Origin of the sequence: Staphylococcus parequorum, from assembly GCF_039237145.1 — a bacterium.
Taxonomy (GTDB): domain Bacteria; phylum Bacillota; class Bacilli; order Staphylococcales; family Staphylococcaceae; genus Staphylococcus; species Staphylococcus equorum_A.
The window spans coordinates 1,556,370-1,671,712 of sequence record NZ_CP150682.1; the positions used below are offsets into that span (position 1 = coordinate 1,556,370).

The window sequence follows — 115,343 nt, forward strand, 5'->3', positions numbered from 1 at the left end:
GAGTTGCGTGAAGAAGCTATCATATTACTAAAACAAGGCATTACTAAGTATGATAATCTTATGGTTTATTACGTGAAAAGTTTAAACGGATTAGGACAATATTTTGAAGTCGTTGATGTCATTAATCAAATTATTGATGAAGTCAATGATCATAAAACAAGAATGGAACTATTTCCATTAAAAGAATATGCCCTAAGTCAAATTGATAAACATAATGCGCATGCAGCAGAAATGCTTCGTGATTTTGAGTCGTTGTCACTACGTGAACAAATTAGTACAATCTTAACTTTAATAGATCATAATCAGTATCGATATCAAGAAACTGTGGTAAATATTATTAATGAAATTGAACTTGCACCGAATGTTGTGAGTATAATGCTTGAATATTTACGTTTTGCCGGATACAATCAAAACATTCGTGTTCAGAAATTTGATTATACAGTTGAAGTAAATCCAAATCATCTATCTGGTCTTGAACAAACACTGTTTAAGATTAAAATTATTCCAGAAGTTATTAAGCAAATAGAAGATGATGCAGCACAAATTGTAGAGGAAGCACTTCACCTGATGAACAATCATGCTATTTTACTTTATCCATTAGATATAGAAAGCATAGCATCTGAAGATGAATGGATTGAAGCTTACACAAACTATTTCAAATCAATGTTAGGCTTAGAAAGTTTAGACACAACAAATACTATTGTTAACTTAATTACTTCAATTGATATGCATGAATAATTAATTTTTAAATTTTTGGGTAATTAATAATAGTAGTAAAATAATAATTAAATTAATTTCAATTATTCATTCAATATGTTTTGTAAACTCAGTGTTTGTGTAGAGCATTGACGTATGATATAATAATGAAGTTGAAAAAATAAAATAGGATATTCATGGAGGTTTTTATACATGACAGCAACTTGGGAAAAAAAGGAAGGTAACGAAGGCGTTTTAACCGTTACAGTTCCAGCAGAAAAAGTAGACAAAGCAATTGATCAAGCTTTCAAAAAAGTAGTTAAACAAATAAATGTGCCAGGTTTCCGTAAAGGGAAAGTACCTCGCCAAATTTTTGAACAACGCTTTGGCGTAGAAGCACTATATCAAGATGCCGTTGATATCTTATTACCAGAAGCTTATGGTGAAGCTATTGACGAAACTGGAATTAAACCAGTCGATCAACCAGAAATCAATGTAACTACAATGGAAAAAGGTAGCGATATGACATTCGAAGCGAGTGTAGTAGTTGAACCTGAAATTGAGTTAGGAGACTATAAAGGTCTTGAAATTGAAAAACAAAATGTTGAATTAACTGAAGAAGAATTACAAGAATCAATTGACCACCAATTAGGCCACTTAGCTGAAATGGTAGTTAAAGAAGATGGCGCTGTTGAAGACGGCGACACAGTTAACATCGACTTTGATGGTTACGTTGATGGCGAACAATTTGAAGGTGGACAAGCTGAAGGCTATGACCTTGAAATTGGTTCAGGTTCATTTATTCCAGGATTCGAAGAACAATTAGTTGGTGTTAAAATTGGAGAAGAAAAAGACGTTACTGTAACTTTCCCAGAAGAATACCATGCTGAAGAATTAGCTGGAAAAGAAGCTACTTTCAAAGCTAAAGTAAATGAAATTAAATATAAAGACGTTCCAGAATTAACAGATGAGATTGCGAATGAATTAGACGCTGAAGCAAACACTGTTGATGAATACAAAGAAAACTTACGTAAAAAACTAACTGAGCAAAAAGAAACTGACGCTGAGAATAATCAAAAAGAAGAAGCAATTAGCAAAGCATCAAATAATGCTTCAGTTGAAATTCCAGACGCTATGATTAACACTGAGTTAGATCGTATGGTTCAAGAATTTGGACAACGTATGCAACAACAGGGTCTTAATTTAGAAACATATTACCAAATTTCTGGTCAAGATGAGTCGCAATTAAGAGAACAAATGAAAGATGATGCAGAAGAACGTGTTAAAACAAACTTAACATTAACTGCTATTGCTGATGCTGAAGAAATTGAAGTAACTGAGGCTGATATCGATAAAGAATTAGAAAAAATGAGCGGACAATTTAATATGTCAGTAGAAGATATTAAACAAACGCTTGGTAATACTGATATCGTTAAAAATGATGTTCGTATCCAAAATGTTATCGATTTATTAGTTAAAGAAGCAAAATTAGTAGAACCATCTAAAGATGACTCTGAAGCGTAACTAAATATAAAAAGAGCAAATTATTTTGTGAATTATATGTTGGTCGTTTAATATAGTAAACTAGTAGCAGATGCATTCAAATAATGTATCTGCTACACTATTTTTAAAGCAAATAACTTGTGAAAGTTGTAAGTTGCATATTAAAATGCTATTTAGTATAGTCTTTAGGGAATAGGGGTGTAAATAGAATGTTCAAATTCAACGAAGATGAAGAAAATTTAAAATGTTCTTTCTGTGGCAAAGACCAAGATCAAGTTAAAAAGCTAGTTGCAGGAAGTGGCGTTTATATTTGTAATGAGTGTATTGAGTTATGTTCAGAAATTGTAGAAGAAGAATTAGCTCAATCGGAACCTGAAGGGTTAACTGAATTACCGACACCAAAAGAAATTATGAACCAATTGAATGATTATGTAATCGGTCAAGAAAAAGCTAAGAAATCATTAGCTGTAGCTGTTTACAATCATTATAAACGTGTACAGAATTTAGGACCAAATGAAGATGAAGTTGAATTACAAAAAAGTAATATCGCTTTAATTGGACCTACTGGTAGTGGTAAAACACTTTTAGCACAAACATTAGCTAGAACATTAGATGTACCTTTTGCAATTGCTGATGCTACAAGTTTAACTGAAGCTGGTTACGTAGGTGACGATGTTGAAAACATCTTACTACGCTTAATGCAAGCAGCTGATTTTGATATTGATAAAGCTGAAAAGGGTATTATTTATGTCGATGAAATTGACAAAATAGCTAGAAAATCAGAAAATACATCAATTACACGTGATGTATCTGGTGAAGGTGTACAACAAGCATTGCTTAAAATCTTAGAAGGCACAACTGCAAGCGTGCCACCTCAAGGCGGTCGTAAGCATCCTAACCAAGAGTTAATTCAAATTGACACAACAAACATTTTATTTGTTCTTGGTGGTGCCTTTGATGGTATAGATGAAGTAATTAAACGTAGATTAGGTGAGAAAGTAATCGGATTTGCAAGTAGTGAAGCTTCAAAATATGATGAAGATGCAATACTTGAACAAATCAGACCTGAAGATTTACAATCATATGGTTTGATTCCAGAATTTATCGGTCGTGTACCTATTGTTGCTAATTTAGAAACATTAAATGTAGATGCACTGAAAAATATTCTAACTCAGCCTAAAAATGCTTTAGTGAAACAATATACTAAAATGTTAGAACTTGACGATGTAGAATTGGTATTTACTGATGAAGCATTATCTGCAATCAGTGATAAAGCAATTGAACGTAAGACAGGCGCACGTGGCCTTCGTTCAATTATAGAAGAAGCTTTAATTGATATTATGTATGACGTGCCTTCTTCTGAAGGTGTTGTAAAAGTCGTGATTACAGAAGAAACAATTAATGATGAAAAAGATCCTGAACTATACGATAAAGAAGGTAACCTTGTAAACAAGGAACAAACTTCTGCTTAAATTAGGTGAATCAAATGAGGCTGGGACATATCACATGTCTCATCCTCATTTTTTATATTGGCAGTGGCTGACTGAATTGAAAATGTACTTATATCAACCTTTTAAAGAGATTCAGCTCTTGTATTCCAATTTATAGTCATTCTTGCCGGGGTGGGACGACAAAAATTCATTAGAAAAATTAGTTTTCTGTCCTAGTCCCATTTTTTAAAAAAGAAAGCATAGATAAAATAAAAATACATATTCATATAAGCCATAGTGTAATATAATAAACAATGAGTTCAGAAGAAAAGAGGGACGATAATGAAAGTTAATCCTAATGAAATAGAATTATTAATTAGTGCAGTAAAACCGGAACAATATCCAGAAACCGGTTTAAGTGAAGTTGGCCTAAGTGGCAGATCTAACGTAGGTAAGTCAACGTTTATCAATAGTATGATTGGTCGAAAGAATATGGCAAGAACATCTCAACGACCTGGTAAGACACAAACACTTAATTTTTATAATATAGATAATCAACTTGTATTTGTTGATGTACCTGGTTATGGCTATGCGAAAGTGAGTAAATCACAACGTGAAGCATTTGGTAAAATGATTGAAAGATATATTTCACAAAGAGAATCCTTGAAGCTTGTCATTCAACTTGTTGATTTACGACATAACCCAACCGAAGACGATATCATTATGTACAATTATCTTAAATACTATGAAATTCCAACACTTATTGTAGCAACGAAAGAAGATAAAATTGCTAAGGGTAAAGTACAGAAGCATTTAGCGAAGATTCAGCAAAAATTAGAAATGGAAGCTGAGGACGAGATTATAAGCTATTCTTCAATTAAAAAAGACAAACAACAAAAAATATGGAATATGATTGAAAGTTATTTGTAATGATTACATTGAAGTAATATGTTTTGCTTTAAATAGGTTGAATTTAGTACAATTATGACAACATTTTGAATGTAAATTAGAAGAATTATAATTTACTCGAGCAAGATGGTTAACTCATGATGTAATTGTGTTATAATTTACTTATTGTAATATGTATGGAGGGCGTTATAAATGCATTTAATTGCGGTTAGCATAAATCATCGTACAGCAGATGTAGCATTGAGAGAAAAAGTTGCTTTTAAAGATGATGCCATACGTTCAGCCAATGTTGATTTATTTGAAACAAAATCTATTTTAGAAAATGTTATATTATCAACTTGTAATCGCACAGAAGTATATGCAGTTGCGGATCAAATTCATACTGGTCGTTATTATATCCAACGATTTTTAGCGAGATCATTTGGGTTTGATGTTGAAGATATTAAAGAAATGACTGAAGTAAAAGTGGGGGACGACGCAGTAAATCATTTATTGCATGTTACTTCAGGCTTAGATTCTGTTGTTCTTGGGGAAACTCAAATTCTTGGACAAATTAGAGATGCATTCTTATTAGCTCAAGAAGAGGACACAACAGGTACTATATTTAATCATCTTTTCAAACAAGCAATTACATTTGCGAAAAAAGCTCATAGTGAAACTGATATTGCAGACAATGCAGTAAGTGTTTCTTATGCGGCTGTTGAACTAGGTAAAAAAGTATTTGGCAAAATTGACAATAAGCAAGCTTTGATTATTGGTGCAGGGGATATGAGTGAATTATCACTCTTAAATTTAATTGGTTCTGGTGTCACAGATATAACAGTTGTTAATAGAACATTGAGTAAAGCTCAAAAATTAGCAATGAAACATCATGTGAAATTTGAATCAATGGAATCATTACCAAAACTTTTAGCTAATGTGGATATTGTTATCAGTTCAACAAGTTCAGACGAATATATTGTGACAAACGACATGATGCGTTCTATTTCAACAGAACGTAAAAGTGATTCACTTGTTTTAATAGACATAGCGGTTCCAAGAGACATTGAGCCTAATATTAATACAATTCAAGATGTATTTAATTATGATGTAGATGACTTGAAAGGATTAGTGGATGCTAATCTCAGAGAACGTCAAATAGCAGCAAATGATATTATGCAACGAATCCCAGGAGAAATTGTAGCACATAATGAATGGGTAAGCATGTTAGGCGTTGTACCTGTTATTCATGCCTTAAGAGAAAAAGCAATGAATATTCAGGAAGATACTATGGATAGTATTGATAGAAAATTGCCTGCCTTAAGTGAGAGAGAACGTAAAATCATTTCAAAACATACTAAAAGTATTATAAATCAAATGTTGAAAGATCCAATCAAACAAGCAAAAGAATTGAGTAATGATAGAAATAGTAACGAAAAATTAGAGCTGTTTCAAAACATTTTTGACATTGAAGCTGAACAGGCTTATGAACCTAAAAAAAGAAGAAGTGAAGTGCCAACTAGTCAAATCTTAAGTTTTGAATAAGCACATGCAAATGGTGATAATATGCAAGAATTTTCATTTATAAGATTAAATGAACTTATATTATTAATTTATTTATTTAGTATTGCTTGTTACTTTTTTGATTTTGTGAAAAAGCATTATAAAGTTAGAAAAATTGGTTTTGTTACATTAGGGATTGTTTGGGTGTTACAAACAATCTCTTTATCTATTTATGCTAATGTAACGAAACAAATTCCGTTAGGTAATGTTTTTGATGTGTTTTTTGCATTAGCTTGGTTGATTATTTCTATTTCTATAGTGATTAGTGTCATCAAGCAAATAAATTTTTCGATATTTTTATTTAATTTAATTGGTTTTGTACTAATTGCTATAAATACATTTCAACCTATGCATTATCAAAGTGCAGGAGATAAATTAAGTATTATAAACGAATTGTTAATAGTACATATTGCCTTTGCAATTATAAGTTATGCCCTGTTTGCTTTTGCATTTGTTAATTGTATATTATATTTAATACAGTATAAAAATTTAAAGCAGAAACGTTTTAATCAAAAATATTTTAGAATCGGTAGTGTAGCTACACTAGAGCAAGTTGTGTTTTATAGTAGCCTAATCGGTTTTATATTTATCATATTAAGTATCATTTTAGGTACACAATGGGGTATAAATACTTTAGGTTTACACATATTGAATGATCCTAAAGTAGTGATGTCTATAATTATTGCATTGCTGTATGGTGTATATATCATCTTTAGAGTAAGACATACGTTAAGTAAACATAATTTGATTTATTTTAATCTCAGCTTATTTTGCTTAAGTATGATTAATTTGATTTTTGCTTCTCATATATCTGATTTTCATCAATGGACAGGGATATGATTACAGATAGAAAAGGTTAATTGTTAAATATAGTCATTTCTAGGAGGTTGCGCCTAATGCGTAAGTTAATCGTTGGTTCACGTAGAAGTAAGTTAGCTATAACTCAAAGCCAACAATTTATTGAAAAATTAAAAGCTGTTGATCCAGAATTAGATATTGAAATTAAAGAAATAGTAACAAAAGGTGACCGTATTGTAGATAAACAATTATCTAAAGTAGGCGGTAAAGGGCTTTTTGTAAAAGAAATTCAAAATGAATTATTTGATCATGGTATAGATATGGCGATACACTCTTTAAAAGATGTCCCTAGTGTCATACCAGAAGGATTAACTCTAGGTTGCATACCAGATCGTGAAAATCCATATGATGCGTATATTGCTAAGAATCATGTTCCTTTACATGAACTTCCTGACAATAGTATCGTAGGTACAAGTTCTTTACGCCGTGGTGCTCAAATACTTGCGAAATATCCTAAATTACAAATAAAATGGATACGAGGCAACATTGATACACGTTTAAGTAAGTTAGAAACTGAAGATTTCGATGCAATTTTACTTGCAGCTGCTGGTTTGAAACGTATGGGATGGTCAGATGATATCGTGACAACTTATTTAGATAAAGAGACTTTAATACCAGCCATCGGACAAGGTGCTTTAGGTATTGAGTGTCGTGCGGATGATGAAGAGCTGTTAGCATTACTTAAGCAAGTTCACAATGAAGATGTAGCAGATTGTGTTACTGCTGAAAGAACATTCTTAGAGCGCATGAACGGCAGTTGCCAAGTTCCAATCGGTGGCTATGCTACGAAAAGTAGTGATGGTACAATCGAATTCACAGGCTTAATTATGTCTCCTGATGGTAAAGAACGTTATGAGCATACTGAGCGCGGAGAGAATCCAATTGAAATCGGTGAAAAAGTAACTGAAGTTTTAAATGCACAAGGTGCATATGAAATAATAAAGGCACTAAACGAAGAACAATAATCGTTTGAGGTGAAAATAATGAGACCAGTGATAGTAATGACACAGACTAGTGAATTTAACAAAGAAGATACATGTATTCTACACAAGCCCTTCATAGATGTAGAGCCGTTATCCTTTGATTTGAATTTGCTAGATGTTAACTATGACTGGCTTATTTTTTCGTCTAAAAAAGCTGTGAAACATTTCCAACCATATTTACCTATGTTAAATATACAAAAAATTGCAGTAATTGGTGAAAAAACAGCTGATTATTGCAAAACTTTAGGTCTAGATGTTTCGTTTTGTCCCACAGATTATTCACAAGAAGGCTTTCTTGAGGAGTTTGAAGCGATAAAAGGCAGTCGCATCTTATTACCATCAAGCGCAGCAGCAAGAACGTTATTACAAAATGGTTTAAAACAACAAGGGTATTTAGTTAGAAAAATTGACTTATATGAACCTGTTCCACATACTGAGAATATAAATGAAGTCTTAAGTCTCATAGCTGAAAATAAAATAGATGCTATTACTTTTGCGAGCTCATCAGCTGTGCGATATTTTTTTGAAAGTCGTCAACATATACCTTTTAATAATTATTTTGTCATTGGCCAACAAACATTGGACACATTAAATACATTTAATGTTCAGGGCACGATGTCAGAAATCCAAACATTAGAATCATTAGTTCAAAAAACTTTAGAAAGTTGGGAAGATAATGCAATTTGATAGACACAGAAGATTACGTAGTAGTAAATCACTGAGAAACATGGTGAGTGAAACGCACGTTCGCAAAGAAGATTTGATTTATCCAATATTTGTAGTTGAACGTGATAATGTGAAAACAGAAATTAAATCTATGCCTGGCATTTACCAAATCAGTTTAAATTTATTAGGTGAAGAAATTAAAGATGCGTATGATTTAGGTATAAGAGGCATCATGTTTTTTGGTGTGCCAAATGAAAAAGATGAAGTTGGTACAGGTGCGTATGATCATAATGGCATCATCCAAGAAGCAACAAGAAAAGCGAAGTCTATGTACAGTGACTTATTAATCGTTGCGGATACGTGTTTATGCGAATATACAGACCATGGTCACTGTGGTGTGATTAATCATGAGACGAAAGATGTTGATAATGATAAATCACTACCATTACTCGTTAAGACTGCAATTTCTCAAGTTGAAGCTGGTGCTGACATTATTGCGCCAAGTAACATGATGGACGGATTCGTTGCAGAAATTAGAGCGGGTCTAGATGAAGCTGGTTATTATAATGTGCCAATTATGAGTTATGGTATTAAATATTCTTCTAGTTTCTTCGGTCCATTCCGTGATGCAGCAGAATCTGCACCACAGTTTGGTGATCGCAAAACATATCAAATGGATCCTGCAAATAGAAGAGAAGCACTTAGAGAACTTGATAGTGATTTAAACGAAGGCGCAGACATGATGATTGTTAAACCTGCTCTAAGCTTCTTAGATATCATTAGAGATGTTCGAAATACTACAAACGTACCTGTAGTCGCTTATAATGTAAGTGGAGAATATAGCATGACAAAAGCAGCCGCACTTAATGGCTGGATTGATGAAAAAGCGGTAGTTATGGAACAAATGATTTCAATGAAGCGTGCAGGCGCAGATTTAATTATTACGTATTTTTCAAAAGATATTTGTAGATATATTGATGAACAATAAGGAGGTTATTTAGAATGCGTTATACTAATTCTGAAAAAGCGATGGTAAAAGCTGAACAATTGATGCCCGGTGGTGTCAATAGTCCAGTAAGAGCTTTCAAATCAGTAGATACACCAGCAATATTTATGGACCATGGTGAAGGTTCAAGAATATATGATATTGATGGTAATGAATACATCGATTACGTTCTAAGTTGGGGGCCATTAATTTTAGGACATAAAAATAAGCAGGTAATTGATAAAATTCATGAAGCCGTGGATAATGGTACAAGTTTCGGTGCTTCCACACTACAAGAAAATAAATTAGCTGAACTCGTTATTGATCGTGTGCCATCTATTGAAAAAATACGTATGGTTTCATCAGGTACTGAAGCAACCCTTGATACATTACGCTTAGCACGTGGTTATACTGGTCGTAATAAAATCATTAAATTTATCGGTTGTTATCACGGTCATAGTGACTCACTATTAATCAAAGCAGGATCTGGTGTCGCAACGCTTGGTTTACCTGATTCACCAGGAGTACCTGAAGGTATTGCGAAAAATACAATCACAGTTCCATATAATGACTTAGACGCACTAAAAGTTGCTTTTGAAGAATTTGGTGACGATATTGCTGGCGTTATAGTAGAACCTGTAGCTGGTAATATGGGCGTCGTACCTCCAGTTGAAGGATTTTTACAAGGCTTAAGAGACATCACTACAGAATATGGTTCATTACTTATTTTCGATGAAGTGATGACAGGGTTTAGAGTGGGATACAACTGTGCGCAAGGTTACTTTAATGTAACACCAGATTTAACTTGTTTAGGTAAAGTAATCGGTGGTGGCTTGCCAGTTGGTGCTATTGGTGGTAAGAAAGAAATTATGGATCAAATTGCGCCAGCGGGTGATATTTATCAAGCTGGTACGTTATCAGGTAATCCATTAGCTATGACAAGTGGTTATGAAACACTAAGTCAATTAACTCCTGAGTCATATGATTATTTTAATAAATTAGGTGACAAATTAGAAGAAGGATTGAAAGCGGTCTTTGCAAAACATCATGTGCCAATCACTGTAAATCGTGCTGGTTCTATGATAGGATATTTCTTAAATGCAGGGCCGGTGACAAACTTTGAACAAGCAAATAAAAGCGATTTAGAAATGTTTAGTCAAATGTATAGAGAAATGGCAAAAGAAGGCGTATTTTTACCGCCTTCCCAATTTGAAGGAACATTTCTTTCAACAGCGCATACAGAAGCTGATATTGAACAAACAATACAAGCATTTGATACCGCTCTAAGTCGAATTGTATAAAGTTTATTTTTAGCCCGAACAACCATGGTGTTGATCGGGTTCTTTTATATGTAAAGTACTATGAAGTATAATGATACCTATGAAAGTTGTGAGTACATGAGTAAGCAATTAAGAAACAATATCATCGTTTTAGCGTTAGCTTTATTTTTAAGTTTTATACTTAATGCAGCCAATATATTATTGCCATTTATGTTTGGTCCTATTATTGCCAGTATAATTTGTGTGAGATATTTGCATTTAGAAATAAATTGGCCATTTTGGCTAAGTCAAATTGGTTTAGTGTTACTAGGTGTTCAAATTGGATCTACTTTCACTAAAGAGGTTATTTTAGATATTAAAGATGATTGGTTTACTATTGTAATAATTACAGTGTTATTACTTGGGCTCGCGTTAATCATTGCTTATTTTTTCAAAAAAATAGCAAAAGTAAATACTGAAACAGCAATACTTAGTGTCATTCCAGGTGCATTGAGTCAAATGCTGATTATGGCCGAAGAAAATAAAAAAGCGGATATTATGGTAGTGAGTTTGACTCAAACTTCGAGAATTATATTTGTGGTTATTCTTGTGCCTTTTATTTCTTACTTTTTTAAAGACTCACAAGAATTAGCAACCGGTGGAACTGGAGTAACAGCAACGTTGACTGAAGCTTTATCGATGCCAAGTATTATCTTTTTGACATTAGCTGTAATCGCTGTATATATCGTAATGGGTAAAATTAATTTTCCGACAAAACAGATACTTGCACCTATTCTTGTACTAATATGTTGGAATTTATTGACAGGTGCTAACTTTACATTAGATAATTATATTATTGCAGCTGCACAAGTCATATATATGATTAGAATTGGCATTCAAATTGCGCTCTTATTAGATCAGATGAAAGGGCGAATTGCCGTCGCAATCGCTTTTCAGAATATATTACTCATATTGTTAGCTTTCGTAATGGTGCTAATCATTTCTACATTTTCGACGCATTCAGTAAATGAATTGTTCTTGGGCGCTGCTCCAGGAGGTATGAGTCAAATTGTTATTGTGGCATTAGAAACAGGTGCGGATGTCGCATTGATTTCTAGTTACCATATCTTTAGAATATTCTTTATTTTATTCTTAATTGCGCCAGCGATAAACGTGTTCTTGAAACATCGTGAAAAAAAAACTTAATTAAACTGATGATATTTTTAATTAGAAAATTGAACAATTACATCACAATTATATATTACGACTTTTATACACAATATTATGATATAGAGAGGGTGAGACCGTGTTAGAAAATGTGATATAGGCATATCAAATCACTTTTCAGTTAAAGTGACACTACTTTTTGAGCGAATAAGGTGAACCAAAAGTCACAATTAACAAAGTGTTTCTAACATATATTATGAAAATTATTTATATCATGGTCATCATTCTTCTATGGATTAATGTCATACTGACCTACGATATTGTAAAGGGTATCGTTGCAGTACTATTGACTTTACTTATAATCAGGTTGTATAAAAATAAAAAGATTGTTAAAAATAGTCACAAAAAACGAGATTTATAAAAGTTTTAAATTTTACAACACTTTTCTATTTATTTAAAATTAAAAATGTAGAATCGCTACTCTGTGAATTGCCAATATAAAAAATAAGGCTGAGACAAAATACATGTCTCAGCCTTATTTTTTATATAGTCTATTGAAATAATTTGGGTTTTGGGCGGGCATTTTGTTGAATCATGCTGAAAGATATCGAAAAATAAAATTTTCTCAAAAGGGAATGATCTATGGCTAATTAAAGCCTTTGCCTCGATAATGCTTTGGATTATTAGGACATGATTGCATATGTGCATTATACAAACCGGCAGCTTCTAAAAATGAATAAACTGTCACTGGCCCTAAAAATTTAAAACCATAACGCTTCAATGTTTTCGATAATTCTGTTGCGCGTGTGTCTACAGTAATACGATCACTTGGATGTGTATAGCCACAATCGATAGGTTGGTGATCTACATATGACCATAGAAAATCACTGAAACTTCCGAAGTCTTTTTCTATTTCAAAATATCCTTTTGTTTGTCCTACAATAGCTTCTATCTTTTTTCTATTATGAACGATATTAGGAAATGTCATCAAGCGGTCTATATCATCTGGTGTCATTTTGGAGATAAGCACTGGATCAAAGTCATAAAAAGCTTCTTCGTAAGATGCTTTTTTCTTTAAAATTGTTAACCAGGAAAGACCAGCATGTTGTGATTCTAAAGCCATCAGTTTAAATAATTTCAAGCTATCATAAAGTGGTTGGCCCCACACTTCATCATGATATTCCAGATAGGTTGGATCTTTTGTGCCAAATGCGCATTCATTCATATATTTTCACTCCATTCCATTGACTTATCTTAACATCCATTATACTATAATTAAGTAAAGAAATATTGTCTACTGGGAAGAGTAAATAGGCTTAGATTTAACAGAGAGTACATGTATGCTGAGAATGTACAGTTTAACTTATTGAAGGTAGCCCACATTGAACTTTAGCTGAAATACTACAATGTAATTGTATGTAAAATAGGTTAAAGCGTGTTTGAGCGTTAATCATAATTTTAAGTGCTTGAAATTAGTGAACTAATTTCTTGAATTTAGGTGGTACCACGGGAAATCCGTCCTATATATTTATAGGGCGGATTTTTTATTTTAAGGAGGATTTTAACGAATGGAAATGAAACCAAAATATAATCCGAACGAAGTTGAGTCAGGGCGCTATGAAGAATGGCTTGATAAGGGCTATTTTAAAGCGTCTGAAGATAATACAAAAGAAACATACACAATTGTTATCCCACCACCAAATGTAACGGGTAAATTACACCTAGGACATGCATGGGATACAACGTTGCAAGATATATTGACACGTATGAAACGTATGCAAGGTTACGATACTTTGTATTTACCTGGTATGGACCATGCTGGTATAGCAACACAAGCCAAAGTAGAAGCTAAATTAAATGAGCAAGGATTATCTCGTCATGATTTAGGTCGTGAAAAATTCCTTGAACAAGCCTGGGATTGGAAAGAAGAATACGCTACATTTATTAGAAAACAATGGGCTAAACTAGGATTAGGTTTAGATTACAGCAGAGAAAGATTTACATTGGATGAAGGATTGAGTAAAGCAGTTAATAAAGTATTCGTTGATATGTATAAGAAAGATTTAATCTATCGCGGAGAATATATTATTAACTGGGATCCCATCGCTCGTACTGCGTTATCAGATATTGAAGTTATTCATGAAGACGTACAAGGTAAATTTTATCATTTTAAATATCCTTATGCAGATGGTGAAGGCTATATAGAAATCGCTACAACACGTCCTGAAACAATGTTAGGTGATACTGCGATTGTTGTGAATCCTAATGATGATCGTTATAAAGATATCATTGGCAAAAAAGTTATATTACCAATCCTAGGTAGAGAATTGCCTATCTTAGCAGATGATTATGTAGATATTGAATTCGGTAGTGGTGCTATGAAAGTAACACCTGCGCATGATCCAAATGACTTTGAAATCGGTAACCGTCATGACTTAGAACGCATTATTGTTATGGATGAATCTGGTAAAATGAATGACAAAGCTGGTAAATACGAAGGTTTAGATAGATTTGACTGTCGTGAACAGCTTGTAAAAGATTTAGAATCTGAAGGTTTAGTTATTAAAATAGAAGAGCATGAACATTCTGTTGGTCATTCTGAACGTTCTGGTGCAGTTGTAGAACCTTATTTATCTACACAATGGTTTGTAAAAATGAAACCTTTAGCAGAGCAAGCATTAGATAATCAAAAAACAGATGATAGAATCGATTTTGTACCTGCAAGATTTGAAAAAACATTTAACCGTTGGATGGAAGAAATTAGAGATTGGACAATTTCACGTCAATTATGGTGGGGACATCAAATTCCTGCATGGTATCACAATGAAACTGGCGAAATTTACGTCGGTGAAGCAGCACCAGAAGATATTGAAAATTGGACACAAGATGAAGATGTATTAGACACATGGTTCTCTAGTGCATTATGGCCATTCTCAACGTTAGGTTGGCCAGACGTTGAAGCTGAAGACTTCCAGCGCTACTTCCCAACGAATGCATTAGTAACTGGTTATGACATCATCTTCTTCTGGGTGGCAAGAATGATCTTTCAAGGATTAGAATTTACTGGAAAACGTCCTTTCGATGATGTATTATTACATGGATTGGTCCGTGCAGAAGATGGACGTAAAATGAGTAAATCTCTAGGTAACGGTGTTGATCCAATGGATGTTATCGATGAGTATGGTGCAGATAGCCTAAGATATTTCTTAGCAACTGGTTCTTCACCAGGTCATGATTTACGTTACTCTACTGAAAAAGTTGAATCTGTATGGAATTTTATCAATAAAATTTGGAATGCAGCTCGATTCAGTTTAATGAATATTGGGGATGACTTTAAAGTTGAAGATGTAGACTTATCAGGTAATCTATCATTAGCAGATAAGTGGATTTTAACGCGCTTAAATGAAACGATTGCTAACGTTACAGATTTAAGTGACAAGTATGAGTTTGGTGAAGTTGGTCGTACGCTTTATAACTTCATTTGGGATGATTTCTGTGATTGGTATATTGAAATGAGTAAAATACCAATGAATAGCGATGATGAAGCACAGAAACAAGTAACGCGTTCTGTACTAACTTATGTGTTAGATAATACAATGAGAATGTTACACCCATTCATGCCATTTGTTACTGAACAAATTTGGCAAAATCTGCCACATGAAGGTGAAACAATTGTTAATGCACCTTGGCCTAAAGTGAACGATGCATTGATTTTTGATGAAAGTAAAGAAACGATGCAACAACTTGTTGAAATAATTAAATCTGTTAGACAATCACGCCTGGAAGTAAACACACCATTATCTAAAGCAATACCTATTTTCATTAAAGCAAAAGATGAAAATGTTAAAGATACGCTAGTAAATAATTCAAATTATATAGATAGATTCTGTCATCCTAGTGAACTTACAATCGATACAGCAGTTGAAATACCTGAAAAAGCGATGACATCTATTACTACAGCTGGTGAAGTTGTTTTACCACTTGAAGGTTTAATCGACATGGATAAAGAGATTGAGAGATTAGAAAACGAACTTGGGAAATGGGAAAAAGAATTGGATCGTGTTAATAAAAAATTAGCAAACGATAACTTCGTTAATAAAGCACCTGAAAAAGTAATCAATGAAGAACGTGAGAAAAAACAAACGTATCAAGAAAAATACGAGGGTGTTAAATTACGAATTAATCAATTAAAAGCATAGGAGTCCTAAACATGAATTACCTAGATAGCTTATATTGGATACATGAAAGAACTAAATTTGGCATTAAACCAGGCATTAAGCGTATGGAATGGATGTTGGAACGATTAAACAATCCTCAATTTAATATAAATGGTATTCATGTAGGTGGCACGAATGGAAAAGGATCCACAGTTGCATATTTAAGATCAGCGCTTGTTGATAATGGATATGAAGTGGGTACTTTCACTTCGCCATTTATTGAAACCTTTAATGAGCGTATAAGTTTAAATGGGATACCGATTAGTGATGATAATATTGTTGAATTAGTTCAAAAAGTAAAGCCAGTAAGCGAAGCATTAGAAGTTGAAACAGAGCTTGGAACAGCCACTGAATTTGAAATCATTACTACGATGATGTTTTTATACTTTGGTGAATTACACCCAGTTGACTTTGTAATAGTTGAAGCGGGATTAGGGATAAAAAACGATTCAACGAACGTTTTTAAACCGATATTAACAATTCTCACAAGTATAGGACTAGACCACATTGAAATTCTAGGGGATACTTATACTGATATAGCAAAAGATAAAGGCGCAATCGTCAAACCTAATACACCAATTATCTATGCAGTGAAAAATGAAGATGCGCTTAAAGTAATTCGTGGTTGTGTTGAGCAACAGAATACTGAAGGTATAGAGTTTGATCGCGATATTAGTATCGTTTCACAAGAAGAAGAATTTACTTATCGTTATAAAGACTATGAATTAGAAACCTTACTATTAAATATGTTGGGTGAGCATCAAAAAGAAAATGCAGCTTTAGCAATAACTGCACTTATTGAACTAAACGAATCAGGCATTGTTGATTTAGATTTCAACAAGATGATAGATGGTATTGAATCAGTAAGCTGGACTGGGAGAATTGAGCAAGTTAAAGAAAAGCCTTTGATGATTGTTGATGGCGCACATAATGTTGAAAGTGTTGAGGCTTTGATTAGTACAATGAAGGATTATTATCACGTTGATAGTCTAGATATCTTGTTTTCTGCAGTAAAAGGGAAGCCAATTAATACGATGGTAGACCAACTTAAAACAATTGCTTCAACGTTTTATGTTACTGATTTTGATTTTCCTCGTGCATTAACTAAAGACGCTATTTTTGAAGAAATACGATTTGATCAAAAAGAACTTGTTGATGATTATGTGAAGTTTATTGAAACATATGAAGGTGATGGATTAATCATAACTGGAAGTTTATATTTCATTAGTGAAGTTAAAGCAAAAGTTAATTTTTAGATTTTATTAAACAATAGTGAAACTGTGCTGATTTTAATTAAATAAAGAGTTATTCAATAAGAAAGCTAGTTATTATTTAGCGTTATTGAGTCAGGATTAATGATTTATTCTGACTTTAATGTAAAAGTAACTGGCTTTTTTATATAATAGTTTTATGAAAAGTGAAGATTTGTTTGATTATTTGTGTAAATTGTAATTAATGTGTCGTTTAACGCGAATAATTATTGTTGATTTTTTAGCTATTTAGCAATTCCTATTTTAATTTGTAATAATATGATAGTATTTAAAAAAGGGAGGGAAAGATTAACATGACAGAAAAGAAATTTCCAAAGGATGCAATGCGCGTACTGAAAGAAACAAGCCGTACGTTTTATATTCCGATTACCTTTTTAGAAAAAGAATTAAAACATTCAGTAGCATCTGCATATTTAATACTACGAGCAATTGATGAGATTGAGGATCATGAAGAAGTAGATAATGATTTAAAATATACAATTTTAATGCAAGTGAGTGAATTGTTTAAAGAACCTTTTGATGAAGAAAAATATCTAGAGATTCTTGGCCCTGTGAGAGATATTATGCCTGAAGTTACACTACGTTTAAGTGAGTGGATAGACGCATGTCCCGACAGAACTTTGCCAATCGTTTTAGATTGTTCGAGCGAGATGGCATTCGGTATGGCTAAATGGGCGAAAGCAAACTGGGATGTTCATACACGCGAAGATTTAGATGAATATACATATTACGTTGCAGGGCGTGTCGGTGTCATGCTATCAGAGCTATGGGAATTGTGTGCTGGTGAAAAAACAGACCGCGATTTAGCCATTGGTTATGGACGTGGACTTCAAGCTGTTAACATTTTACGAAATGAGAAAGAAGATTTAGATGAACGTGGTGTGAGTTTTGTACCGGATGGTTGGACTCGTGCAGACCTGTTTGATTACGCAGATGAAAACTTAGCAAAAGCAGATGCATATATCAATTCAATCCATAAGAGAACGATTATATTATTCGCACGTTTACCATTAGCGCTTGCACATAAATCTTTGAAAGCTATGAAAAATGGCCGTGAAAAAATAACACGTAAAGAAGTCGAAGAAACAGTAGAAGAAGTTAAGAAAAAATAGTATCGAAAAATAATTATTTACTTTATTTTTAAAAGTAACAACAACAAATAACATATTAATTAATAAATACAGAGTGTCTGATTGTGTCTTTCTGTATTCCCTAGTTAAATATGCATATAATTATTACACATACATAAGCGCGTAATTTCTATTTTATTTAAATGCTTTTCCCTTTAAATTGTAGAGATTACAGCGCTTTTTGTGTACTGAAAATTCATTTTAACAAGTTTGCAATTAAAATTTTTAATTAAGTGATAATTTTGTTATTAAATTAAAATGGACGTGCTATAATTTTTATAAGGAGGCACATCATTGATTAAACAACTTTTATTATGTCCAGTTCTATTTAGTTATTTGTACCAGTTGAGCCATGTAAATCAATTAAGGTTAAAATACTTTACCTTACGTTCTCGTTGTGATTATTGTCAAAGCGTACTTAAATTTACCGAAATGATACCAATTTTAAGCTTTTTGTGTTTAAAGGGAAGAAGCAGTTGCTGTCAAAGTAAGTTGAGTTCTTTATATTTAATTGGAGAATTATTATCTATTGTTCCTGCATTTATACTTTCTTACTTATCATTTCCTTTAGATCACACCACCTTTATACTTATATATATATTCCTACTTGTATTTACTATGTATGACATCAAAACTTTTGCGCTGCCACTCCATCTGTACATTATATTTTCGTTATGTGCCTATTTTATTGCACAAGGAAATGTATACCACTGCTTAATCATGACTACGATATTACACCTTTTTTATTTTTTAATACGTCACGGCATTGGTTACGGTGACATACTTCTTTTTTCATTGCTATCTTATTTACTACCATATCCAGATTTTGTGTTAACAATGTTTTTTACGTTTATTTGTGGGGGGATTTTTGCTTTAGTTAGTATGATACTTTTTCGTAATTTAAAGCAAAGAATACCACTTATACCTTTTATTTTTGTTGCTTTTAATTTAACGATGGTGTCTCATCAATATTTAACTTTAGGAGAGGGTCTAATTTGAGAATAAATGAACTAGCAGATAATCAGAAACCGAGAGAACGTTTGTTAAGCTATGGTGCCTCGCATTTATCGCATGCTGAGTTATTAGCTATACTCATTAATACTGGTCGAAAAGGGAGTTCCAGTTTAGATATTGCAAACGAATTGTTGAAGACAGTTGGCAACTTAAAAGAATTAAAAAGGTTATCTATCAGTGACTTAAATAAAATCAAAGGTGTAGGTTTATATAAAGCGCTTATTTTGAAAGCAGCATTTGAGTTAGGAGAACGCATGCATTCAGGTAGCGTAGACGATAAGATTCAAATTTCAAGCCCTAAAGATGTCGCAGATTTCATGATGGGCAAAATGGAGCATTTGACACAAGAGAAATTTATAGCGTTGTTTTTAAATTCTAAAAACGTAATTATTAAGCAAAAGACTATATTTATTGGCACTTTAAATAGCTCAATTGTACATCCAAGAGAAATATTTAGTGAAGCTGTTAAATGTGCGAGTAACGCCATTATTGTATTACACAACCATCCTTCAGGTGATGTTACGCCTTCAACCGAGGATATTAAAACTACTGAAAGGTTAAAAGAATGTGGTCAAGTGCTAGGAATTGATTTATTAGACCACATTATTATAGGTGACCATACTTATTTAAGCATGGTTGAAGAAGGGTATTTTGACTGAAGACTATTTGAGTAACTGAAATAATTTAGCCCTGTTTCCAAGTTTGACTCATTTACATGTGTAGAACATAAGCTACTTGTTCTATATTTTAAAAACATATTAATTTGATAATTAAAAGACCGTTTAGATTGTTGATTTTTTAAATATACTATATATTAAAGAAAGTTATGGAGGAGAACATTTATATGAGAGTCAAAAAAGTATATTTATTACTGATCCAATTTTTAATTATTATTTTATTAATGTCTTTATTATTTACTAAGTCAACTGCTATATTTGCAGTCATATTTGCTTTATCAGCTGCAATTCTTATTATACATATATTGGCGTCGAAGAACGCATGGAAAGTGAAAATCATGTTCGTTTCAATATACACTTTAATCTTAATTCTACAAGAAGTTTTTATAGCTTCTACATTTTTTAATAATAGTAGTATTTGGCTCGCCTTTTTAGTGAAAAATGTCATTGGTATTATTATCATTTTTGTACCATTCTTTGTAAGATACTTACATTATATATACACACTTGAACATCAATTTTCAATGATCAGTAAAACATCAATTAGTTTTGATATGATTAGAGAAATAAATAACAAAAGGAACAGTTTAAAAAAGAATGTTAGTAAAAGTAAAACTGCTTTATCTAAAGAAAATATTCATGAAGTTGCGAATGATATTCCTAGGCATAGTTATATTAAATATTTAAATAGAAATTCACTGAGTGAAAGTTATTTCGCGGAATGTGAAAAAAGTTTAAATGATGAAAATTTGTATATTGTTTTATCTAGCACAGGTAGTTCTGCAAGTGAATTAATTTCACTTTTTACTCAAAAAAATTATAATCATGTTTCTCTTAGTTTAGATAAAGAACTGAAAACAACAATAAGTTACAATGGTGGAGAAAATTTAACTCTACCTGGATTAAACCAAGAACAATTAGAGTCTTTTAATAAAAAAAGTGACGCTAGTATAATGGTATATAAAATTAAAGCTACAAAAGAACAAAAGAAACGTATAATTGAAAAAATCAATGAAATAAATAACGCCGGCAGTGCTTATAATTTAGTAGGACTTGTAACTAAGGCATCTATTAGACCTAATATTATGTTTTGTTCTCAATTTGTATACAGCATTTTGAAAATAGCTAACCTTGAATATTTTGAAGCAAATAATACTAAGGTTAAACCTACTGATTTTGTAGAAAATGATTATTATAGAAAACTAGAATTTTGTTATGAAATTGCTTTTTAATATGTTATTTATAGAAAATTTATATACAAGATTTATGGGTAGTCTAAACTATTAAGAGGAGTGTAATATATGCATAATCGAAAAAAGTATAAAGTAAAACTTGATAACACAGCAATTATTCATATGGCTTCTCATAACAAAAGCTGGTTAAATATATTCAGGTTATCTTTTACTTTGAAAGAAGAAATAAATCCAGTCATATTACAAGAGGCTTTAAATGTAGTTACAGAAAGATTCCCTACAATTGCAGCTAGAATATCCAAAGGTATGTTTTGGTATTATCTAGAACCAGTTTATAAAGCACCCAATATAGAAAAAGACACAAAACTATTAAAGTATATGTCTAAAAAAGATTTATATAAAAGTAGTTTTCGCGTATTATATTCAGAAAAAAGTGTACATGTTGAATTGTTTCATTCATTGACTGATGGTAAGGGTGGTATGGTGTTTTTGAAATCATTAGTTTATGAATACCTTAAACGAAAAGAAAATCTACATTTAAAAGATAGAGAAGATATACTAGATATTAATGAGCACCCTAGTAAAGATGAAATAGCAGACAACTATAAAGATATTAAAATAAAACAAAGAAATAAAGTTATTTTCAAGAATAACCAAGTGTACCAATTAAAAGGAAAGACAATAAACAAATTAAAAACAGAAAAATATATTATTGATATAGTAGATATAAAGAAAATAGCTAAAGACATGAATATAAGTTTAACTGTTTTAGTAGCTTCAATGATAATTATGGGGTTAATAAATCTGCAAAAAGAGGAAATGAAAATGCAAAGTCAGAAAGATATTAAAATCTTCTTGCCTATTGATTTAAGAAATGTGTTCCATAAAAACACGTTACGTAATTTTGTCCTCTATATGAAACCTCAAATTAATCCTAAAGTTCAAGATTATAGTTTAAATGAAATTATTAAAACTATTGATAATCAACTTAAGTCAGGATTATCAGAAGATAATTTACGAACAAGGATTCAAAAAAATGTGAGCATACAAAATAATATATTCATCAAAATGATGCCATTATTTCTCAAGCAAATTTTTCTTAAGCGTTCATTTTTATATAGTGAAAAAACAACATGTTTAACGCTATCGAATTTAGGATTAATTCGGATACCATCGGAAATGGATAAATATATAGATAGAGTAGATTGTATACTTAACACTAGATCACGGACACCATACAACTGTAGTATGTTAAGTTATGATAATAAGTTATATATAAATTTAATTAGAGACATTGAGCAACCGTTATTGGAATTGGAAATAAATAAGTTATTAAAAAAATTAAATATTAAGTATGAAGTAGAGAGTAATGAATACTAAAAACTAACTATATATCAAAAAAGAGACAAACTAATACAGTTATTTCTTAGTTTGTCTTTTGCCATTGAAAAAACAATATAACGATTATATAAATCAAAACATCCATCGGTTTTGATTGTCCAAATGTTTCCCCAGATTATTAAAGTATTAAAACGGGTAGAAATAGAAAGTAACGATTATATATAATCAGTTTATTTAGGCTGATTTTTAAATATATGGAAGAAGGGTAGGATTATTAATGACGATGTATGATGAGTTTCGTTTAAATGATGGATCAACTTTACCTCATATAGGATTAGGAACGGTTAATATTCAAGGCGGAAAAGGCGTTAATCAAGTAATAAATGCAATTGATATAGGCTACAGCTTAATAGATACTTCAACTAATTATAACAATGAAGGTATGGTGGGCGAGGCAATTCGTCGATCGTCAATACCTCGAGAACAGATTTATGTAAGTGCTAAATTACCAGGCGCTGCACATGAATATGATAAAGCTATTAATCTTATTCAAGAGTCACTTTATCGTACAGGCTTAGACTATTTTGATAAATATTTAATACATTGGCCGAATCCCAAACAAGGTCAATACGTTGAGGCTTGGAAAGCATTAGTCGATGCACAGAAATATGGTTTAATTAAAACAATTGGTGTTTCTAATTTTATGCCTGAACATTTAGATGAAATTATTGAAGCAACAGGAGTGACACCAGCTACTAATCAAATAGAAATTCACCCGTATTTCAATAATAAAGATTTAATAGCAGAAAATGATAAAAGAGGTGTTTTATCAGAAGCTTGGAGCCCTTTAGGTCGTGAAATTAATGATGTTCTTACGAACGATACGATTAAGGCTATTGCTGATAAATATGAGCGTACACCTGCTCAAGTAATTATTAACTGGGTTAATCAAAACCATGTATTTCCAATTGTTAAATCAAGTGATGATGTACATCAACAAGAAAACTATAATTATCTTGATTTTGAATTAGAACAAGAAGACTTGGATAAGATTGATGACTTAGATCAAGGTGAAAGCGGTCGTGTTGAAGATCAAAACCCACGTGAATATGAAGAATTTGTTTAAGCATTTAAAGTAACATTATATATTAAAGACATCCTGATATTGAAAGGGTGTCTTTTTACATATGATTGATTTGTTTTATGAGACACATTAATCTTCCGGTATGCGTCAAGGTAATGTATAATCAAGTTGTTATATAAGGAGGATTATATATTGGGAAGTATCTTATTAATCGGGTTATTGTTACCTGTAGTGTATCTTATGCAACTCACAAAAAAGCGCCAAGCAATTAATTTGAAAAAAACAGGTATTGCCATAGCTGTTTCAGTTATCGGGGTTGTTATTACAACTATATTATTCGTTGTATTTAATCATTCATCAACTTCAATTTGGATTTATTTATTGAGTGCTATAGTGGTAGCGATAATATGGGCACTATTATTAAGTGGCTGTTATTATGTTTATCAGGTGTTAAGTAATGGTGTAGGAAAGTAAGTAAATGACAAGTTTCTATAGTATATGTTAAGTTTTGCTAGTAGTACTTTATAGTTTTTACATATTTTAAGTAAAAGTATTAAATGTTTTAAATCTAATAACACAAAAATGCGCTTAATGGATAATTTAATCCTTAAGCGCTAAAATTTTAATTTATGAAATTGAAATAAGTGTTAAAATTCTCCATTAACCAAAGAATACCTTGGTAACCCAAATATATACATAACACAATAATTCCAATATATATTATAAATCTTAAAATTGATAAACCTACTCTAAATAGTAGTATGACTAAGAGTGCAAGCAGGATTATTGATAAAATACTCATTCTGTATTCACTCCCTTTAAAAACATTGTACTATGAAAATAGGGCGTATGCATCAGTCTATAGATAAGTTTTAAATACTTCTAGAGACTGATGATAATTCGACTGTGAAAAATTATAATATAGAGTGACTTAATAGGAGGATGGTTCATGCGGTTTATTTTCAGTATTGTAAAAAACATTATAGCTGTCATAGCGATAGTAGCAATTGTACTTTTCGCATTAAAATATGCACCTTTTTTAAAAGACCAAGAATGGAACCCAGTACATGATGATAAGCCATCTATGAATAATGAAGCACCTCAACAAAATTTGACTGGTGGCAAACGGTATTCAGTAGAAGATAATGACATCCTTAATAATGTACCGTTTAGTCAAACGAAAAATGTGTTTGATTGGATTAATAAAAAAGAGTTTATGTCAGTCTCAGGTTTAGAAAGAATGGGTTATACTGATGAATACTTGGCTGGTCAACGTGGCGATGAGTTTATTATCTATAAATTTGGCTCAGATTCACTTCGTGTTTATAAGACGGAAATTGAAATGGAACAAGATTTAAATCAATTAGGAGTGCATATTGAACTACAACCACAATCTAGCTACGAGTAATGCGTTTGAATTATAGGGTGAAATGCGTTAGCCTTAAATAAGTAAAAACGTTAAAGGTTGGTGTCCAATTATGAGTGAACAGTCTAAAGATAAGAAAATGGCTGAGCAAGCAAAAGCACAAAATTTATTTGCACGTTGGCGTAAAAAAGAAACATTATATGAAGAAGATGAGAAAAAAGCTAAAAAATCAACTGACGACAACAAATCAGATGAAAAAGAAAATGACTAAAGTAAGTTCACGTCTCTTATAGTAGAGGCGTTTTTTTTATAGTTTGAAACTTGAAGACATTTTGAATGCTTATATAAGCGTATATAAAAAGATTAAACATATAAGATATAAATAAATGTGTTTTCCTCAAAAAGTATTTAATATTAATTTTTAAACAAAAATAATATATTGAATTACTATTCGCAAAATCAAAACTTTTTAATACACTATTGACTATAAGTATTGTTATAATACAATGTATCGTTTAATTTATTACATTTTAATCAAATCTTGAAACGTATCCGTTTAATCTAGTTAAACTGTTGATTTAATATAGGATAAATTTTGTTATGGAATATCAGGGTTCGTGCTTTATTTCGTAACACTAGTGATATAAAATGGTAATAAGAATATAAAATAGTTGGTTAATAGAGGTGTTCAGGTTGTCAAAGTTTTTTAAAAACAACAAACTGATTGTTATACTGTGTGCAATCATTGTGTTTATAGCCTTAATTGGTGTATCTTTGCGTTCACAAACGCAATCACCAGTAGAACAGTATGTTGGAGATACTGTTGCTTTTGGTCAAAAAGCAGTTAGCTATCCTGTACATTTTATAACAGGATCTATCGGTAATCTCTTTGCAAAAGATAGTTCAGAAGAACAAAGTAGTAAGTTAAAGCAATTAGAAGCTGAAAATGAAAGACTAAAAGCTGAAAATAAAACTTACAAAAAAGAATTAGATGTTGAAGATATTTCAAAATATGAACCGATTTCTAGCACAGTATTATCTAGAAATCCTGATCAATGGATGAATACGTTGGTTATAAACCAAGGTTCTAAAGATGGAATAGAAAACAATATGGCTGTGATGACTTCAGAAGGGTTAGTTGGCCGCATCTCTAAAGTGAATCAATTCTCGTCTCAAGTGGATTTAATCTCAACGAACACACGTGCTAATCGATTGTCTGTAAACATTCAACATGATGGAGAAAACGTTTTTGGTTTAATAGATCATTATGATGCTAAGAATGAAGAACTTGTAATTACAGATATAAATAATAAAGATAGTATTAAAAAAGGAGATAAAGTTGTTACGAGTGGCTTAGCAGATCAACTTCCTAGCAGTATTTACATAGGTGAAGTATCTAAGGTTGAAAATGATGAGTACGGTCTATCTAAAGAAGTAAGAGTGAAAACAGCTGCAAGTTTAGCAGACTTAAACCACGTCTATGTTGCTAAAAGAGACCCAAAAACAATACCAGATAATGAAAGCGGGGATAATTAATGCGCGCATTATACTACTTTCTTATTGGTATTGTATTGTTTTATATTGATACTGCAATTGGGCTTGTTATACCAATGCAAATAGGAGATAAAGATATTATTTTCGTGCCACATTTAACGATCATGTACATTTTGATGCTAAGTGTGTATAGAAGTTTTGGTGTAGCGCTGGTTTTATCAGTAGTATTAGGTCTAATTACAGATTTATATTTCGGCAGCTTTTATGGTCTATACCTATTTGGCTATATTTTATTTGTAGTCATCATGGACTTTTTCTTCAAAATATTTTATAGAGATCATACAATGCTGTTTATCATTATTTTACTGAGTACAGTTTTCTTAGAAATTTATGTAGCAATTATGTATAGTATTTTAGGGCTTATTAATTTTGAGTTTATAGATTTTATTATATTTAGATTAATACCTACATTTATATTAAATTTAATTTTACTTACAATTTTATTCCCAATTATTATGAAATTCCTAAGAAAAGTGCAATTGAAGATTGACAGTAAGAAATCCTAATGCTAAAATGCAGTAGTTGAGTAGTTCATAGCTACATACAACCGCTCAGATTCAGGTTCAAGTACATTTATGTCACCTGCATTTGGCGTGACTTAAAATTATAGGAGGTGCAAAGTATGTTTGCTATTATCGAAACAGGTGGAAAACAATTAAAAGTTGAAGAAGGACAAGAAATCTTCGTTGAAAAATTAAATTTAAACGAAGGTGATTCATTCACTTTTGACAAAGTATTATTTGTAGGTGGAGACTCAGTTAAAGTTGGTGCGCCAACAGTTGAGGGTGCTACAGTTACTGCTACTGCTAATAAAGAAGGACGCGGTAAAAAAATCACTGTATTTACTTACAGACGTCGTAAAGACTCAAAACGTAAAAAAGGTCATCGTCAACCTTACACTAAATTAACTATCGACAAAATCAACGCTTAATTATGATTACTGTTGATGTTACATTGAACGAAGCTGGTCAAGTAACTGATGTTATTATGGATGGTCATGCAGAACATGGCGAATACGGGCATGATATAGTTTGTGCTGGTGCATCCGCAGTTATTTTCGGAAGCGTTAATGCTATCATGGGATTAACAAGCGAAAAACCAGACATTGATTACAATGATGACGGTGGACATTTCCACGTAAGAAGTGTCGATGCTACAAATGAAAAAGCGCAATTAATTCTTCAGGCAATGTTAGTATCATTGCAAACAATTGAAGAAGAATATAAAGAAAATATCAGACTAAATTATAAGTGAGGTGCAACCCAATGTTAAAATTAAACTTACAATTCTTCGCATCTAAAAAAGGGGTAAGTTCTACAAGAAACGGCCGTGACTCTGAGTCAAAACGTTTAGGAGCTAAACGTGCTGATGGTCAATACGTTACAGGTGGATCAATTTTATTCCGCCAACGTGGTACTAAAATCTATCCTGGTGAAAATGTTGGTCGTGGTGGCGACGATACATTATTCGCTAAAATCGACGGCGTTGTTAAATTTGAACGTAAAGGTCGCGACAAAAAACAAGTTTCTGTTTACGCAGCAGCTGAGTAGTTTTTGTCACCATTAACACCAGAAGTTATGACTTCTGGTGTTAATTTTTTTGTCTTTATTTTCTAGTAGGCAAGATAATGATATAATATAAAAGATATGGAAATTAAGTTTTTAGAAAAAGAGGTGAAATCATGTTTGTCGATCAAGTTAAAATATCACTTAAAGCAGGTGATGGCGGTAATGGTATAACAGCCTACCGTAGAGAGAAATATATTCCATTTGGTGGTCCAGCTGGTGGCGACGGTGGTAATGGTGCGTCAATTATATTTGAAGTTGATGAAGGATTAAGAACTTTATTAGACTTTAGATATCAAACACATTTCAAGGCTAATAGAGGTGGCGCTGGTCAAACGAGTAATATGCATGGTAAAAATGCAGACCACTTAGTTCTAAAAGTGCCGCCAGGCACAATTGTGAAAAATGTTGAAACAGAAGAAGTTGTTGCAGATTTAGTTGAAGATGGTCAACGTGCAACTGTAGCTAAGGGTGGTCGTGGTGGCCGAGGTAACTCTCGTTTCGCTTCTCCAAGAAACCCTGCACCTGATTTTAGTGAAAATGGAGAACCAGGTGAAGAAATAGAAGTTACATTAGAATTAAAATTACTAGCCGATGTAGGATTAGTAGGTTTTCCTAGTGTAGGTAAATCTACCTTGCTCTCAATAGTATCTAAAGCCAAACCGAAAATTGGTGCTTATCATTTCACTACAATTAAACCTAACTTAGGTGTTGTTTCTACAAAAGATCAAAGAAGTTTTGTAATGGCAGATTTACCTGGTCTTATTGAAGGTGCGTCTGAAGGTGTAGGATTAGGGCATCAATTTTTAAAACACGTTGAGAGAACAAAAGTTATTGTTCATATGATTGATATGAGTGGCTCTGAAGGTCGCGATCCATTCGAAGATTATAAAGTAATTAATGAAGAATTAAGTGCTTATGAACATCGTTTAGAAGAGAGACCTCAAATCGTTGTAGCAAATAAGATGGATATGCCAAACGCTGAAGATAATTTAGAAATTTTCAAAGAAGAATTGAATGATGATAGTATTCATATTATTCCTTTATCTACAGTGATGCATGATCATATAGATGAACTTTTATATGCAATTGCAGATAAATTAGAAGAAGTAAAAGACATTGACTTTAGTAAAGAAGAAGAGGAAGACTTGGGTGTTAACAGAGTGTTGTACAAACATACGCCGAGTCAAGATAACTTCACAATTACTAGAGATGATGATGCTGCATACGTTGTAAGTGGTAAAGCAATCGAAAGAATGTTCAAGATGACTGACTTCAATAGCGACCCTGCAGTACGTAGATTCGCACGACAAATGCGTTCTATGGGCATTGATGAGGCGTTGAGAGCACGTGGTTGTGAAAATGGTGATATTGTAAGAATACTTGGTGGAGAATTTGAATTTGTTGAATAGGAGTGCTTAATTTGGACAAAAAAGACTATAAAAAGTTTTATTTAATTAGAGAAGATGTTTTACCAGAATCAGTTGTAAAAACTTTAAAAATTAAAGATGTATTAAAAAACGATCCGTCATTGTCCATATTTGAAGCAGTCAAACAGTTCGATTTATCTAGAAGTGCATTTTATAAATATCGAGATACTATATTTCCGATAGATGAAAAGATGGAATCAACGAGAGAGTTTACATTAATATTGTATGTCAATGATATTGTAGGCATGTTGGCACAAGTATTAAATACATTATCTAGTTTACAGTTATCTGTGTTAACAATTCACCAAAGTATTCCAATGGATGGTAGAGCAACAATCACACTTTCATTAGATGCCAAGGGCACGGATTTGGAAATTGATGATGTAATGGAAGCTTTAAAAATTATTGATCATATTTCTAAAGTAGAATTAATTAGTATGACTATATAAGGAAGTGTAAACGTGTACGCATATATTAAAGGCACATTAACAGTATTGAATCCTACGCATGTAGTAGTTGAAGCATCAGGTGTAGGATACGAGATTCAAACACCTAATTCTTATCGTTTTCAAAAACAAATGGATCAAGAAGTCGTGATTCACACTTCACTTATCGTAAGAGAAGATGCACAGTTGCTCTATGGTTTTATAAATCAAGAAGAAAAAGATATGTTTTTAAGTTTGATAAAAGTAACTGGTATTGGTCCGAAATCTGCATTAGCAATTTTAGCAAGTAGTTCTCCGAATGACGTCAAAATTGCCATCGAGAACGAAAATGATGCTTACTTAACACAATTCCCTGGAATAGGTAAAAAAACTGCGCGCCAAATTGTATTGGACCTTAAAGGTAAAGTACAGATTAACGAAGTAGATAGCAGTCAGCTATTAAACATGGGAATTGATAGTAATGGTGCAACTGCAATTGTTAATGAAGCAATACTAGCATTAGAAGCATTAGGTTATTCTAAACGTGAATTGACTAAAGTCGAAAAAACATTAACTAAAGAATCATTTGAATCGGTCGATGATGCAGTTAAAAGAGGGTTACAATTACTTATATCATAAATATTACTATATTTAAAAAGGGGGGAATGTAATGGATGATAGAATGGTAGACCAATCAGTACATGAAGAGGAAACTTCATTTGAACTTTCTTTACGACCAGCAAGGTTACGTCAATATATTGGACAATCAGCGATTAAATCGAATTTAGAAGTGTTTATTAAAGCAGCTAAAATGAGACAAGAACCGTTAGATCATGTCCTATTATTTGGTCCCCCTGGATTAGGTAAAACGACTTTGTCTAACATCATTGCGAATGAAATGGAAGTGAATATTAGAACGATTTCTGGGCCGTCCGTAGAACGACCAGGTGATTTAGCAGCGATTCTTTCTAGTTTACAACCAGGAGACGTTTTATTTATTGATGAAATTCACAGGTTAAGTAGTGTTGTTGAAGAAGTATTATATCCTGCAATGGAAGATTTCTTCTTGGATATCGTTATTGGTAAAGGAGAAGAAGCGAGAAGTATTCGTATAGACTTGCCACCTTTTACTTTAATAGGTGCTACTACAAGAGCAGGTAGTTTAACAGCTCCTTTACGCGATAGATTCGGTGTTCATCTCAGATTAGAGTATTACGAAGAACCTGAATTGGAAGAAATCATTGTGCGTACCGCAGAAGTATTAGGTACGTCTATCGATAAGGAAAGTGCAACAGAATTAGCTAAACGTAGTCGCGGCACGCCAAGGGTAGCCAATCGTTTGTTAAAACGTGTACGTGATTTTCAACAAGTGAAAGAAGATGAATCAATCAGCATAGATACTACAAAGCAATCTCTGCAGTTATTACAAGTAGATGATGAAGGGCTAGATTACATTGATCATAAAATGATGAATTGTATATTGCAGCAGTATAAAGGTGGACCTGTTGGTTTAGATACGATTGCTGTTTCTATTGGAGAGGAACGCATTACAATTGAAGATGTATATGAACCCTTTTTAATTCAAAAAGGATTTATTGAGCGTACGCCAAGAGGACGGAAAGCGACACCTTATGCATTTGAACATTTTAGCAAGAATGGAAAGAGGGAATAAGTTTGGATATTGAAGCATTTGATTATCATTTGCCTGAAGCGTTGATAGCACAAACACCTCTGAAAAACAGAGATGAGAGTAGATTATTAGTTCTTGGCAGACAAACTGGTGATATTGAACATAAACATTTTAAAGATGTTATTGATTACTTAGATAAAGGTGACACGCTTGTATTAAACGATACAAGAGTAATGCCAGCTCGTTTGTTTGGTTTGAAAGAAGAAACCGGTGCAAAAGTAGAAATGCTAATGCTGACACAAATCTCTGGTAATGATTGGGAAGTATTATTAAAGCCTGCAAAAAGAATTAAGGTTGGTAATAAATTAACGTTTGGTGACGGTAAGATAGTTGCTGAATGTATTGAGGAGTTAAACCAAGGTGGTCGTATAATGAGACTACATTACGAGGGCATATTACAAGAGCGCTTAGATGAGCTTGGTGAGATGCCTTTACCTCCTTATATAAAAGAACGCTTAGACGATCAAGATCGTTATCAAACTGTTTACGCCAAAGCATCTGGTTCTGCAGCCGCACCAACAGCAGGGTTACATTTTACTGATGAATTATTAAATCGTATAAAAGCAAAAGGTATTAACATTGCATTTATTACGTTACATGTTGGTTTAGGTACATTTAGACCTGTAAGTGTAGATAATATTGACGACCATGAAATGCATAGTGAATATTATCAAATGGACCAAGAAACAGCAGAGTTATTAAATGAAACCAAGTCTAAAGGACATCGTGTGATTTCTGTAGGTACGACATCAACTAGAACACTAGAAACGATTATGCAAACGAATGAGGTATTTAAAGCTCAAAGTGGCTGGACAGATATCTTTATCTTCCCAGGCTATACATTTAAGGCAATTGATGGTTTAATTACAAACTTTCATTTACCAAAATCAACGCTTGTTATGCTAGTATCTGCTTTTAGTAGTAGAGATTATATTTTAAATGCATATCAGCAAGCGGTAAAATCAGAATACAGATTCTTTAGTTTCGGAGATGCAATGTTAATTATTTAGGGAATGAAAGGAGATTTTATATGCCAGCAGTAACGTATGAGCATATTAAAACTTGTAAGCAATCGGGTGCTCGATTAGGTATTGTACACACACCGCACGGATCATTTGAAACGCCGATGTTTATGCCAGTAGGTACAAAAGCAACTGTAAAAACAATGAGTCCAGAAGAATTACATCAAATGGAAGCGAAAATCATTTTAGGGAACACTTATCATTTGTGGTTACAGCCAGGAAATGATATTATCAAAAAGAGTGGGGGCTTACATCAGTTCATGAACTGGAATGGTCCTATACTGACTGATTCTGGCGGTTTCCAAGTATTTAGCTTAAGTAATTTGAGAAATATTACTGAAAAAGGCGTAGAGTTTCGCCATCATAAGAATGGATCGAAGTTATTTTTGAGTCCTGAGAAAGCTACAGAGATTCAAAATGATTTAGGTTCAGATATTATGATGGCATTTGACGAATGTCCTCCTATGCCTGCCGAATATAAATATGTGAAAGATTCTATTGAAAGAACCACTAGATGGGCTGAAAGATGTTTGAAAGCACATAAGAGACCTGATGATCAAGCTTTGTTTGGGATTATACAAGGCGGAGAATATAAAGATCTTAGAAAACAAAGCGCTGAGGAATTAGTTGCTTTAGATTTTCCAGGATATGCAATAGGTGGCTTGTCTGTAGGAGAGCCTAAGCCAGTGATGTACGATATGGTGACACACACAGAACAATTTATGCCGAAGGACAAACCACGTTATTTAATGGGTGTGGGTTCACCAGATGCATTAATTGAATGTAGTATTCGAGGTATAGACATGTTTGACTGTGTACTACCAACACGTATCGCGCGTAACGGTACTTGTATGACTTCACATGGACGAGTGACTATTAAAAATGCTAAATATGCAGAAGATTTTGGACCACTTGATGAAAATTGTGACTGCTATACTTGTAAAAATTATAGTAGAGCTTACATAAGACATTTAATTAAAGCAGAAGAAACTTTTGGTATTCGTCTTACTACTTATCATAATTTACATTTCTTGCTAAAATTAATGGAAAATGTACGACAAGCTATTCGTGAAGATCGTCTTCTTGATTTTAAAGAAGAATTCTTTGAACAGTATGGACTTAATGTAGACAACCCAAAAAACTTTTAACAAGGGAGAAATAAAATAATGCAATTTACTTCATTAATATTACCAATTTTATTATTAGCATTAATGTGGTTTTTCTTAATCAGACCACAGCAGAAAAGAGCGAAAGAGCATCGTGAAATGATTAGCCAAGTAAGTTCTGGCCAACATGTAACTACAATCGGCGGTATCAAAGGTACTGTTCGTGCAGTAGATGAAACTACAGTAGTATTAACTTTAAATGGCAATGGTACTGAAATTACTTTAGAAAAACCTGCTATAAAACAAGTTGATCCTTCATAAATAAAGTAAAGAACTGATATGAAAATATCAGTTCTTTTTTTATTAACATATTCTACTGAAACATTCATAGAAATCATATATACTTTCTTAAACAATATGTTGATATAGTGTTATAATTTAAAATGACCTAGTATATAATCATAACTTAACGTATAAACGAGTAATATTTTTGTAATAATTTAAAAAGTTAATAACGCTTACAATTAAGTTATGAATACAAAATAGTTGAGTTAGTTTTTACACACGTTGTAATATGTTAAGATAATAAGGTCGTTTAGAAGAAAGTATAGATTGTATAAAATTGCATTAAAATGATTTAATCAAGTATTCTTATAACATAAGCTTACAATGAGGTGTTCAAGTGAAGAAGAGTAGTAGAATAGTTGCATTCATAGTGCTCGTAGGTCTGTTGTTGGGAGCTATGGCATTTACTTATAAGAGTGTAGTTAAAGACGTTAGCCTTGGTTTGGACTTGCAAGGTGGATTTGAGGTCTTATATCAAGTAGATCCTTTACAAAAAGATGATAAAATTGACGATAAAGCGGTTAAATCAACAGCGAAAACGCTTGAAAACCGTGTCAACGTCTTAGGTGTTTCCGAACCAAAAATTCAAGTCGAAGATAAAAATAGAATTCGTGTTCAACTTGCGGGTGTTAAAAACCAATCTGAAGCCCGAGAGGTCTTATCATCACAAGCAAATTTAACAATTCGTGATGCGGATGACAATATCAAATTGACTGGTAAAGATATCCAGCAAGGTTCAGCAAAACAAGAATTTAAAGAGAATACGAATCAACCAGCAGTTATTTTCAAATTAAAAGATAGTGATAAATTCAAAAAAGTAACTGAAGAAATTTCGAAAAAAGATGAAAACGTCATGGTTGTTTGGTTAGATCACGAAAAAGGTGATTCTTACCATAAAGAAGTGAGTAAAAAAGATCCGAAATTCGTTTCAGCTGCTTCAGTAGATAAACCGATTAATTCTGATAGTGTTGAAATTTCAGGTGGATTTAATGGTGAAGAAGGCATCAAAGAAGCAAAACAAATTGCTGATTTATTGAATGCAGGTTCCTTACCAGTAGATTTAAATGAGATTTATTCTAATTCAGTCGGTGCCCAGTTTGGTCAAGACGCATTAGATAAAACAGTGTTTGCTGCTATAATTGGTATTGCAGTAATTTATCTATTCATGTTAGGTTTCTACCGTTTGCCAGGTTTAGTAGCAATTATTGCGCTAACGGCGTATATATATTTAACAATGCTAGCATTTAACTTTATATCTGGTGTACTTACATTACCAGGTTTAGCAGCCTTAGTGTTAGGTGTCGGTATGGCTGTCGATGCGAACATTATAATGTATGAGCGGATTAAAGACGAGCTCAAAATTGGACGGACACTCAAACAAGCTTATAAAAAAGCGAATAAGAGTTCTTTCTTAACCATTGTCGATGCACAGTTAACAACTGTGATTGCAGCCGCAGTGTTGTTCTTCTTTGGTGAAAGTTCAGTTAAAGGTTTCGCAACTATGTTACTCATCGGTATCTTAATGATCTTTGTAACAGCAGTGTTCTTATCAAGATGGCTATTATCATTACTAGTGTCATCTAATTACTTCAAAAAATCATATTGGTTATTTGGTGTAAATAAGAAAGAAATCTATAATATCAATGAAGAAAAAGACGTCCATGATTTGAAAACGCCATATGAACGTTGGGACTTTATGAAATTGGCTAAGCCATTGTTATCATTAAGTGTCCTTATTATTATTATCGGTGCTATCATTCTCTTCATTTTCAAATTGAATTTAGGTATTGATTTCACAAGTGGTACGAGAGTTGATTTTGAATCTGAAAATAAAGTGTCAGAGGAAAAAGTGACTCAAACACTTGAAGATAAAGATTTCAAACCGACTCAGGTTTCACTTGGTGAAAATGGTCAAAATGCTACTGTACAATTTAAAAATGATTTATCTAAAGATGAAGTTGCTAAAATTAAGAGCACTATAGATAATGAGTTTGGTAATGATCCAACAGTCAATACAGTTTCACCAGTGATTGGTCAAGAACTTGCTAAAAACGCCATGTTTGCACTTATATATGCTGCTATTGGTATTATTATCTATACTACATTTAGATTTGAATGGCGTATGGGACTATCATCAGTACTGGCACTACTACATGATGCGTTTATCATTGTTGCTGTATTTAGTTTATTTAGATTAGAGGTAGATATTACCTTTATCGCAGCAGTATTAACGATTATAGGTTACTCTATCAATGATACGATTGTTACATTCGATAGGGTCCGGGAGAACTTACACAAAGTAAAAGTGATTACGAAAAAATCTCAAATAGACGATATTGTTAATAGATCGATTCGTCAGACAATGACACGTTCTATTAATACAGTTTTAACAGTAGTTATCGTAGTTATTTCGTTACTAGTATTGGGTTCACCAAGTATCTTTAATTTCTCATTAGCATTACTTATCGGTCTGATTTCAGGTGTGTTCTCATCTGTATTTATCGCAGTACCGTTATGGGGCATTATGAAGAAACGTCAACTTAAAAAATCAGACGATCATAAGATTGTCGTTTATAAAGAGAAAAAATCAAATGATGAAAAAATCTTAGTATAACTTGCACAGGATGTAAGTACTTTGAATTCTAGTGTCAATTATAACTAAAACATTTCAAATAAAGTGAAACAGCTCGAATTAAAAATTCGGGCTGTTTTTTTATGATTTTAAAAGGTATTAACAAATAAAGTAATTTTAAATACGAATTATAGTTAATAAGCTAAAGTAGATTACTTTTCATGTTAAGATGTATTTGTGAATTTTTTAAAAACATGGTATTCGTTTTATAAATATAATAGAAAGTCTTGTTTAAATGTAAGTACTTTTTATTTTCGAATATCTTTTGTATAATTGCTTGTGGAAATGAGGGAGAATAGTATGATTAAATCCAAGTATACTTGGGATGTTAACGCACCAGAAACTGAGATTACAGAGGAAGTTTCATCAGAATTAAAGCTAACTCCTATTGTAAAGAAAATCTTAGAAAGTAAAGGTTTAACTGATAAACCATCAATTGATGATTTGTTAAAAGGCACTCAAGTCACACATGATCCATTGTTAATGAGCGATATGACTAAAGCTGTCGAACGCATTAATTTGGCGATAGACCAAAATCAAAAGATTTTAGTATATGGTGATTATGATGCAGATGGTGTAACGTCTACAACTATACTCGTAAATACGTTAAAAGAGTTAGGCGCACACGTAGGTTGGTATATACCGAATCGTTTCTCTGAAGGTTACGGCCCAAATGAAATGGCGTTTAAAAATGCTTATGAAGAAGAGATTTCACTCATTATTACTGTAGATAATGGCATACAAGGCCATGAAGAAATACAAATGGTACAAGATTTAGGCGTTGATGTGATTGTGACAGACCATCATGAAATTGGTAGAACGATGCCTAATGCCTATGCAATTGTGCATCCAATGCATCCGGAATTTGATTACCCATTCAAATACTTATGTGGTGCTGGCGTAGCTTATAAATTAGCACAGAATTTATTGGATGAACCACCTGCATATTTCCTTGGCTTAGTTGCTATAGGAACAATTGCTGATTTAGTCTCTTTAACGGATGAAAATCGAACTTTAGTTCAAAAAGGATTAGAAGTTCTTAACAATCATTGTCCACCATCTATAAGGGCGATTTTAAAACAAGCTGGTTACAGTGATGAAATTAATGAAGAAACAATCGGTTTTATCATCGGCCCTCGTTTAAACGCAGTAGGTAGACTAGAAGATGCTGCGCTTGCTGCAGAATTATTAATGGCTGAAACAGATGAAGAAGCAGATTTTCTAGCTGAACAGGTCGAATTCTTTAATCAAGAACGTAAAGATATCGTTGCACAAATTTCTGAAGAAGCATTACAAGTAGCTGAAGCACAAGTACAACAAGGCGCTAAATTCTTATTATTAGCTGAACCCAATTGGCATGAAGGTGTTTTAGGCATCGTGGCATCTAAAGTTGTAGAAACGTATAGTTTACCAACGCTTATATTAAATATCGATGAGGCGCAAGGCCATGCAAAAGGCTCAGCTCGTAGTATAGCGCAAGTCTCAATGTTCGAAGTTTTGAATGCACATGGTGATTTAATATCAAAATTTGGCGGTCATCATATGGCTGCAGGTGTGACGATGCCAATAGAACACATTGAAACACTGAGACAAGAATTAAATGATTGGATGACTCAACTTGCTGAAACAACATCACTTGAGCCACGTAAAAAAGTAGACGTTAAAATTTCAGAAGCTGATATTACAATAAAAAACATTCAAGATATTCAAAGATTACGTCCTTTTGGCACAGACTTTTCTAGTCCATGCTTTGAATTACAAGATGTCATTGTCAATCAAGCAAAAGGGATTGGCCAAGAACAGAAACATCTCAAACTCGTAATGGGTGAAAGTCAATTACAGGCTATCTTTTGGCAAAATGGGCACCTTGTTAAAGAATTAGGGGAACAACAACCAATTAATTGTATTGGTACATTGCAAATTAATGAATGGAATGGTTTTCAATCACCTCAATTCATGATACAAGACTTATCAAGTAATAATTTACAAATTCTTGATTATCGAAGTAAAAGTAAAGTGAGTGGCTTTGAGCAAAATTCAACGGATGTAGCTTACCTTATTCATAAAAAAAGTGAAAAACTAGGCGAAAATTATTACTTTTATGGTGATGAAATTCAGCAAAATTATGATAAATATGTTTTTCGTGATTTGCCTGCTTCTATACAAGAAATCAAAGATACTTTGAAAACCGTAGAAGTTTCACAAATTTATCTTGTTTTAAATCATGAACGCTCGATTTATTTCGAAGGCATGCCAAAAATGGAAACGTTCAAACAATGCTTTAAAGCGTTAGCTATGAAAAAGGAAACTAATTTAGCTAAAGATGGAATGCAACTTTGCCAATACTTAAATATACAGTCTAGTATGCTTAAATTCATCTTGAAAGTTTTCCTAGATTTAGAGTTTATCAAAGATGAAAATGGTATAATTAAGATAAATAGCGACTCTACTAAGAAAGCCATTGAATCGAGTAAGTATTATCAAGGTCGTTTAGAAAGAATTGAAGTTGAAAAAATGTTGCTTTATGAAGATTTTAATAATTTAAAGCAATGGATTAAGTCTGAACTGGTAGATAAATAGGAGGAAGTTTGAATGGATTTAAAACAGTATGTGTCGGAAGTAGAAGATTGGCCAAAGCCTGGAGTTAACTTTAAAGATATTACAACAATTATGGATAACGGTGAAGCATTTGGTTATGCTACAGATCAAATTGTTCATTATGCTAAAGACCGTGATGTAGATGTTATAGTTGGACCTGAAGCACGTGGCTTTATCATAGGTTGTCCAGTAGCGTATTCAATGGGTATTGGTTTTGCGCCAGTTAGAAAAGAAGGTAAATTGCCAAGAGAAGTAATTCGTTATGAATATGACTTAGAATATGGTACAAACGTGTTAACAATGCATAAAGATGCGCTTAAACCAGGTCAACGTGTGCTGATTACGGATGACTTATTAGCTACAGGGGGAACGATTGAAGCGGCAATTAAACTTGTTGAACAATTAGGTGGCATCGTTGTAGGTATTGCATTTATCATTGAACTTAAATATCTTAACGGTATTGAAAAAATAGAAGATTACGACGTAATGAGTTTAATCTCATACGACGAATAAAATATAAAAGTAATATAACAAAAGAAGCTCAGACATGTATTTATGTCCTGGCTTCTTTTTTTAATTTAAAATATATCCAATTTATTACAATAGGTTGTATTGTGGGTAGTTATCTGAGACTTTGTTATGAATATCATTCACTTGAACACACTATATAATATTTAAAAATAAACTTTATTTCCCCAATACTCACATGAACTCATTTATTTATTTAATAACATGTAGTATCATATAACTATTATACAAAATTTGACCTAATAAAATGAAAATACGTTACAATCGTAGTTAAATAAGATTAGATAAAACTAACGGAATATAATACTGGGTATCTAATAGCGATTAATATTTAGTATGGGGGTGTCTTAAGTGAACAATGAATATCCATATAGTGCTGATGAAGTACTATCCAAAGCCAAATCATATTTGTCAAAAGAAGACTATGAATATGTGTTGAAAAGTTATCATATTGCTTATGAGGCACATGAAGGTCAATTTCGAAAAAATGGTTTACCATACATAATGCATCCAATTCAAGTTGCTGGCATATTAACTGAAATGCATTTAGATGGACCAACAATTGTTGCAGGGTTTTTACATGACGTAATCGAGGATACACCATATACATTTGATGATGTTCAAGGTATGTTCAATGAAGAAATTGCAGTTATTGTAGAAGGTGTAACAAAATTAAAAAAAGTGAAATATCGTTCAAAAGAAGAACAACAAGCGGAGAATCATCGAAAACTATTTATCGCAATTGCTAAAGATGTACGTGTGATTTTAGTTAAATTGGCAGATCGTTTACATAATATGAGAACAATCAAACCGATGCCAAGAGAAAAACAAATTAGAATTTCTAAAGAGACGCTCGAAATCTATGCACCTTTGGCTCATAGATTAGGTATCAATACTATTAAATGGGAATTGGAAGATACAGCGCTTAGATACATTGATAGCGTTCAATATTTCAGAATTGTTAATTTAATGAAGAAAAAACGTAGTGAAAGAGAAGATTACATTCAAAATGCTATAAATCGTATACAAGCAGATATGTCTAGCATGAATATTGTTGGGGAAATCAATGGTCGACCTAAACACATATATAGTATATATAGAAAAATGGTTAAACAAAAGAAACAGTTTGATCAAATTTTCGATTTGTTAGCTGTTAGAATTATCGTGAATTCTATCAATGATTGTTATGCTGTACTGGGCTTAGTACACACGCTTTGGAAACCGATGCCTGGTAGATTTAAGGATTATATTGCGATGCCAAAACAAAATATGTATCAGTCATTACATACAACGGTTGTTGGTCCAAACGGCGATCCACTTGAAATACAAATTAGAACTTCTGAAATGCATGAAATCGCTGAACATGGTGTAGCAGCGCACTGGGCATATAAAGAAGGTAAGAAAGTAACAGAGAAAGCACAAAACTTTAATAAAAAGTTAAATTGGATTAAAGAGTTTGCAGAAACAGACAATACTACGTCAGATGCTGAAGAATTTATGGAAACACTTAAATTTGATTTACAAAGTGACAAAGTATATGCGTTTACGCCAGAAAGTGACGTTGTAGAATTACCTTACGGTGCAGTTCCTATTGATTTTGCATATGCAGTTCATAGTGAAGTAGGTAATAAAATGATAGGTTCAAAAGTAAACGGTAAAATTGAACCTATAGATTATGTCTTGCAGACTGGAGATATTGTTGAAATTAGAACAAGTAAACATTCTTATGGTCCAAGTAGAGATTGGTTGAAAATTGTTAAATCATCAAGTGCTAAAAGTAAAATTCGCAGTTTCTTTAAAAAACAAGACCGTTCTTCAAACATTGAAAAGGGTAAATTTATGATTGAAGCGGAAATCAAAGATCAAGGTTTTAGAGTAGACACGGTATTAAATGAGGAAAATATCGCCGTAGTAAATAATAAATATAATTTTGCTAACGATGATGACTTATTTGCTGCAGTTGGTTTTGGAGGGGTAACAGCCTTACAAATAGTGAATAAATTAACTGAAAAGCAACGTATTCAAGATAAGCAAAAAGCATTGAATTCGGCACAAGAAATTTCTAAATCAGTACCTATTAAAGATGACATTACAACGGATAGTGGCGTTTATGTTGAAGGTATTGAAAATGTCTTAATCAAATTATCAAAATGTTGTAATCCAATCCCAGGTGATGATATTGTTGGTTATATCACTAAAGGGCATGGCATTAAAGTACATAGAACAGATTGTCCTAATATTAAAAGTGAAAAAGACCGTTTGATTCACGTAGAATGGGTACGTTCTAAAGATGCCACTCAACGTTATCAAGTAGATTTAGAAGTTTCTGCTTATGATAGAAATGGGCTTTTAAATGAAGTATTACAAGCTGTAAATTCAACTAAAAGTAATTTAGTGAAAGTATCTGGCAAGTCAGATATAGATAAAAATGCTGTGATTAATATTAGTGTTATGGTAAAAAATGTTAATGAAGTTTACCAAGTTGTAGACAAGATTAAACAACTCGGCGATGTATATACTGTCACAAGAGTTTGGAATTAGAGGTGCAACATACATGAAAATAGTCGTACAAAGAGTAAAGGAAGCTTCGGTTTCTAATGAAAATATAGAAAATAAAATAAAAAGAGGATATTGCCTATTTGTTGGTGTTGGTAAAGCATCTACAGAGGCCGATATTTCTGCATTAGCAAAAAAAATTGTGAATGCACGGTTATTTGAAGATAATGATGGCAAGCTTAACTTAAATATTCAACAAGTAGAAGGTGAAATCTTATCTATATCACAATTTACATTGTATGCAGATGTTAGAAAAGGGAACAGACCAGGATTTTCTCATTCTATGCCTCCAGAACAGGCAAATGAATATTATGAAATATTTAACGATGCATTACGTTCTTATGGAATAAACGTGTTAACAGGCGAATTTGGTACGGATATGTTAGTGAATATTGCTAATGATGGACCTGTAACAGTGATTTATGAAAGTCAGGATGGCAAAATAGTATGAAAAAACTCGATACTTGGTTAGAAAAACATAATCTTAGAAATATCCCCACATTTATTGTCGCAGTAGCATTTGTCATTTTCATTATTACGATTATTGCTTTCTTAAATCATAATGATGAAAACAGTAGTACGATTTATATTACTGAAGATGCAGAATTAAGAACTGGACCTAACGCTGTTTATCCAGAAATTAATTCAATCAAAAAGGGACAAAACTTCCATAAAATTGGCGAATCTGGTAAGTGGATTGAAGTAGAATCCGGTAACAATGAAAAAGGCTGGGTGGCTGGTTGGCATACGAATTTAAATATTCAAGCAGACGCTAACAAAAATGCTAAACCTTTAAAAGATAAAATAATTGTACTTGATCCTGGTCACGGTGGACGTGATCAGGGGGCATCAAGTAATACAAATAAACATAGTAAAGAGAAAGTATACACTTTAAAAACCGCTCAAGAGCTTAAAGCACTTTTAGAAAAAGAAGGTGCAACAGTGAATATGACACGTAGTTCAGATGAATATGTCAGTCTTAGCGATAGAAATATTAAAGGTGATGCTTATATTAGTATACATAATGATTCATTAAAATCAGCTAAAGCAAATGGTAGTACCGTTTATTGGTTTAAGAAAAATCAAAAAGCATTAGCAGAGACATTGAGTGCGAGCCTACAAAAGAAAGCATTATTAACAAATAAAGGCGCACGACAAGAAAACTTCCAAGTATTGAGACAAACAGATGTACCAGCAGTATTATTAGAATTAGGTTATATTAGTAATCCTACAGATGAAGATATGATTAGAGACCAATTACATCGACAAATTGTAGAAAAAGCAGTTGTTGATGGACTACGTGCATACTTCTCAGAATAAAAAGGTTGCATATTAGTCGTAAACTCGTTATTATTAAATATGAATTCTATATTAAAACCGCTATAATTCTTGAAAGTTCTAAACGAAATGGTAGCATTTAAACAATGCGAAGAGACATAATTCCTGGCTGAAAAATTATGCTTAGTAATTTAGAAATTTAACACAAGAAGAGGTGCTTTAAAAATAAAGCCGTGTAACGAACGTTATTCGTATGAAGTGGGTTATAAATTTAAATATTTATAACCAATTAGGGTGGCAACACGGAAATTCGTCCCTTGTATGACTATTAGTCATGCAAGGGTTTTTTTATTGCTTAAAAGGAGAGGTTCTATGATAAATATACCTAGAGGGACTCAAGATATTTTACCAGAGGAAACAAAGAAATGGCGTTATATTGAAGCAAAGTTAGATCAACTCATGGAATTGTATAATTACGAAGAAATTCGTACACCAATTTTTGAAAGTACTGAATTATTTGCGCGTGGTGTAGGTGGTTCAACGGATGTTGTTCAAAAAGAAATGTATACCTTTAAAGATAAAGGCGACAGAAATATCACATTACGTCCAGAGGGTACAGCAGCAGTTGTGCGTTCATATATAGAAAATAAAATGCAAGGTATTCCGAATCAACCTATTAAATTATATTATAACGGACCAATGTTTCGTTATGAACGAAAACAAAAAGGGAGATATCGCCAATTCACTCAGTTTGGTGTAGAAGCTATTGGTGCTGAAAATCCAGGTGTAGATGCAGAAGTACTAGCAATGGCAATGCATATTTATCAGTCATTTGGATTGAAGCACTTAAAACTTGTTATTAATAGTATAGGTGATATAAATTCTCGTAAAGAATATAATGATGCACTTGTGAATCATTTTGAACCTGTAATCGAACATTTTTGTAGTGATTGTCAATCACGATTACACACAAATCCAATGAGAATTTTAGATTGTAAAATCGATAAAGACAAAGAAGAAATAAAAACAGCTCCAAGTATTACAGAATTTTTAAATGAATCATCAAAAGCTTATTACGCAGAAGTAAAACAACATTTAGATGATTTATGTATTCCGTACGTAGAAGATCCGAATTTAGTTAGAGGATTGGATTATTATACACATACTGCTTTCGAGTTAATGATGGATAACCCTAATTATGATGGTGCGATTACTACACTGTGTGGTGGCGGACGATATAATGGTTTATTAGAATTATTAGATGGACCAAGCCAGACTGGTATAGGGTTTGCGTTAAGTATTGAAAGATTGTTACTTGCACTAGAGGAAGAACAAATTGAACTTAATGCCAATCATGAATTTGATTTATTTATTGTAACAATGGGCGATAAAGCGGACCGTTATGCTGTGAAACTATTAAATGATTTACGTAAAAATGGTGTGAAAGCAGATAAAGATTATTTACAACGTAAAGTTAAGGGCCAAATGAAGCAAGCAGATAGATTAAATGCGCGATATACAATAGTCGTAGGTGAACAAGAGCTAGAAGAAAATAAAATAAATGTAAAAAATATGGAGTCAGGTGAAACTGAAACTATTAAATTAGATGAAATGGTTAATTATTTCAAAAATTAAGGAGAGATATCATGAGTAAACGTACAACATACTGTGGTTTAGTAACAGAGTCGTTATTAGACCAAGAAGTAACATTAAAAGGTTGGGTACACAACCGTAGAGATTTAGGTGGCTTAATTTTTGTTGATTTACGTGACCGTGAAGGTTATGTTCAAATCGTATTTAACCCAGATTTTTCAGCAGAAGCATTACAAATTGCAGAAACTGTTAGATCAGAATACGTGGTAGAAGTTAAAGGGATAGTTAAGCAACGTGATCCTCAAACGGTAAACCCAAAAATTGAAACTGGCCAGGTTGAAGTACAAGTTTCAGATATCCAAATTATCAATAAATCTGAGACGCCTCCATTTGCATTAAATGAAGAAAATCAAAATGTTGACGAAAATATCAGATTAAAATATAGATATCTTGATTTACGACGCCAAGAGTTAGCACAAACATTTAAAATGAGACACCAAACAACACGTTCTATTAGACAATACTTAGACCAAGAAGGTTTTTATGATATAGAAACACCCGTATTAAATAAATCAACGCCAGAGGGTGCCCGTGACTATTTAGTACCATCACGTGTGCATGGTGGCGAATTTTATGCATTACCTCAATCACCCCAAATATTCAAACAATTATTAATGATTAGTGGTTTTGACAAATATTATCAAATTGTTAAATGTTTCCGTGATGAAGATTTACGTGCTGATCGTCAACCAGAATTCACTCAAGTGGATATTGAAATGAGCTTCGTAGATCAAGAAGATGTGATGGATATGGGCGAAGAAATGTTACAAAATGTTGTTAAAGATGTGAAAGACGTTGAAGTACCACGTCCATTCCCAAGAATGACATATAACGACGCTATGAGTCGTTATGGTTCAGATAAACCAGATACACGTTTTGGCATGGAATTAATCAATGTTTCAGAACTTGGTGAAATTATGGACTTTAAAGTATTCAAAGATGCTATCAATAAAGATGGTCAAGTTAAGGCAATTGTAGCTGAAGGTGCTTCTGATAAATATACAAGAAAAGACATAGATGCTTTAACAGAATTTGTAAATATCTATGGTGCTAAAGGCTTGGCATGGGTAAAAGTTGTAGATGATGGTTTAAATGGACCAATCGCTAAATTCTTTGAAAATGATCATGTTGAAAAGTTACAATCACTAACTGGAGCGCAAGCAGGTGACTTGGTGTTATTCGTAGCAGATAAACCAAGTGTTGTTGCACAAAGTTTAGGCGCTTTACGTCTTAAACTTGCGAAAGAGTTAAACATGATTGATGAAACGAAATTGAATTTCTTATGGGTTACAGATTGGCCATTACTTGAATATGATGAAGATGTTAAACGCTATACTGCAGCTCATCATCCATTCACTTCACCAAAACAAGAAGATATTGAAAAATTAAGCACTGAGCCTGAGAATGTTCAAGCCAATGCATATGATGTTGTTTTGAATGGTTATGAATTAGGCGGAGGTTCTATCAGAATTCATGATGCTGATTTACAAGCTAAAATGTTCGAAGTTTTAGGTTTCACAGACGAACAAGCAAGAGAACAATTTGGTTTCTTACTAGATGCCTTTAAATATGGTGCACCACCACATGGCGGCATCGCATTAGGATTAGACCGTTTAGTTATGTTATTAACGAATCGTACAAACTTACGTGATACAATTGCCTTTCCTAAAACTGCATCTGCGACATGTCTATTAACAGATGCACCAAGTGAAGTATCAGAAAATCAATTAGAAGAACTTTCATTACGTATTCGTCATTAATTAGCGCAAGAAGTTTTAATTCTTGCTAATTTGAGATTATGTGTTATGATGTTCACATAAGATAGTCATCTGAAGTGTTCGTAAGTTTGCTTCATATTTGGGCCTAACACTCTTTGATCCGGGAGCCCAATGGGTTTTCTTGCAGCGCACACGCCTCAAAGGAGGACTTGCAAAACAAGAAACAGGGCACCCACCTGTTATAAGCAGGCCGAATGATCAAGCACTTTATAACTACGGCACTAACGGACTCTATCGTACGCAAGACTTCGGTCTTGCGTATTTTTTTTGCTGAAATTTAAAATGTGAATGCTACGATTTCAAATAATGTAAGATAAATAATGCATTTTGTAAATATAAATATATGATAATGTTATAATAGTTTTGTTATAGCATATTAATAATAATAAGGAGTATTTAGATGAGACATCAATTTTCTAGAAATGAATTAGCCTATGGTCAAGAAGGCTTGGAATTATTAAAAGAAAAGACAGTTGTTGTGCTAGGCGTAGGTGGTGTTGGTTCATTTGCTGCTGAAGCTTTGGCACGTACAAATATTGGTCATATCATTCTTATTGATAAAGATGATGTTGATATCACTAACGTCAATCGTCAATTGCATGCGCTTACCTCTACAATCGGACAAAGTAAAGTGACTTTGATGGAGGATCGTATTAAATTAATTAACCCTGATTGTAAAGTGACTTCATTGCATATGTTTTATACGGAAGAGACTTATGAAGCATTGTTCAGTGAATATGATATCGATTATTTTGTAGATGCAAGTGATACAATCATTTATAAAGTACACTTAATGAAAGAGTGTTTAGATAGAGGGATTTCCGTGATTTCAAGCATGGGTGCTGCCAATAAAATAGATCCAACACGTTTTGAAGTGGCAGATATTTCTAAAACACATACAGATCCTATGGCTAAAATTATAAGACGTAAATTAAAAAAATTAGGCATTCATAAAGGCATACCTGTTGTTTTTTCAGATGAAAGTCCAATTGTAATTAGAGAAGATGTTAAGGATACAGTGGGGGATGCTAATGCACCAACGAGAAAAGGACAAATGCCACCATCTTCAAATGCTTTTGTACCTAGTGTAGTTGGATTAATCAGTGCGGGTTATGTAATTAATGATATTCTAAAAGACATTCCTGTTACGCGTATTAAAGACAAAAAATAAAAAATGCTCAGTCATCAATAACTATTTTAAAAAGGTAGCTTTCCGTTTTGGAGAGCTACCTTTTATTGATTGTAGTGATTTATAATACATTTTATTTCTTTTTTTGTGAATGGTTAATATTGTCATAAACAGACTTAAATTGTTGTTCGCTTTTAGAAGTTGTTTTGGGCTCATAATAAATTCTATTTTTAAGTTTATCGGGTAAATATTGTTGTGAAACGAAGCCGCTCTCATAACTATGCGGATATTTATAACCGATTGCACGACCTAATTCTTTAGCACCTGCATAATGACCATCTTTTAAGTGGTCAGGAATCTGACCAACATGCCCCTTACGTATATCTGATAAGGCAGCATCAATAGCTGAAATACCTGAGTTAGATTTTGGTGATAAACAAAGTTCTATTACAGCTTGGCTTAAAGGAATTCTAGCCTCTGGGAAACCTAGACGCTCAGCTGATTCTATTGCTGCTAATGTACGTTGACCAGCTGCTGGTGACGCTAATCCAACATCTTCAAAACTAATCACTAACAAACGTCGAACGATTGTTGGTAAATCTCCAGCTTCGATTAAACGTGCTAGGTAATGTAATGCAGCATTGACATCGCTACCTCTAATTGATTTTTGAAATGCACTCATCACATCGTAGTGCATATCTCCATCTTTATCACTTACAAAAGCCCCTTTTTGCAAACAATCTTTAGCATCGTCTAGTGTGATATATCTATTGTCATCAGTCACTTTAGAACTTAATACAGCCAATTCCAAAGCATTGAGTGCACTTCTTACATCGCCTTGACTTTGTGTAGTAAAATAAGTCATTGCTTCGTCATCAACAATAGGGTTGTAAGTAGCGAGCCCACGTTCAGCATCATTGATTGCTCTCTCTAATGAGACTCTGACATCATCGTCATCTAATGGGTATAATTCGAAAATTTGAGCTCTCGAACGTATAGCAGGATTAATTGCATGGTAAGGATTAGATGTTGTCGCGCCAATTAATACAATTTTTCCATTTTCTAAGTGTGGCAGTAAAAAGTCTTGTTTGGCTTTATCTAAACGGTGTATTTCATCTAATAGTAGAATTACTTGTCCAGACATTTTTGCTTCTTCAACAATCAACTGCATATCTTTTTTGGTATTAGTTACAGCATTGAGTTGTCGAAACTTGAATTGCGTACTACCAGATATCGCTTTTGCAATACTTGTTTTACCTATACCGGGAGGGCCAAAAAATATCATTGAAGATAATCTTTTCGTTTCAACCATTCTTCTAATAATCCCTTTTGGACCTACTAAATGTTTTTGAGAAATAATTTCATCTATGTTATTCGGACGCATTCTCGATGCAAGTGGTTCGTTCGTCACAATCTGTCACACCTTTCTAATTCTATATTAACGTAAAAAATGATAGAATGTTAATATATAGTATTCGAATTAAGTGAGGTAATATAATGAAAATTTCAACAAAAGGAAGATATGGGTTAACATTAATGATTTCCCTAGCTAAAAAACAAGGACAAGGGTGCGTATCATTAAAATCTATAGCAGAAGAAAATAATTTAAGTGATCTATATCTAGAGCAATTAGTCGGTCCTTTACGGAATGCTGGATTAATTCGAAGTGTTCGTGGTGCAAAAGGCGGTTACCAATTAAGAGTACCAGCGGAAGAAATAACAGCTGGTGATATTATACGTTTATTAGAAGGTCCGATTACATTTGTAGAAAGTATTGAATCAGAGCCACCTGCACAAAAAGAACTTTGGATTAGAATGAGAGATGCTGTAAGAGAGGTACTTGATAATACAACTTTACAATATCTAGCTGATTTTAAAGAAACTGATGATTTAGACGGTTATATGTTTTATATTTAAATTTAACTATAATTTATAAATTTATAGTTCACAATGATTTCTTTTAAAGAAAATATTGGATTTATTTTATTTATCATGTTTAGACACAATGATTAGTGGTATTTAACTTATATACATTGCTAAGGAGGTAATTTACATGGCAGATGAAAATAAATTCGAACAAGCAAAAGGTAATGTGAAAGAAACAGTCGGTAACGTAACTGACAATAAAGACTTAGAAAATGAAGGCAAGGAAGATAAAACTTCCGGTAAAGCTAAAGAATTTGTAGAAAATGCAAAAGATAAAGCAAATGATGCTATTGATAAATTCAAAAAATAATTTAAGTTTTAATTAACTTTCAAAGGAGTAATTACTATGGCTGAAAATTTCTTAGACAAAGCAAAAGACACTGCAAAAACTGTATCTGAAAAATTAAAAGGTTCTGATAACGAAAAAGCACAACAAGCTTCAGAACAAATTGATAAATTCACTGGTGGCAGTGATGATAAAAATGATGAAGATAAAAAAGACGAAAAATAGTCTTCGCTAAATTTATTTTGTAAATAACTAAAATCCCAATCTACAAATTTGTAGATTGGGATTTTAACGTTTCATTAACTTGAATTTTACAGCGTATCTATTACATTTTTAAGTTTACGATAAGAATCAAGTTGAGCTTCTTGATCATAAATATAGCTGATAGCCATTAATTCATCAATATCGCCATGCTCATCTATAAAGGTTTTAATTTTATTTTTTACAGTTTCTTCTGAGCCGATAAGTGAAGAGACCATACGTTGTTGCGCAACTTCAAATTCAGTCGGTGTTAAAATACCTTTTAAATCATCAGTAGGTGGTTGAAGTGGTTGCATTCTACCTCTAGTTATACTAACCATTACTTGTGCTTGAGTTGTTGATAAGTATTCAGCTTGTTCATCCGTATCAGCAACAATGGCATTTAAACAAACGATGACATAGGGTTTGCTAAGTTCATCAGAAGGTTCAAATAAATCTTTATATATTTCAATTGCATCTTTCATTTGTTGTGGTGCAAAATGACCAGCAAATACATAAGGAAGTCCTTTTCGTGCTGCTAAATGGGCAGAGTCAGTAGATGAACCTAGGATATAAAGTGGTACATGTTTATCTACAGCGGGATAAGCTCGCACATATGCTTGTTGATTACCAGGACCAAAATATGTAGCGAGTTGCTCAACTTCTTCTGGGAATTCATAAACACCATTATGTTGATCTCTACGTAAGGCACTAGCTGTCATCATATCAGTGCCAGGTGCACGTCCTAAACCTAAATCTACACGTTCTGGAAATATTGTTTCCATCGTACCAAACTGTTCGGCAACTACTAATGGTGCATGATTTGGTAACATAATACCACCTGAACCCACTCGGATTTTAGATGTGTGCTCTAATGTATGTTGGATTAACAAAGCAGTAGCAGAACTTACTAAGTTTGGGGCATTATGATGTTCTGCAATCCAATAGCGATTATAATCTAACGTTTCTAAATTTTGAGCTAATTTGACCATATCTTTAATTGCAGCTTGATCATCTTCTCCTTCTCGAATAGGTACAAGATTAAGCGCTGATAATTTTAAATTGTACATGTTTATCGTTGTCCTCCTTAATGATTGTTATTACCTTGAAGTATAACAGTCGCTATAAAACTTGCGTAAGAAACTGCTCACTGTTATAATGAGTGAAATTAAAAACGTTAGGTGGCTTAATTAAGGCGATGAAGACATTGGATAAATATCAAGAGAATAAATTAACAAAACTACATTTAAATGAAAAAGTTACAGGATATGACCATGTCGTAAATAATATAAGCTATTATTAAGCAACCGCATAGATTGATTGCAGTATGTATTTATGGCATGTCATGTCCTTGGAAGCGAGGAAATTGATATGTCTTTTTATTATGTTCAAAAACCATTTGAAAAATATGGTAAAACGCTGATAAATCACGTAAATATAAGTGTTGAAAAAGGAGAACACATAGCTTTTGTGGGTGATAATGGTGTTGGAAAAACAACCTTACTAAATGAACTATACTTAAAGTATAGAGACAATGCGTATCTTATGAAGCAAGAAATGACAGATTATTATTATGAAACTGGAATGGAATTCATTTTATCTTTATTTCCAGAAATATTAAAATTAAAAAAAGAAATAACTTATAACTATGAAAAAATAGCTGATTTTATAGCATATAATGGCTATGAATTAGAACAAAAAATTATAACACAGGCGAATTTATTTAATTTAAGCGAAACTGATTTAGACAAGGAAATTAGCCTTTTAAGCGGAGGTCAACAAACACGCGTCGCATTATTACGTTCAATTATTTCAGAAAAAGATTTAATCCTATTAGATGAACCAACTAATCATCTTGATCAAACGATGCTAAATGATTTAATAACGCACATGAATAAATCAAAGCGGACAATCATTTATGTATCGCATCACCGTGGATTTATCAATGCAACTGCTAGTCATATCATAGAAATAAATCGAACGCAGACAAGGAAATTTACGGGTAATTATAACCAGTACAAAGAAATTATAGATTTAGAGTTTCAAACACAAGTGAATGCTTATGAAAAACAGCAGAAAGAAGTTAAGCAGCTTGAGGATACTATCAAGAGAGTTAAAGAATGGCATGCTGCTTCTAAGCAAACAACAAGTGTTCGCGATCCATCTGAGCAAAAGCGATTAAGTAAATTAGCGCAAAAATCAAAAGTAAAAGCGTCACAATTAAATCAAAAATTAAACGAAAATAAACTAGAAGAACCTGAAAAAGATGGCAGAAGGTTTTATTTTGACCAACATGAAAACATGCGCAAACGCTACTTATTAAGGCTAGAAAATTTCAGTATTTCAATAAATAACCTTTGTATTTATGATCAAGCGAATTTCGAAATTAAGAATAATGAAAACATTTTGCTTACAGGACGCAATGGTAGTGGGAAATCACTATTAATCAGCTTGATTAGACAAACATTAAAACCTGATCAAGGTCATATTTATATTACACCTTCACTTAAAATAGGTTATTTTGATCAACAAAATGATAATTTAACATACTGTGAGACCCCTTTAAATACTTTGTTAGATTTAGAAGGTATGACACTTAATCACGCTCAAACGATTTTAGCTTCATTTGGTTTTGACCAAGATAAAATTAAGGAGCCCATTACTTATTTATCAATGGGAGAAAAAAGCAGGCTACAGTTTGTATTATTATTTTTCTCGAGACCCAATTTATTGATATTAGATGAACCAACAAACTATTTTGATATCGCAACACAGGACTTGATTATGGACATGATTCATAGTTTCACTGGTCAAGTGCTTATTGTCACACATGACCAGTACTTACAATCACGATTTACAGCAACACATTGGGAAGTATCCAATAAGCAACTTCATAATTTAACGCTTACTCAATATCGCAGGTCAAATACAGACGATACATTGAAATTAATAGATGATTACAAAACAATTGATGAAAGTGGACATTTTGAAACAGACAACTAGAAAATTTGATTAGATGGTGCTATCATTGGAACATTGATAAAATTGTTAGGAGTGTCAAACATGGAAGTATATGCAGATTATGCTGCAACAACGCCAGTCAAACAAGCAGTTATAGATAAGATGATAGATGTTTATAGCGTTCATTATGGTAATCCCTCTTCTATTCATAGTATGGGAAGAGATGCAAGAAAATATCTCGATGAGTCGCGTAGAACTGTAGCGAAGATATTTAGTGCTAAGCCAAGTGAAGTTATATTTACAAGTGGCGCTACTGAATCTAATAATACTGCAATAAAGGGTATTGCGTACGAACATCAACATAAAGGTAAACACATCATTACATCTAAAATTGAACATCACTCTGTACTCCATGTATTTGAACAACTTGAAAAAGAAGGCTTTGAAGTCACTTATTTAGATGTGGATCACGAAGGCTTAATACAACTAGACCAATTAAAAGCAGCACTTACGGATGAAACAATTTTAGTGTCAATCATGTTTGTTAATAACGAAATTGGCACAGTCGAACCTATGTATGACATTGACGACATCATCGCTGAATCTAACGCTTTGTTCCATGTTGATGCAGTTCAAGCAATAGGCCATCTTGAAATAGATTTTCATGAATTTAACATAGATGTGATGAGTATTACTGCACATAAATTTGGAGGCCCTAAAGGTGTGGGTGCGTTATTAGTCAAAGATGAAACAATATTGCAATTCCCACAATTAGGCGGAGAACAAGAAGCAAAACGAAGAGCTGGTACAGAAAATCTTCCGCAAATTGTAGGATTAGCTGAGGCTTTGGCTTTAGCCAATAATCATATAAACGATAATAACGTTCATTTAATGAATTTGAAAAATCAATTTCTCGTGACATTACAAGAGCGATCGGTTCCATTTGAATTGAATGGTTCTATGACAGATTCAACAGGACATATCGTTAATTTATATTTGCCTTTCGTTGATGTAGAAACGATGCTCACCTTATTGGATTTATCTAATATATATGTCTCGTCAGGCTCCGCATGTACAGCAGGAACAACAACACCATCGCACGTATTAATAGCAATGTATGGCAATGAAGAACGCGCAAAACACTCTGTAAGATTTAGCTTTAATGAACAAACGACTGAACAAGAAATTAAATATATAACTGCAGAAATACACAAAATTTATCACAAATTTAAGGAGGAAATATAGTTGTCAAATCAAGATACACGTGTGGTAGTCGGTATGTCAGGTGGCGTAGACAGTTCTGTAACGGCACACATATTAAAAGAACAAGGTTACGATGTCATAGGCATTTTTATGAAAAACTGGGATGATACTGATGAGAGTGGGTTTTGTACGGCTACAGAAGATTATAATGATGTAATCGCTGTATGTAATCAAATCGGTATACCTTATTATGCTGTTAATTTCGAACAAGAATATTGGGATAAAGTATTTACTTATTTCCTAGATGAATATAAAAAAGGGCGCACGCCTAATCCAGATGTAATGTGTAATAAAGAAATTAAATTTAAAGCATTCTTAGAACATGCATTAAAATTAGGTGCAGATTATGTTGCAACAGGTCATTACGCTCGCATACGACGCCATGAAGATGGTCATGTTGAAATGTTACGTGGTGTCGATAATAACAAAGACCAAACTTATTTCTTAAATCAATTATCGCAAGATCAATTATCTCGTGTTATGTTCCCAATAGGTGATATTGAGAAGAAAGAAGTACGTCGTATTGCTGAAGAACAAGATTTAGCTACTGCGAAAAAGAAAGATTCTACAGGTATTTGTTTTATAGGAGAACGTAATTTCAAAGAATTTCTATCACAATACCTACCAGCTCAATCTGGTGATATGGTTACATTAGCAGGGGATAAAATTGGTACACACGCAGGACTAATGTACTATACAATTGGTCAACGTCACGGTCTTGGTATTGGTGGAGATGGAGATCCATGGTTTGTAGTAGGTAAAAATCTAGACGACAACGTGTTATATGTAGAACAAGGTTTTCATCATGAGGCACTATACAGTGACTATTTAATCGCTTCTGACATTTCATTTGTGAATACGGTTGATTTAGAAGAAGGCTTTGAATGTACTGCTAAATTTAGATATCGCCAAAAAGATACTAAAGTATTTGTTAAAAAAGAAAATGACAATGCAATTCGCGTTTCATTTGCTGAACCAGTTCGTGCAATCACACCGGGTCAATCTGTCGTACTTTACGATGGTGATGTATGTTTAGGTGGCGCTACAATTGATGATGTATTCAAAGAATCAGGTCAGTTAAGTTACGTCGTTTAATACATTTTACTTAGAAATCGTTAGTAAGCTATATATTATAGTAACTAACGATTTCTTTTTCTAAAATATGATTTAAAAAAGATGAGCAAATGTTATAATGAATAGTCAGAAATGAGGGTTTAAATTGGATCAAGAACAAATATATAAATTAATTAAACAAGGTAATATTGAAGAAGCATTAACAGCATTATTTGCAAATATTGAAGAAAATCCTAAAGAAGTTGAAAATTACATAAATGCGGGTATTCTAATCGCTGAAGCGGGTGAAGTTGAAAAGGCTGAAAAGTTTTTTCAAAAAGCAATAACACTCGACCCAGAGAATGGTGCGATTTATTATAATTTAGGTAATGTATATTATAATGAAGGACGTTTTAGTGAAGCAATCAAACTATATCAGCAAGCGCTAAAATACAAAGTAGATTTAGTGGATACGAATTATATGATTGGTATGTCATTTAATCAACTAGAGGCATTTAAAGAGGCATTACCGTTCCTAATGACTGCTGCTGAAAAAGATGACCGTAAAGACGTGGAAGTTCAATTTCAATATGGTCTTGTATTATGTCATTTAGAAATGTTTGAACAAGCAATGACTCAATTGAACCATGTATTAACTTTAGATGAAAAGCATTCAGATGCTTTATATAATCTAGGCTTAGCTACTTATATGCAAACTGAAGATACAACACAAGCAATTCAAATTTTTGAACGTGCAGTAGAGGCTAATCCAGAACACGTGATGAGCCAACACGCAATTAAAACTTTTAAATCTATAGCAGAGGAGGAATAACTAATGGAAGACCCTACATTATTTAATAATTCAATGATTAAAGGAACCGTAGATGCCATTTTATTTCAAAATAAAGAAAACTTTTATACGGTTTTAAAGGTAGATACAATTGAAACAAATGAAGATTTCGATTCAATGCCTACAATTGTAGGGTTTTTTCCAGAAATTGCTGAAGGTGATGTCTATACGTTTAAAGGTCAAGTTGTAACACATTCTAAATATGGTAAGCAACTCAAAGCTGAAACGTTTGAAAAAGAATTACCACAAACAAAAGAAGCAATCATTAGTTATTTATCCAGTGACCTTTTTAAAGGTATTGGTAAAAAAACGGCGCAAAGCATTGTAAATAAGTTAGGCGAGAATGCCATAAGCGATATACTCAATGACCCTGCCGTTTTAGAAAAAGTACCGAGTCTACCGAAAAAGAAACAAAAGCAAATTGCAGAACAAATCGCCAGTAATCAAGAAACAGAACAAATTATTATACGCCTTCACGATTTAGGTTTTGGTCCGAAGCTCGCTATGGCAATATATCAAGCCTATTTAGGTGAGACACTTAAAGTTGTTGAAAATACACCTTACCAATTGGTTTATGATGTAAAAGGAATCGGTTTTAATAAAGCAGATACTTTAGCGCGCAACGTGGGTATTCAATTTAATGATGATGAACGTTTAAAAGCGGGTTTATTATATGTTTTAGAAGAAGAATGTATTAAACAAGGTCATACATATTTACCTACAAATAATGTTCTGGAAATGACACAAGATATGTTGTCTCAACCACCAACAGAAATGATTGATGCACAACAACTTATCAATGTATTGCAAGATTTAGTAAATGATACGAAATTAATCCAACAAGAAAATGAAGTTGCTATACCAAGTTTGTATTATTCAGAGTTGAAAAGCGTTCAAAACTTATATCGCAATTTTACGCATACAAATAAATTAAAAGAAATTGAGCAATCAGAGTTATTACTTGAAATTGGTGAAATAGAGAACCGTAATGAAGTAACATATGCCGACTCACAAAGAGACGCGCTGCAAACTGCAATCAATACTAAAATCATGCTACTCACTGGGGGTCCAGGTACTGGTAAAACGACAGTAATCAAAGGTATCGTAGAGTTATATGCAGAAATCCATGGATTATCGTTAGACTATGATGATTACCAGAATGACGATTACCCAGTTGTGCTTGCCGCACCTACCGGCAGGGCATCGAAGCGGCTTGCAGAATCTACAGGCTTAGAAGCAATGACGATACATCGCCTAATTGGTTGGAATCAAGATACACAACCTGAAGACATATTAGAAAATGAAATATCAGCAAAACTTATTATTATTGATGAGATGTCGATGGTTGATACATGGCTATTCCATCAATTTTTGAGTGCAGTACCTATAGACGCACAAGTTATATTAGTAGGTGATGAAGATCAATTACCATCTGTTGGTCCTGGACAAGTGTTTAAAGATTTAATCGATTCAAAAGTCATTCCCCGTGTTAATTTAACTGAAGTATACCGACAACAAGACGGTTCTAGCATTATTGAGTTGGCACATAGAATGAAATTGGGCGAAGCAATTAATATCACACAGCGTTTCCATGATCGTAACTTTATCAAATGTACGACTGAACAAATACCCATAGTAGTTGAAAAAGTAGTGACAAGTGCAGTAAATAAAGGATATGACATGAGTGATATTCAGGTGTTAGCACCTATGTATAAAGGTTCCGCAGGTATAAAAAAACTTAATACAGTCTTGCAAGATATATTGAACCCTAAAGACAAAGATACTCGAGAAATTGAGTTTGGTGATGTTGTTTTTAGAAAAGGTGATAAGGTTTTACAACTTGTGAACCGACCAAGTGATAATATTTTCAATGGTGATATCGGTGTAATCGTAGGTATATTTTGGGCGAAAGAAAATGCATTAAATAAAGACATACTTGTCGTTGATTTTGATGGCAATGAAATAACGTTTGTTCGAAAAGATTTATTAGAATTAACACATGCATATTGCACATCTATTCATAAGTCTCAGGGTTCTGAATTTCCTATAGTCATTATGCCAATGGTCAAACAATATTTTAGAATGTTACAAAAACCTATTTTATACACAGGGCTTACCCGAGCGAAGCAGTCGCTTATATTTTTAGGTGACCCACAAGCATTTGATATTGGATTGAAAACACACGGTCAAGTGAGAATGACACAATTATGCACATTTCTGAAAACTTATTTCAGCAACGAAGTAACTGAAGATGCTGAAGATAGTATTGCAATCAGTAAAACAATTGATGCAGACATCATTTTGACTGAAGATAATATCTTTAAAATTAACCCAATGATCAACATGGGAGACATTTCACCATACGACTTTGTAGAAGATTGACATTAGTAACGAAAGTAAATACAATATAATTAACTTAGCATAAAGGTGAGTAGACTGTGTTAGACAACAAGAGATGTACTGGTTGGTGGAAAGTACAGATAATACAGTTGAACGCTGCTTTATGTCAGTATAAATATTAACTAATTAAGTGATAAGTGTGAGTTAGTAAATTTTAAGAATAACTATCGTCTGATATGTAAATCTTTAAAGTTTAGATAGAAATAGATTTACTAATGCTTATAACCAGGGTGGTACCGCGAAACGTTCGTCCCTTTTATGAGGATGGGCGTTTTTTATTTTCAATTTTTTCTTATAACTGTTATAACTTGATTTGAGATGGAGGAATTTTAAGGATGAAAAACTTAAAAGCTAGTGAAATTAGACAAAGTTTTATTGATTATTTCGTTGAACAGGGACACATGGTTGAACCTTCAGCGCCGTTAGTGCCTATTGATGATGATTCTTTACTATGGATTAACTCTGGTGTTGCTACATTGAAAAAATATTTTGATGGTAGAGAAACACCGAGAAAACCTCGTATAGTGAATTCACAAAAAGCAATTCGTACTAATGACATTGAAAACGTAGGCTTTACTGCACGACACCATACGTTCTTTGAAATGTTAGGAAACTTCTCAATTGGTGATTATTTTAAAAAAGAAGCAATCCAATTTGCATGGGAATTTTTAACAAGTGAGAAATGGATGGCAATGGATCCGAAATTACTTTATGTCACAGTTCATCCTGAAGATGTGGAAGCATATAGAATCTGGAATGAAGAAATGGGATTAGAAGAAAGTAGAATCATCCGTATTGAAGGTAATTTCTGGGATATAGGTGAAGGTCCATCTGGTCCCAACACTGAAATATTCTATGATCGTGGCGATCAATTTGGTCATGATGATCCTGAAGAAGAAATGTATCCTGGTGGAGAAAATGAACGCTTTTTAGAAGTGTGGAATCTAGTGTTTAGCGAGTTTAATCATAATAAAGATCACACTTATACACCATTACCAAATCAAAACATTGATACTGGCATGGGTCTAGAAAGAATGGCTTCTATCGCCCAAAATGTACGTACAAATTATGAAACTGATTTATTTATGCCTATTATTCATGAAGTTGAAGCAGTTTCTGGCAAAAAGTACTTAGAAAAAGATGCCTATGATGTTGCCTTTAAAGTGATTTCTGATCATATACGTACAATTGCATTCGCAATTGCTGACGGCGCATTACCTGCTAATGAAGGCAGAGGTTATGTATTGCGTAGATTGTTACGCCGTGCTGTAAGATTCAGTCAATCTCTAGAAATTAATGAACCATTTATGTACCAGTTGGTTGATATTGTTGCGGATATTATGGAACCTTATTATCCAAACGTAAAAGAAAAATCAGATTTTATTAAACGTGTTATTAAATCTGAGGAAGAACGTTTCCACGAAACTTTAGAAGAAGGACTTGCGATATTAAATAATTTAGTTGCAAAAGCTAAAGATTCAACTCAGGAAATCAATGGTAAAGATGCGTTTAAATTATATGATACTTATGGCTTCCCAGTTGAATTAACTGAAGAGATCGCAACACAAGAAAACCTTTCTGTTGATATGCAGACTTTTGAAATTGAAATGGAACAACAAAGAAATAGAGCAAGACAAGCACGTCAAAGTTCTCAATCTATGCAGGTTCAAAGTGAAGTATTGAAAAAAATAACTACTGAAAGTCAGTTTGTAGGTTACGACATCATGGATAAAGCAACAACGATTACTGATATTATCTATAACGGAGAATTAGTAGATACAGTTGAAGCTGGAGAAACAATTCATTTTGTATTAAGTGAAACACCTTTCTACGCTGTAAGTGGTGGACAAGTTGCAGACCAAGGTATAATCAGTAACGAACAATTTGAAATTGCCGTGACTGAAGTAACGAAAGCACCAAACGGGCAGAACTTACATACAGGTGAAGTTCAGTTTGGAACAGTTAGAAAAGATGCTGAAGTTTCTGCAAGCGTGAATCACGAAGACCGCCGTACAATCAAGAAAAACCACAGTGCCACGCACTTGTTACATGCTGCTTTAAAAGAAGTGTTAGGCGATCATGTTAATCAAGCTGGTTCATTGGTTGAAGCAGACCGTTTAAGATTTGATTTCTCACATTTCGGTCCTATGAGTCAAGCAGAAATTGATCGTGTTGAACAACGTGTTAACGAAGAAATTTGGAATAGCATCGATGTTAATATCCAAGAAATGCCAATTGATGAGGCTAAGCAAATAGGTGCTATGGCACTATTTGGTGAAAAATATGGTGATGTAGTAAGAGTTGTAAATATGGCACCATACTCTATTGAATTATGTGGTGGTATCCATGTGAATAATACGTCTGAAATTGGATTGTTTAAAATTGTTAGTGAATCAGGTACAGGTGCAGGCGTGCGTCGTATCGAAGCATTTACAAGTAAATCAGCATTTCTATATTTAGAATCTGTACAAGAGAAATTTAATGCTGTTAAGACTCAAGTTAAAGTTAAAACAGATGAACAAGTATTTGAAAAAATAGTGCAAATGCAATCTGATGAAAAAGAACTTACAAAACAATTAGAGCAAAAAAACAAAGAAGTTACAGCCTTGAAAATGGGTGATATCACTAACCAAGTTGAAGATATAAATGGCTTGAAAGTTTTAGCAACAGAAGTTGAAGTTGCAAATGCCAAAGCAATTCGTGAAACGATGGATGACTTTAAATCGAAATTACAAGATACAGTAATCGTATTAGTAAGTAACGTGGATGGAAAAGTATCATTAGTTGCCACTGTACCAAAAGAATTAACTGCTAAAGTGAAAGCAGGAGATATTATTAAAAACATGGCACCTATTGTAGGAGGAAAAGGCGGAGGCCGTCCTGACATGGCTCAGGGTGGAGGTACTCAACCTGAAAACATCACAGAATCATTACGTTTCATTAAAGATTACATTAAATCTCTATAACTTCAGTGCATAGTAATGTAGAATGTAAATAAGAACTTTTTTACTTGATACGAAGGAGTGCTAAAAGAATGGAAAATTTTGATAAAACAATGAAGTTTAATTACGATGAAATTCCAAAAGAAGATGTCAAAACAGTATTGCAAAATGTCTATAATACGTTGGAAGAAAGAGGATACAATCCTGTAAATCAAATCGTAGGTTATTTACTATCAGGTGATCCAGCTTATATACCTCGTAATAACGAGGCCAGAAACCAAATACGCCGCATAGATCGTGACGATATTATGGAAGAACTTGTTTCGAATTATTTACAAGAGAATTCAAAATAATATATGTTAAAGCATAAAATATTAGGTTTAGACGTTGGAAGTAAGACTGTTGGCATTGCAGTAAGTGATTTAATGGGTTGGACAGCCCAAGGATTAGACACACTCCGTATAGACGAAGAAAACAATGAACTAGGTATTGAACAATTAGTAAAAATTATAAAAAAAGAGAATGTTGGCTCTGTTGTTATAGGTTTACCTAAAAACATGAACAATTCTATTGGATTTCGAGGCGAGGCTTCGTTACAATACAAGGAGCAACTTCAAGAAGCACTGCCATCTGTAGAGATAATTATGTGGGATGAACGATTAAGTACCATGGCTGCAGAACGTTCTTTACTGGAAGCAGATGTTTCTAGACAGAAACGAAAAAAAGTAATAGACAAAATGGCAGCAGTTTTTATACTGCAAGGCTATTTAGACTCTATTCAATAAAAAGGAGCGTTTAATAATGACAGAACAAAATAAAGATGCAGAATTAGAAATTAACAACGAAGAGGAATTATTAACACTATATGATGAAGAAGGTAATGAAGTTTTATACCGTAAAGTTTTAGAATTTTTCCACCCAGAATTCAAGAAAGAATATGTTATTCTTGCTGAAGAAGGCGCTGAATCTGATGATGAAGATTTAGTTGAATTAGTACCAATGATCAATGAACCAGACGAAAATGGTGAAGGTGGTAAATTCTTACCAGTTGAAACAGATGAAGAATGGGACATGATTGAAGAAGTAGTTAATACTGAAATGGATGATCATGACCACGATCACGACCACGAATAAAATCACTGTAGAGGCCACATATAGCCTCGTATAGCGACGAATAAATAACTAAAGGATGATTTCACTAGAAATCATCCTTTCTTGCTGTCAACAAACGTGTGAGGTTTTGTTGACAGTTTTTTATATTGTTGGCATAAGTCCCTGTTCAGCTCATATTCTAAACAGAGGCTTCCGTTTTGGAAAACAACTATATAAAGCTCAGCACAGCTTTGAAACACAATTTACACTTATATTTTGTGCTAGTTTATGGTAAAATATATAAAGTTAATTTCAATCGTACGTTATGTATATTGATGATATATTTAAATATCAATAATCGAACGCGTATCCTTATAAAAAGCGAGTTACCAATTACTTTTATTGCAGACAATCAGTCAATTTATTCTGACTGATTTATTTTATTATTTAAACAAAAAGTATCATTTTACAACAAAGGAAGTTATGAAAATGGATAATAATCAGTTATATTTGTTAAATTTGCATAAGCAAACTGATAAAAATATTGAATCATTAAGAACCTATGCAGAGGAAAATCAAGTGCCCATCGTTGATAAGCTCACTTTAGAAATGATAAAACAAATTATTAGATTACATAAACCTATTAATATTTTAGAAATTGGAACTGCAATTGGTTATAGCGCAATGCAATTTGCTTCTATTTCTGAAAAAATTAATGTGACTACAATTGAACGTAATGTAGAAATGCAAGATAAAGCGAAAGAAAATATTGAGTTATTTCAATATTATAACCAAATCAGATTAATTGAAGGCGATGCATTAGAGCAAGTTGAAAATGTGAGTGATCGCAGCTATGATATGATATTTATTGATGCAGCGAAGGCACAATCTAAAAAGTTTTTTGAACTTTATACGCCTTTATTAAAAATAGGTGGCATCGTTGTTACTGACAATGTACTTTATCACGGCTTTGTATCTGATATCTCTGTTGTTCGTAATAGAAATGTCCGACAAATGGTAAAGAAAGTACAAGATTACAATGAATGGTTAATGAATCACACAGATTATACTACTAATTTTTTAAACATGGATGATGGTTTGGCAATTTCAATTAAAGGGGAATCAAAATGACAGAATTATTAGTAACACCCAAATCTGTTGAACATATTGAAGTATTAATTGAAAAAGGTGCTGATGCTTTTGTAATTGGCGAACAAAAATTCGGCTTAAGACTTGCAGGTGAATTTAATAAAGATGACATGATAAAAGCTGTGGATTTAATACACAGTCAAGGTAAAAAAGCTTATGCTGCAGTTAATGGCATTTTTCATAATTATCATCTGAACGCATTGGCGTCTTATATTAATTTTTTGCATGAAATTAAAGTAGACCGTATTATATTTGGTGACCCAGCAGTGGTTATGTTTGTAAAACAACAAGCACATCCAATTCCATTAAATTGGGATGCTGAAGCACTAGTTACCAATTACTTTCAATGTAATTATTGGGGTAAAAAAGGTGCACAACGTGCTCAATTAGCTAGAGAACTTAGTTTAGAAGAGATTATTAACATTAAAGAAAACGCTGATGTTGAGATTGAAGTTCAAGTGCATGGAATGACTTGCATGTTCCAATCTAAACGTATGTTATTAGGCAATTATTATACATTTCAAGAACGACAAATGAAAATTGAAAGAAATAAAGAAGCAAATGAATTATTATTATACGATGAAGAACGTGATAATAAATATCCCGTGTATGAGGATTATAATGGCACACATATCATGTCACCTAATGATATATGTCTAATTGAAGAGCTAGAACCACTTTTAGCAGCTGGTATAGATGCATTGAAAATAGATGGTGTATTACAATCAGAAACGTATATTAACGTATGTACAGAACAATATAGAGAAGCCATTGATTTATATAATGAAGATCCTGAAGTTTATGAAGATGAAAAATTTATGCTTGTCGATCCAATTGAAGCTATACAACCAGAACATCGTCCGTTTGACGAAGGCTTTTTATTTAAACAAACAGTATATTGATGGAGGTTTAACAGTGAAAGTTTTAGAAGAAGTTAAATTACATAATAAACCTAAAATGAATAAACCTGAACTTCTGGCACCCGCTGGTAATTTAGAAAAATTAAAAATTGCAGTACACTATGGGGCAGATGCTGTGTTCCTCGGTGGACAAGAATACGGTTTAAGATCAAATGCAGATAATTTTACAATGGATGAAATTAAAGAAGGCGTTGAATTTGCTCAACGCTATGGTGCTAAAATTTATGTCACTACAAATATCATTGCGCATGACGAAAATATAGATGGATTAGATGATTATTTGCGTGATTTGGCCTTAACTGGTGCAAGAGGCATTATCGTTGCTGACCCTCTGATTATTGAAACATGTAAACGAGTGGCTCCTAAATTAGAGATACATTTATCTACACAGCAATCTCTTTCAAATTATAAAGCCGTTGAATTTTGGAAAGAAGAAGGCTTAGATCGAGTGGTATTAGCTCGTGAAACTGGAGCAATGGAAATGAAAGAGATGAAAGAAAAAATAGATATTGAAATTGAGTCTTTTATACATGGTGCGATGTGTATTGCTTATTCAGGAAGATGTACTTTAAGCAATCATATGACAGCGCGCGATTCCAATAGAGGTGGCTGTTGTCAAAGTTGTCGTTGGGATTATGACTTGTTACATATAGATCAAGACGGCGATTTAGATTTATTCTATGGCGATGATGAAGTTGCGCCATTTGCAATGAGTCCTAAAGATTTAAAACTAATCGAAGCTATACCAAAAATGATGGATATTGGTGTTGATTCTTTAAAAATTGAAGGACGTATGAAATCTATTCACTATATTGCAACAGTTGTTTCTGTGTATCGCAAAGTCATCGATGCTTATGCGGAGGATCCAGAACATTTTAAAATCAAGCCAGAATGGTTAATCGAATTAGATAAATGTGCCAATAGAGATACGGCTTCAGCGTTTATTGAAGGTACGCCAGGTTATGAAGAACAAATGTTTGGGCAACAAAATAAAAAGAATGCTTCATTTGACTTCTGTGGTTTAGTATTAGATTATGATAGTTCTACCCATATAGCTACAGTGCAACAACGTAATAAATTTGAACCTGGACAAGAAATCGAATTTTTTGGCCCTGAAATTGAAACATTTAGACAAGTTGTGGATACAATTTATGATGAAGAAGGTAATGAACTTGATGCTGCACGCCACCCATTGCAAATCGTGCAAATCAAAGTCGATCATCCAATTTATGCCAACAACATGATGAGAAAGGAAATTGGATAATGAATAGTACGACAATTATAGGAATTGCAGGCGGTTCTGGATCAGGGAAAACATCAGTAACAAATGAAATTATGAAGAATTTAGAAGGTCATAGTGTTGCACTATTGGCTCAAGACTATTATTATAAAGACCAATCGCATTTAACTTTTGATGAACGCTTGGAAACCAATTATGACCATCCATTTGCATTTGATAATGATTTGTTAATCGAGAATTTAAATGATTTGAGAAATGGGAAACAAATTGAAGTTCCAACGTATGATTATTCAAATCATACGAGAAGTGATAAAACGATTGCATTTGAGCCAAAAGATGTTATTATCGTGGAAGGTATATTTGCGCTTGAAAACAAAACATTAAGAGATTTAATGGATGTCAAAATTTATGTTGATACTGATGCTGATTTGCGTATCTTAAGACGGTTACTTCGAGATACTGAAGAAAGAGGCCGTACTATGGATTCTGTTATAAATCAGTATTTAAATGTGGTGCGACCAATGCATAATCAATTTATAGAACCTACTAAAAGATATGCAGATATTATTATTCCAGAAGGTGGCAGTAATAAAGTAGCAATCGATATAATGACGACAAAGATTCAAACTTTAGTAAGTAAACAATAGTATGTATATGTAAAGGAAGATGACATAATGGAAAATCAAAAACAATATCCAATGACTCAAGAGGGTTTTGAGAAACTAGAACATGAGTTAGAAGAATTAAAAACAGTTAAACGACCAGAAGTCGTTGAAAAAATTAAGGTAGCACGTTCTTTTGGTGACTTATCTGAGAACTCAGAGTACGATGCTGCAAAAGACGAACAAGGATTTATCGAACAAGATATTCAACGTGTAGAACATATGTTACGTAATGCACAGATTATCGAAGATACTGGTGATAACAATGAAGTTAAAATTGGTAAAACAGTAACAATTGTAGAATTACCAGGCGAAGAAGAAGAAGAATACCAAATTGTTGGTTCGGCTGAATCTGATGCATTCAATGGTAAGATTTCTAATGAATCGCCAATGGCTAAAAGTTTAATTGGTAAGAAATTAGAAGATGAAGTACGTGTACCGTTACCAAATGGTGGCGAAATAAACGTTATTATTAAAAATATTAAATAAAATTAATCCCCCTAAATATCTTCAAGGATATTTAGGGGGATTTTACACTATGCAAAAGTATTTATATACTTGATGGTAACATTTTGTTAACTTAATGATAAGAATGAAATTTTAGAATAATATTGCTATTTTATTTACTAATATACTTTGTTTAATAAACGTTTAGTTATTATTAGTAATAACTTTTTCTATTAAACACAATTTTAAAATAAATGATATACTATCAATAGCATGTGCACAATATAGTTTATCTGAAGATAAACTATATTGTAAATGTAATAAAGGGGGCATAATCTTTGAATTATAAATTAATTAATGAACAAACGATTATGATTTATTTTGAAGAGCGTATTGATCCTGATACGTTTCAAAAGGTACAACGCGTTGAACAATATATTAAAGCACAAAACAATCCAGCTATTATTGAAGTAGTTGCTTCGTATCGTGCAATTATGTTAACCATTGATATCAGTAAAAGTGATTTAACCCATATAATTAAAGCGCTTAATTTAAATCAAATAGAGATAACAAAATTTAATGATACAGCTACACCAACACAAACGATTAATATACCAGTGTTATATGGTGGAAGTTATGGACAAGATATTCAAGAGGTAGCATCACATAACAATTTAACTACTAAAGAGGTTATACGAATACATACTGAAAATGCTTATTTAATTTATATGCTAGGTTTTATGCCTGGTTTTCCTTTTTTAGGAGGATTAGATACACAATTACATACGCCAAGACGGCAAGAACCAAGGACAAGCATTCATGCAGGCTCTGTAGGTATTGCTAATAATCAAACAGGACTATATCCAAAACAATCGCCTGGTGGTTGGCAAATTATAGGACGCACGCCAATTAAAGTGTTTGATATTCATAGAGAACCTATGTGTTTATATGGCGCAGGAGACTATATAAAATTTTATGCTATTGAAGAAGAAACATACCATCGTATATTAGATGAACAACAACATGACAATTTTGATATAGAAAAGTGGGTGAAAATTTAATATGTCTATAAAAATTTTGAATCCTGGACTATTTAGCACAATACAAGATCAAGGTAGAATTGGTTTTCAAAACCAAGGATTTTCAAATGCAGGCGTGTTAGATCAATATGCATATAGATTAGGTCAAACACTTATTGGAAATGAAGGGCCTGCAATTGAATGCACAATCATTGGGCCAACACTTCAATTTTTAGAAGATAATTCTTTTATTATCACTGGTGCACAATTTAATGCCAAGATAAATGATGAAGTGATTGATGTTCAAACAGTAACTTCAGTAAAAAAAGGCGATATATTGGAACTAGGTGCCGTAGTTAATGGTGCGAGAGGTTATATTTTGTTAGGTAAACCCCTGTATGTTCCAATTGCAGCTGGTAGTTATGCTACTCATACACGTAGTCATATCGGAGGATATAAGGGACGTGCCTTAAAACGAGATGATGTAATTTTGTGTAAACAAGATGATACATACCTTTCTAAAGTAGGCTACAGTTTAGAATTAAATACTGAACCATTTAATAAAGATACAATTCAAATTATCGAAGGACCACAAATAAATCGTTTCACTCAAGATGCGCAAGATAAATTAACAACAGTTGATTTTAAAATTTCTGAAAAATCAGACCGCATGGGATATCGCTTACAAGGTGAGATAATTTCACCAACAGATTCTGCGGATATCATTTCTGAACCAGTAGCTTTAGGTAGCATTCAAGTTCCAAACGATGGCAATCCAATTATTTTATTGAATGATAAACAAACAGTTGGTGGTTATACAAAAATTGCTACTGTATGTGCTTCAGATTTACATATTTTAGCACAGAAACAACCAGGGGACGTGCTACATTTTGAATGGACAACGATTGAAGCAGCAACAAAAAAATTAAAACAACAAGAATTAGATTTCAAGAAAGTATTAGAAAATACAATCGATACACCTATTTATAATACGGCTCAATTCAGACCAACGGCTTCACGTATCAAAAAATTACTAAAAGGGGAATTAAAATGAATCTTGAAAAAATCGAGCAATTAATAAAATTAGTAAAAGAAAATGAAGTTAAGAAATTTGAATACAAAGATAGTAAAAGTGAAATAGCAATAGATTTTAATGATAATAAAGTGCATTCATTTTCTTCCGATAATAGTTCACAAACTGTAGCAAACCAAGCGTTCAATCAAAATCAAATTGTAGCAGACGGTCAAGCAGAGGACTATGACAACTTTAAGGAAGTTAAATCACCAATGGTAGGTACGTTCTTCCAACAAGATGAAAAAGAGCTTACTGAGCCCATCATTCATGTTGGTGATGAAATAAATAAAGGTGATACGATTGGTTTTATTGAAGCGATGAAAGTAATGAATGAAGTGAAAAGTGACGTAGATGGTGTAGTGAAGGAAATCGTAGTAGAACATGGTGCGAATGTCGAATATAATCAGACGATTATTAAAATAAAATAAGTGAAAGAAAGGGGCGTTTGCTGTGTATCGTTGTTTAATAGCAAACAGAGGAGAGATAGCTGTTAGAATTATCCGAGCATGTAGAGAGATGGATATTGAAACAGTAGCTATATATGCATTAGGGGATGAAACGAGTTTACATGTGAGTTTAGCAGATCAAGCTATTTGTATAGGTGAAGCAAATCCACTAGAGAGTTATTTGAATCAAGACAGAATTATTAGCGCCGCCAAAATCAGTGGTGCTACTGCAATACATCCAGGCTATGGCTTTTTATCAGAGAGTACTTCTTTTGCACAAAAAGTAGAAGAAAATAATATTGATTTCATTGGTCCAACACAATTGACGATGGAAATGATGGGTGATAAAATCACTGCACGTCAAACGGTTGATGATGCGGGTGTGCCAATTATTCCAGGTTCTACGAATGCTGTGGAGTCAATTGAAGAAGTGAAACAAATATCAAAAGATGTTGGCTTCCCCCTAGTTTTAAAAGCAGCTAGCGGTGGCGGTGGTAAAGGCATTAGAATTGTTAAAACAGTTGAAGAATTGCCTAAAGCTTTTAAAGAGGCCAAGAGTGAAGGCGAGAAGTATTTTGGTGATGATCGTATTTATGTTGAATCGTTCATTCCTGTAGCGAAGCATGTAGAAGTTCAAGTCATTGGTGATGGTAAGAATAATTACATACATTTAGGAGAAAGAGATTGTTCTGTACAAAGAAAAAACCAAAAATTAATTGAAGAATCACCATGTGCAGCAATATCAGAAGAAACTAGAAATGCAATGTGTACTGATGCTGTCAAAGTAGCAAAGGCTTCAAATTATAGAAGTGCAGGTACAATCGAATTTTTAGTAACAGACGAAGCATATTATTTCATTGAAATGAATGCGCGTATTCAAGTAGAACATACTGTGACTGAAATGAGAGCGAATAGGGATTTACTACAAGCTCAACTATACTTGATGATAAATGGCAAATTGCCTTTCACACAGGAAGATATAGTTTTTGATGGACATGTAATCGAAGCACGAATTAATGCAGAGAACCCAGAACGACAATTCCAGCCTTCACCAGGCAAAGTAGAAGCATTACACTTACCACAAGGATTTAACGTACGTGTAGATAGCTTACTTTATCAAGGTTATACTGTCTCTCCTTACTATGATTCTTTAGTAGCAAAAGTGATTGTCAAAGCACCCGACAGACAACGTGCAATTAAAAAATTAAAAGTCACTTTAGATGAAATGGTGATAGACGGTTTTACAACAACTGCTGACTTTTTATACGCAGTATTATCTTATCCATTGTATGCAGATGGAGATGCAAAAGAAGTAGATATAAAATTTTTAGATAGGCACCAAATTATCAAGGGGGTATCTTAATGCAAGTAGACTTAAATTGTGATCTCGGTGAAGCATTCGGTAATTATTCATTTGGAGGGGATGAACATATCATCCCACTTATTACTTCAGCAAATATTGCTTGTGGTTTCCATGCCGGGGACCAACATGTAATGAATGAAACGATAAAATTAGCCAAAGCACATGATGTAGGCATCGGTGCTCATCCAGGACTACCAGACTTACAAGGATTTGGACGTAGAAATATGGATTTATCACCAAGTGAAATTTATGATATTGTTGTTTATCAAATTGGTGCGTTAAGTGGATTTTGTAAAATTCATAACGTGAAGATTAATCACGTAAAACCGCATGGCGCCCTTTATCAAATGGGAGCTAGAAACAAAGATATAGCGCGTGCAATTGCACAAGCAGTATTTGATATTGACAACACCCTAATATATGTGGGATTATCTAACACGTCATTAATTTCTGAAGCTAAATCAGTTGGTTTAACAACAGCCTCAGAAGTCTTTGCAGATAGACGATACGAAGATGATGGCCAACTCGTAAGTAGAAAAGAACACGATGCATTAATTACGGATACAAATGAAGCAATTGAGCAAGTAGTTAACATGGTGAAATCACAAACCGTTGTCGCAAAAAGCCAAAAGACCATCAGCATAGAGGCTGATACAATTTGTGTGCATGGAGATGGTACACATGCTCTCGAGTTTGTAACACAAATTAGAGAAAGATTAACGAAAGAAGGCGTTTCTATAAAAAGTCTAGGGGGCTAACCTATGAAAGAAAGATTAAGTTCTGAAGAAAAAGATTTTGAGTTCACAAAAAACCATAAAAGGTTACTATTAGGTTCGGTATTTTTAATGGCAACATCTGCTATTGGACCAGCATTTTTAACTCAAACCGCAGTATTTACTGCACAATTTACTGCAAGTTTTGCATTTGCTATCCTATTATCTATTATTATAGATATTGGTGCACAAATAAATATTTGGAGAGTATTAGTAGTTACAGGTAAACGTGGTCAAGAAGTAGCAAATGAGATTTTCAGTGGGCTAGGTACAATTATTTCGATACTGATAGCCATTGGAGGATTAGCTTTCAATATCGGTAATATAGCAGGAGCTGGACTTGGTTTAAATGCCATTTTCGGTTTAGATGTGAAGATTGGCGCTGCAATTACAGCAGTTCTAGCTATCGGTATCTTTATTAGTAAAAGTGGCCAAAAAATTATGGACGTTGTTACAATGTTTTTAGGAATGCTTATGATCGTAGTCATAGCGTTTGTAATGTTTAAGGCCAACCCGCCATATGCAGAAGCGGCTAAGCATTTAGTCATGCCAGAACAACCATTGGCGCTTGTATTACCGATTATTACTTTGGTAGGTGGTACAGTTGGTGGTTATATTACTTTTGCAGGGGCACATAGAATTTTAGATTCTGGAATTAAAGGCAAAGAATATTTACCATTTATTAACAAAGCCGCGATCTCAGGCATATTGACTACCGGCGTTTTAAGAGTTTTATTATTCTTAGCGGTATTGGGTGTAGTTGTTACAGGTGTTACTTTAAGTTCAGAAAACCCACCAGCTTCAGTCTTTGAACATGTACTTGGACCAGTTGGACGTAGTATCTTTGGTGTCGTATTATTCGCAGCTGCAATGTCATCTGTAATTGGTTCTGCTTATACGAGTGCGACATTTTTAAAAACACTACATAAATCGATATACAATAAAACCAATATAATTGTAATTAGTTTTATTGTAGTTTCTACGCTAGTATTTTTATTCATAGGTCAACCAGTTACTTTATTAATCGTTGCTGGAGCACTTAACGGATTTATTCTACCAATCACTTTAGGTACAATTTTAATAGCGAGTAAACGAAAATCGATTGTCGGAGATTATCATCATCCAACATGGATGTTACTCTTTGGTATATTGGCAGTAATAGTTACAATTGCTGCAGCGTTATTCTCTCTACAAAGCTTATCAGGCTTATTTGGTAGTTAATATATAAATATTTTAATACTCTGAACGATACATACTGCTCATGTGTTGTTCAGAGTTTTTATATGGAAAAAATAAGGAATTCAAATGTATAAAAAAATTATTATTAATTACTTAAAAATAGGGAAAATAGCATAGAGAATTTAATAATAAAAAGTTGAACAATGATCGAGCTATGAACATAAATGTGGTAGAATAACTAAGGCTAGGATTTTAATATGAGGTGAATTATAATGATAGGTATTATAGGTGCTATGGAAGAAGAAGTAGCAATCTTAAAAGATAAACTTGTAACATTAGAAGAAATAAAAATTGCGCATGTAATATTTTATAAAGGTCGTCTACATGATAAAGAAGTAGTACTGTCACAAAGTGGTATAGGTAAAGTGAACGTAGCAATCTCTACAACATTATTAATTGAAAAATTCAGACCTGATGTAATTATTAATACGGGCTCTGCAGGAGCGTTAGATAAATCATTAAATGTTGGTGATGTTGTAGTCAGTGATATGGTTACTTATCATGATGCAGATGCAAGAGCATTTGGTTATCAATTAGGACAAATACCACAAATGCCAGCACAATTTGTTGCTGATGAGCATTTAATTCAAAAGGCAACAGATGCAATTAATGAACAACAACTAGTAGCTAAAACTGGCTTAATTGTGAGTGGAGATAGCTTTATTGGTACAACTGAGCAACGTACAACGATTAAAATGAATTTTCCACAAGCAATGGCTGCAGAAATGGAAGCTACTGCAATTGCACAAACCTGCTATCAATTTAATTTACCATTCATAATTACGCGCGCAATTTCAGATTTAGCTGACGGCGATGCTGGTATTACGTTTGATGCATTTTTAGAAAAAGCAGCAATATCTTCTAGTGAAATTGTTGAGCGTTTAATTAAAACTATATAAAAAGGTGAAAATAAATAATGGGTATAATAAAAAACTATTTTATGCCAAACGAATATGTGCAGTCCGTTTTTCAAATAGATATTGATAAACTTGCAGCATCTGGCGTGAAAGGAATTATTACAGATTTAGATAACACACTTGTAGGATGGGACGAAGCAGACCCTACTACAGCAGTGAAACAATGGTTTGAGAAAGCAAATGCATTAGGCATTACAATTACGATTGTTTCTAATAATAATGAAAAACGTGTTGGTAGTTTTTCAAAATCATTGAATGTTGATTATATTTTCAAAGCCAAAAAACCAAGAGGTCGCGCTTTTAATCAAGCTGCACAATTAATGAACCTAAAACCTGCTGAAATTGTAGTGATTGGTGACCAAATGCTTACAGATGTATTTGGAGGTAATAGACGTGGACTCTTCACAATTATGGTGGTTCCCGTGAAACAAACGGATGGGTTTATTACGAAATTCAACCGAATGATAGAACGAAGATTACTACAACACTTTAGAAAAAAAGGCTATATCAAATGGGAGGAAAATTGATTGACTGAAATTTTAAAATGTATCGGATGCGGCGCACCACTTCAATCTGAAGATCCAGATGCGGCAGGCTATGTGCCAGAACATAATTTACATCGTGAAGATGTCATATGTAAAAGATGCTTTAGACTAAAAAATTACAATGAAGTTCAAGATGTTGGTTTAGATAGTGAAGACTTTTTAAATTTGTTGAATGGTTTAGCAGATGAAAAAGGGATTGTAGTAAATGTTGTAGATGTCTTTGATTTTGAAGGGTCTTTCATTAATGCAATCAAACGTATCGTGGGTAATAAAAAAATCATTTTAGTAGCCAATAAGTTAGATTTATTGCCTAAACAGATTAATAAACGCCGTGTTAAAGAATGGCTGAAGAAAACAGCTAGAAAATATGGTTTGGAAACTGAAGATGTTGTATTGATATCTGCAGAAAAAAATGAAGGTATAGATGATTTGTTAGCATCTATTAACACATTACGTAATAACGATAATGTTTATATTGTAGGAACTACAAATGTTGGTAAATCTACGCTTATAAATAAATTGATCGAACGCAGTGTTGGTGAAAAAGATGTCGTTACTACTTCTAGATTCCCAGGCACAACGCTAGACATGATTGACATACCGTTAGATGATACATCATTTATGTTTGATACTCCAGGCGTGATTCAAGCACATCAAATGACACATGTGGTAACGGAGGATGAGCTTAAAACGATTATGCCTAAAAAAGAAGTTAAACAGCGCGTATATCAATTGAATGAAGGTCAAACTTTATTCTTTGGTGGAATAGCGCGTATTGACTATGTTAGTGGTGGCAGACGTTCGTTAGTGTGTCATTTTTCAAACGAACTCAATATCCATAGAACTAAAACTGAAAATGCCAATGAATTGTGGAAAAATCAGTTAGGTGCACTATTGTCACCACCTCATAACCCTGATAATTTTGATTTACAAAATGTTAAAGCAGTACGATTAGAAACAGGTAAAGAGAAGCGAGATGTGATGATTTCAGGATTAGGTTTTATCACGATTGATGAAGGTGCCAAAGTTATAGTTCGAGTACCGAAAAATGTAGATGTTGTATTAAGAAATTCAATAATGTAAGGTGTGTTTAATATGAAATACGCAGTAATAGGCAATCCTATAGATCATTCTTTGTCACCCGTTATGCATAACGCTAACTTTGAGACTTTAAATGATGATTCAACATATGAAGCGATTAATATTCCTGAAGCACATTTTCATCTTATTAAAGAAATCATAGAAGACAAAGCGCTTTCTGGATTTAATGTTACAATACCTCATAAAGAACGTATTCTACCTTATTTAGATGAAATTGATGACCAATCTAAAACGGTTGGTGCTGTTAATACAGTGAAAATTGAAGGCGGAAAATGGATAGGCTACAATACAGATGGCATAGGCTATGTTACAGGTCTTAAACAGGCTTATCCGGATTTACAAAATGCTTATATACTCATTTTAGGTGCAGGCGGTGCCAGTAAAGGTATTGCAAATGAACTGAATAAACACGTTCGACCTAAATTAACCGTTGCTAACAGAACTATGAGTCGCTTTGATAACTGGGATTTGGATATAAATAAGATTAATTTATCAGACGCAGAAAAGTCATTATCTGAATTCGACATTATTATTAATACTACACCTGCAGGTATGAATAAAAACAAAGATGTAGCTATAAGTCTCGATCAATTAGATTCACATACATTAGTAAGTGATATTGTTTATATTCCTTTTAAAACACCGATTTTAGAAATAGCAGAAGAAAAAGGCAATCCTATACACAATGGATTGGACATGTTTGTTTACCAAGGCGCAGAAAGTTTTGAGATTTGGACCGAACAAACACCAGACATTCAAGTAATGAAAGAAGCAGTACTAAAACATTTATAAAAGGAGCATATTATGCTAACAGGTAAACAAAAAAGATTTTTAAGAAGTAAAGCAAATAACGTAGATCCAACTTTCCAAATTGGGAAATCAGGTATTAATGATAATATGGTTAGTCAAATTAACGATATTTTAGAAAACAGAGAATTAATTAAAGTACATGTTTTACAAAATAACTATGAAGATAAAAATGATTTAGCACAAAGTTTAAGTGATGCGACAAGAAGTGATGTAGTACAAGTAATCGGGTCTATGATTGTATTGTACAAAGAATCTCAAGACAACAAACAAATTCAATTACCATAATGACTGAATCAATTGTATTATATGGTGGGCAGTTTAACCCGATTCATACAGCTCACATGGTTGTTGCAAGTGAAGTGAATAACGTAATAAAACCTGAGAAGTTCTATTTTATACCGAGCTATATGTCTCCATTAAAAGAGCATAATGATTTTTTAGACGCACAGTATAGAATAGATATGATTCAGTGTGCGATTAATGAACTTGGATTTGGAACAATTTTTCTTGATGAAATTGAACGTAAAGGGCAAAGCTACACTTATGATACAGTAGAGCATATTTTAAAGCAGCATCCTCGATCTAAGCTATACTTTGTTATAGGTACTGACCAATACAATCAACTTGAAAAGTGGTATAAAATTGATGAGTTAAAGTCATTAATTACTTTTGTAATTGTTAACAGAGATAAATCAGCTCAAGAAGTAGAGCCTGGTATGTTAGCAATCAATATACCGCGTATTGATATTAGTTCAACATTAATCAGAGATAGAATTAAAAACGATGAAAATATTCAAGTTTTAGTTCCTCCTAGTGTAGAACAATATATCCGAGAGGAAGGATTATATGAAAATTGATCAAGCAGTTACTTTAGTTAAAGATAAATTACCTGAGAAAAGGTTTAACCATTCATTGAGAGTTGCTGAAACAGCTGTGAAATTAGCAGAAATCTATGATGGCGACAAAGATAAGGCTGAACTTGCAGGTATACTACATGATTACTGTAAATATGATGATTTAGGATCAATGTATCAAATTGTTACACAGAATGAATTAGATAGTAATTTACTGAGTTATGGCTCTGAAATTTTACATGGCCCAGTAGCAGCTATAATAATGAATCAACAGTTTAATGTCACTGATGAAGAAGTCTTGCTAGCGATTAAAAACCATACAACTGGACGCGCTCAAATGACGAAAACTGAGAAATTAATATTCATAGCTGATTATATAGAACCAGGTCGTCAGACCCCAGGCGTTGAAGAAATTAGAGATTTAGCATACAATCAAGGTAGCTTAGATAAAACCATTTATGAAATTTCTAAGCGAACAGTTTTATACTTAATTAATAAAGATATTAATGTTTATGATGCCACGATTGCATGCTTGAATTATTACAATTACAGTGACGAAAGAGTAAAGGATGATTAAATGAATTCAGATCAATTATTAAACATTGCTGTCGAAGCAACAGAGAATAAAAAAGCAGAAGATATTATTTCTTTAAAAATGAAAGGCATTAGTGACATGACTGATTATTTTGTAGTTTGTCATGGTAATAACGAAAAACAAGTCCAAGCTATAGCACGTTCGGTAAAAGATGCAGCAGGTGAAGCTGATATCGAAGTAAAACGAATGGAAGGTTTTAATGATGCCAGATGGGTCCTTATTGATCTATCTAATGTAGTGGTACACGTATTCCATAAAGATGAACGTGATTACTATAATATTGAGAAATTATATCGTGATGCACCTCTTGAGAGTTATAGACAGGTTGTTTATTAATTATGGTGCAATATGAAGAAATGAGCTTGTTCTATGATCAATTAACATTAGATCAACCCTATGAATCATGGTTAGAAATTGTAAACCAATTTGCAGAAAATAGGACGTCTATATTAGATATTGGTTGTGGTACAGGAAGTTTAACATCATTGCTAACAGACTTTGACCAAATCACAGGTATGGATTTGAGTGTTGATATGCTTTCGATAGCAACTCAGAAATCTAACAAAGTGAATTGGATAGAAGGTGATATGACTGAATTTGAGTTGAATCAGAAATTTGATGTAATTACGATTTTCTGTGATTCATTAAATTATTTACCTGAAAAAGATCATGTTTTCACCACATTTAGTCATGTTTTTAACCATTTAGAAACAGATGGTGTATTTATGTTTGATGTTCATACACCTTTTAAAATGAATACATTATTTAATAACCAAAGTTATATCGATGAATCTGAAAAAGTTTTTCTTGGTTGGGAAGCTGTGCAAGGCGAGGAACCACTGAGTGTTTGGCATGATATGTCATTCTTTATTAAACAAGATGATAATCAATATGCAAGGTTCGATGAATCACACTATCAACGGACTTATACAGAAGCAGATTATATGGAAATGCTTAATAATGTAGGGTTTAGCCAAATCACTACGTTTGTCGATTTTGATATTAAGAATAATAGCAATGAAGGGCATCGACTGTTTTTCATTGTCAAAAAATAAAAGTAAAATCACTCCTTTATACGTGTATAGTATAAAGGAGTGATTTTTTCTTGTTAGATCAGTGGAACAATATAAAAGAAATCATTTGTAAGTACAAAGCAGTTGCTATAGCAATTTTAATTTTCGTGGTCATTTTAATCACTTGGTTGCTGCAAAGTACTTTTACAAACGAAGATAATCATAATATAGTAAATTCGAATGATGAAATTACCACAGCTACACAAACACAACTAGAGTCCAATGCAAAGCATATGAAAAATAGTAATGAACAACCAAAGCAAATTAAAACAGAAGACATTTTTGTGGACGTCAAAGGTGCAGTGAAGCATCCTGATATTTATAAAATGAAATCTTCTGATAGAATTAAACAACTTTTAGATCGAGCAATCGTGACTGATGATGCTGATTTGTCAAAAATAAATTTAGCTGAAAAGTTAGTAGATCAAAAGTTGATTTATATACCAAAGAAAGAGGAAACGATAAATTCAAATCAACAAATGACTGAAAATATTAATAATAGTATTAATAGAAGCACAAACTCAAACTCAACAAAAGTCATTGACAATAGCACTAATAAAGAAAAAATAAATATTAACAGTGCTACAGAAGAGGAACTGTTAACAGTTCCAGGCATAGGTCCTTCAAAAGCTAAATCTATTATAGAATATAGAGAACAAAATGGTGCTTTTGAATCTATCGAACAATTAACAGAAGTTAAAGGCATTGGAGCAAAAACGCTTGAAAAATTAGGCTCATATTTTACAATATAGATTTTTTATTGCAATATAACTCAATACAAATTAACCTATAGTTACTTATAAAATAAATATTTACTATTAATGGAGGTATAACATCATGGATCGCATTAAATGGGAAGAATACTTTATGGCTCAAAGTCATTTATTGGCGTTACGTTCCACTTGTCAACGATTATCTGTTGGCGCAACAATTGTTAAAGATAATAGAATCATCGCAGGTGGGTACAATGGCTCAGTTTCAGGAGAAGTTCATTGTATAGATGAGGATTGTTTATTAGAGGATGGCCATTGTATACGTACAATTCATGCTGAAATGAATGCATTACTACAATGTGCCAAACAAGGGGTGTCAACAGAGGGAGCAACGATATATGTCACACATTTTCCTTGCTTAAATTGTACGAAATCCATTATCCAAGCTGGTATTCAAACAATTTATTACGCTGAAGACTATCACAACCATTCATATGCGTTAAAGCTTTTACACCAATCAGGTATCGATTATAAAAAAATACCATTTAATCAAGAACATGTAGCACAATACCTTACCAATAAATAATCACTGATTTACTATGCAATTGCTTATTTAGTCGGTCTACTATGGCTACATGTTAAATTATTATCGATATTTTTATGTGGTATCTTAATTTTTTTAGTGATACGCAAAAGGTTAAAGTGGTTTCAAATTTTATTTGTTTTAATCATACCATTCATTAGTTATATGATGTTTCAGAGTAATTTCGTAAGTGAGAATAAAGCACGTGCAGTGTACTTAAATCAAAATATTGAAGTAGATGCACAATTTGTGACAAAACCTATTCTGAAACATCAAAAGCTACATGGTAAAGCTAAAATAAATAATAAAAAATATAACTATTACTTTTTTGTTAATAAAAACATTAACAGTTATAAATACATACAGCTCTATCAAAAGACATGTCATATGAAAGCAATATTTAAACCATTAAATCAGTCCCCATATAGCCCCGTTTCACTTTTTATTAATACAATTGACTTCGAAAGTTGTAAACTAAATAATTCGAGATATCACGCTATCTTAGATAAGCATAAACAATATATTTTCGAACGTTTAAGTCACACCAATATCAAGTATCCGGAGAAAGTTATTGCATTAATTAGTGGAGATACCTCGAAAATTGATAATAATGAATTAGATAAATTCAAAGAAATTGGTATCTATCATTTATTAGCAGTAAGTGGCACACATATTGCAGCAATTATAGGTATTTTAATATACGTATTAAATATTTTTAAGTGTCCGTTAGCCTACATCAAAATGGTATTGTTTATCTTTTTACCGATATATGCTCTTTATACTGATTTAGCTCCTAGTGCTGTGAGATCAATTTTAGCAGCCTTAATAATCATTTTAATTCCTAAAACTATTATAAAGAATTCAATGAACATTCTCGCACTTTTATTTATAATATTAACAATTATATATCCTGCTTATGCCTATAATATAGGCTTCCAATTTTCTTTTTTAATTACATTCTTCATACTTTTTTCATTACCCTTAATAGCTCAATCCTCACCGATAAAATCGCTTCTAATTATTACTATAATAGCTCAGTTAGGTTCATTTATGATTAGTGCTATTAATTTTAACCAGATTCAATGGCTTGGTTTTTTAGCGAATCTTATTTTTGTTCCTTTTTACACCATTATACTATTTCCGTTAGTAATTTTATTTTTTATTATAAGCCATTTTCCATTTGAAATAACGCCTTTAACTTATTTACTTAATTTAATTTTAAAGCTACATGATTTTATTTTGGAAATGTTTATTTATTTAAGTTCATACAGATGGTATGTACCAGAGTTAAATGGCTTACATATCACTTTAGGATTTGCGCTCTTATTTGCGTGTTTAATATTATTTGCACATAAATTTTATAGTTTATTTATTTGTTCATTTGTTTTATTGTATATAGTCGTTACCGTATTGCCATTATCTAATGATTATAAATTGACAATGCTTGATGTTGGTCAGGGAGATGCCATTTTATTTGAGACAAATAGGCAAGAGAGTTTATTGATTGATACGGGGGGCAAGTTATTACAAGAAGGAGAGTCAAGCCAACATAATATATCAAAATTTCATATACTACCGACTTTGAAAAAACAGGGTATTAAGAAAATAGATTATTTAATTGTTACTCATCCACATATAGATCATATGGGAGAACTTAATTTTTTGATTGAAAAATATCCTATAAAAAATATAATAATTAATAAAAGTAGTTACCAATTGAAAGAACTGAAATCATTAGTTAATATATGCAAAAGTTTTAACATAAAGCTATTAGACTTTAAATCAATACAAAGTTTTTCACTTAACAAAGCGAAAATTAAATTATTAGATGCCACAATTACAACATCAAATGATTTAAATGAACAATCAATTATTACATTAATTGAATATGATAAATTCAAGATTTTACTTATGGGAGATGCTTCAAAAAATAACGAGCAGTTATTGTTAAATAAGTATCACATTGAAAATATTGATATCTTAAAAGTAGGACACCATGGTAGTAAAACGAGTTCTAGTGCATCTTTTATAAATACACTTCACCCGAAAATAAGTTTAATTTCTGTTGGTCAAAATAATAGATATAAATTACCCAATGAAGAAATAGTGGAACGCTTAAAAAATACTAATTCTCAAGTTTTACAAACAAATGAAAACGGAGAAATTTCTATTACATTAAATTCGAATTTTGGGCTTAGTACTAATCTAAATCAATGATTTTATGTAGAGAGATAAAGCACTGCATGATATAATGATTAAATGTGTAATAGTGATGAAAGGGTGCTACATATGAGCAATAATATAATTACAATATACGGAGAAGTGCCTGAATTAATTGAAAAAAAATCTACAGAAGTAATAGAGAAATATTTAGATACTCCAAAAGATGATTTCAATTTTGTTAAATACAACCTATATGAAAGCGATTTAGCTCCAATTATAGAAGAAGCTTTAACGATGCCATTTTTCTCAGATAAAAAAGCAGTATTAGTACAAAATGCATATGTATTCACTGGTGAAAAAGCGCCTAAAGATGTAAATCATAATATAGAGCAACTCATGGAATTTATAGAAAAATATGATGGCGAGAGTATGATTGTATTCGAAGTTTATCATTCTAAACTTGATGAGCGAAAAAAATTAGTAAAGACTCTGAAGAAGCATGCTCAATTGAAAAAAATTGAACAAATGTCTGAAGATGAAATTAAAAATTGGGTTAAAAATGAATTACATGGAAATTATAAAGATATAAAACAAGATGCTTTAGATTTATTTATAGAATTAACAGGTATTAATTTCAATATAGTAAAGCAAGAAATTGAAAAATTGATTCTTTTTCTAGGAGATAGACCAACGATAAACAAACAAGATGTCCAACAAATTGTAAACAGGAGTCTTGAACAGAATGTGTTTTTACTGACAGAATACATCCAAAAAAATAATAAGGCTAAAGCAATACGATTAGTAAAAGATTTGATTGCAATGAAGGAAGAACCTATTAAATTATTAGCACTTATTACGAGTAATTATCGTTTATTTTATCAAAGTAAAATATTGAGTCAAAAGGGTTATAGTGGACAACAAATTGCAAAAACAATAAGTGTACATCCTTATAGAGTGAAACTAGCATTGAATCAGGCAAGACATTATCAATTGGAAAGTTTATTGAATATTATTGATAATTGTGCGGAGACAGACTATAAATTAAAATCTTCTTATATGGATAAACATTTAATATTGGAATTATTTATTCTATCACTTTAATTATAAATGTTTGCGCTAATATTATTTAAAAGTTAATACAAGTTTGAAAACCCATAATAATACAAAAAAAGCCTGAAACCACAGTGGCTCAGACTTCTTTGTTATTCGTATATTCATTTGTTTACGCAAATAAAAAAAGTTCAAGCCTTGGCTTGAACTTTTTTATTATTTAGCAGCTGTCATAAGTGAAGATTTGATACGATCAGCTTTGTTTGAGTGGATTAAGTTGCGTTGAGCAGCTTTATCTACTTTTTTCAAAGCGAAGTTTACTAAGTCAGCTTTGTTGTCAGCATTTGATTCAATTGCTGTGTGTGCTCTTTTAACTGCTGTACGCATTTCATTTTTTTGTGAAATGTTACGCTCTTCAGCAGTACGGTTTGTATTAACACGTTTAATTGCAGATTTGATGTTTGGCATGTGTGTCACCTCCTAATAATGATTTCGCTATCAAAATGAATTTGATTACAACAAGAAATATTTTATCAAAACGAGCGCCTTTCTGCAATCATTTATTTATCGCAGGCGCATAGAATCGATGAAAATGGTACAATACTATTTGGAAAAGAAGAACATTCACTCTATAATGCAAAGTAGAATACAATATCAAGTATATCAATTATTTACGGAAAATAGTAAAAAATCGTAGTAAGTTTGCAATTACCTACTAAAAACGTTATTATATCAAAGAATGTCATACATATTTACGGGCTAGAATTATGAAAGTGAGAAGGATAATACATGGATAAACAAGACCGTTTCAATAAACGCGAAAATATTAGGAACTTTTCAATTATCGCACATATAGACCATGGTAAATCTACGTTAGCTGATAGGATTTTAGAAAACACGAAATCAGTTGAATCGAGAGATATGCACGCACAATTGCTAGATTCCATGGATTTAGAACAAGAACGTGGTATAACAATTAAATTAAATGCTGTTCGCTTAAAGTATGAAGCTAAAGATGGTGAAATATACACATTCCACCTTATTGACACACCTGGACACGTAGATTTTACATACGAAGTGTCTAGATCATTAGCCGCTTGTGAAGGAGCAATCTTAGTAGTTGATGCAGCGCAAGGGATTGAGGCACAAACTTTAGCTAACGTTTACTTAGCTCTAGATAACGAATTGGAGCTACTGCCTGTAATTAACAAGATAGATTTACCTGCAGCAGAGCCAGAACGTGTGAAGCAGGAATTAGAAGATGTCATCGGTATCGATAAAGAGGATGTTGTGCTAGCAAGTGCAAAATCTAATATTGGTATAGAAGATATACTCGAAAAAATTGTTGAAGTTGTTCCTCCGCCGCAAGGCGACCCTGAAGCACCGTTGAAAGCACTTATCTTTGATTCTGAGTATGATCCTTATAGAGGCGTTATTTCATCTATAAGAGTTGTGGAAGGTACGGTTAAACCTGGAGACCGCATTAAAATGATGGCTACAGGTAAGGATTTCGAAGTTACTGAAGTTGGTATTAATACGCCAAAACAATTAGCTGTAGAAGAACTTACTGTCGGTGATGTAGGATACATTATAGCTAGTATAAAAAATGTTGACGACTCACGTGTTGGTGATACAATCACGCATGTAAGACGTCCTGCTGAACAAGCACTACAAGGTTATAAAAAAATGAACCCGATGGTATTCTGTGGTTTATTCCCTATAGATAACAAAGACTACAACGACTTGCGTGATGCATTAGAAAAATTACAATTAAATGATGCCTCATTAGAATTCGAACCTGAATCATCACAAGCATTAGGCTTTGGTTATCGTACCGGTTTCTTAGGTATGCTTCATATGGAAATTATTCAAGAACGTATCGAACGTGAATTCGGTATTGCACTTATTGCAACAGCACCGTCAGTAATCTATCAATGTATTATGAAAACAGGTGAAGAAGTTACTGTTGATAATCCAGCCAATATGCCTGAAAGAGATAAAATTGATACGATCTACGAACCATTTGTTAGAGCTACTATGATGGTACCTAATGATTATGTTGGTGCTGTAATGGAATTATGTCAGCGTAAACGTGGACAATTTGTAAATATGGAGTACATGGATGATATTCGTGTAAATATTATTTATGAAATTCCATTATCAGAAGTGGTTTTTGATTTCTTCGATCAACTTAAATCGAATACAAAAGGTTATGCTTCTTTTGATTATGAATTTATTGATAATAAAGAAAGTGACTTAGTAAAAATGGACATATTGCTAAATGGCGAAAAAGTAGATGCTTTAAGCTTTATAGTACATAAAGAATTCGCATATGATCGTGGTAAAATGTTAGTTGAAAAATTAAAAACACTTATTCCAAGACAACAATTTGAGGTTCCTGTTCAAGCAGCAGTTGGCCAAAAGATTGTTGCGCGTACAAATATTAAATCGATGGGTAAAAATGTATTGTCTAAATGTTACGGCGGAGATATTAGCCGTAAGAAAAAATTATTAGAAAAACAAAAAGCCGGAAAAGCTAAAATGAAATCTGTAGGTAACGTTGAGATTCCTCAAGATGCATTCCTAGCAGTTCTTAAGATGGATGAAGATTAATATAAATTAAACATTGGGGCCTTAAATCCATTCGATTTATGCCCCAGTTTTTTGTTGTGTGCTCACATCTTCAAAAAATGAAAGTAGGTGAACGCAATATGGAAGTGAAAAGTGCTTATATCCATATTCCTTTTTGCGTGAGGATTTGTACGTATTGTGATTTCAACAAGTACTTTATACAAAACCAACCAGTTGATACGTATTTAGATTGTTTAATCACTGAAATGCAACAAAGTGAAATAAGAAAATTAGAAACAGTTTTTGTTGGCGGCGGTACGCCCACAGCACTTGATTATCAACAACTCGAAAAATTATTAGTAGCTATTACAGATACTTTTGAAATAAAAGGCGAATTTAGCTTTGAAGCAAATCCCGATGAATTAACAATTGAAAAAGTTCAATTACTTAAAAATTACGGTGTCAATAGGTTGTCTATGGGTGTTCAAACATTTAAACCAGAATTATTAGACATACTTGGTAGAACACACAAAACAGAAGATATTTATCAATCTGTTGCTAATGCTCGTCAAGTTGGCATTCCATCTATTAGTTTAGATTTAATGTATCATTTGCCAAACCAGACTCTAGAAGATTTTCAAGATAGTCTAGAAAAGGCTTTGTCGATGGATATTGATCATATATCCAGTTATGGTTTGATATTAGAACCCAAAACAAAATTTTATAATATGTATAGAAAAGGACAATTGAAAGTTCCTAATGAAGATATTGGTGAAGAAATGTACGAATATCTATTAGAAAGAATGGAACAATCAGAGATGCATCAATATGAAATATCCAATTTCGGTAAAGTTGGACATGAATCCGAACACAATAAAGTGTATTGGAAAAATGAAGGCTATTATGGCTTTGGTGCTGGTGCAAGTGGTTATGTAAATGGAGAGCGTTATAATAATGTAAATCCAGTAAACCATTACATTAAAAAAGTACAAAACAATGAACGACCCGTATTAGATTCAACATTTCCTACTGAAACAGAACAAATGGAAGAAGAAATGTTTTTAGGATTACGGATGAATATAGGTGTGGATAAAGACAAATTTTCACAGAAATTTGGAAAAACCTTAGAAGAAGTCTATGGTCAAACTATAGAAGACTTAATTCAACGTGAACTTTTAATTGATCAAAATGGACATATCACGATGACTGAACGTGGAAAAGTGATTGGGAATATTGTCTTTGAAGCATTTTTATTAAATGTATAAATAAATTTAAAATTGAATGCTTTAACATTGACTTACTTTGACCAATTTGATAAATTATAATTAGCACTTGGAACAAAAGAGTGCTAATGAGGTGAAAACATGATTAGCGATAGACAATTGAGCATACTTAATGCAATTGTTGAAGATTATGTTGATTTAGGTCATCCAATTGGTTCAAAAACACTGATTGAACGACACAAATTGAATTTTAGTCCTGCAACTATTCGAAACGAGATGAAGCATCTCGAAGATCTTGAATTGATTGAGAAGACACATACTTCATCAGGGCGATCACCATCACAGTCAGGCATCAGATATTATGTGAATCAATTATTGCAACAAACATCTCATCAACAGCAAACAAAAATTCAACGTTTGAGTGATTTACTAGTTGATAATCATTATGACATTTCCTCAGCATTGAGCGAATTTGCAAATGAACTTTCAATTGCATCTCAATATACAACGTTGGTAATGCGTCCAAATCACAAAAAAGATATAATTAATAACATTCATTTGATTCGAGCAAATGCCTATTTGGTTATAATGGTAGTCGTGTTCACATCCGGTCATGTAGAACATCTGCATTTAGCATCCGAAGTTCCGTTATCTAATGACGAACTGACAAAAATTTCGAATTTTGTTACTGCTAAATATGATGAATGGAATCATCATCGTTTTGAAAATGAGTTAGATGCTTTTGTTAATTCTGAATTAGAGAAGCATTTTATCAAAGATATGCTAAGTACAATCGAGATTCATTTTGATAATCAAAGTAATGGCATTTTTATGGGCGGAAAGGTTAAACTAATTGATGCGTTGAATGAAACGAACGTGTCATCGATTCAACCTATTTTGCAATATATAGAATCGAATAAAATCACGCAATTACTTGATGATATGTCCAATTCGACAATTAACGTCAAAATTGGACATGAAATAGAATCAAGTTTGAGTGGTATTTCTATCGTCACAAGTCAGTATCACATTGACGATAGATTAAAAGGCCAAATTGCGGTTATCGGACCAACAGCAATGAATTATCAGAACGTAATACGATTACTAAATACGATTTGGTAATTAAGTATTGTATTGGAGGGCGGAAAATGACAGAAAAAAATGAATCAGTATTTGATCAAGAAGCAAATGAAGATGTAACTGATAACGAGCAAAATACATCTTCTGTTAATACTGATGAAACTACAGAAGCATCACAAGATAATCTGCAGGAGGATGATTCACAAGAAACTACAGAAAATGTAGATCCTAAAGATGAAGAAATTCAACAATTAAAACAAGATGTTCAAGAAAATGAAGAAAAGTATTTAAGATTATACGCAGAGTTTGAAAATTATAAGCGTAGAATCCAAAAAGAAAATCAAACAATGAAAGCATATAAAGCGCAAGATGTACTTAATGATATTCTACCAACAATAGATAACATTGAGCGTGCGTTACAAATTGAAGGCGAAAATGAACAATTCCAATCACTTAAAAAAGGTGTGGAAATGATTCATGAAAGTTTAATTAATGCATTAAAAGAAAATGGTTTAGAATTAATTGAAACAGAAGGTCATCAATTTGACCCGAACATTCATCAAGCTGTAGTTCAAGATGACAATCCTGATTTTGAATCAGGCGAAATCACTCAAGAGCTACAAAAAGGTTATAAACTAAAAGAACGTGTATTAAGACCTTCAATGGTTAAAGTAAATCAATAGGTTTTAGTATTGATGAAAACACCAATTTATATAAACAAACAGGAGGAAATTATTTATGAGTAAAGTAATAGGTATTGACTTAGGTACAACAAATTCATGTGTTTCAATTTTAGAAGGCGATGAGCCAAAAGTAATCCAAAACCCTGAAGGTGCAAGAACTACACCATCAGTAGTTGCATTTAAAAATGATGAAACTCAAGTAGGTGAAGTTGCTAAACGTCAAGCAATCACAAACCCTAATACAATTCAATCAATTAAACGTCATATGGGTACGAATTACAAAGTTGATGTTGAAGGTAAATCATACACACCTCAAGAAATCTCAGCAATGGTATTACAAAACCTTAAAGGTACAGCTGAAGATTACCTTGGTGAAAAAGTAGAAAAAGCAGTTATTACTGTTCCTGCATATTTCAACGACAGTGAACGTCAAGCAACTAAAGATGCTGGTAAAATCGCTGGTTTAGAAGTAGAACGTATTATTAACGAACCAACTGCAGCAGCTTTAGCATATGGTTTAGACAAAACAGAAAAAGAAGAAAAAGTATTAGTTTTTGACTTAGGTGGCGGTACTTTTGACGTTTCAATCCTTGAATTAGGTGACGGCGTATTCGAAGTACTTTCTACTGCAGGTGACAACAAACTAGGCGGAGATGACTTTGATGAAGTAATCATTAACTATTTAGTTTCTGAATTCAAAAAAGAAAACGGCGTAGATTTATCAAAAGATAAAATGGCTTTACAACGTCTTAAAGACGCTGCTGAAAAAGCTAAAAAAGATTTATCTGGCGTTTCTCAAACTCAAATTTCACTACCATTTATTTCAGCTGGAGAAAATGGCCCATTACACTTAGAAATTAATTTAACTCGTGCTAAATTTGAAGAATTAGCTGACGATTTAATCAGAAGAACAATGGTACCAACTCGCCAAGCAATGAGCGATGCAGGCTTATCAAGTTCAGAAATTGATGAAGTTATCTTAGTTGGTGGTTCAACAAGAATCCCAGCAGTTCAAGAAGCTGTTAAAAAAGAAGTAGGTAAAGAACCTAATAAAGGCGTTAACCCTGATGAAGTTGTTGCTATGGGTGCAGCGATTCAAGGTGGCGTAATCACTGGTGATGTTAAAGACGTAGTATTATTAGACGTTACACCATTATCATTAGGTATTGAAATCATGGGCGGACGTATGAATACACTTATCGAAAGAAATACGACAATCCCAACATCTAAATCACAAGTCTACTCAACAGCAGCAGACAACCAACCAGCAGTTGATATTCACGTGTTACAAGGTGAACGTCCAATGGCATCAGACAATAAAACACTTGGTAGATTCCAATTAACTGACATTCCAGCAGCTCCACGTGGCGTACCTCAAATCGAAGTTACTTTCGACATCGATAAAAATGGTATTGTAAACGTTACTGCTAAGGACTTGGGAACAAATAAAGAGCAAAATATCACAATCCAATCTAGCTCTTCACTATCAGATGATGAAATCGATCGTATGGTTAAAGACGCTGAAGAAAATGCTGACGCTGACCAAAAACGTCGCGAAGAAAGTGATACAAGAAACGAAGCAGACAGCTTAGTATTCCAAGTTGAAAAAACGATCACTGATTTAGGTGAAAACATCAGCGAAGAAGATAAACAAAATGCTGAAGATAAGAAAGAAGCATTAAAATCAGCACTTGAAGGCGAAGATATTGAAGATATCAAAGCTAAAAAAGAAGAGTTAGAAAAAGTAGTTCAAGACTTATCAACAAAAGTATATGAACAAGCTGCTCAAGCTCAACAACAAGCACAAGGTGAAGAAGCAAATGCTTCTCAAGATAGTGATGTTGAAGATGCTGATTTCAAAGAAGTAAAAGATGAGGACAACCAAGACAACCAAAAATAAGTATAGTCATTGACTAATTAATTGTTATTAATAGAAAAATATGACACAATTGCTTAGCCAAATTAAGTCAAAGTCAATTGAACATTGGCTTTGACTTTTTCCTTTTTTAAAAATGATTTAATAAAACAGTAAAAGGAGAGATATTAGTGGCCAAAAAAGATTATTATGAAGTCTTAGGTGTCAGCAAAGGCGCTTCTAAAGATGAAATTAAAAAGGCTTATCGTAAATTATCAAAGAAGTATCACCCGGATATTAATCAAGAAGAAGGTTCTGATGAGAAGTTTAAAGAAATCTCTGAAGCCTATGAAACATTAAGCGATGAAAATAAACGCGCAAATTATGACCAATTTGGACATGATGGTCCTCAAGGTGGCTTTGGCGGCCAAGGATTCGGTGGCCAAGACTTTAGTGGATTTGGTGGCGGTGGTTTCGAAGATATATTCAGTTCATTCTTTGGTGGCGGCCGTCAACAACGTGATCCTAACGCCCCAAGAAAAGGCGATGACTTACAATATACAATGACAGTTACGTTTGATGAAGCTGTTTTCGGTAGTGAAAAAGAAATTTCAATCCGTAAAGATGTGTCTTGTCACACTTGTGATGGTGCAGGCGCTAAGCCAGGTACTAAAAAGAAAACTTGCGAATACTGTAGTGGTGCTGGACATGTGTCTGTAGAACAAAATACAATACTTGGCAGAGTTAGAACTGAAAAAGTTTGTCCAGTATGTAGTGGTTCTGGACAAGAGTTTGAAGAACCATGTCCAACATGTAAGGGCAAAGGTACTGAGAACAAAAATGTTAAAATCAGTGTCACAATACCTGAAGGTGTAGATAATGAACAACAAATTAGATTAGCAGGTGAAGGTGCTCCTGGAGAAAATGGCGGACCTCAAGGTGATTTGTATATTGTATTTAGAGTTAAACCTTCAGAAAAATTTGAAAGAGATGGCGATGATATTTATTATTCACTTGATATCAGTATCGCTCAAGCATCACTAGGTGACGAGGTTAAAGTGCCGACGCTTAACAGCAGCGTGATGTTAACAATTCCAGCAGGTACGCAAACTGGAAAACAATTCCGTCTAAAAGAAAAAGGAATTAAGAATGTTCATGGCTACGGCTATGGCGACTTATTTATCAATATAAATGTCGTAACACCAAGTAAAATGAGTGATCGACAAAAAGAATTATTAAGAGAATTTGCCGAAATTGATGGCGAAGAAATTTCTGAACAAGCATCAAATTTTAGAGACAAAGCTAAAAGATTCTTTAAAGGAGATTAGAATATGAATTGGACCGAGATATCAATCATTGCTAATCATGAAGTAACGCCTATAATTACTAATATATTGGAAAATTTTGGTTCAAATGGTGTTGTTATAGAGGACTCTCATGACTTAAATCACGACTTTGAGGATAAATATGGCGAGCTATATGCGCTTAATGCTAATGATTACCCTAAACAAGGGGTCAGGCTAAAAGCGTATTTCAATGAACTGAAATATACTGAAACGTTTAGAAAAGCGCTTTTAAATGAAATTTCGCAAGTTGAATCTCTAGATAACTCTATTTTTAACTACGAAGAACAAATGCTTCAAGAACAAGATTGGGAAAATGAATGGAAAAATTATTTTCATCCATTTCGTGCATCAAAACAATTTACGATAGTCCCTAGTTGGGAAACATATCAAAAAGAAGATGATAGTGAGTTGTGCATAGAATTGGATCCAGGTATGGCATTCGGTACAGGCGATCATCCTACAACGAGCATGTGTTTAAAAGCAATTGAAACTTATGTGAAGCCGAATGATTCAGTTATAGATGTTGGTACAGGTTCAGGAATATTAAGTATTGCTGCACATCTTTTAGGTGTTAAACGTATTAAAGCATTAGACGTTGATGAAATGGCAGTGAAAGTTGCTAAAGAAAATTTCATGAAAAATAATTGTGCTAAGGCAATTGAAGCTGTTCCTGGTAATTTACTAACAGAAGAAACTGAAAAATTTGATGTTGTTGTCGCCAATATTTTAGCTCATATTATTGAAGAAATGATCGAAGATGCTTATAACGTTTTAAATAAAGATGGTTATTTTATAACTTCTGGTATTATAGAAGAAAAACATGAATCTATTATAAATCATATGAAGCGTAGTGGTTTTGAAATTGTTTCTATTAATCACGATAACAGTTGGGTTTGTATCGTTGGACAGAAAGTGAGCGAATAACGATGCAAAGATACTTTATTGACCAAAACGCTGATGTAAATCAGCGTTTTTTCATTACTGATAAAGGTGACATACACCATATATCCAATGTGATGCGTCATCAGACTGGCGATAAAATAATTATTACATTTGTGGATCAGAACGTATATAAGTGTCAGATTATCGATATAGCTACTGAAGGTATTGAACTTTCGTTAGTAGAAAAAATTGATATTGATACTGAATTACCTCAACATATTACGATTTGTAGTGGTTTAATTAAAGCTGATAAATATGAATGGATGCTCCAAAAATCGACAGAATTAGGTGCTAATCATTTCATAGCTGCTGGTATGAAACGTTCAGTGGTTAAATTAAATGATAGTAAGATTGTTAAAAAATTAGAGCGCTGGCAAAAGATTATTAAAGAAGCAGCTGAGCAAAGCTACCGTTTAGCTATACCGTCCATAACTTATGAACCAAGTTTAAAAGTAGTTTATAATCATATCGATGAATACGATTATGTACTCATCGCTTATGAAGATGCTGCTAAAACAGGTGAAACGCACAATTTTAAGTCTGTAGTTCGTGAAATGAAATCTGGTGCTCGTGTGTTAGTTATATTTGGGCCAGAAGGTGGCTTATCAGAAGAAGAAGTAGCATTATTCGATGGTAAGGCGTATCAAATTGGTCTAGGTCCTAGAATTTTAAGAGCAGAAACTGCACCACTTTACGTATTAAGTGCTGTAAGTTTTGAAAAAGATTTATTAGATTAATGTTAAAATAATCATGTGTTAAGTAATACAATGTATACATTTTAGTACAAATTTTTGCTTTAAATTAAAAAATTGTAAATTTTACTAATTGACCGCTTTAATCAGATATATTATACTGATTAATACATGGTCATAACCATGAAATGATAATAAAGTTTCGTTGATATTTGGAGGGAGGGAAATACACATGTCTAAAACAACAGTTAAGAGTAATGAATCACTTGAAGATGCGTTACGTCGTTTCAAACGTACAGTTTCTAAAAGCGGTACAATTCAAGAAGTTCGTAAGCGTGAATATTACGAAAAACCTAGTGTTAAACGTAAGAAAAAATCAGAAGCTGCGCGTAAACGTAAATAGTATTTACTAACGGTAGCTTGCACGTAAACGAATATTCTAATAATTAATTGTGTCGTTGACTCCCTCAACACCAACATTAATTATAAATAGTAATAGTCTTAGTTGTTCAACAACTAAGACTATTATTTTTTTATATATTCAGGTTCATGATTTGAAAAAATTAATATAATTAACATTTATGCTATAAACGCTATAATCATACATTCATTTCATGTATAATCAAGTTGAGAGCGAGGTGATAGAGTGATTCCTTCGAGTAGTATACATACAATATTTTCAGTCAACTTTGTTGAACAAGGAAATTGGATTGATAATGTTGCAAGCGTTATCGTCAGTCCGTTTGGAGCTTTAATTTTAACTTGTATTATCTTCCTAGGATTTTTATATCAATTATACTCTAATAAGATAAATATTGTGGGTATCGTTGCCACATTAGCCTTATTGATACTCTTTTTAGGGTTTTTTGTAAAAGGCGATGTCAACTTGTATTCAATCATCTTATTTGGAATCGGTGTCATATTGGTAATAATAGAACTTTTTGTTGTTGGTGCGATTATCGGAATTATCGGTATGGGGCTAATAATTTTTAGTATTATTACTTTAGGTGACAATTTAATTTATATGATTGCTAGTGTAGTTGTAGCATTGATATTATCAATCATAGAGTGGGTGGTACTAGTGAAAATTTTCAAACGTAAGATACCGTTTTTAGATAAAGTAGTTTTGAAGGATTCTACAAATGCAGAGGCAGGCTACACTTCACATGAAGATCGCTCTCATTTAGTTGGGCTTACTGCTACTACATTAACAGATTTAAGACCAGCAGGAATCATTACACTCAACAATGAACGTATCGACGCAGTTTCTGATGGATCATTTATTTTGCGAAATAAAGCAGTAACCATTTTAGAAGTAGAAGGTACGAGAGTTGTTGTTAGAGAAAACGAATCATAAAGGAGAGAAAGTATGATCGGATTAGTTGTTATCGTCGTCATAGTAGTAATAGCTTTATTATTACTATTTTCATTTGTTCCAGTCGGATTATGGATTTCAGCAATAGCTGCAGGCGTTAAAGTAGGTATTGGAACATTAGTTGGTATGAGACTTCGTAGAGTTTCACCACGAAAAGTTATTTCACCATTAATTAAGGCACACAAAGCTGGTTTGAATTTAACAACAAACCAACTTGAATCACATTACTTAGCAGGAGGAAACGTTGACCGTGTTGTTGATGCTAACATTGCAGCACAAAGAGCCGACATCAACTTACCATTTGAACGTGGAGCAGCTATTGATTTAGCTGGCCGTGATGTATTAGAGGCTGTTCAAATGTCAGTTAACCCAAAAGTAATAGAAACACCATTTATCGCAGGTGTAGCGATGAACGGTATCGAAGTAAAAGCTAAAGCGCGTATTACTGTTCGTGCTAACATCGCTCGTTTAGTAGGTGGTGCTGGTGAAGAAACAATTATTGCACGTGTCGGTGAAGGTATCGTATCAACAATTGGTTCTAGTGAGCACCATACACAAGTTTTAGAAAACCCAGACAATATTTCTAAAACAGTACTTAGTAAAGGTTTAGATTCTGGTACAGCATTTGAAATCTTATCAATCGATATTGCTGACGTTGATATCAGCAAAAACATTGGTGCAGACTTACAAACTGAACAAGCACTTGCTGACAAAAACATTGCACAAGCTAAAGCAGAAGAACGTAGAGCAATGGCTGTAGCTCAAGAGCAAGAAATGAAAGCTAAAGTTCAAGAAATGCGTTCTAAAGTTGTTGAAGCAGAAGCAGAAGTACCACTTGCTATGGCAGAAGCGTTACGTTCTGGCAACTTAGGCGTTAAGGATTATTATAACCTTAAAAATGTTGAAGCTGATACTGGCATGAGAAACTCAATCAACGAACGTACGAACCCAAAAGATGATGAATCACCGGAAAATTAATTAGGGGTGATTAAATGAATATAGCTATTATTATCTTTGTAATATCTGTGATTGTTACAATAGTCAGCGCTATTAGCGATAATAGCCATAAAGATAGAAAAAACCAAAAACCACCAATAAATAATCAACCTAATCGAAATGATCAGCCACCTAAAAGAGGCGGTTTCCTTGATGAAATTGGTAAAGCATTCAAAGAAATCGAACAACAAATGAATGAAGGACCAACGAGGAAAGATATTGAACAACAACCGCAAAAGCGTGCAGAACCTGCAAGACCAGTTGAAACTAGAGCTGAAAAAATGGAAACGCCAAATCCTCAACAAACGACTCGAACAATGCGTACAGACAACGAGACTGAAGCAGAAAAGTTAAAACGTTCGCAAGAGCAAAAAGAGGATAAACTGCAAAAAGAACTTGAAGCAGATTTAATGGGCGAATTACAAGATGTGCGTACAGAAATTGATCGTGAAAACGAGAAAAAACTGAAGAGAACTGAAAGAAGAGCACGTGCTATTATTTCAGATAAATATTTATCTGAGAGAACAAAACGTTTCCGTTTAAAACAGTTAATGGATGCACAGGCAATTCAGAGTCCAGTTACTAATGAAAAATATAGGTTTGCAGAAGATGAAGTTGTAAATGGTATTATTTGGTCGGAAATATTAGAAAAACCCAAAAGATTATAGCGCAGTATAGTCTATAAATTAAACGCCTTATGGAGTCGATATATAATGACTTTGTAAGGCGTTTTTGTGTATTTGCAATAATTTCAATGAAAAAATAACCATAATAAATTAAACTAATAGCTCACGACTAATAAGAATGTAAACATCATGTAAAATTTGATAAATGAGCCTCTATTTAATACTCTTTGAAATAATATATAGTTAATTCGTGATATAATGATGGTGTAATCATCATTATATGATTGAATTGTTAAATGCTTAAAATAATTTAATGAACGATAATAATTTTTGTAAGTTAAAATCTAATAGGATAAAATAAGATGAAACGAATATATTTGTAAAGGAGCACCTATATGCCTGGAATTATTCAAATAGATGACATCAATGAAGCTCAAGCGCTCATTGGTAATAACGATGAACACCTTAAATTAATTGAGGAAGGGTTTGATGTCATTGTACATGCTCGAGGTCAAGAAATCTCTGTAAAAGGAGAGCAAGTAGAGCATGTTAAAAAAGCAGAATCAGTACTCATTAACCTTTTGAAAGTCATTCAACAAGGTATTTCAATCTCTTCAAAAGATGTTGAAGCAGCAGTGAAAATGGCAAATAATGGTACGATTCAATACTTATTAGATTTATATGAAGAAGAAATAACTAAAGATGCATACGGAAAGACCATCCGTGCAAAAACCATGGGTCAACGTATGTATGTAAATGCTATGTATCATAATGATTTAGTGTTTGGTGTAGGACCAGCTGGTACAGGAAAAACCTTCTTAGCGGTTGTGTACGCTGCGAAACAGTTAAGAAAAGGAAATGTTAAACGAATTGTGCTAACAAGACCTGCAGTGGAAGCAGGAGAGTCACTAGGCTTCTTGCCAGGAGATCTAAAGGAAAAGGTTGATCCATACTTAAGACCTCTGTATGACGGTTTAAATACTGTTTTAGGAAGAGAACAAACGGCGCGCTTTATAGAAAGAGGCATCATAGAAATTGCGCCCCTAGCTTATATGCGCGGTAGAACATTAGATGATGCTTTTGTTATTTTAGATGAGGCACAAAATACAACACAAGCACAAATGAAAATGTTCTTAACTCGACTAGGTTTTGATTCGAAAATGGTAGTTACTGGAGACCAAACTCAAGTAGACTTACCTAAAGGAGTTAAAAGTGGTCTAAAAGAAGCAGTTAAAAAATTAAAAGAAGTTAAAGGCTTAAGCGTACATTATCTTGATCAAAGTGATGTTGTACGTCACCCATTAGTAAGTAAAATTATTGACCGTTACGAAGGAGAAGAGTAAATGTTTACAATAGACTTTAGTGATCACACTGAAATAGTTAAAAGTGAATGGTTAACTCAGATTGATAAACTCCTCACTTTTGCAAAAGAGCAAGAACAAATTGATAGCGATGCCGAGTTATCTGTAACTTTTGTAGATAAAACCGAAATTCAAGAAATTAATAAAATGTATCGTGATAAAGATAAAGTAACAGATGTTATCTCATTTGCTTTAGAAGAAGATGAACCAGAAATTATTGGACTTGATATGCCAAGAGTATTAGGCGACATTATTATTTGTACTGACGTAGCTCAGGAACAAGCCGATTCTTACGGTCATTCTTTTGAAAGAGAATTAGGCTTTCTTGCACTCCATGGTTTCTTACATCTATTAGGTTATGATCATATAGATGAAGAGGACGAAAAAGAAATGTTTGGGCGACAAGATCAAATTCTAAATGCTTATGGTTTAACAAGAGATTAGAGGTAGACATGAAACGTTTTAAATACGCTTTTCAAGGTATGTTAGTACTATTAAATAAAGACAGCAAATTTTTAATGCATCTTTTATTAGGGCTTGCCACTGTTATTTGTGGTATTGCTTTTGGTATTAGTCAATTAGAATGGCTTTTTATTATTATAGCGATAGGTGTTGTACTTGCTTTCGAAGCTATCAATACAGCAGTAGAATATGTGGTTGATTTAGTTACAGGTGATTATCATATATTAGCAAAAAAGGCTAAAGATATCGCTGCTTTTAGTGTTGTGTTAGCTTCTATTACTGCACTTGCTATTGGTCTCGTTGTTTTTTTACCATATGTGTTCTAAATTGTAGTGCAATTTTATAGAATTTGTTTATACTTAAAGAACAGAGTAATTAAACATTAAATCGATAATTAAGTGGATTTTTTTAATAACCCTTAATATTGAATAGGAGCGTGTTAGCTATGGCTTATCAATCACACTATTTTACAGAAGTAAGAAATGCTCAAGCCAATTCATATTCACCATATAGTAATTTTAAAGTTGGTGCATATTTAAGAACGAAAGACGGTAAAGTTTATCATGGAGCAAATGTTGAAAACGCAGCATACTCAATGGCAATTTGTGCAGAGAGATCAAGTTTGGTTGCTGCAATATCAGATGGTTATAGACCAGGTGATTTTGAATCAATTACAGTTACTGTTGATGCAGATGCGCCATCTTCACCATGTGGTGAATGTCGTCAGGTGTTAAAAGAATTATGCGATGACGATATGCCAGTATATATGACTAATCATAAAGGCGATATGATAGAATCAACCGTAAATGACTTATTACCATTAGGATTTTCTGGAAAGGATTTAAATTAATGACAGGACATAAATCAGGATTTATATCAATTATAGGTAGACCCAATGTTGGGAAATCTACGTTTGTTAACCGTGTGATCGGACATAAGATAGCTATTATGTCTGATAAAGCACAAACTACAAGAAACAAAATTCAAGGCGTTATGACACAAGAAGATGCTCAAATCATTTTCTTAGATACACCTGGTATTCATAAACCGAAACATAAATTAGGCGACTACATGATGCGCGTCGCTACAAACACGTTATCTGAAATAGATGCTATTATGTTCATGGTAAATGTAAATGAAGATATAGGTCGTGGTGATGAGTATATTATGGATATGCTTAAAACGATTAAAACACCTGTCTTTTTAGTATTAAATAAAATTGATTTAGTACACCCAGATGAACTTATGCCAAGAATTGAAAAATACAAAAAATATATGGATTTCACTGAAATTGTACCAATTTCAGCACTGGAAGGCTTAAATGTAGATCATTTTATAAATGTAATAAAATCTTATCTACCAGAAGGACCTAAGTACTATCCAGATGATCAAATCTCTGATCATCCAGAACAATTTGTTGTAGGCGAGTTAATTCGTGAAAAGATTTTACATTTAACAAGTGAAGAAATCCCTCATGCCATTGGTGTAAACGTAGATCGCATGGTTAAAGAAGATGAAGACAGAGTTCGAATTGAAGCAACAATATTTGTTGAACGAGATTCACAAAAAGGTATTGTTATTGGTAAAGGCGGTAAAAAACTTAAAGAAGTTGGTAAACGTGCACGCCAAGATATCGAAATGTTACTAGGATCTAAAGTTTATTTAGAACTTTGGGTAAAAGTCCAAAAAGATTGGCGAAATAAAGTTAACTTCATCCGTCAAATGGGTTATTTAGAAGATCGAGATTAATTTGGGAGTCGGTGAGCTAATGTGTTAATCAAACAAAAAGGTATTATTATTAAAACGGTTGATTATGGCGAATCCGATAAAATTATCACAATTTTAAATGAGCATGGTGCAAAAGTACCACTAATGGTGCGAAGAGCTAAAAAAAGCAAAAGTGGTTTACAAGCTAATACACAGTTATTTGTGTATGGCTTATTTATTTATTCTAAATGGAAGGGTATGGGAACACTGAGTTCTGTCGATGTAATAGACCAAAATTACAACCTTCGTTTAGATATTTATGAAAGTAGCTTTGCCAGTTTAAGTGCAGAAACAATTGACCGCTCGATTGAAAGTGATGAAATTTCTCAATATAGCTATGATTTATTACATTTTGTATTGTCGAAAATTAAAGATGGTGTATCTGCCCAACTCATGTCAGTCATTGTTTTATTAAAATGTATGACAAAATTTGGCTTCAATGCAATTTTTGACAAGTGTGTAGTTACTGATAGTAATGATCAATCTCGTTTAATTGGTTATAGTTTTAAATTTGATGGTGCTATTTCTGCGAATGTGCGACATCAAGATCCACATGCACTCATTTTAATGAATAAAACACTTTATCTATTGGATATATTGCAAAAATTGCCGATTAGTCAAATGAGTTCTTTGAGTATTCATGATGATGTAGTAGATGAAATGTCAGAGTTAATGATTATGCTCTATAGCGAATATGCAGGTATGTTTTTTAAAAGTCAAAAGTTAATTAACCAACTACATAGATTAGATAGTAATCTGTAATTATCTATGTACGAGAAGAACGTAAATTTAAAAAAAGAGTACACCTTGAAAATAAATTTCAAGGTGTACTCTTTTTATATTAATAATATATGTTTTCAGCTGTTTGAATAGATGAAAAATGATGGAGTCAGCCGACAAAATTAAATTGTTGTAGCAAGATTTCGTCATGAGCCCAGCTTGGCAAAGTAGCTTGGAAATTTGAATACAAGTGCTGAAGCTTTTCCATAGGAACCAATTCTCTTCATAAATGAAGTTGTAGTTCTTTAAGATCTAGATATAAGCACATCTTCAATTCATTCAACCACTGCCAATATAAAAATTGAGGCTGAGACATGTATTATGTCTCAGCCTCATCACGTTATTAGCAATCTGCTAAATCACAGCTGTGTATTTTATTTAAAAATTAGAATTTTACTTTTTCAGTTAAGAAAGCTTCTAATTCTGAAATTGGCATACGTACTTGTTCCATTGAATCACGGTCACGTACTGTAACTTGTTGATCTTCTAATGAATCAAAGTCAAAAGTAATACAGTAAGGTGTGCCGATTTCATCTTGACGACGGTAGCGTTTACCAATAGATTGTGATTCATCGAAATCTATTGCAAAGTTAGCGCTTAGCTCTTCAAATATTTTGATAGCGTCGCCAGATAATTTTTTGCTTAATGGTAAGATAGCGGCTTTATATGGTGCTAGAGCAGGGTGGAAGTGTAATACAGTTCTAGAATCTTTACTTCCTTCAACGCCTTCCTCACTATATGCATCACATAAGAAAGCTAATGTAACACGATCAGCACCTAATGAAGGTTCGATACAATATGGAATATATTTTTCGCCTGATTCTTGATCGTGATATTGGAAATCTTCACCTGAATGTTCACTGTGTTGTTTCAAGTCGAAGTCTGTACGACTTGCGATTCCCCATAATTCACCCCAACCGAATGGGAAACGATATTCAATATCTGTTGTAGCATTAGAATAGTGAGATAATTCATCAGCGTCATGATCACGTAAACGTGTAGCTTCTTCGCTTAAATTTAAGTCTTTTAACCATTGACTTGCAAATGTTTTCCAGTAGTTATACCATTCAATTTCTTCACCAGGCTTACAGAAGAATTCTAATTCCATTTGTTCGAATTCACGTGTTCTGAATATGAAGTTACCAGGTGTAATTTCGTTACGGAATGATTTACCAACTTGACCAATACCAAATGGTAATTTTTTACGCATTGTACGTTGTACATTTTTATAGTTTACGAAAATACCTTGTGCAGTTTCTGGACGTAAGAAAATTTCATTTGTTGAACTTTCAGTTACGCCTTGGAACGTTTTAAACATTAAGTTGAATTGACGAATATCAGTCCAATTGGCTGTACCACTTACAGAACAAACAATACCTTCTTCATCGATAATACGTTTCATTTCGTCGAAACTTAAGCCATCAGCTACAAAGTTTTCATCACCTTTAACATTTGCCATATGATCTTCGATAATTTTGTCAGCACGATAACGAATCTTGCTGTCTTTGTTATCGATCATAGGATCGTTAAAGTTACCTAAGTGACCTGAAGCTTCCCAAGTTTTTGGGTTCATTAAAATAGCTGCATCAATACCAACGTTATATGGTGATTGAGTGATGAATTTTTGCCACCAAGCTTTTTTAATATTATTTTTTAATTCTACTCCTAGTGGACCGTAATCCCATGTATTTGATAAACCACCATAAATATCACTACCAGGGAATACAAAACCTCTATGTTTTGCTAATGAGACAATTGTTTCCATATCTTTTGTCATAAAAAACACTCCTTTTTAACATAAAAACGCCCCAAGACAAAGAAAAAGCCAAAAAAACTTAATCATTGTCTTGGGACGAGTTAATCATTTTTAATCACATATAAAATATACATGTTTATTTAAATTATTCTTGATAACCCGCGGTTCCACCCAACTTAGTGTGTACACTCGCTTTTATCTATCATTTAATTGTGGCCAATGAGTCTTGTTAGGCTTTCACTGTCCCCAACTCGCTTTAATTTTAATATTAATGTATTGTGCGTTTATTAGCAAGTAATTATATGTATTTGTAGCAATTAAAAATTCCATGTATAATTAAGAAGAATGAGTGAAGGGGTGAAGTACAATAGAACTAAGTAAAAGACAACAGCAAATAGTTGAAATTGTCAAAAACAACGGTCCTATAACTGGTGAGCATATAGCAGAAAGACTTAGTTTGACACGTGCAACATTAAGACCTGACTTAGCCATTTTAACAATGTCCGGTATTTTAGAAGCTAGACCACGTGTAGGTTATTATTATTCTGGTAAGCCAAAGAATAAATTACTAGCTGATCAATTAAAACAATATATAGTGAAAGATTATGCATCGCATCCTGTTGTGGTTAAAAATGAGATGTCAGTTTATGATGCAATATGTACAATATTTTTAGAAGATGTCAGTACGTTATTCGTAATCAATAGTAATGGAGATTTTATTGGTGTTTGTTCGCGTAAGGATTTACTACGAGCATCTATGATTGGTGAAGATATACACACAATGCCTGTAAATATTATTATGACACGCATGCCGAACTTAAGCTTTATTCTTGAAGATGAAAGAGTCGTTTTTGCAGCCAATTTAATGATTGAAAAAGAAATTGATTCACTACCCATCGTAATCAAAAAAGAAAATGGCAAATATGAAGTCAAAGGACGTATATCAAAAACTACAATTACAAAAATCTTTGTATCATTATTAAACGAATAGGTGGTATTTAACTTATGGAAAATATAAAAATTATAGTCGCATCGGACTCGGTAGGAGAAACAGCTGAGCTTGTGGCAAGAGCATGTATTTCACAATTTAATCCAAATCAATGCGATAGTGAAATTAATAGATATCCGTATATTGAAACTTTAGAAAATGTAGATGAAGTTATCCAAGTAGCTAAAGATACAGAAGCTATTGTTGTCTATACACTAGTTAAACCTGAAATAAGAAAATATATGGAATCAAAAATCAAAGAGGATGCAATCAAATCCGTAGATATTATGGGTCCGCTCATGAATATCCTCTTAGACAAAATTGATGAACAGCCTTATTTTGAACCAGGGCTAGTACATCAATTAGATGAGGCATATTTCAAAAAAATTGATGCAATTGAATTTGCTGTAAAATACGATGATGGCAAAGATCCTAAGGGACTAACAAAAGCAGATATCGTGCTATTAGGAATCTCTAGAACTTCAAAAACCCCACTATCACAATATCTTGCACACAAAAGTTACAAGGTGATGAATATACCTATTGTCCCAGAAGTAACACCACCGGATGATTTGTTTAACGTTGATCCATCAAAATGCATTGCTTTAAAAATAAGTGAAGAAAAACTAAACCGTATTCGTAAAGAACGTTTAAAACAACTCGGTTTAGGTGACAGTGCAAGATATGCGACTGAGCAGCGTATTGAAGAAGAATTAAATTACTTTCATGAACTCGTGGATAAGATAGGTTGTCCAGTTATTGATGTTTCTGATAAAGCGATAGAAGAAACTGCAAATGATATTATTAGCATTATTGAGCAAAATAGTTTCAAAAACCAATGAAAAAAGCTATAATATTGTAATTAATGTCTAATAGGTGATTAAGTTGCGAATAGAACAATCAACAATAAATGAAATAAAAGATAAGACTGACATACTCGACTTAGTAAGCGAGTATGTCAAATTAGAAAAAAAGGGACGCAATTATATTGGTTTGTGTCCTTTTCATGATGAAAAAACACCGTCATTTACAGTGTCAGAAGACAAACAAATTTGTCATTGCTTTGGTTGTAAAAAAGGTGGCAATGTTTTTCAATTTACTCAAGAAATAAAAGATATTTCTTTTACAGAAGCAGTAAAAGAATTAGGTGAACGTGTGAATATTGAAGTTGAAACTGACCAAAGTGCTTCAGGGCAAGATGATAAACATCAGGTTGCATCAGAAGATTTACAAATGATTGAAATGCATGAACTGATGCAAGAATATTATCACTATGCATTGAAGAAAACAGTAGAAGGTGAAGCAGCTTTAACTTATTTAAAAGAACGTGGATTTACAGATGCATTAATTGATGCAAGAAAAATTGGCTATGCACCAAAGAATTCTCACTTTTGTCATGATTTTTTACAAAAAAAAGGTTACGACATTCAATTAGCCTATGAAGCGGGTTTATTGTCTAGAAATGAAGAGAATTTTAGTTATTATGATCGCTTTCGAGATCGAGTTATGTTTCCACTGATGAACGCTCAAGGTAGAACAGTGGGTTATTCCGGTAGAACATATACGAATCAAGAGCCAAAGTATCTTAATAGTCCTGAAACGCCCATCTTCCAGAAACGAAGGTTGTTATACAATGTTGATAAGGCGCGAAAATCGATACGCAAAAATGATGAAATTATCTTATTAGAAGGATTTATGGATGTCATTAAAGTTGACCAAGCTGGAATCAAACAAGTCGTTGCTAGCATGGGTACACAAATTTCACAAGAACATATTGCTTTCATTAAGAAACTCACATCTAATGTAACGTTAATGTTTGATGGTGACTTTGCAGGTAGTGAAGCAACATTGAAATCAGGTCAAGCGTTATTGGAACAAGGATTTAATGTATTTGTGGTACAACTTCCAAAAGATATGGATCCAGATGAATATATTGGAAAACACGGCGCTGATGCATTTAACTATTATGTAGAACATGAAAAGAAATCATATATTTTATATAAAGTGCATATACATCAAGATGAAATAGACAATAATGATTTATCATATGAAAGATATTTAAAAGAGATAACAAATGATATATCACTCATGAAGTCATCAATACTTCGTAAAAAGATATTGCAAGAAGTATCGGAATTGTTTAAAGTTAGCTTGGATAGTCTAAATAATGAAGTAGGACACCAACAAGATTATTATCAACCTCAAGCTTACCAATTACCAACAGTCCCACAATTTAATAACTTAAACAAAAACGAAAAAGCAGAACGTGCTTTATTGAAACATTTTATGAATGATAAAGACACTTTCTTGAATTATCACAAATTACTTCAAGTAGAAGACTTTACAAATGAGTATTTTAAGCGTATATTTAATGTTTTACACCAGTTTTACTCTGAGCATGATACATTTAATATTAGTGACGTTTTACAGTACATTGATTCCAATGAAATCAAGGAAGCATTTATATCATTAGATAACTATATGATAAATGAAGAACCATTTGAATATGAAATTGATGACTATGTAAATACACTAACATCTAATAGAAATGAAGAAACGATAGAATCGCTTAATCATAAGCTACGGGAGGCTTCGAGGTTAGGTGATTTAGAATTGCAAAAATATTATTTAGAAAAAATTGTAAATCATAATAAAAATAGGATGAATTAATTCAATAATGAATGTATGTGTATATTAATAGGATTAACAGCCTGTATACTAGAATGTTATTTTAATTCAGTTTTATAAATTTTGACTATAAAATATTTTGGTATCAAGTTGATATTATATATTCGGGAGGCCTTTTCATGTCTGGAAATAAAGTTAAAGTTAAAAAACAAACCATCGACCCATCTCTAACTTTAGAAGATGTAAAAAAACAATTGATTGAAAAAGGTAAAAAGCAAGGACACTTGAGTCATGAAGAAATTGCTGAAAAAATGCAAAACTTCGAAATGGATTCTGATCAAATGGACGAACTTTTTGACCAATTAACAGATAACGACATAAGTTTAGTTAATGAAAAAGATAGTTCAGACAAAGATTCAAAATTAAATCCAAATGATTTAAGTGCACCTCCAGGTGTGAAAATAAATGATCCAGTCCGTATGTATTTAAAAGAAATCGGACGCGTAAATTTATTAAACGCACAAGAAGAAGTTGAATTGGCTAAAAGAATTGAAAAAGGCGATGAAATTGCTAAATCACGTTTAGCTGAAGCGAATTTACGTCTTGTAGTCAGTATAGCCAAAAGATACGTAGGACGCGGTATGCTGTTCCTTGACCTGATACAAGAAGGTAATATGGGACTTATTAAAGCCGTGGAAAAATTCGATTTCAATAAAGGTTTCAAATTCTCCACATATGCAACGTGGTGGATACGTCAAGCTATCACGCGTGCGATTGCTGACCAAGCACGTACGATTCGTATACCTGTTCACATGGTTGAAACAATTAATAAATTAATCCGTGTACAAAGACAATTATTACAAGATTTAGGCCGTGATCCAGCACCAGAAGAAATTGGTGAAGAAATGGATTTACCACCTGAAAAAGTAAGAGAAATACTGAAAATAGCTCAAGAGCCAGTTTCTTTAGAAACACCAATTGGTGAAGAAGATGATAGTCATTTAGGCGACTTCATAGAAGACCAAGAAGCCCAAAGCCCTTCAGATCATGCAGCTTATGAGTTGTTAAAAGAACAGTTAGAAGATGTATTAGATACACTAACTGACCGTGAAGAAAATGTATTACGCTTACGTTTTGGATTAGATGACGGTAGAACTCGTACATTAGAAGAAGTTGGTAAAGTGTTTGGTGTAACTAGAGAACGAATTCGTCAAATCGAAGCTAAGGCACTTAGAAAATTAAGACACCCAAGCAGAAGTAAACGTCTAAAAGACTTTATGGACTAACTTTTTAGCTCTTTTGTACAATGATGTACAAAAGAGCTTTTTACATATACATAGAGGAGAACTTTTTATGATTCCATTAAATCAAAGATTAAAAAAAGTAAGTACTTATATACAAGGCGATTGTCTAGCGGACATCGGTTCGGACCATGCATATTTACCAATTTTTGCAATTGAAAACAACTTAACGCAAAAGGCAATTGCTGGTGAAGTGATCAAAGGACCGTTTGAAGCATCGAAGCGCAATGTCATTGAACAACAACTACATTCTTTTATTGACGTTAGACTCGGTGACGGTTTATCTGTCATACAAAAGAGTGACGATATTTCATCGATTACGATTTGTGGTATGGGCGGGCCTTTAATTGCTAAAATACTAGATGAAGGTTCTGAAAAATTAACAAATCAACCGAGATTGATTTTGCAAAGCAACATCCAATCTAGTGCCATACGAAAACAACTTGTGAAGATGAATTACAGTATTATAGCTGAGGATATATTAGAAGAAAAAGGTCATATATATGAAATTATTGTTGCAGATTATTTAGAAAGTGTTGAACCTTTATCATCACAAGCATTAAAATTTGGCCCTGAATTATTGAAAAATAAAAACAATTTGTTTTTCAAAAAATGGGAACGCGAACGAGATGCATTATATAAAATACAACAGAATTTAAATCCACAACAGCACGCCGAACGCTTAAATGAAATCAATAATGAAATTAATTTAATCAATGAGGTGATATAAATGAACGTTGAACAATTTCTTCACATTATTAATCAGCATGTACCATTGAATACGGCAGAATCATGGGATAACGTAGGCTTACTTATTGGTGATACATCTTCTACAGTTACAGGGGTTCTGACTGCGCTTGACTGTACTGATGATGTAGTTGAGGAAGCAATGACGAATCAATGTAATACAATAGTTTGTCATCACCCGCTAATATTTAAAGGGGTTAAAAACATTACACAGCAAGATGGCTATGGAGCTATCATAAGGAAGTTAATTCAAAATAATATTAACCTTATCGCCTTGCATACAAATTTAGACGTTTATCCAAAAGGTGTTAATGCGATGCTGGCTAATAAAATCGAATTACACAATCAACATATTCTAAATCCAGAAACAATTCCATATTTTAAAGTCCAAGTGTTTATTCCAAAAGTAAATTTAGAAACTTTCAAAAAACGTCTGAGTGAAGCAGGTTTAGCACAAGAAGGCGAATATGAATATTGCTTCTTTGAAAGCCCTGGTAACGGACAATTTAAACCTGTAGGTCATGCAAATCCACATATTGGTGAATTAGGATCTGTGGAACATGTTGAAGAGTATAAATTAGAATTTATGATTGAAGCCAATCAACGCGTTTTAGCACAACAATTAATCACACAACATCATCCATATGAAACACCCGTTTATGATTTTATAAAAATGGAAAAAGAAGCAAATTATGGTTTAGGTATGATCGGTGAACTTAAAGCATCTATGTCAGCAGAATCATTTGTGAAGCACGTTAAAACACAATTGCAAATGCCTAGTGTCCGATTTACTGGTGACAAAAACGCACAGATCAAAACAGTTGCTGTTATTGGTGGTTCTGGTATTGGTTTTGAGTATACTGCAGCTAAAAAAGGTGCAGATATATTTGTGACTGGAGATATTAAACATCATGATGCTTTAGACGCTAAAATTGCAGGTGTTAATTTATTAGATATTAACCATTATAGTGAATATGTGATGAAAGATGGATTGCGTCAACTTTTAATAACATGGTTAAACGACGAAGAATTTAATTTTAATATAAACGCATCCCAATTAAATACAGATCCATTTGAATATATATAATACGTGAATGACTCGAATTTACTTATGACAGGTAGGTTCGAGTTATTATTATGTACAATGAATGAATAACATATGCAATATGATTAAATAATTTAGTTCAAAATTATAAGCTAATGCTTTATAATAGATAAGATGAAGATTTAAGGAGGCCAAGACATGGCGAATCACCCATTTGAGAAATTTAATTTAGAACCAAGTCTATTAGACGCTGTGAAGGATTTGAATTTTACTCAACCAACTGAAATACAAAGTAGAGTAATACCAAAAATAATGAAACAGGTAAATTTAATAGGTCAATCACAGACTGGTACAGGAAAATCACATGCATTTTTATTACCATTAATGAATTCAATCAATACAGAATATAAAGAACCACAAGCAATTATCGTAGCCCCTACAAGAGAGCTAGCACAACAATTATTTGATGTAGCTAGTCACTTAGCCAAATTTAAAAATGAAGTCTCTGTAAAGCTATTTATTGGTGGTACAGATATAGAAAAAGACCGTAATCGAGCAAAAAACCAACCACAACTTATTATTGGTACACCAACACGTATAAATGATTTAGCTAAAAATGGGGATTTACATGTTCATTTAGCTTCTTATTTGGTTATTGATGAAGCAGATTTAATGATTGATTTAGGTTTAATTGAAGAAGTAGATTATGTGGCTACAAGATTAGATGAAAATGCGCATATTGCAGTTTTCAGTGCCACTATACCAAAATCACTGCACCCATTTTTAAACAAATACCTAGAAAATCCCGAGTATGTCGAAATCGAAAATACTCAGAAAAATAAAAAGAATATAGAATTCTATTTAATTCCAACAAAAGGTGAAGCGAAAGTTGAAAAAACTTTAAAGCTAATTGATATTTTAAATCCTTATCTATGTATTATTTTTTGTAATAGTCGTGATAGTGCGGACGAATTAGCAAAACAATTAGCTGCGTCTGGTTTGAAATTAGGTATGATTCACGGTGGATTAACACCGAGAGAACGTAAACAACAAATGAAACGTGTTAGAAACTTAGAATTCCAATTTGTTATTGCGAGTGACTTAGCTTCACGTGGTATAGACATTGACGGCGTGAGCCATGTAATTAACTTTGATGTACCAAGAGATATTGATTTCTTTACTCACCGTGTTGGACGTACTGGACGTGGCCAATATAAAGGTGTCGCAATTACATTATACAGCCCAGATGAAGAAGAAAATGTTACTTTGATTGAACAACGTGGCTATGAATTTGAAAATGTTGACATCAAAGATGGTGAATTAAAAGCAGTAAAAGCCCATAATACCCGTCGAAAACGCAGAAATAAAGATGATCACTTAACAAACGAATTAAAACATAAAGTAAAAAGTAATAAGAAAAAAGTTAAACCTGGTTATAAAAAGAAATTCAAACGTGATTTAGATGATTTAAAACTTAAAGAACGTAAACAATTTAGTAAACAACAAAGTCGACAACAGAGGAAAAATAAAAAAGGATAGGTGACTACTATGTTATTGGGATCTCATGTATCTATGAATGGTAAAAAAATGTTAGAAGGTTCAGCAGAAGAAGCACATAAATTGGGCGAATCAACTTTTATGATTTACACAGGTGCGCCTCAAAATACTAGAAGAAAACCCATCGAAGAATTAAATATTGAAAAAGGGCATGAAATTATGGAGCAACATGGTCTTTCAAATATTGTTGTTCATGCACCATATATTATTAATATAGCTAATACTATAAAACCACATGTTTTTGACTTAGGTGTGGAATTCTTACAAAGTGAAATTGAACGTACACAAGCGCTAGGTGCAAAAGATATCGTACTTCACCCTGGATCACATGTAGGTGAAGGCGCTGATGTAGGTATTAAAAAAATCATTGAAGGCCTTAACGAAGTGCTAACTAATGACAATAATGTAAGAATTGCTTTGGAAACAATGGCTGGTAAGGGTTCAGAAGTTGGAAGAAATTTTGAAGAAATAGCTCGAATTATCGATGGTGTTAATCATAATGAAAGATTATCAGTGTGTTTTGACACGTGCCATACGCACGATGCAGGTTACAATGTTAAAGAAGATTTTGATGGCGTATTAAACGAATTTGATAAAATCGTTGGTGTGGATAGAATTAAAGTTGTACATGTGAATGATAGTAAAAACGATATTGGTGCTCATAAAGATAGACACGAAAACATTGGCTTTGGTTATATCGGCTTTGACGCTTTAAATTATATCGTTCATCATGATGCCTTTAAAGATGTACCTAAGATTTTAGAAACGCCTTTCGTAGGTGAAGACAAAAAAAGTAAAAAGCCACCCTACAAACTAGAAATTGAAATGTTGAAACAACAACAATTTGATCCTGAATTACAAAACAAACTTTTAAATCAATAAAATAAATATAAAACACGAACACTTTCATTTAACAAAAGTGTTCGTGTTTTTTGATAAGTCGTAAAGATTACTATTTACATAATGACATCTACGTTGTATAGTATAAAACGAGGTGAAAACATGTCTACGCCAGTATTCGAATTAAAAAATATTGATTATTATTTTGACAATAAACAAGTACTAGAAAATATAAATATTAAAATTAATCGCGGAGAGTTTCTAGCAATTGTCGGCCCAAATGGAGCAGGGAAATCAACTTTGCTAAAAATTATACTCGGATTATTACCTATACAAAAGGGACAAATTTATGTTGATGGTAAAGATTACAATGGTAAACAGTCTATGCTTAAAATCAGTTATGTTTCCCAGAAAGCACAAGCTTTTAAAGCCGGATTCCCAGCGAGCGTTAAAGAAGTCGTAATTAGTGGTCTGACTAAACGTAAAAAATTACTGCAATGGTTTAATAAAACTGATGAAAGCAAAGTGAAAGAAGTATTGAAAAGGCTGAATATAGAACACTTGATAGATAAAAACATAGCTGAACTCTCAGGAGGACAACAGCAACGTGTATTAATAGCTAGAGCCTTAATTAGCGAGCCATCGGTATTGATTTTAGATGAACCTACAAGTGGTATCGATGCCAAACATGTAAGTGAGTTTTATGAAACACTAGAGACCCTTAAACATGAAGGTGTAACAATCATTTTAGTAACTCATGATATTGGTGTTGTTGCTGATACAGCTACCGAAGTAGCGTGTCTGAATAAACATTTACATTTTCACGGTTCTACTGAAGATTTCAAATCGTTGGATGAAGTTGAAATATCGAAAATATATGGACACCCTATTCAATTTGTAGATCACCAGCATAGTAGGGAGTGTTGTTCATCATGATAGAAGCATTACTTAATTTTGATTTCATGCGGTACTCCTTAATTAGCGGTGTGCTTATTGGTCTTATTGCACCATTAATCGGTGCTTTTATTGTTGTACGCAGGTTATCACTTATTGCTGATGCATTAAGTCACGTCACTTTAGGTGGTATTTCATTTGGCATGTTTGTCGTTACAATTATGCCAACTTTAGCATTTATAAATTCTATGTGGTTTGGTATTCTTTTTGCTATTATAGGAGCACTATTAATTGAAAATCTTAGAACTTCTTACAGTAATTATCAAGAGATTGCGATTCCTATTATTATGAGTGCAGGTATAGCACTGAGTGCTATTTTTATTTCTCTTGCGGATGGTTTTAATCAAGAGATTGTTGGTTTACTCTTTGGTTCAATTAGTGCAGTAACTGAAAGTGATTTAATTACTATTATTGCTATTGTAATTATTGTAATTGTCTTTATATTATCCTTTTATAAAGAATTATTTATATTGTCATTTGATGAGGAATACAGTAAAGTCATCGGCATTCCTAATTGGATACAATACCTATTTATTATTATTGTAGCTATGGTCATATCAGCTTCTATGCGTGTTGTAGGCATCTTATTGGTAAGTGCATTAATCACACTACCTGTAGCTATTGCTATGCGCACGACGAAAGGTTTCAAGCAGTTAATCATCCTAAGTGTTGTTATTGGAGAACTGTCAGTTATCGGTGGATTAGTTTTAGCGTTTTATATGAACATTTCTCCTGGTGGTGTGATTGTAGTATTACTTGTACTTATCCTTGCAATAACGATGATGTACCAAAAATTTAAAATAAGAATGGTAAAAGGGGCTGTTAAAAATGAAAACTGAGGAAGCCATTGATATAATCAAAGCAAACGGTCATAAATATACAAATAAAAGACGAGAAATGGTAGATATCTTCGTTGCAGAAGATAAATATATTAATGCAAAGCATATTCAACAAAAAATGGATGAAAATTATCCTGGCATTTCTTTTGATACCATATATCGAAACTTACATCTTTTTAAAGATTTAGGCATTGTAGAAGGTACAGAACTTGATGGAGAGATGAAATTTAGAATTGCTTGTACAGATCACCACCACCACCATTTTATTTGCGAATCATGTGGTGACACTAAAGTGATAGATTTTTGCCCAATTGAACAAATTAAAGCTTTTCTACCACAAGTAAATATTCGTACACATAAATTAGAAGTTTACGGTGTTTGTGAACTTTGTCAAAAAGCTTAAGTTGTTTAAACTAAGCGCAGAATATAAAAATTGAGCCGACGTTAATAAAGACGTTTGGCTTATTTTTTAAGTTTTAAATAAATATGATAAGTTGATTTATAATGGCCGTAACGGTCTCTATATTGAATTAACATCATTTATGTACTAGGTAAACGAGCATAATAGCACAGCGTACAAAAAAACATTATTCTATAAC

Annotated in this window: 114 protein-coding genes, 1 other RNA gene and 2 other annotated features (1 of these 117 only partly in view); of the genes, 109 read left to right on the forward strand and 6 right to left on the reverse strand. The window is 32.9% G+C overall.

Features of this window, described 5'->3' with window-relative positions; all coding sequences use genetic code 11:
• The 11 genes from AAA453_RS07520 to AAA453_RS07570 all read left to right on the forward strand — a co-directional run.
• On the forward strand, positions 1–738 hold the 3' portion of the coding sequence (locus tag AAA453_RS07520) for a hypothetical protein (protein ID WP_427704262.1). Its footprint begins 186 nt before the window's first position; 738 of the gene's 924 nt are visible here — the last part of the coding sequence; its start codon lies off the left edge, out of view; the stop codon is at positions 736–738.
• A gap of 171 nt (positions 739–909) precedes the next feature.
• Positions 910–2,220 (forward strand): trigger factor, encoded by a 1,311-nt coding sequence (tig, locus tag AAA453_RS07525; RefSeq protein WP_046465530.1) that lies wholly within the window; start codon positions 910–912, stop codon positions 2,218–2,220.
• 188 nt (positions 2,221–2,408) lie between these two features.
• Complete coding sequence (gene clpX / locus AAA453_RS07530; RefSeq protein ID WP_427704264.1) at positions 2,409–3,671, forward strand: ATP-dependent Clp protease ATP-binding subunit ClpX; 1,263 nt, start codon at positions 2,409–2,411, stop codon at positions 3,669–3,671.
• A 300-nt stretch (positions 3,672–3,971) separates the two neighbouring features.
• The gene (gene yihA, locus AAA453_RS07535) at positions 3,972–4,559 is read left to right on the forward strand and encodes a ribosome biogenesis GTP-binding protein YihA/YsxC (RefSeq protein WP_046465528.1); all 588 of its coding nucleotides are present in this window, start codon (positions 3,972–3,974) and stop codon (positions 4,557–4,559) included.
• Between the two features lie 171 nt (positions 4,560–4,730).
• Positions 4,731–6,062, forward strand: coding sequence for a glutamyl-tRNA reductase (gene hemA, locus AAA453_RS07540; protein WP_427704266.1), 1,332 nt, complete (start codon positions 4,731–4,733; stop codon positions 6,060–6,062).
• A 21-nt stretch (positions 6,063–6,083) separates the two neighbouring features.
• Positions 6,084–6,920 carry a cytochrome c biogenesis protein gene (gene ccsA, locus AAA453_RS07545; RefSeq protein ID WP_285323336.1) on the forward strand — a complete coding sequence of 279 codons (837 nt, stop codon included), beginning with the start codon at positions 6,084–6,086 and terminating at the stop codon, positions 6,918–6,920.
• A gap of 56 nt (positions 6,921–6,976) precedes the next feature.
• Complete coding sequence (gene hemC, locus AAA453_RS07550; protein ID WP_046465526.1) at positions 6,977–7,903, forward strand: hydroxymethylbilane synthase; 927 nt, start codon at positions 6,977–6,979, stop codon at positions 7,901–7,903.
• Positions 7,904–7,921: 18 nt separating this feature from the next.
• Positions 7,922–8,608, forward strand: a complete 687-nt coding sequence (locus tag AAA453_RS07555; protein ID WP_427704267.1) for a uroporphyrinogen-III synthase — start codon at positions 7,922–7,924, stop codon at positions 8,606–8,608.
• Positions 8,598–9,575: a porphobilinogen synthase gene (gene hemB, locus AAA453_RS07560; RefSeq protein ID WP_427704268.1), complete on the forward strand. Its 978-nt coding sequence runs from the start codon at positions 8,598–8,600 to the stop codon at positions 9,573–9,575. Before AAA453_RS07555 ends, hemB begins: the two co-directional genes overlap by 11 nt.
• Positions 9,576–9,589: 14 nt before the next feature.
• Positions 9,590–10,873, forward strand: a complete 1,284-nt coding sequence (hemL, locus tag AAA453_RS07565; RefSeq protein WP_046465523.1) for a glutamate-1-semialdehyde 2,1-aminomutase — start codon at positions 9,590–9,592, stop codon at positions 10,871–10,873.
• Between the two features lie 96 nt (positions 10,874–10,969).
• Positions 10,970–12,037, forward strand: coding sequence for an AbrB family transcriptional regulator (locus AAA453_RS07570; RefSeq protein WP_427704270.1), 1,068 nt, complete (start codon positions 10,970–10,972; stop codon positions 12,035–12,037).
• Positions 12,038–12,644: 607 nt separating this feature from the next.
• Here the strand turns inward: AAA453_RS07570 and AAA453_RS07575 are convergent.
• The gene (locus tag AAA453_RS07575; RefSeq protein WP_427704272.1) at positions 12,645–13,223 is read right to left on the reverse strand and encodes a DNA-3-methyladenine glycosylase I; all 579 of its coding nucleotides are present in this window, start codon (positions 13,221–13,223) and stop codon (positions 12,645–12,647) included.
• Positions 13,224–13,282: 59 nt separating this feature from the next.
• Positions 13,283–13,524 (forward strand) — a binding site (T-box leader).
• 42 nt (positions 13,525–13,566) lie between these two features.
• Here AAA453_RS07575 and AAA453_RS07580 point away from each other — a divergent pair.
• The 9 genes from AAA453_RS07580 to AAA453_RS07620 all read left to right on the forward strand — a co-directional run bounded on the left by AAA453_RS07580 (position 13,567) and on the right by AAA453_RS07620 (position 24,399).
• Entirely contained in the window at positions 13,567–16,197 is a 2,631-nt protein-coding gene (locus AAA453_RS07580) for a valine--tRNA ligase (protein ID WP_285323328.1), read from the forward strand.
• A gap of 11 nt (positions 16,198–16,208) precedes the next feature.
• Positions 16,209–17,471 carry a bifunctional folylpolyglutamate synthase/dihydrofolate synthase gene (locus AAA453_RS07585; protein WP_427704274.1) on the forward strand — a complete coding sequence of 421 codons (1,263 nt, stop codon included), beginning with the start codon at positions 16,209–16,211 and terminating at the stop codon, positions 17,469–17,471.
• A gap of 308 nt (positions 17,472–17,779) precedes the next feature.
• Complete coding sequence (locus AAA453_RS07590) at positions 17,780–18,598, forward strand: squalene/phytoene synthase family protein (protein ID WP_427704276.1); 819 nt, start codon at positions 17,780–17,782, stop codon at positions 18,596–18,598.
• A gap of 312 nt (positions 18,599–18,910) precedes the next feature.
• Positions 18,911–19,615, forward strand: coding sequence for a prepilin peptidase (locus AAA453_RS07595; protein WP_427704277.1), 705 nt, complete (start codon positions 18,911–18,913; stop codon positions 19,613–19,615).
• Positions 19,612–20,289 (forward strand): RadC family protein, encoded by a 678-nt coding sequence (gene radC / locus AAA453_RS07600; protein ID WP_427704278.1) that lies wholly within the window; start codon positions 19,612–19,614, stop codon positions 20,287–20,289. Before AAA453_RS07595 ends, radC begins: the two co-directional genes overlap by 4 nt.
• A gap of 185 nt (positions 20,290–20,474) precedes the next feature.
• The gene (locus tag AAA453_RS07605; protein ID WP_427704279.1) at positions 20,475–21,539 is read left to right on the forward strand and encodes a hypothetical protein; all 1,065 of its coding nucleotides are present in this window, start codon (positions 20,475–20,477) and stop codon (positions 21,537–21,539) included.
• Between the two features lie 69 nt (positions 21,540–21,608).
• On the forward strand, positions 21,609–22,880 hold the full coding sequence (locus AAA453_RS07610) for a hypothetical protein (protein WP_427704281.1): 1,272 nt from the start codon (positions 21,609–21,611) through the stop codon (positions 22,878–22,880).
• A 238-nt stretch (positions 22,881–23,118) separates the two neighbouring features.
• The gene (locus AAA453_RS07615) at positions 23,119–23,967 is read left to right on the forward strand and encodes an aldo/keto reductase (protein WP_427704283.1); all 849 of its coding nucleotides are present in this window, start codon (positions 23,119–23,121) and stop codon (positions 23,965–23,967) included.
• Positions 23,968–24,117: 150 nt separating this feature from the next.
• Positions 24,118–24,399: a hypothetical protein gene (locus AAA453_RS07620; RefSeq protein WP_427704285.1), complete on the forward strand. Its 282-nt coding sequence runs from the start codon at positions 24,118–24,120 to the stop codon at positions 24,397–24,399.
• Positions 24,400–24,547: 148 nt separating this feature from the next.
• Here the strand turns inward: AAA453_RS07620 and AAA453_RS07625 are convergent, their stop codons facing one another.
• A complete protein-coding gene (locus AAA453_RS07625) occupies positions 24,548–24,727 on the reverse strand; it encodes a hypothetical protein (RefSeq protein WP_071561853.1) in 180 nt (59 codons plus the stop codon).
• 147 nt (positions 24,728–24,874) lie between these two features.
• Between AAA453_RS07625 and AAA453_RS07630 the strand changes: the two genes are divergently transcribed.
• The 24 genes from AAA453_RS07630 to AAA453_RS07745 all read left to right on the forward strand — a co-directional run bounded on the left by AAA453_RS07630 (position 24,875) and on the right by AAA453_RS07745 (position 48,622).
• Positions 24,875–25,333, forward strand: a complete 459-nt coding sequence (locus AAA453_RS07630) for a DUF4930 family protein (RefSeq protein ID WP_046465511.1) — start codon at positions 24,875–24,877, stop codon at positions 25,331–25,333.
• A gap of 70 nt (positions 25,334–25,403) precedes the next feature.
• Positions 25,404–25,562 (forward strand): hypothetical protein, encoded by a 159-nt coding sequence (locus AAA453_RS07635; protein WP_141714362.1) that lies wholly within the window; start codon positions 25,404–25,406, stop codon positions 25,560–25,562.
• A 422-nt stretch (positions 25,563–25,984) separates the two neighbouring features.
• On the forward strand, positions 25,985–26,827 hold the full coding sequence (mreC, locus tag AAA453_RS07640; protein ID WP_285323317.1) for a rod shape-determining protein MreC: 843 nt from the start codon (positions 25,985–25,987) through the stop codon (positions 26,825–26,827).
• Entirely contained in the window at positions 26,827–27,351 is a 525-nt protein-coding gene (gene mreD / locus AAA453_RS07645; RefSeq protein ID WP_427704287.1) for a rod shape-determining protein MreD, read from the forward strand. Before mreC ends, mreD begins: the two co-directional genes overlap by 1 nt.
• 29 nt (positions 27,352–27,380) lie before the next feature.
• Positions 27,381–27,454 (forward strand) — a sequence feature (ribosomal protein L21 leader region).
• Between the two features lie 13 nt (positions 27,455–27,467).
• Entirely contained in the window at positions 27,468–27,776 is a 309-nt protein-coding gene (rplU, locus tag AAA453_RS07650; protein WP_065338186.1) for a 50S ribosomal protein L21, read from the forward strand.
• A 2-nt stretch (positions 27,777–27,778) separates the two neighbouring features.
• Entirely contained in the window at positions 27,779–28,099 is a 321-nt protein-coding gene (locus AAA453_RS07655; RefSeq protein ID WP_002507408.1) for a ribosomal-processing cysteine protease Prp, read from the forward strand.
• An 11-nt stretch (positions 28,100–28,110) separates the two neighbouring features.
• On the forward strand, positions 28,111–28,395 hold the full coding sequence (gene rpmA / locus AAA453_RS07660) for a 50S ribosomal protein L27 (RefSeq protein WP_002507409.1): 285 nt from the start codon (positions 28,111–28,113) through the stop codon (positions 28,393–28,395).
• 131 nt (positions 28,396–28,526) lie between these two features.
• A complete protein-coding gene (gene obgE / locus AAA453_RS07665; protein ID WP_021339114.1) occupies positions 28,527–29,822 on the forward strand; it encodes a GTPase ObgE in 1,296 nt (431 codons plus the stop codon).
• 11 nt (positions 29,823–29,833) lie between these two features.
• Entirely contained in the window at positions 29,834–30,289 is a 456-nt protein-coding gene (locus AAA453_RS07670; protein ID WP_040762881.1) for an ACT domain-containing protein, read from the forward strand.
• 12 nt (positions 30,290–30,301) lie between these two features.
• Positions 30,302–30,904 carry a Holliday junction branch migration protein RuvA gene (ruvA, locus tag AAA453_RS07675; RefSeq protein WP_427704288.1) on the forward strand — a complete coding sequence of 201 codons (603 nt, stop codon included), beginning with the start codon at positions 30,302–30,304 and terminating at the stop codon, positions 30,902–30,904.
• Positions 30,905–30,935: 31 nt separating this feature from the next.
• A complete protein-coding gene (gene ruvB / locus AAA453_RS07680; RefSeq protein ID WP_427704290.1) occupies positions 30,936–31,937 on the forward strand; it encodes a Holliday junction branch migration DNA helicase RuvB in 1,002 nt (333 codons plus the stop codon).
• A gap of 2 nt (positions 31,938–31,939) precedes the next feature.
• Positions 31,940–32,965: a tRNA preQ1(34) S-adenosylmethionine ribosyltransferase-isomerase QueA gene (gene queA, locus AAA453_RS07685; RefSeq protein ID WP_427704291.1), complete on the forward strand. Its 1,026-nt coding sequence runs from the start codon at positions 31,940–31,942 to the stop codon at positions 32,963–32,965.
• Between the two features lie 20 nt (positions 32,966–32,985).
• On the forward strand, positions 32,986–34,125 hold the full coding sequence (gene tgt, locus AAA453_RS07690) for a tRNA guanosine(34) transglycosylase Tgt (protein ID WP_427704293.1): 1,140 nt from the start codon (positions 32,986–32,988) through the stop codon (positions 34,123–34,125).
• Positions 34,126–34,143: 18 nt separating this feature from the next.
• A complete protein-coding gene (gene yajC / locus AAA453_RS07695) occupies positions 34,144–34,404 on the forward strand; it encodes a preprotein translocase subunit YajC (protein WP_002507416.1) in 261 nt (86 codons plus the stop codon).
• Positions 34,405–34,765: 361 nt separating this feature from the next.
• Positions 34,766–37,042 carry a protein translocase subunit SecDF gene (gene secDF / locus AAA453_RS07700; protein ID WP_427704295.1) on the forward strand — a complete coding sequence of 759 codons (2,277 nt, stop codon included), beginning with the start codon at positions 34,766–34,768 and terminating at the stop codon, positions 37,040–37,042.
• A gap of 318 nt (positions 37,043–37,360) precedes the next feature.
• Positions 37,361–39,640: a single-stranded-DNA-specific exonuclease RecJ gene (gene recJ, locus AAA453_RS07705; RefSeq protein WP_427704296.1), complete on the forward strand. Its 2,280-nt coding sequence runs from the start codon at positions 37,361–37,363 to the stop codon at positions 39,638–39,640.
• A gap of 12 nt (positions 39,641–39,652) precedes the next feature.
• Positions 39,653–40,171: an adenine phosphoribosyltransferase gene (locus AAA453_RS07710; protein ID WP_021339119.1), complete on the forward strand. Its 519-nt coding sequence runs from the start codon at positions 39,653–39,655 to the stop codon at positions 40,169–40,171.
• 366 nt (positions 40,172–40,537) lie between these two features.
• On the forward strand, positions 40,538–42,727 hold the full coding sequence (locus AAA453_RS07715; RefSeq protein ID WP_069815449.1) for a RelA/SpoT family protein: 2,190 nt from the start codon (positions 40,538–40,540) through the stop codon (positions 42,725–42,727).
• A 13-nt stretch (positions 42,728–42,740) separates the two neighbouring features.
• Positions 42,741–43,193 carry a D-aminoacyl-tRNA deacylase gene (dtd, locus tag AAA453_RS07720; protein WP_427704298.1) on the forward strand — a complete coding sequence of 151 codons (453 nt, stop codon included), beginning with the start codon at positions 42,741–42,743 and terminating at the stop codon, positions 43,191–43,193.
• A complete protein-coding gene (locus tag AAA453_RS07725; RefSeq protein WP_427704300.1) occupies positions 43,190–44,062 on the forward strand; it encodes an N-acetylmuramoyl-L-alanine amidase in 873 nt (290 codons plus the stop codon). The genes dtd and AAA453_RS07725 overlap by 4 nt, the downstream gene beginning before the upstream one ends.
• A 330-nt stretch (positions 44,063–44,392) precedes the next feature.
• Positions 44,393–45,655 carry a histidine--tRNA ligase gene (gene hisS, locus AAA453_RS07730; RefSeq protein WP_427704301.1) on the forward strand — a complete coding sequence of 421 codons (1,263 nt, stop codon included), beginning with the start codon at positions 44,393–44,395 and terminating at the stop codon, positions 45,653–45,655.
• A gap of 11 nt (positions 45,656–45,666) precedes the next feature.
• Positions 45,667–47,433 (forward strand): aspartate--tRNA ligase, encoded by a 1,767-nt coding sequence (gene aspS, locus AAA453_RS07735; RefSeq protein ID WP_427704302.1) that lies wholly within the window; start codon positions 45,667–45,669, stop codon positions 47,431–47,433.
• Positions 47,434–47,496: 63 nt separating this feature from the next.
• Positions 47,497–47,686, forward strand: a non-coding RNA gene (ssrS, locus tag AAA453_RS07740) — 6S RNA.
• A 165-nt stretch (positions 47,687–47,851) separates the two neighbouring features.
• Entirely contained in the window at positions 47,852–48,622 is a 771-nt protein-coding gene (locus tag AAA453_RS07745; protein WP_285323304.1) for a tRNA threonylcarbamoyladenosine dehydratase, read from the forward strand.
• Positions 48,623–48,713: 91 nt separating this feature from the next.
• On the opposite strand, the gene AAA453_RS07750 is transcribed toward AAA453_RS07745, so the two are convergent.
• Complete coding sequence (locus tag AAA453_RS07750; protein ID WP_427704304.1) at positions 48,714–49,991, reverse strand: replication-associated recombination protein A; 1,278 nt, start codon at positions 49,989–49,991, stop codon at positions 48,714–48,716.
• An 86-nt stretch (positions 49,992–50,077) separates the two neighbouring features.
• Here AAA453_RS07750 and cymR point away from each other — a divergent pair, with 86 nt between their 5' ends.
• From cymR to AAA453_RS07765, 3 genes are all read left to right on the forward strand, one after another.
• Positions 50,078–50,497 (forward strand): cysteine metabolism transcriptional regulator CymR, encoded by a 420-nt coding sequence (cymR, locus tag AAA453_RS07755; RefSeq protein ID WP_002507427.1) that lies wholly within the window; start codon positions 50,078–50,080, stop codon positions 50,495–50,497.
• A gap of 136 nt (positions 50,498–50,633) precedes the next feature.
• Complete coding sequence (locus AAA453_RS07760; protein ID WP_002507428.1) at positions 50,634–50,816, forward strand: CsbD family protein; 183 nt, start codon at positions 50,634–50,636, stop codon at positions 50,814–50,816.
• A 36-nt stretch (positions 50,817–50,852) separates the two neighbouring features.
• Positions 50,853–51,017 carry a hypothetical protein gene (locus tag AAA453_RS07765; RefSeq protein WP_427704306.1) on the forward strand — a complete coding sequence of 55 codons (165 nt, stop codon included), beginning with the start codon at positions 50,853–50,855 and terminating at the stop codon, positions 51,015–51,017.
• 86 nt (positions 51,018–51,103) lie between these two features.
• Here the strand turns inward: AAA453_RS07765 and AAA453_RS07770 are convergent, their stop codons facing one another.
• The gene (locus AAA453_RS07770; protein ID WP_427704308.1) at positions 51,104–52,102 is read right to left on the reverse strand and encodes an LLM class flavin-dependent oxidoreductase; all 999 of its coding nucleotides are present in this window, start codon (positions 52,100–52,102) and stop codon (positions 51,104–51,106) included.
• A gap of 301 nt (positions 52,103–52,403) precedes the next feature.
• Here AAA453_RS07770 and sal point away from each other — a divergent pair, with 301 nt between their 5' ends.
• The 33 genes from sal (at position 52,404) to holA (ending at position 84,381) form a co-directional block, all read left to right on the forward strand.
• Entirely contained in the window at positions 52,404–54,035 is a 1,632-nt protein-coding gene (sal, locus tag AAA453_RS07775; protein WP_427704309.1) for a Sal family ABC-F type ribosomal protection protein, read from the forward strand.
• Between the two features lie 60 nt (positions 54,036–54,095).
• A complete protein-coding gene (locus AAA453_RS07780) occupies positions 54,096–55,238 on the forward strand; it encodes a cysteine desulfurase family protein (RefSeq protein ID WP_427704311.1) in 1,143 nt (380 codons plus the stop codon).
• Positions 55,239–56,351, forward strand: coding sequence for a tRNA 2-thiouridine(34) synthase MnmA (gene mnmA / locus AAA453_RS07785; RefSeq protein WP_069815461.1), 1,113 nt, complete (start codon positions 55,239–55,241; stop codon positions 56,349–56,351).
• 124 nt (positions 56,352–56,475) lie between these two features.
• On the forward strand, positions 56,476–57,141 hold the full coding sequence (locus AAA453_RS07790) for a tetratricopeptide repeat protein (protein ID WP_046465488.1): 666 nt from the start codon (positions 56,476–56,478) through the stop codon (positions 57,139–57,141).
• Between the two features lie 3 nt (positions 57,142–57,144).
• The gene (gene recD2, locus AAA453_RS07795; RefSeq protein ID WP_427704312.1) at positions 57,145–59,541 is read left to right on the forward strand and encodes an SF1B family DNA helicase RecD2; all 2,397 of its coding nucleotides are present in this window, start codon (positions 57,145–57,147) and stop codon (positions 59,539–59,541) included.
• Positions 59,542–59,894: 353 nt separating this feature from the next.
• A complete protein-coding gene (alaS, locus tag AAA453_RS07800) occupies positions 59,895–62,525 on the forward strand; it encodes an alanine--tRNA ligase (RefSeq protein ID WP_427704314.1) in 2,631 nt (876 codons plus the stop codon).
• Between the two features lie 68 nt (positions 62,526–62,593).
• Positions 62,594–62,854: an IreB family regulatory phosphoprotein gene (locus AAA453_RS07805; protein WP_046465485.1), complete on the forward strand. Its 261-nt coding sequence runs from the start codon at positions 62,594–62,596 to the stop codon at positions 62,852–62,854.
• Positions 62,855–62,857: 3 nt separating this feature from the next.
• On the forward strand, positions 62,858–63,286 hold the full coding sequence (gene ruvX / locus AAA453_RS07810) for a Holliday junction resolvase RuvX (RefSeq protein WP_002507439.1): 429 nt from the start codon (positions 62,858–62,860) through the stop codon (positions 63,284–63,286).
• 16 nt (positions 63,287–63,302) lie between these two features.
• The gene (locus tag AAA453_RS07815) at positions 63,303–63,635 is read left to right on the forward strand and encodes a DUF1292 domain-containing protein (protein WP_285323293.1); all 333 of its coding nucleotides are present in this window, start codon (positions 63,303–63,305) and stop codon (positions 63,633–63,635) included.
• Positions 63,636–64,082: 447 nt separating this feature from the next.
• Complete coding sequence (locus AAA453_RS07820; RefSeq protein WP_427704316.1) at positions 64,083–64,724, forward strand: O-methyltransferase; 642 nt, start codon at positions 64,083–64,085, stop codon at positions 64,722–64,724.
• A complete protein-coding gene (locus AAA453_RS07825) occupies positions 64,721–65,644 on the forward strand; it encodes a peptidase U32 family protein (RefSeq protein WP_427704317.1) in 924 nt (307 codons plus the stop codon). The genes AAA453_RS07820 and AAA453_RS07825 overlap by 4 nt, the downstream gene beginning before the upstream one ends.
• Positions 65,645–65,657: 13 nt before the next feature.
• Positions 65,658–66,926: a peptidase U32 family protein gene (locus AAA453_RS07830; protein WP_427704318.1), complete on the forward strand. Its 1,269-nt coding sequence runs from the start codon at positions 65,658–65,660 to the stop codon at positions 66,924–66,926.
• Positions 66,926–67,549: a uridine kinase gene (gene udk, locus AAA453_RS07835; RefSeq protein WP_057512344.1), complete on the forward strand. Its 624-nt coding sequence runs from the start codon at positions 66,926–66,928 to the stop codon at positions 67,547–67,549. Before AAA453_RS07830 ends, udk begins: the two co-directional genes overlap by 1 nt.
• A 27-nt stretch (positions 67,550–67,576) precedes the next feature.
• The gene (greA, locus tag AAA453_RS07840) at positions 67,577–68,053 is read left to right on the forward strand and encodes a transcription elongation factor GreA (protein WP_046465479.1); all 477 of its coding nucleotides are present in this window, start codon (positions 67,577–67,579) and stop codon (positions 68,051–68,053) included.
• Positions 68,054–68,349: 296 nt separating this feature from the next.
• Entirely contained in the window at positions 68,350–69,072 is a 723-nt protein-coding gene (pxpB, locus tag AAA453_RS07845; protein WP_427704319.1) for a 5-oxoprolinase subunit PxpB, read from the forward strand.
• Position 69,073: 1 nt separating this feature from the next.
• Positions 69,074–70,084, forward strand: a complete 1,011-nt coding sequence (locus AAA453_RS07850) for a biotin-dependent carboxyltransferase family protein (protein WP_427704321.1) — start codon at positions 69,074–69,076, stop codon at positions 70,082–70,084.
• The gene (locus tag AAA453_RS07855; RefSeq protein WP_427704323.1) at positions 70,081–70,533 is read left to right on the forward strand and encodes an acetyl-CoA carboxylase biotin carboxyl carrier protein; all 453 of its coding nucleotides are present in this window, start codon (positions 70,081–70,083) and stop codon (positions 70,531–70,533) included. The genes AAA453_RS07850 and AAA453_RS07855 overlap by 4 nt, the downstream gene beginning before the upstream one ends.
• Before the next feature lie 22 nt (positions 70,534–70,555).
• Positions 70,556–71,914: an acetyl-CoA carboxylase biotin carboxylase subunit gene (locus AAA453_RS07860; protein WP_427704325.1), complete on the forward strand. Its 1,359-nt coding sequence runs from the start codon at positions 70,556–70,558 to the stop codon at positions 71,912–71,914.
• Positions 71,914–72,672 (forward strand): 5-oxoprolinase subunit PxpA, encoded by a 759-nt coding sequence (gene pxpA / locus AAA453_RS07865; protein WP_427704326.1) that lies wholly within the window; start codon positions 71,914–71,916, stop codon positions 72,670–72,672. The genes AAA453_RS07860 and pxpA overlap by 1 nt, the downstream gene beginning before the upstream one ends.
• Positions 72,673–72,675: 3 nt before the next feature.
• On the forward strand, positions 72,676–73,908 hold the full coding sequence (locus AAA453_RS07870; RefSeq protein ID WP_046465474.1) for an NRAMP family divalent metal transporter: 1,233 nt from the start codon (positions 72,676–72,678) through the stop codon (positions 73,906–73,908).
• Between the two features lie 230 nt (positions 73,909–74,138).
• Positions 74,139–74,825 (forward strand): 5'-methylthioadenosine/S-adenosylhomocysteine nucleosidase, encoded by a 687-nt coding sequence (gene mtnN / locus AAA453_RS07875; RefSeq protein WP_427704327.1) that lies wholly within the window; start codon positions 74,139–74,141, stop codon positions 74,823–74,825.
• A 17-nt stretch (positions 74,826–74,842) separates the two neighbouring features.
• Positions 74,843–75,370 (forward strand): YqeG family HAD IIIA-type phosphatase, encoded by a 528-nt coding sequence (locus tag AAA453_RS07880; protein ID WP_046465472.1) that lies wholly within the window; start codon positions 74,843–74,845, stop codon positions 75,368–75,370.
• Complete coding sequence (gene yqeH, locus AAA453_RS07885) at positions 75,371–76,471, forward strand: ribosome biogenesis GTPase YqeH (protein WP_427704329.1); 1,101 nt, start codon at positions 75,371–75,373, stop codon at positions 76,469–76,471.
• Positions 76,472–76,483: 12 nt separating this feature from the next.
• A complete protein-coding gene (gene aroE, locus AAA453_RS07890) occupies positions 76,484–77,281 on the forward strand; it encodes a shikimate dehydrogenase (protein WP_427704331.1) in 798 nt (265 codons plus the stop codon).
• A 12-nt stretch (positions 77,282–77,293) separates the two neighbouring features.
• Positions 77,294–77,584 (forward strand): ribosome assembly RNA-binding protein YhbY, encoded by a 291-nt coding sequence (gene yhbY / locus AAA453_RS07895; RefSeq protein ID WP_002507455.1) that lies wholly within the window; start codon positions 77,294–77,296, stop codon positions 77,582–77,584.
• Positions 77,584–78,156 (forward strand): nicotinate (nicotinamide) nucleotide adenylyltransferase, encoded by a 573-nt coding sequence (gene nadD / locus AAA453_RS07900; protein WP_046465469.1) that lies wholly within the window; start codon positions 77,584–77,586, stop codon positions 78,154–78,156. The genes yhbY and nadD overlap by 1 nt, the downstream gene beginning before the upstream one ends.
• Positions 78,146–78,730 carry a bis(5'-nucleosyl)-tetraphosphatase (symmetrical) YqeK gene (gene yqeK / locus AAA453_RS07905; protein WP_046465468.1) on the forward strand — a complete coding sequence of 195 codons (585 nt, stop codon included), beginning with the start codon at positions 78,146–78,148 and terminating at the stop codon, positions 78,728–78,730. Before nadD ends, yqeK begins: the two co-directional genes overlap by 11 nt.
• Positions 78,731–79,084 carry a ribosome silencing factor gene (rsfS, locus tag AAA453_RS07910; RefSeq protein WP_046465467.1) on the forward strand — a complete coding sequence of 118 codons (354 nt, stop codon included), beginning with the start codon at positions 78,731–78,733 and terminating at the stop codon, positions 79,082–79,084. It abuts the gene before it with no gap.
• A 2-nt stretch (positions 79,085–79,086) separates the two neighbouring features.
• Entirely contained in the window at positions 79,087–79,803 is a 717-nt protein-coding gene (locus AAA453_RS07915; RefSeq protein WP_285323275.1) for a class I SAM-dependent DNA methyltransferase, read from the forward strand.
• A gap of 50 nt (positions 79,804–79,853) precedes the next feature.
• Entirely contained in the window at positions 79,854–80,573 is a 720-nt protein-coding gene (locus AAA453_RS07920) for a helix-hairpin-helix domain-containing protein (RefSeq protein ID WP_427704333.1), read from the forward strand.
• A gap of 85 nt (positions 80,574–80,658) precedes the next feature.
• Positions 80,659–81,120: a ComE operon protein 2 gene (locus tag AAA453_RS07925; protein WP_285323272.1), complete on the forward strand. Its 462-nt coding sequence runs from the start codon at positions 80,659–80,661 to the stop codon at positions 81,118–81,120.
• A gap of 246 nt (positions 81,121–81,366) precedes the next feature.
• Positions 81,367–83,334, forward strand: a complete 1,968-nt coding sequence (locus AAA453_RS07930; RefSeq protein WP_427704335.1) for a DNA internalization-related competence protein ComEC/Rec2 — start codon at positions 81,367–81,369, stop codon at positions 83,332–83,334.
• 72 nt (positions 83,335–83,406) lie between these two features.
• The gene (holA, locus tag AAA453_RS07935) at positions 83,407–84,381 is read left to right on the forward strand and encodes a DNA polymerase III subunit delta (RefSeq protein WP_285323269.1); all 975 of its coding nucleotides are present in this window, start codon (positions 83,407–83,409) and stop codon (positions 84,379–84,381) included.
• A 165-nt stretch (positions 84,382–84,546) separates the two neighbouring features.
• Here the strand turns inward: holA and rpsT are convergent, their stop codons facing one another.
• Positions 84,547–84,798, reverse strand: coding sequence for a 30S ribosomal protein S20 (gene rpsT, locus AAA453_RS07940; RefSeq protein ID WP_002507464.1), 252 nt, complete (start codon positions 84,796–84,798; stop codon positions 84,547–84,549).
• A gap of 321 nt (positions 84,799–85,119) precedes the next feature.
• Between rpsT and lepA the strand changes: the two genes are divergently transcribed.
• The 18 genes from lepA to recO all read left to right on the forward strand — a co-directional run bounded on the left by lepA (position 85,120) and on the right by recO (position 102,071).
• Positions 85,120–86,943, forward strand: coding sequence for a translation elongation factor 4 (gene lepA / locus AAA453_RS07945; protein WP_427704336.1), 1,824 nt, complete (start codon positions 85,120–85,122; stop codon positions 86,941–86,943).
• Between the two features lie 98 nt (positions 86,944–87,041).
• Positions 87,042–88,166, forward strand: coding sequence for a radical SAM family heme chaperone HemW (gene hemW, locus AAA453_RS07950; protein WP_427704338.1), 1,125 nt, complete (start codon positions 87,042–87,044; stop codon positions 88,164–88,166).
• Positions 88,167–88,265: 99 nt separating this feature from the next.
• Positions 88,266–89,246 carry a heat-inducible transcriptional repressor HrcA gene (gene hrcA, locus AAA453_RS07955; RefSeq protein WP_046465460.1) on the forward strand — a complete coding sequence of 327 codons (981 nt, stop codon included), beginning with the start codon at positions 88,266–88,268 and terminating at the stop codon, positions 89,244–89,246.
• 26 nt (positions 89,247–89,272) lie between these two features.
• Positions 89,273–89,887, forward strand: coding sequence for a nucleotide exchange factor GrpE (grpE, locus tag AAA453_RS07960; protein ID WP_046465459.1), 615 nt, complete (start codon positions 89,273–89,275; stop codon positions 89,885–89,887).
• 55 nt (positions 89,888–89,942) lie between these two features.
• Positions 89,943–91,787 carry a molecular chaperone DnaK gene (dnaK, locus tag AAA453_RS07965; protein ID WP_427704340.1) on the forward strand — a complete coding sequence of 615 codons (1,845 nt, stop codon included), beginning with the start codon at positions 89,943–89,945 and terminating at the stop codon, positions 91,785–91,787.
• Between the two features lie 146 nt (positions 91,788–91,933).
• Positions 91,934–93,070: a molecular chaperone DnaJ gene (gene dnaJ / locus AAA453_RS07970; RefSeq protein ID WP_046465457.1), complete on the forward strand. Its 1,137-nt coding sequence runs from the start codon at positions 91,934–91,936 to the stop codon at positions 93,068–93,070.
• A gap of 3 nt (positions 93,071–93,073) precedes the next feature.
• On the forward strand, positions 93,074–94,012 hold the full coding sequence (gene prmA / locus AAA453_RS07975; protein ID WP_427704342.1) for a 50S ribosomal protein L11 methyltransferase: 939 nt from the start codon (positions 93,074–93,076) through the stop codon (positions 94,010–94,012).
• A gap of 2 nt (positions 94,013–94,014) precedes the next feature.
• Positions 94,015–94,767: a 16S rRNA (uracil(1498)-N(3))-methyltransferase gene (locus AAA453_RS07980; RefSeq protein WP_427704343.1), complete on the forward strand. Its 753-nt coding sequence runs from the start codon at positions 94,015–94,017 to the stop codon at positions 94,765–94,767.
• Positions 94,768–94,954: 187 nt separating this feature from the next.
• Positions 94,955–95,125, forward strand: coding sequence for a 30S ribosomal protein S21 (rpsU, locus tag AAA453_RS07985; protein ID WP_002507473.1), 171 nt, complete (start codon positions 94,955–94,957; stop codon positions 95,123–95,125).
• A 243-nt stretch (positions 95,126–95,368) separates the two neighbouring features.
• Positions 95,369–96,079, forward strand: a complete 711-nt coding sequence (locus AAA453_RS07990; protein WP_285323259.1) for an NfeD family protein — start codon at positions 95,369–95,371, stop codon at positions 96,077–96,079.
• Between the two features lie 12 nt (positions 96,080–96,091).
• Positions 96,092–97,075 carry a flotillin-like protein FloA gene (floA, locus tag AAA453_RS07995; protein ID WP_046465453.1) on the forward strand — a complete coding sequence of 328 codons (984 nt, stop codon included), beginning with the start codon at positions 96,092–96,094 and terminating at the stop codon, positions 97,073–97,075.
• Between the two features lie 14 nt (positions 97,076–97,089).
• On the forward strand, positions 97,090–97,761 hold the full coding sequence (locus tag AAA453_RS08000; RefSeq protein ID WP_427704345.1) for a hypothetical protein: 672 nt from the start codon (positions 97,090–97,092) through the stop codon (positions 97,759–97,761).
• A gap of 353 nt (positions 97,762–98,114) precedes the next feature.
• Complete coding sequence (locus tag AAA453_RS08005) at positions 98,115–99,062, forward strand: PhoH family protein (RefSeq protein WP_046465451.1); 948 nt, start codon at positions 98,115–98,117, stop codon at positions 99,060–99,062.
• Positions 99,063–99,524, forward strand: a complete 462-nt coding sequence (ybeY, locus tag AAA453_RS08010; RefSeq protein WP_046465450.1) for an rRNA maturation RNase YbeY — start codon at positions 99,063–99,065, stop codon at positions 99,522–99,524. It begins immediately after the preceding gene.
• An 8-nt stretch (positions 99,525–99,532) separates the two neighbouring features.
• Complete coding sequence (locus AAA453_RS08015) at positions 99,533–99,868, forward strand: diacylglycerol kinase family protein (protein WP_069815488.1); 336 nt, start codon at positions 99,533–99,535, stop codon at positions 99,866–99,868.
• Between the two features lie 119 nt (positions 99,869–99,987).
• Positions 99,988–100,392, forward strand: coding sequence for a cytidine deaminase (gene cdd / locus AAA453_RS08020; protein WP_069815490.1), 405 nt, complete (start codon positions 99,988–99,990; stop codon positions 100,390–100,392).
• Complete coding sequence (gene era / locus AAA453_RS08025) at positions 100,392–101,291, forward strand: GTPase Era (protein ID WP_002507481.1); 900 nt, start codon at positions 100,392–100,394, stop codon at positions 101,289–101,291. Before cdd ends, era begins: the two co-directional genes overlap by 1 nt.
• Positions 101,292–101,312: 21 nt before the next feature.
• Positions 101,313–102,071: a DNA repair protein RecO gene (gene recO, locus AAA453_RS08030; RefSeq protein ID WP_427704346.1), complete on the forward strand. Its 759-nt coding sequence runs from the start codon at positions 101,313–101,315 to the stop codon at positions 102,069–102,071.
• Positions 102,072–102,474: 403 nt separating this feature from the next.
• On the opposite strand, the gene AAA453_RS08035 is transcribed toward recO, so the two are convergent.
• Positions 102,475–103,866: a glycine--tRNA ligase gene (locus AAA453_RS08035; protein ID WP_046465446.1), complete on the reverse strand. Its 1,392-nt coding sequence runs from the start codon at positions 103,864–103,866 to the stop codon at positions 102,475–102,477.
• A 346-nt stretch (positions 103,867–104,212) separates the two neighbouring features.
• Here AAA453_RS08035 and AAA453_RS08040 point away from each other — a divergent pair, with 346 nt between their 5' ends.
• The 11 genes from AAA453_RS08040 to AAA453_RS08090 all read left to right on the forward strand — a co-directional run bounded on the left by AAA453_RS08040 (position 104,213) and on the right by AAA453_RS08090 (position 115,147).
• Positions 104,213–104,836: a helix-turn-helix transcriptional regulator gene (locus tag AAA453_RS08040; protein ID WP_080947906.1), complete on the forward strand. Its 624-nt coding sequence runs from the start codon at positions 104,213–104,215 to the stop codon at positions 104,834–104,836.
• A 14-nt stretch (positions 104,837–104,850) separates the two neighbouring features.
• Positions 104,851–105,675 carry a pyruvate, water dikinase regulatory protein gene (locus AAA453_RS08045; RefSeq protein WP_046465445.1) on the forward strand — a complete coding sequence of 275 codons (825 nt, stop codon included), beginning with the start codon at positions 104,851–104,853 and terminating at the stop codon, positions 105,673–105,675.
• Between the two features lie 43 nt (positions 105,676–105,718).
• A complete protein-coding gene (gene dnaG / locus AAA453_RS08050; RefSeq protein WP_427704347.1) occupies positions 105,719–107,503 on the forward strand; it encodes a DNA primase in 1,785 nt (594 codons plus the stop codon).
• A gap of 137 nt (positions 107,504–107,640) precedes the next feature.
• Positions 107,641–108,747, forward strand: coding sequence for an RNA polymerase sigma factor RpoD (gene rpoD, locus AAA453_RS08055; RefSeq protein WP_046465443.1), 1,107 nt, complete (start codon positions 107,641–107,643; stop codon positions 108,745–108,747).
• A gap of 67 nt (positions 108,748–108,814) precedes the next feature.
• On the forward strand, positions 108,815–109,492 hold the full coding sequence (locus tag AAA453_RS08060) for a tRNA (adenine(22)-N(1))-methyltransferase (protein WP_427704349.1): 678 nt from the start codon (positions 108,815–108,817) through the stop codon (positions 109,490–109,492).
• Entirely contained in the window at positions 109,493–110,596 is a 1,104-nt protein-coding gene (locus AAA453_RS08065) for a Nif3-like dinuclear metal center hexameric protein (protein ID WP_427704351.1), read from the forward strand.
• A 156-nt stretch (positions 110,597–110,752) separates the two neighbouring features.
• On the forward strand, positions 110,753–112,093 hold the full coding sequence (locus tag AAA453_RS08070) for a DEAD/DEAH box helicase (RefSeq protein WP_069815502.1): 1,341 nt from the start codon (positions 110,753–110,755) through the stop codon (positions 112,091–112,093).
• A gap of 9 nt (positions 112,094–112,102) precedes the next feature.
• On the forward strand, positions 112,103–112,993 hold the full coding sequence (locus tag AAA453_RS08075) for a deoxyribonuclease IV (protein WP_046465439.1): 891 nt from the start codon (positions 112,103–112,105) through the stop codon (positions 112,991–112,993).
• A 120-nt stretch (positions 112,994–113,113) separates the two neighbouring features.
• Positions 113,114–113,887 carry a metal ABC transporter ATP-binding protein gene (locus tag AAA453_RS08080; protein WP_285323251.1) on the forward strand — a complete coding sequence of 258 codons (774 nt, stop codon included), beginning with the start codon at positions 113,114–113,116 and terminating at the stop codon, positions 113,885–113,887.
• Positions 113,884–114,744, forward strand: a complete 861-nt coding sequence (locus tag AAA453_RS08085) for a metal ABC transporter permease (protein WP_046465437.1) — start codon at positions 113,884–113,886, stop codon at positions 114,742–114,744. Before AAA453_RS08080 ends, AAA453_RS08085 begins: the two co-directional genes overlap by 4 nt.
• The gene (locus AAA453_RS08090) at positions 114,734–115,147 is read left to right on the forward strand and encodes a Fur family transcriptional regulator (RefSeq protein ID WP_427704353.1); all 414 of its coding nucleotides are present in this window, start codon (positions 114,734–114,736) and stop codon (positions 115,145–115,147) included. Before AAA453_RS08085 ends, AAA453_RS08090 begins: the two co-directional genes overlap by 11 nt.
• Positions 115,148–115,343: the final 196 nt, after the last annotated feature.

Bases quoted from the DNA above. Each gene is read 5' to 3' on its own strand.
- tig (WP_046465530.1), top strand. From the start codon at position 910: ATGACAGCAACTTGGGAAAAAAAGGAAGGTAACGAAGGCGTTTTAACC.
- clpX (WP_427704264.1), top strand. From the start codon at position 2,409: ATGTTCAAATTCAACGAAGATGAAGAAAATTTAAAATGTTCTTTCTGT.
- yihA (WP_046465528.1), top strand. From the start codon at position 3,972: ATGAAAGTTAATCCTAATGAAATAGAATTATTAATTAGTGCAGTAAAA.
- hemA (WP_427704266.1), top strand. From the start codon at position 4,731: ATGCATTTAATTGCGGTTAGCATAAATCATCGTACAGCAGATGTAGCA.
- ccsA (WP_285323336.1), top strand. From the start codon at position 6,084: ATGCAAGAATTTTCATTTATAAGATTAAATGAACTTATATTATTAATT.
- hemC (WP_046465526.1), top strand. From the start codon at position 6,977: ATGCGTAAGTTAATCGTTGGTTCACGTAGAAGTAAGTTAGCTATAACT.
- AAA453_RS07555 (WP_427704267.1), top strand. From the start codon at position 7,922: ATGAGACCAGTGATAGTAATGACACAGACTAGTGAATTTAACAAAGAA.
- hemB (WP_427704268.1), top strand. From the start codon at position 8,598: ATGCAATTTGATAGACACAGAAGATTACGTAGTAGTAAATCACTGAGA.
- hemL (WP_046465523.1), top strand. From the start codon at position 9,590: ATGCGTTATACTAATTCTGAAAAAGCGATGGTAAAAGCTGAACAATTG.
- AAA453_RS07570 (WP_427704270.1), top strand. From the start codon at position 10,970: ATGAGTAAGCAATTAAGAAACAATATCATCGTTTTAGCGTTAGCTTTA.
- AAA453_RS07575 (WP_427704272.1), bottom strand. From the start codon at position 13,223: ATGAATGAATGCGCATTTGGCACAAAAGATCCAACCTATCTGGAATAT.
- AAA453_RS07580 (WP_285323328.1), top strand. From the start codon at position 13,567: ATGGAAATGAAACCAAAATATAATCCGAACGAAGTTGAGTCAGGGCGC.
- AAA453_RS07585 (WP_427704274.1), top strand. From the start codon at position 16,209: ATGAATTACCTAGATAGCTTATATTGGATACATGAAAGAACTAAATTT.
- AAA453_RS07590 (WP_427704276.1), top strand. From the start codon at position 17,780: ATGACAGAAAAGAAATTTCCAAAGGATGCAATGCGCGTACTGAAAGAA.
- AAA453_RS07605 (WP_427704279.1), top strand. From the start codon at position 20,475: ATGAGAGTCAAAAAAGTATATTTATTACTGATCCAATTTTTAATTATT.
- AAA453_RS07610 (WP_427704281.1), top strand. From the start codon at position 21,609: ATGCATAATCGAAAAAAGTATAAAGTAAAACTTGATAACACAGCAATT.
- AAA453_RS07615 (WP_427704283.1), top strand. From the start codon at position 23,119: ATGACGATGTATGATGAGTTTCGTTTAAATGATGGATCAACTTTACCT.
- AAA453_RS07625 (WP_071561853.1), bottom strand. From the start codon at position 24,727: ATGAGTATTTTATCAATAATCCTGCTTGCACTCTTAGTCATACTACTA.
- AAA453_RS07630 (WP_046465511.1), top strand. From the start codon at position 24,875: ATGCGGTTTATTTTCAGTATTGTAAAAAACATTATAGCTGTCATAGCG.
- AAA453_RS07635 (WP_141714362.1), top strand. From the start codon at position 25,404: ATGAGTGAACAGTCTAAAGATAAGAAAATGGCTGAGCAAGCAAAAGCA.
- mreD (WP_427704287.1), top strand. From the start codon at position 26,827: ATGCGCGCATTATACTACTTTCTTATTGGTATTGTATTGTTTTATATT.
- rplU (WP_065338186.1), top strand. From the start codon at position 27,468: ATGTTTGCTATTATCGAAACAGGTGGAAAACAATTAAAAGTTGAAGAA.
- AAA453_RS07655 (WP_002507408.1), top strand. From the start codon at position 27,779: ATGATTACTGTTGATGTTACATTGAACGAAGCTGGTCAAGTAACTGAT.
- rpmA (WP_002507409.1), top strand. From the start codon at position 28,111: ATGTTAAAATTAAACTTACAATTCTTCGCATCTAAAAAAGGGGTAAGT.
- obgE (WP_021339114.1), top strand. From the start codon at position 28,527: ATGTTTGTCGATCAAGTTAAAATATCACTTAAAGCAGGTGATGGCGGT.
- ruvB (WP_427704290.1), top strand. From the start codon at position 30,936: ATGGATGATAGAATGGTAGACCAATCAGTACATGAAGAGGAAACTTCA.
- tgt (WP_427704293.1), top strand. From the start codon at position 32,986: ATGCCAGCAGTAACGTATGAGCATATTAAAACTTGTAAGCAATCGGGT.
- yajC (WP_002507416.1), top strand. From the start codon at position 34,144: ATGCAATTTACTTCATTAATATTACCAATTTTATTATTAGCATTAATG.
- recJ (WP_427704296.1), top strand. From the start codon at position 37,361: ATGATTAAATCCAAGTATACTTGGGATGTTAACGCACCAGAAACTGAG.
- AAA453_RS07710 (WP_021339119.1), top strand. From the start codon at position 39,653: ATGGATTTAAAACAGTATGTGTCGGAAGTAGAAGATTGGCCAAAGCCT.
- dtd (WP_427704298.1), top strand. From the start codon at position 42,741: ATGAAAATAGTCGTACAAAGAGTAAAGGAAGCTTCGGTTTCTAATGAA.
- AAA453_RS07725 (WP_427704300.1), top strand. From the start codon at position 43,190: ATGAAAAAACTCGATACTTGGTTAGAAAAACATAATCTTAGAAATATC.
- hisS (WP_427704301.1), top strand. From the start codon at position 44,393: ATGATAAATATACCTAGAGGGACTCAAGATATTTTACCAGAGGAAACA.
- aspS (WP_427704302.1), top strand. From the start codon at position 45,667: ATGAGTAAACGTACAACATACTGTGGTTTAGTAACAGAGTCGTTATTA.
- AAA453_RS07745 (WP_285323304.1), top strand. From the start codon at position 47,852: ATGAGACATCAATTTTCTAGAAATGAATTAGCCTATGGTCAAGAAGGC.
- cymR (WP_002507427.1), top strand. From the start codon at position 50,078: ATGAAAATTTCAACAAAAGGAAGATATGGGTTAACATTAATGATTTCC.
- AAA453_RS07760 (WP_002507428.1), top strand. From the start codon at position 50,634: ATGGCAGATGAAAATAAATTCGAACAAGCAAAAGGTAATGTGAAAGAA.
- AAA453_RS07765 (WP_427704306.1), top strand. From the start codon at position 50,853: ATGGCTGAAAATTTCTTAGACAAAGCAAAAGACACTGCAAAAACTGTA.
- AAA453_RS07770 (WP_427704308.1), bottom strand. From the start codon at position 52,102: ATGTACAATTTAAAATTATCAGCGCTTAATCTTGTACCTATTCGAGAA.
- sal (WP_427704309.1), top strand. From the start codon at position 52,404: ATGTCTTTTTATTATGTTCAAAAACCATTTGAAAAATATGGTAAAACG.
- AAA453_RS07780 (WP_427704311.1), top strand. From the start codon at position 54,096: ATGGAAGTATATGCAGATTATGCTGCAACAACGCCAGTCAAACAAGCA.
- recD2 (WP_427704312.1), top strand. From the start codon at position 57,145: ATGGAAGACCCTACATTATTTAATAATTCAATGATTAAAGGAACCGTA.
- alaS (WP_427704314.1), top strand. From the start codon at position 59,895: ATGAAAAACTTAAAAGCTAGTGAAATTAGACAAAGTTTTATTGATTAT.
- AAA453_RS07805 (WP_046465485.1), top strand. From the start codon at position 62,594: ATGGAAAATTTTGATAAAACAATGAAGTTTAATTACGATGAAATTCCA.
- ruvX (WP_002507439.1), top strand. From the start codon at position 62,858: ATGTTAAAGCATAAAATATTAGGTTTAGACGTTGGAAGTAAGACTGTT.
- AAA453_RS07815 (WP_285323293.1), top strand. From the start codon at position 63,303: ATGACAGAACAAAATAAAGATGCAGAATTAGAAATTAACAACGAAGAG.
- AAA453_RS07820 (WP_427704316.1), top strand. From the start codon at position 64,083: ATGGATAATAATCAGTTATATTTGTTAAATTTGCATAAGCAAACTGAT.
- AAA453_RS07825 (WP_427704317.1), top strand. From the start codon at position 64,721: ATGACAGAATTATTAGTAACACCCAAATCTGTTGAACATATTGAAGTA.
- udk (WP_057512344.1), top strand. From the start codon at position 66,926: ATGAATAGTACGACAATTATAGGAATTGCAGGCGGTTCTGGATCAGGG.
- greA (WP_046465479.1), top strand. From the start codon at position 67,577: ATGGAAAATCAAAAACAATATCCAATGACTCAAGAGGGTTTTGAGAAA.
- AAA453_RS07850 (WP_427704321.1), top strand. From the start codon at position 69,074: ATGTCTATAAAAATTTTGAATCCTGGACTATTTAGCACAATACAAGAT.
- AAA453_RS07855 (WP_427704323.1), top strand. From the start codon at position 70,081: ATGAATCTTGAAAAAATCGAGCAATTAATAAAATTAGTAAAAGAAAAT.
- pxpA (WP_427704326.1), top strand. From the start codon at position 71,914: ATGCAAGTAGACTTAAATTGTGATCTCGGTGAAGCATTCGGTAATTAT.
- AAA453_RS07870 (WP_046465474.1), top strand. From the start codon at position 72,676: ATGAAAGAAAGATTAAGTTCTGAAGAAAAAGATTTTGAGTTCACAAAA.
- mtnN (WP_427704327.1), top strand. From the start codon at position 74,139: ATGATAGGTATTATAGGTGCTATGGAAGAAGAAGTAGCAATCTTAAAA.
- AAA453_RS07880 (WP_046465472.1), top strand. From the start codon at position 74,843: ATGGGTATAATAAAAAACTATTTTATGCCAAACGAATATGTGCAGTCC.
- aroE (WP_427704331.1), top strand. From the start codon at position 76,484: ATGAAATACGCAGTAATAGGCAATCCTATAGATCATTCTTTGTCACCC.
- yhbY (WP_002507455.1), top strand. From the start codon at position 77,294: ATGCTAACAGGTAAACAAAAAAGATTTTTAAGAAGTAAAGCAAATAAC.
- nadD (WP_046465469.1), top strand. From the start codon at position 77,584: ATGACTGAATCAATTGTATTATATGGTGGGCAGTTTAACCCGATTCAT.
- yqeK (WP_046465468.1), top strand. From the start codon at position 78,146: ATGAAAATTGATCAAGCAGTTACTTTAGTTAAAGATAAATTACCTGAG.
- rsfS (WP_046465467.1), top strand. From the start codon at position 78,731: ATGAATTCAGATCAATTATTAAACATTGCTGTCGAAGCAACAGAGAAT.
- AAA453_RS07915 (WP_285323275.1), top strand. From the start codon at position 79,087: ATGGTGCAATATGAAGAAATGAGCTTGTTCTATGATCAATTAACATTA.
- AAA453_RS07925 (WP_285323272.1), top strand. From the start codon at position 80,659: ATGGATCGCATTAAATGGGAAGAATACTTTATGGCTCAAAGTCATTTA.
- holA (WP_285323269.1), top strand. From the start codon at position 83,407: ATGAGCAATAATATAATTACAATATACGGAGAAGTGCCTGAATTAATT.
- rpsT (WP_002507464.1), bottom strand. From the start codon at position 84,798: ATGCCAAACATCAAATCTGCAATTAAACGTGTTAATACAAACCGTACT.
- lepA (WP_427704336.1), top strand. From the start codon at position 85,120: ATGGATAAACAAGACCGTTTCAATAAACGCGAAAATATTAGGAACTTT.
- hemW (WP_427704338.1), top strand. From the start codon at position 87,042: ATGGAAGTGAAAAGTGCTTATATCCATATTCCTTTTTGCGTGAGGATT.
- hrcA (WP_046465460.1), top strand. From the start codon at position 88,266: ATGATTAGCGATAGACAATTGAGCATACTTAATGCAATTGTTGAAGAT.
- grpE (WP_046465459.1), top strand. From the start codon at position 89,273: ATGACAGAAAAAAATGAATCAGTATTTGATCAAGAAGCAAATGAAGAT.
- dnaK (WP_427704340.1), top strand. From the start codon at position 89,943: ATGAGTAAAGTAATAGGTATTGACTTAGGTACAACAAATTCATGTGTT.
- prmA (WP_427704342.1), top strand. From the start codon at position 93,074: ATGAATTGGACCGAGATATCAATCATTGCTAATCATGAAGTAACGCCT.
- AAA453_RS07980 (WP_427704343.1), top strand. From the start codon at position 94,015: ATGCAAAGATACTTTATTGACCAAAACGCTGATGTAAATCAGCGTTTT.
- rpsU (WP_002507473.1), top strand. From the start codon at position 94,955: ATGTCTAAAACAACAGTTAAGAGTAATGAATCACTTGAAGATGCGTTA.
- floA (WP_046465453.1), top strand. From the start codon at position 96,092: ATGATCGGATTAGTTGTTATCGTCGTCATAGTAGTAATAGCTTTATTA.
- AAA453_RS08000 (WP_427704345.1), top strand. From the start codon at position 97,090: ATGAATATAGCTATTATTATCTTTGTAATATCTGTGATTGTTACAATA.
- AAA453_RS08005 (WP_046465451.1), top strand. From the start codon at position 98,115: ATGCCTGGAATTATTCAAATAGATGACATCAATGAAGCTCAAGCGCTC.
- ybeY (WP_046465450.1), top strand. From the start codon at position 99,063: ATGTTTACAATAGACTTTAGTGATCACACTGAAATAGTTAAAAGTGAA.
- AAA453_RS08015 (WP_069815488.1), top strand. From the start codon at position 99,533: ATGAAACGTTTTAAATACGCTTTTCAAGGTATGTTAGTACTATTAAAT.
- cdd (WP_069815490.1), top strand. From the start codon at position 99,988: ATGGCTTATCAATCACACTATTTTACAGAAGTAAGAAATGCTCAAGCC.
- era (WP_002507481.1), top strand. From the start codon at position 100,392: ATGACAGGACATAAATCAGGATTTATATCAATTATAGGTAGACCCAAT.
- AAA453_RS08035 (WP_046465446.1), bottom strand. From the start codon at position 103,866: ATGACAAAAGATATGGAAACAATTGTCTCATTAGCAAAACATAGAGGT.
- AAA453_RS08045 (WP_046465445.1), top strand. From the start codon at position 104,851: ATGGAAAATATAAAAATTATAGTCGCATCGGACTCGGTAGGAGAAACA.
- rpoD (WP_046465443.1), top strand. From the start codon at position 107,641: ATGTCTGGAAATAAAGTTAAAGTTAAAAAACAAACCATCGACCCATCT.
- AAA453_RS08060 (WP_427704349.1), top strand. From the start codon at position 108,815: ATGATTCCATTAAATCAAAGATTAAAAAAAGTAAGTACTTATATACAA.
- AAA453_RS08065 (WP_427704351.1), top strand. From the start codon at position 109,493: ATGAACGTTGAACAATTTCTTCACATTATTAATCAGCATGTACCATTG.
- AAA453_RS08070 (WP_069815502.1), top strand. From the start codon at position 110,753: ATGGCGAATCACCCATTTGAGAAATTTAATTTAGAACCAAGTCTATTA.
- AAA453_RS08075 (WP_046465439.1), top strand. From the start codon at position 112,103: ATGTTATTGGGATCTCATGTATCTATGAATGGTAAAAAAATGTTAGAA.
- AAA453_RS08080 (WP_285323251.1), top strand. From the start codon at position 113,114: ATGTCTACGCCAGTATTCGAATTAAAAAATATTGATTATTATTTTGAC.
- AAA453_RS08085 (WP_046465437.1), top strand. From the start codon at position 113,884: ATGATAGAAGCATTACTTAATTTTGATTTCATGCGGTACTCCTTAATT.
- AAA453_RS08090 (WP_427704353.1), top strand. From the start codon at position 114,734: ATGAAAACTGAGGAAGCCATTGATATAATCAAAGCAAACGGTCATAAA.